The sequence below is a fragment of the Prevotella nigrescens genome, assembly GCF_031191185.1.
Lineage (GTDB): Bacteria > Bacteroidota > Bacteroidia > Bacteroidales > Bacteroidaceae > Prevotella > Prevotella nigrescens.
Map to the genome: position 1 here is coordinate 2,501 of NZ_CP133465.1, position 115,343 is coordinate 117,843.

Genomic DNA, 115,343 nt, shown 5'->3' on the forward strand with positions numbered 1-115,343 from the left:
GGCTGAGCCCCTTAACCTCGCTGGGCATGGTAACTCGTAGGTTCATTATGCAAAAGGCACGCCGTCACATACAACAATATGCTCCGACCGCTTGTAGGCGCATGGTTTCAGGAACTGTTTCACTCTCCTAATCGGAGTGCTTTTCACCTTTCCCTCACGGTACTGGTACACTATCGGTCTCACGGGAGTATTTAGCCTTGCCGGATGGGCCCGGCAGCTTCACGCAGAATTACTCGTGCTCCGCGCTACTCAGGATACCACTACGCCCCATCATGCTTCGGATACGGGACTGTCACCCGCTACGGTTGAACTTTCCAGAACATTCTCCTCACACCCGGGGTACGACGGCGTGGTCCTACAACCCCCACGGCGCATTGCCACGTCGTGGGTTTGGGCTGTTCCCCGTTCGCTCGCCACTACTGGGGGAATCATTAACTTATTTTCTTTTCCTGCAGGTACTAAGATGTTTCAGTTCCCTGCGTTAGCCTCCTGAACAAAAATCAGGATAGCACTCCTTCAGAGTGCTGGGTTGTCCCATTCGGAAATCCCCGGATCAGAGATTGCTTGCATCTACCCGGGGCTTATCGCAGCTTGACACGTCCTTCATCGCCTCCGTGAGCCAAGGCATCCGCCATGCGCCCTTCATTACTTTCCATTCATGCGGCATGCAAAAGAACACATGGCCATACGGCCATGCGGCATGCCCATGCTCATACTTTCAGCTGTATCTTGAAATCTATGCGCTTGCTTCCCAAAAAAGAGGGAAGAAGCTAATTTATCTACAGTCTTGCCTGTGTCAACATGTCAAAGAACGATACCATAAATGCAACGTCGTGGACGGTGCAACATGATGAGTGAAGACAATGGACTTGAACCATAGCCGCAGGCCTCCAACCTTGTCTTCCTTGTTTATCTTTATATTGCAGAACAAAGACGATAGCACAAGAAGAGAAACTTCCTGACGGTCCATGCTGCAGGCGCAACGCGCCATGCAGAAAATGCCAGCCTATAAAGGTCCCATCCAGAAAGGAGGTGTTCCAGCCGCACCTTCCGGTACGGCTACCTTGTTACGACTTAGCCCCAATCACCGGTCTTGCCCTAGGTCGCTCCTCGCGGTCACGAACTTCAGGCACCCCCGGCTTTCATGGCTTGACGGGCGGTGTGTACAAGGCCCGGGAACGTATTCACCGCGCCATGGCTGATGCGCGATTACTAGCGAATCCAGCTTCGTGGGGTCGGGTTGCAGACCCCAGTCCGAACTGGGACCGGATTTCAAGATTGGATGCAACTTGCATTGCACCGTCCCTCTGTACCGGCCATTGTAACACGTGTGTAGCCCCGGACGTAAGGGCCGTGCTGATTTGACGTCATCCCCACCTTCCTCGCACCTTGCGGTGGCAGTGTCCCCAGAGTGCCCGGCATAACCCGATGGCAACTGGGAAAGGGGGTTGCGCTCGTTATGGCACTTAAGCCGACACCTCACGGCACGAGCTGACGACAACCATGCAGCACCTTCACAGACGCCCCGAAGGGAAGCCCACGTCTCTGTGGGCTGCGACTGCAATTCAAGCCCGGGTAAGGTTCCTCGCGTATCATCGAATTAAACCACATGTTCCTCCGCTTGTGCGGGCCCCCGTCAATTCCTTTGAGTTTCACCGTTGCCGGCGTACTCCCCAGGTGGGATGCTTAATGCTTTCGCTTGGCCGCAGGCGCAGGGCGCCAACGGCGGGCATCCATCGTTTACAGTGCGGACTACCAGGGTATCTAATCCTGTTCGATACCCGCACCTTCGAGCTTAAGCGTCAGTAACACTCCCGCAGGCTGCCTTCGCGATCGGAGTTCCTCATGATATCTAAGCATTTCACCGCTACACCATGAATTCCGCCTGCGCTGCGTGTACTCAAGTCTGACAGTTCGCGCTGCAAGTTAAATGTTGAGCACCTAAATTTCACAACACGCTTAACAGACCGCCTACACTCCCTTTAAACCCAATAAATCCGGATAACGCCCGGACCTTCCGTATTACCGCGGCTGCTGGCACGGAATTAGCCGGTCCTTATTCATGAGGTACATGCAATGGCGCACACGTGCGCCAATTTATTCCCACATAAAAGCAGTTTACAACCCATAGGGCCGTCATCCTGCACGCTACTTGGCTGGTTCAGACTTGCGTCCATTGACCAATATTCCTCACTGCTGCCTCCCGTAGGAGTTTGGACCGTGTCTCAGTTCCAATGTGGGGGACCTTCCTCTCAGAACCCCTACTGATCGTCGCCTTGGTGGGCCGTTGCCCCGCCAACTAGCTAATCAGACGCATCCCCATCCCTTACCGGAAAAACCTTTGTTTCATATCGGATGCCGTCAATGAAACACATCGGGTATTAGGCCGTCTTTCAACGGGGTATCCCCAAGTAAGGGGCAGGTTGGATACGCGATACTCACCCGTGCGCCGGTCGACGTCCAGAATGTGCAAGCACATAATGCCGTTTCCCCACGACTTGCATGTGTTAAGCCTGTAGCCAGCGTTCATCCTGAGCCAGGATCAAACTCTCCATTGTAAAATATCTCTCATGGAACGGGAACACGAATGGCACGAAGGCCATCGGAATGCCCGTCCCGTAATCTGCCCGGGACCAATTATCAATTGGCATCAAGTTCATGCACCTAAAAAAATGACAAGGTCGTTTCTTTTACCCATCTGCCGTCCCGAAAGGAGCGGCAGACGCTTCTCGTACTACTTCTCTGTCCATGTAAATCCTATCAAAGAACGATGCCCAACGGCAGCACGACAAACGCGCCGGCCGTAAAAGCGAGTGCAAAGGTAGGACAAAAAAACATTACCACCAAATATTTGGGAAAGAAAAAATGAAAATTTCTGAGCCCATAGATTATATTTGATATAAATCAATCAAAATAACGAGTAATACCTCATTATAAATAGGAGCATCATAAATAAAAAAAACTGCCCACATTAACTGTGGACAGCTCTACACTTATGATGGTTTACTTGATTTAATTATTTTGACCTCCACAAACCATGAAGGTTGCAATATTCTCGAGCGTAAACTTCTTTTGCATCTGTTTTAAATTCAGCAACAGGCTTTTCTGTTGGTTCGAGATACTTACGAAGAACCTCATTATTCTCTGTAATGAGTTCAATCCACTGGATAGAGTGTGCTTCGGTCATAGGGTGTTCAACTTCGCCCACCGTTACACGATACCCGCCTTCGATTTTCTCAACAACAGGAACGTGCTTTTCTATTGCTGCATCGGTAGTATTCTCTACCAACTTCTCTAAACCGCAAAGGTCTTTATCTGATGGAATGATAACTTCTACGATATTGTTACTCTCTGAACACTTATAAATTTCGTTTCTTTTTGCCATAATATATTCTTGTTAATGTTTTTGTACTGCAAAGATAATAAAATCTTTTTTAATACACAAATTTATTTTGTAATAAATACAAGAAACCTCGTTCTGGCAGCTATTTTAGGTTATTGAAGGCTTTTAAAAGCATCTCTTTTAAGAAATTATCTTTTACTTTGGCACGCATACTTTCGATTTCTGATTTCACTATCTTCTTCATTTCGGTATCTAATTGCTCAGAATACTTACACAAATCATATATTACTGAGACATAAAAAGAAGTTTGTATGCCATTGGGAATTTGCATTACAAGTTTTTTCATTGCATTAAACTCTGAAAGCCATTCTGTATTGCTTAATTCTGATGCCAATTTATGCACTCCATTTATTTCGTAATAAGTGTTATTTTTACCCTGCTTTGAGAAAAAGTTGCCAACTTTGTCGGCATCGTACTTCTTTCTTATATCTTTATTAATGCCTTTTAAAACAAAACCTTTCCCGGCAAAATCGTTAAACACATTGTAGGTTTGTTCGCTCTTGCGATACTTCGGCTGAACAGACAAGCAGCTGATGATTCTTCCAACAGTTGTGCCGTCTTCCTTGTCCGTCCATTCCAATGCATAACCATAACGACGTAACGAGTCAGCAGGGTCGCTGAACAGCAACTGTATCATATTATCATACTTTTCTCCAACAAATACTTCTGTCTTATCAGGACCCATCAACCTATACGATGCCAGCTTATTTCCCTTATTCGCAGATACCAACTGATAGGCAGCCTTCGAATCGCTGTCGAATGCCTTTCGCAGGATTTCTATCTGCTGTTTCTGCTTTCCCATAAGCGTGAAAGAATAAATGTTCAGAAAGTCTTGCTTGGTTTTATCTTCTCGCTGCTCTTTCCTAAACTCATACTTCGCTACTTCGTTTTCTTTCAAAAACTTTTTATAAGCACTCTCTATATGTGCTTGTGCCTGTGCAATCGTTGGCATTACAGCCAATGCGATGCCTGTAAATATTGTTTTTAACTGTTTCATAACTCAATAATATTTTTCGATTTCAAACTGCAGTTCCTATAATAAATTGTTCCGTTTTCATTGTAAACCACCTTAATGCCCTGCGCTTGCTGACTGGCAACATACACGTTGGTCTGTGCATCGGAAATTTCCTTGTTCACCATTGCAATATCTTCTTCAGCTTGTTGGCGGGCTATTTCGATTGCCTGTTCTGCCTTTGCACGATATTGTTCCCTTGCATTGCCATTCGATGCTTGAACCTTTCGTACCTTTGCAGTTCTCTTATTTACAATCGGTTTTGTCGCTGCTACTTGCTGAACGCTAAGAGTTGAAGACTGCTGCATTTTGCTTTCATTCTTCGCCAACTGCTTGTCTTCGACCTCCAATTGCCGTTTTGCCATTGGTGCAGTTTCCGTTCTCTCAACCACCTTATCAGGTATAGACAACTTATTGCTTATCCACACGCCCGCAAATCCTATCAAAATCAGTAGAGTAGCTGCAACTGCTATCCGCTTCCACAATACTATTGTCGCAGGGCATACTTTCCCTATATCTTCTTTTTGCTCACTTACTTCTGCCATTCCATTGTCAAAGTAAGCAAACATATCTTTATAGTCTTCCCATTCTGCAGGCACACGCTGCTCCGAACGAAAATAGTCGGCAAGTATTTGCTCTTCTTCTATCGTCGTTGTGCCCGCCATAAACTTGTCGAGCAACGTTGCTATATCTTTCTTATTATATAATGTCATCTTCCTTTCCTCCTTTTTATATCTTCCAACAGCCTTCGCCTCGCCCGAGCCAACAACGTGCTGACCGATGTTGATGCGATGCCCAACAAATGCGAAATCTCCTCATTGGGACGCTGTTCCACCTGCCGCATATATAATATGGTGTACTCGGTTGTTGGCAAATCCTTTATTTTTCTCTCCAACCATTCCAAGTTTTCCTTTGCTTCCAAAACGTCTGAAGGCGATAGTTGTGCATCAGCAAGCGCATCAGTTTCGCTGTTCCCTATCGTTTCAGCATTACCAGCCCTGCGCAAATTCAGTGTTAAGTTGTGCGCCATTCGCGCCACCAAGCCTTCCAACGATACAAATCTGCCAAAATCATTGCGCATCTGCCAAAGACGGAGCATAACGTCTTGCGCTATGTCTTCCGCCTCTGTTTCCGTAGCTCCCACTCTTCTTCCTGCCCTGATAGCACAACGCCGAAGTCGAGGAACAATCTGTGCAAATGCTTCTTCGTTCATTTATGTTTTATCAACTCACACCTATATAACACATTACCGTGCTCCTTTCAAACCAAGATTAATTTCCTTTAACAAAAAAATACGAAAATGTCTCTCCTAACTGCATTTTTTATACCTTTGCCATGCAATATAAAACGAACTATTGCATTTTATTATTATCAGAAAAATATTATTATTACAATTTAAATTTACAAGAATGAAACGATTAAGTTACTTCATCACAGCACTGTTTATCAGCATCTTCACTATTTCATGTACCTCTGATGAACCTATTGGACGATGGGAATCTATGAAATGGAAATACGAAGGAGTATCATTACGAACAAAGACAAAGAAAGTTTTTACTGTTACGAAAAAAGGTGGTACCTACCATTTTAAATGCAAAAACTACGGCGGTTTTTGGCTTTGCGCAGTTGAAGAGAAGGTGAATAACACTGTAAATACTTACGATGGGCAAAACTTCGACAAGACTTTCCCAAAGAGTGACCAACACAATATATATGGAGGTTGGACAACAGCAAACATCAAGGAAAACGTTTTAACCGTAACCATTGCTCCAAACAAGACCAATACAAAACGTTATGTAACTGTTGAAGTTTCGGCAGGCGACATCTTCGACCAATTCTACTTCGAACAAGAGTAACCATCGTTCATACTTTTTAACGCAAAAGCACTATTGGCTTGTAAAATAACATGAGTGGGATTGTCTGTTTTAACAGACAATCCCACTCATGTTATTCTATCATATAGCAACTAAAACCGCCTCATACTCCATCATTGTTCTATACCCATAAAAGACTCAATAAACGAGTGGACGGTTGTTATAGTATGCAGATTGTAGGCTGTACGATAAGGTTCTGCCAACAAACCACTGACAGCCTTGCGTGCTTCAAGCCATTTCTTCATCATTTTCTTAACCGCAGATACAGAATAGGAATAACTAAGTCGCTGTGCTTCTTTTCTTGCTTCAGCCATTGTCAAGTTCCACTTCTTCTTCAATAGCTGAGCTTTTACAACCGGACGAAGCGACTGCATCTGTGCGTAAAGTGTGCCCAGCGACAACCCTTTACCTTGTTTCGCTGGTTTTACCGACACACCACTTAAGGTATTCAAGTCTTCTTGCAGACAAGCAAAACGAATATAGCTCAAATTGCTATGCATGCCAGCACCGACAACTAACAAAATCGTACCGCCATTCAACACATATTGGACTTCAATGGCAATATTACCGAAATCGCGCATCAATGCTTCCAACTTCTTCCAAGTTCTTGCCTCATAGTTCATCGCCTTGCGAAATGGCACTGCATTCTTGGCAGAAACGACACTTGTCTGGGGGTTCAATGCCCGAAGGCACTTCTTTATCACATCTGCATTCTTGTCATACAATTGCTTTCTCTCGCCAGCCCAGTCCACCATTCCAGCTGTAGAGCTTTCATTGCAAGACGTTGTATCTGCATAGTAACGACCATATCTACCTTCTTGTATCATCACTGGCAGATTTGGATTGGCAACGTTTGCATCATTTTTCACTCTATCCTTCACGTTCACCAATACCGTCTTCTTCCTTTGCACCTTCTTCTTAGGCACTTTTGGCGTTGCATACGTACAACCCAAAGACACTGCCAATGTAAGCAGAAGCATTAAAAACTTTCTCATAGTTTGTCTTTTAAAATTCTTGTTTTCTACTACAAAAATAGACAATAATTGCTATAACCACAATTATTTGCCAAGGTTTTTAAAATTCAAACATTACGATCACACTTCAGCATTAGAACTGCTAAATCATACTTTCACAAAATATGACATACTATTTTAGACCATTTGCAATAACATACAACCAACAATATAAAAATATATTCTATCACACTCCTTCCCTTCATCTGTAATTCTGTTTCCATTATCTAAAACTTGTGATTGCACTCTTGTTCTTATTTTGCTCTGTATTCCTTTCATACATCCTTATTTTTTTATACCTTTGCCGTATATAAAATTTCTGTCCAAAGCAACAAATTAGGAAAAATGGAAACGAACAACGTTCAGACGACACCACCCATAATAGGGGGGGGGGGACGCGTAAAAGACTCAGGAACAGCAACTTAGAGCTACTTAGGATATTTTCAATGATGGCTATTATTGCGCATCACTTTGTTGTCAACTCAACTGTTGTTAAGCAATACAATTACTTAGACCCTAACTTAAATCAATACTTCCTTGAAGTTTGGGGAATGTGGGGCAAGACTGCCATCAATAGCTTTATACTTATTTCAGGATATTTCCTTTGCAAACAGACACTCACTTGGCAGCGCTATACCAAGTTGGTAGCACAAATTGTTTTCTATAATGTAGTCATCTATCTTATTTTTTTAGTTACCGGGTACGAATCTTTCACATTAAAAGGGTTCTATATGAGTATTTTCCGAGAGCTTTCACACATAAACTATGGATTTACAGCCAGTTTCTTGGCATTCTACGCTTTTGTACCAATCTATAATATCGTAATAAGAAATATCAGTCAAAAGCAATTCAAATTATTCATCATAGGGTTAATATTCATTATGACTATCGCTCAAACATTCTTTTTTTCGCCTACAATGAATGAACCCGTTTGGTATATGACGCTTTATTTTATTGCAGCTTACATTAGAATCTACCCAAACCGTTACACAGAAAGCTTGAATTTTTCAACCATTTTATTTATAGGTAGTGTCCTCTTAGCTATTGCAAGCGTCGTCTTTCTTGTATTCTTAGCACATTATCGCCAATCTACATTCATTGGAGAACACCACTATTTCTTAGTAAGCGATTCAAATAAACTATTAGCATTAGTGGTAGGGCTTTCCGCATTCTTAGTAGCAAAGAACACACGCCCATTCACAAGTAAATTTATAAACACTGCGGCTGCTGGTACATTCGGTGTTCTGCTTATCCATGATGCAAGCGGCACTATGCGTAAATGGCTTTGGCAGGACATTTGCCAAATTCCCAAACTACTACACAGCAATTTCGGATACTTGGTTATTGAAGCCTTACTCGTCCCTATCATTGTATTTGCAGTGTGCAGTTTCATAGATTATTGGAGACGTAAATATTTAGAACGCCCTTTTATGCAATGGATTAATCACTTTTAAGCATTAAACCTTATACTTGTTCTTCAGTGTTAGGAATGCGACAAATCACACCCTTATATGTACAATCCACATTTTTGCATTATGTGCAACAGCGTACAACCAAAAATATAAGGGTGTAATTCATCACATTCTCAACGCCTATCTGCAAATTATCCCTCACCGTCTACAATCTTGAAAAGCCACCCGAGAATATTAAAATTCTTTAAAAACCATCGCTGAATTTAACGCAAGGGAGAACGATGAAATAGAATCGTGAAACAATGGAAATAGCTTTTAAAAACCGAAAAGATAAGAGCGGTTTTGCAAAAGCATGGGTTTTGCATCGCAAAAGAGCCGCTTTTACCATACAAAAGTGGCTCTTGTGAAAGCTCAAAATGCCGTTTTGAGTTCAGGTTTCTGTTCGTTTTACTACATTTTATACCTTATACTCCACAACAAAAAGGTTTATTCGATTCACACTTATACCCATAACAGCATCTTAACCATTGATTAACAGAAAAATAAATATTGCACTCAAAAAGTGCCTTTATTTGCAACAACTTGCTTGCTGCGCAGAAAAATGCGAGTATTAGCGTATTTCATGGTTGAAGAATTAACAATTTAAAGCGGACATTTCAGACATATTAACAAAGCAAGCGGTTACTCTTTGCGATGCTTCCAAGAGCAACCAAGACGCCAAACATTGCCATACCGTACACCATTTTAATTTCTGCACACACATTGTTTACCAAACATTGCGCCGTAAAAGCCTTAATGTTTTTTGTTGGGCGTGCGGCCAAAGAACTCTCGATAGCACTTTGTGAAGTACGACGGTGAGGAGAAACCCACCTCGTAAGCTATTTCTGAAACTGATTTGTCGGTAGTCTCCAGCAAGCGGTCGGCACGTCTCATACGTGCTTCGCGTACTATGTCGTTGGGCGAAATGCCTGTTATCGACTTTATTTTCCTATACAGCTGCGCCCTGCTGATACCCATCTCGTGGCTGATAGTCTCTACATTCAATTCAGAGTTACCGAGATTGGCTTGTATTATGGTGCGGAACTTCTCTACAAACTGGCTTTCTGCACTCTGTGCAACTGGCACTGTCGGCACTTGCTGCGCATCGTTTCCAAACACAATCTTCAGAAGTTTCCGATTGGCAATCAGGTTTTTTATGCGTGCTTTCAGTACATTTCCGTTGAAAGGTTTGGTCAGATAGGCGTCGGCACCATACGCATAGCCTTCTGCACGATACTCGTCTAATGTCTTGGCAGTAAGCAAAATCACAGGAATATGGCACGTCAAACTGTCGGCTTTCAAGCGTTTGCAACATTCCAAGCCGTCCATTCCCGACATCATGACATCGCAAACAACGACATCGGGCACTTCCCTGACTGCCTTTCTAAGCCCTTCCGCTCCGTCAGACGCTTCCATCACATCGTATTCGTCGCTTAACAGCGTCGTTGCGTACGCGCGAATGTCTGCATTATCGTCGATAACAAGCACACGAGGCTTGTCTTCCTGACGGTCGGAAGTTATTTTCGACACTTTGTTTTCGGTTGAAATATCGGTTACGGCTGAACTTTCGTCCAAGAAATCGTTCATTGTGTACGACTCGTCGGCAGGTTGGAAATTGTCGCCTGCCACACGTTTGGGCAATGTTATCGTAAATTCACTACCCTCTCCCACTTCGCTTTCCACCTTTGCGGTGCCTCCTTGCAGTTCGGTAAAGGCCTTTACAATTGCCAAACCTATGCCCGTACCATCTTTGTTGCTGTTTCTTACTTGGTAAAACCTGTCGAATATGTGTCTTATATCTTCCTTTGCAATCCCCCTGCCTGTATCTTTGACGCAAATTTCTACGGTTTCATCGGTACTTTTAGCCTTTATTGTGATGTTTCCTCCCTCGTCAGTATACTTTAAGGCATTGCTCAACAAGTTATAGAAAATGCGTTCCACCTTATATATATCGGCACATAGACGAATGGGTGCAGGGATTATCAAGTCTACTTTTATCTTCCGTTTCGTTGCAATAGACTCGAACGTGCTCACCCACTCTTTTAGATAGCCCGTCAGTTCAAACTCGCTCAGCGTCAGTTTCATCTTCTTGTTCTGTATCTTTCTGAAGTCAAGGATTTCGTTTACAAGGCGCATCAGAATGGAAACATTCTTTTCTACAATCTGCAACATATTACGCTGCCGTTTCGTTAAGTTCTCGTCGTTTACGATATGCTCTATTGGGTCGGCAATTAGTGTCAATGGCGTGCGCAGTTCGTGGCTGACATTGGTAAAGAATTGCAACTTTGCGTTGGTTGCTTCCTCTTCTAACTGGCGACGAAGAATAATGGTACGATAAATGTAAACGATAAGTCCGATGAGCAACGCAATGATAACACCACCCAAAAGCATATATATTTTCTGGTGATTGTATTGTGCAAGGTAGGTGTCTACCTTATTATTCAGGTCAGAAAGTCTGCTTCGCTGCTTCATCATCTCCTCGTTTTGCAGTAGCAACACCTTGGCATTGTCTTTCGTTACCAATGCTCCTTTGAGGTAATTATCCCGATGAAATGGTTGTTTTTTCAGAATTTTCATTGCCAATTGCATCACCATATCGCCACGAGTGGGATAGATATACGATGCAAGCAATTTGCCAGCGTCCACAGCTTCTATTCCACCACCTTTGCTTGGCAGCGCATCGGTTCCTACATACTGTACGTTATATATGCCCGCTTCCGCCATAGCACGCTGTGCACCCTCTGCCATACGGTCGTTTTGTCCCCATACAATATTGCAGTCCTTGGCATCTGCAATTGCATTTTTCATGCTTCTATAGCCCGATTCCGTTGTCCATTCACCGGAAAGGGTACGTTTCAACTGAATGTTGGGGTATTTGCTTAATGCCTGAACAAAACCTTTGTGGCGGTCTATGGCAGGCGAAGACTTGTCTAATCCTTTAATTTCTATCACCTTTCCTTTGCCACGCAGCGTCTTTGCAATAAATTCGCCAATTGCTTTTCCCACCTTTACATTGTCTGCACCTATAAAGGCAGTGTACTTCTGCGAGTCGGTTTTTCGGTCAAACAGTATTATAGGTATTCCCTTATCGTAGGCCTTGTCTATCACAGGGGTTATAGAGTGCACCTGATTGGGCGATATAATGAGCAGATCTACGCCTCGTTGTATAAACTTTTCTATTTGTTCGGTTTGCAGTTTGTCGTTGTCTTTTGCCGAAGCAAACAGCAATTCGACGTCTTTATGGTCGTAAGTTCCCATCAATAGCTCATCGTTCAGCTTGCTGCGCCATATATCTTCAGAGCATTGCGACACACCAACAACATACTTTTTTGTGGTTTTATTACACCCCACAAGCAGTAGTAATCCCACAAAACACACAACTATGTAAACCTTTCTATACATCTTTACCTTGTCGTTTTTAGTAGTTCCTTTTTTCTACAGTATTCTTTCTTAAGATGATATATCTGCAAAGATACAAGATTTTGTGTATTAAGAAGAACTATAAGCAAAGAAAATACAACAGAATTTTATTGTCGGCTGCTTTTATTTTCAAACTGCCAAGACCGCAACCTCGCACTTTTTACAGTACAACACGAGCAATAATCTTTCAATTTTACATATATTTGTTGCATTAAGACAATTTTACTACTTTGTGCAACAAATTTGATATTGCCTTTTAAAAAGATATATTTACTTTGCAACAAGTTCAACACTAATAGACAACATTAAAATCTATATTGAATATGATTACCTATTTCACAACTAAACTAAGAACTGCGACTACAGTTATTGCATTAGCATGTTTCTGCACCGGAGCCATTGCTCAGGTGAAAAACGAAAAACAAAGTGAAGACAAATCGAAGGAAGAAAGCAATAGAAACGTAATGCTCAACGCCGCAAGTGCAAATGGACCACGCGAAATACAGATTGGACTCCCGATGTCTGATGTAAATGTTCTTGAGAACGGACTGCCCGTTACCTATGCAACCAATCCGCATAGCGTAAACTCTAACTGGCGTTCTGATGCGAGTCTGGGACACGTCGGACTCTTAAAAATATCGGAAACAGCCCTTACGACAGGTAATATCGGCTATGCGGTCAGTTCATTTACCAAACTTGGAGAGGAGGGATTTCATGGCACGTTCAACTACAAGACCAACCATTTTGGTTTGCAAGAGTTTTCGCTGAATGCTAATGGCGGTTTCGGAAACAATTGGTTCTATAGCACAAGTATTTATCAAGATTTCGATCCAGGTACATTTAAAATTAAATCGAGCCAACTACAAGATCGCACACAAATTTATAAAGCTTCTATAACTAAACGTTATAACCACAACCGAGGCGAATTTACGGCAATGTACCATTATTCTAATTCGCACCCAGTATATAATTATGCAACACAATCGGCTCCTTTTATATACGTTGGCGATGGCAGTGTAAAAGAATATGGAAAATTTAAACTTGGCACAACTTCGTATTTACCAACCGACGGTAATATTGTTTATCGCGATATGAATACGGGAGAACTGAAACAAACTACTATGTATGACGCCGCAGTAAACCGTTCGAGCGAATTTTCTTTAATAAATAAATACAATTGGGATAATGGATATAGCTGGAAAATAGCAGCACGATACGACCACGCACGTGGAGCTTTAGTTTATCAAAGCCCTATGTCGCTTATAAATATAAAAGACAATCCAACAGCATACAATTATGTAATGCCAACTATAACTGGAGGAACAACACCTTATACAGGCGATTACGTCCAATCGCGAATGTCAAGTTTAAATTCAGGAATCATTAACGAATTTCTTTTAACATCAGAATTACAGAAAAAGTTTACTACTTCAACCTTGCGTTTAGGTATAAACGAGTGGTATTACCACATCGATTACCGTTCAAACACATCTATGTACGACCAAAGTGTGCCGTCAGATGGGAGCTTTCCAGTCAGACTTTACGACACAAATAAGCACTCAACCTACTTCTACGATTTTAATAAGAATGCTTCAGAATTCTATCGTGGACACGAAAACAAATTAGCTTTATACATGATTCACGATTGGGACGTAACGCCTAAACTTAATCTTTACTATGGTTTCAGATTAGAAAGTCAGAAACTTAAAGGTGTTAATGCAGCTGTTAAAAATGCTACTGGTGGCTATGTTGGCAGATTTGCAGATTACTATATTGGTGCAATTGCTCCCGATGGAACAAAAATTACACCAAATCCAATAGATTACAATTGGTTTAATTATGATGTTTCGGCTGCTGCAACCTATAAAATTAATAATAACTTTGGACTTACTGGCGACTTTACTTATATTGTTCAGCATCTTCGTTTTGAATCGTTCGCTCCAGCAACATTACCAAATACAGGAAAAGTAGCGGTGCCTTTAGGAAGAGCAGGTGTATATTACAACAATTCATGGCTAACATTAACTTCGCTGTTCTCTTATATTTCAAAGACAAACAACAATTCTACACTAAATTTGCAACATGGTGGCGAAATTATGGCAACACCATTAACATACGATATAAAAACTTGGGGTTGGACAACCGACCTTATTGCACACCCATTGAAAGGATTGGACATACATTTCCTTTTCACCTATCAGGAACCGACTTACAAGAAGTATGAAACTTCCATTACGTTCTCTGATGGATACGTTGGCAAGATTAATGCAACAGGAAACATTGTTGCCGAGATACCAAAAGTACTTATCGAGTTCGACCCAAGCTATATGCTTACAAAGGATTTGAAGCTCTGGGCAAGCTTCCGATACTTCAGCAAGACTTACGCAAACATCAACGACGCCTACTATTTCAACGGTCATTGGGAAACCTTCGGCGGTGTAAACTGGCGCGTAAACGACAAGTTGGACTTAGGCTGCACTGTCGTAAACTTCCTCAACCAGACTGGTGCAAAGGGTAGTATAGCCGGTGCTGAGCTGATAACGAAGGAAGATGCAAAGAACATTTCCAACGTATTGATGACAGGCAGCTACCTCCGCCCATTCACAGTAGAGTTCTCTGCATCGCTCAAATTCTAAACTTCCAACGACTTAAACTTTAAATTATGAAACGTACCAACATGTATATAATGTGTGCTGCTATGACTTTGGCAGCCACATCAACCCAAGCCCAGACGATACAAATGTCGCAAAAGGGCGACACAACCATACTGAACATCGCCAATCCAACAAGGTATCTGCTGCTTCCGATAGAGGAAGATAAGGACGAAGCAAAAGTTCTGCTCGACACATCGAACCCTGCCGACACGTGGATGGACATACGTTTAGCACAAGACAAGGTGGACTATTACGTCCCATTCGAGTTGGGCAATGGCGCAAGAGCGACGGTTAAGATTCTTAATCTCAAGCACGATGCTCTCTGTTACAAGCCCGGAATGCTGAAACTATCGAACGAATGGAACACGGCAAACACCGACTTCTATCGTCCGTCTTACCACCACACACCTTCATACGGGTGGATGAACGACCCCAATGGCATGTTCTACATGGACGGTGTCTATCATCTTTGCTACCAATACAATCCCTACGGCTCGAAATGGGGCAACATGCACTGGGGGCATGCTACCAGTACAGACCTCATTCATTGGAAAGAAGAGAAGCCTTCAATTGCCCGAGACACCCTCGGACACATCTTCTCTGGAAGTGCCGTAATAGATAAAGACAACACGGCGGGCTACGGCAAGAATGCCATCATTGCGCTCTACACTTCCGCAAGCGACAAGAACGGGCAGATAGAGTGTATGGCTTACAGCACCGACAAGGGCTATACGTACACCAAATACGAGCATAACCCAGTCTTGACGCCGTTCGATGGGCTGAAAGACTTCCGCGACCCGAAGGTCTTCTGGTACGAGCCGGCAAGGCAATGGTACATGATTATATCAGCCGACAAGGAGATGCGCTTCTACAAATCAAGCAATCTGAAGAAGTGGGACTACGTCAGTGCATTCGGAAAAGGTTACGGAATGCAGCCCAATCAGTTCGAATGTCCCGACTTTGTACAGCTTCCTGTCGATGGCGACAAGAACAAAATGAAGTACGTCATGCTGGTAAACATCAACCCCGGTTGCTTGTTCGGCGGTTCAGCCACAGAGTATTTCGTGGGCGATTTCGACGGAAAGAACTTCAAGTGCGACACGCCTCCGAACGAATACAACTTCTTGGATTACGGCAAAGACAACTATGCCACCGTTTGTTTCTCCGGTGTTCCGGACCGCGTTCTCTCCATTGCGTGGATGAGCAACTGGCAGTATGCCAACATTACACCCATCAAGCAGTATCGCGGCGCAAACACTTTGCCGCGCGAACTGAAGCTCTACACAGGCACAGACGGCAAGCTGTATGTTTCCAACAACGTTGCTCCTGAAGTGAAGGCATTGCGCAAAAACACCCTTACACTGCCTGCCATGAACGTTAAAGCCGTTGCCGACAAGAAGAACATCATCAAGAGCAAGGAGAGCGCTTTCGAGCTTCAGATGGATGTTACACCGGGCAGACTGGCTACAACAGGCGTGGAACTCTACAACGCAAAGGGCGAGAAAGTGAAGATTTACTTCGACACAAAGGAAAGGAAACTTGTTATGGACCGCACAGAAAGCGGACTCGTCGAGTTCGGCAAGCGGTCTGTTCCCCACGACATAGAGAAGAATTATTCCGACGTACACCAAGGCGTGGGCAACACACCGTTCCGTGTTCTCAATTCCATCAACTATAAGAACGACTTCGCTCTCGGCACTTGGGCACCACTAAGCCTCTGCAAGGGCACGACCTACCACGTTGATATATTCGTGGACAAATGCTCTGTAGAAATCTTTGTCGATGGCGGACGCATTGCCATGACCAACCTTGTGTTCCCAACAGCACCTTACACATCGGTGAAGTTCTACAACAACGGAGCATCGACGAGCTTCCGCAACATAACGCTCAGTGAGCTTTCACTCTAATAAACCCAAGAAGAACGTGATTTCGATGAATACATCAGCACATGGGCATCGTGCTTCAGGCATCAGAAAACAGGCATGCACAGCATCAGCAAACAGCCGTGTTTACCGATGTTCCGAAGCGACGTTTGTCGTAACCCCGAAGCGACGTTTGTCGTAACCCCGAAGCGGCAACTGCCGTAACCCCGAAGCGACAATCGTCGTAACCCCGAAGCGACAATTGGAGCAACTCCGTTGCTATTCTGACAGCTGTTCGGAAGGGGTCTACCGCCGCACTCACGTTAACAAAAACAGACAACTAAACAATGAACAATTCAAAGACTTTAAAGCTCATTCCCATCATGTTCTGCTTCTTTGCGATGGGTTTCGTAGACCTGGTAGGCACCGCCTCCAACTACGTTAAGGCAGACTTGCATCTCTCCGACACAACGGCAAACGTGTTTCCTTCACTCGTTTTCTTCTGGTTCTTAATCTTTTCCGTACCCACAGGAATGCTGATGAACAAGATTGGACGCAAGAAAACAGTGCTGCTGAGCCTCGTCATAACCGTCTTCTCGCTGCTCTTGCCTATCTTCGGGCAATCTTACGGACTTATGCTGGTGTCGTTCTCGTTGCTCGGAATCGGCAATGCGCTGATGCAGACATCTATCAATCCGCTGGTAATGACAGTGATGCAAGGTGGCAACATGGCGGCTACCTTTACTTTCGGACAGTTCATCAAGGCGATTGCCTCGTTCCTTGCACCTTACATAGCCATGTGGGGAGCAATGGCAGACATACCTTCTTTCGGGCTCGGGTGGCGTGTTCTCTTCCCCATCTATATGGTTATAGGTGTGACGGCATCGCTCCTCCTTGCATCTACACCTATAGAAGAAGAGAAGACAGAAGGCAAGGCAAGTAGCTTTGTAGAGTGCTTCCAGCTGCTGGGCAAGCCTATCGTGCTGTTCAGCTTCTTCGGCATCATGTGCCATGTGGGCATCGACGTAGGCACCAATGCTACCGCACCGAAAATACTGATGGAACGTTTGGGCATACCACTCAACGAAGCCATCTTCTCAACTTCGCTGTATTTCATCTTCCGTACCATCGGTTGCCTTACGGGTTCGTTCTTCCTTCGCACGATGAAGATGAAACATTTCTTCATCATCTCCGTTATTCTTATGGCATTGAGCATGTGCGGACTGTACGTAGGAAGCAGCAAAGCCGTTCTCTACACAGCCATTGCACTTGTCGGCTACGGCAACAGCAACATCTTCTCAATGGTGCTGGCACGTGCCTTGGAGAGTGTGCCCGAGAAGCAGAACGAAGTGAGCGGACTCATGATAATGGGACTCTTCGGTGGTACTATCTTCCCACTGCTCATGGGTCTTGCGAGCGACAGCAAAGGGCAAGCCGGTGCTGTGCTGGTCATGGCAATAGGTGTACTTTACCTTTTCACGTATATTCCTAAAATAAAATAAACATGACAACTATGAAACAATACATCGTTGGTTTGGGCGAGGCACTCTGGGACTGCCTCCCCGAAGGTAAAAAGATTGGCGGAGCACCTGCAAACTTCGCTTTCCACGTGGGGCAATTCGGACATAATTCTCTCGCCATCAGTGCCATTGGAAACGACAAATTAGGCGAAGAGACATTGGCAGAGTTCGACAAGAAACACGTAAACTACCTGATGCCGGTGGTAGATTATCCCACCGGGACAGTACAAGTAACCCTCGACGAGGCGGGTGTTCCTACCTACGAAATAAAGGAAGGTGTGGCTTGGGACAACATTCCGTTCACCCCGGAAATTGAAAAAGTAGCGAAAAACTGCCGTGCCGTCTGCTTCGGTTCGCTTGCACAGCGCAGCAGCGTAAGCCGAAACACCATTCAGCAGTTCCTCGATGCCACGCCAAAAGACTGCTTAAAGATATTTGATATAAACCTTCGGCAGAACTTCTACAACGAAACCATTATCCGAAACTCGCTCAAACAATGCAACATACTGAAGATAAACGACGAAGAACTGGTTTCCATTGGTCGCATCTTCGGCTATCCGGGCTTGGATATGGAGAACAAATGCTGGTTGCTCATTGGCAAGTACAACCTTGACATGCTCGTGCTTACCTGCGGTGTAAACGGCTCTTACGTGTTTGCCCCCAATGTAGAGTCGTATCAAAAGACGCCAATTGTAGAAGTTGCCGACACTGTTGGAGCCGGCGACTCGTTCACAGGCACGTTTACCGCAGCCATTCTCGCAGGCAAATGTATCGCCGAAGCTCACAGCTTAGCTGTCGAAGCAAGTGCATACGTCTGTACGAAAAACGGCGCAATGCCCACTCTGCCAAAAGAACTGATAGAAAAGGTGAAATAGAAATAGCATTTTCTTATATAAGAAGAAGGTACAGTTTGTTGTCCGCATTCTGCAAAACAACAAACTGTACCTTTCTTTTTTCGACTTCGTCATAGCTCCATCGTAAGTTCGTATGTCGTGCTCCGTCCACCCGCACGGCTTTTCTGTAGAATATTTTTCTTGACAAGGTCGTTCAGATCGCGTGTGGCTGTGTCCTGCGAACAATGATTAATCTTATACCATTTAGAAGAATTTAGTTTCCCTTCAAAACCATCAAGGAGCATATTGAGAACCTTTCTCTGACGGGCGTTCAGTTCAAGTTCTTTATGTTCGTCCCAAAAACGCACCTTTCTAATGATACGTTCGGTCTTTTCGAGTGCAGCGCTTAAAGCCTTGATGAGCATTTCAAGAAACCAGACAATCCATTCTGTTATGTCTGATTTGCCACATTGTGCCTTTTCTAACTGGGTGTAGTAATCTTTTCGATGATTGAGAATTTCAGACGAAAGACTGTAATATCTTTGTGGGGTATTGTCGGCTCTTGATAGCAACATCTCTGTCATTGTGCGGCACAGACGTCCGTTTCCATCGTCGAAGGGGTGGATTGTAACAAACCAAAGATGAGCCACAGCTGCCTTTATCAGAGGATCAACCGTGAGCGTGTCGTCAGCTATCCATGCCAACAGCTGCTCCATTCTCTCTGGAACTTCACTACTTGGCGGAGCTTCGTAATGCACTTTCAACCTTCCCATTGCACCTGATACCACCTGCATCGCCTCTTTACCTTTCCTCCAGTCGCCAACGGTTATCTTATACATGCCGCTATGTCCTGCTGGAAACAGGGCAGTGTGCCAACCAAACAGTCGCTCTTTCGTAAGCAGCTCGCGGAAATGCTGAGTTGCATCGAGCATCACCTGCACGACACCTTCTATATAGTGGTCTCCTTTTGGCAGTCCATCGTACTCCAATCCTAACTGTTGTGCAACAGACGAGCGCACGCTGTCTCTATTAAGACGCTCACCTTCTATCTCTGATGAATGGACTATCTCTTCCGTCAGTGCGTCCAACATAGAATCTCCTTGTTCTTTAAAGCCAAACATAGAAAGTCTTCCGAGTAGCTTCCCACGAAGAAGACTCACCTCAGATAGAAGTGTGCTGGCTACACTATCTTGCCATGTCAGCTGGTATAAGTCTGTACTTTGCCAAATATATTGATTATTCATCTCCCACCTTTTTATTACGCAAACTTACTATTTTTTTCTCTTTGATACAAGTGTTTACGGAGAAAATAACACCTATTCTCCGCAAATTATGCGGAGAAAAACATGATTAATCTCCGCAAAAGTACAGAGAGAGCCCTACAAAACTCTCCATTTGGACACAAAAGAAGTCTTGTCGGTGTAATTGTTTTGGCTATTTTCAAGACAAAGTTACAAGTAACGAAATTCGGTGTATCTTTCTTTTTTGTCCTATCTATCGTTTCTCACCCTATCGTTTGTACACTTCGACCATTTATCGTAACTTTGTTGCCACCTTATAAGTATTAGAAACAAGGTGTAGTAATAGTTAAACCTGAAAGGAAATGCAGAACATTGCGATTATAGGAGGAGGCGCAGCAGGCTTTTTTGCTGCCATTTCGGCAAAGACCACACAGCCCGATGCCACTGTTACCGTGTTTGAAAAGGCGGGGCACGTATTGGCAAAAGTCGGGGTATCGGGGGGCGGACGCTGCAACCTTACCAACTCGTTTGCCGACATAACCGACCTGAAGCAGGCGTATCCACGTGGCGACAAACTGCTGAAACGGCTTTTCAAAAGGTTCGATTACAACGATGCCTACCAATGGTTCGAGGCACATGGCGTTCGGTTGGTAACCCAAAGCGACAACTGTGTGTTTCCTTTCTCGCAAAGTTCGCAAACCATTATAGACTGTTTGACACATACCGCACAACGTCTTGGTGTAACAATCTGTCTGAAACACACACTTACAAGTATTGCAAAACAACAGCAAGGGAAAATTGAAATACACTTTAAGGATAAAACATCTCGCACATTCGACAGGGTAATAATTACTACAGGTGGCTCGCCACGCGCTGTAAATTTACAGTATTTAGAGGCTATAGGCAATAAAATAGAAATGCCTGTGCCATCGCTTTTCACTTTTAATATTACCGAAAAAGCCTTTTGTAACCTTATGGGAACCGTGGTAGAACACGTAGTTTTGTCTATTCCATCAACTAAATTCCGCAGCAATGGTGCCTTACTTGTTACCCACTGGGGTATGAGCGGACCTGCCACGCTGAAACTTTCGTCGTATGCAGCACGCCATTTGGCAGAAAACAACTACCAATCGGCAGTGGCTGTAAACTGGGTGTACGAAACAAACACACAGCTTGTAGAGCAGAACCTCGTTGCCATAGCAACCGAAAACCCGAAAAAGCAAATGGCAAGCATTCGTCCATACGACCTCCCTACCCGCCTTTGGGAGTATCTGCTCCATCGTTCCGACATAGACAAGGAGAAGCGTTGGGGCGAATTGGGAAAGAAAGCGTTGCACAAACTCGTGGAAACACTTACTAACGACGTGCACCAAATTTCGGGCAAAGGCAGCTTCCGAGATGAGTTTGTAACGTGTGGGGGCATCAGCTTAAAAAGCATCAACCCCAATACGTTGGAAAGCAAGGTGTGCAAAGGTCTTTTCTTTGCAGGCGAAGTGCTCGACATAGATGGTATTACGGGAGGATTCAACCTGCAAGCTGCATGGACCACTGGGTATGTTGCAGGGCAAGAAGCATGTGTTTAAGAGATTTCAACGAAATGTAAACAAAACCTAAATACAATATTTTTAGCGAGACAAATGTTAATTTCCGAATTACAAGACAGATGTCTCTAAAAAACAAAAAGCTGCCCGTTTCAGACGATCTAATTTGGTTTCACATCGCAAAAGGGTGGGTTTCGGTTAGCAAAACAGGCCTTTTTACACGGTAAAAGAGCCGTTCTCGCATCGCAGAAACAGGTGTTTCTGCACGAAGAAAGTAATCTATATGTACTCTATAATGTTCTAAACACGAAATAATCAGGACTTAATTATTGCACACATCTCCCTTATTCACCTATATAATATTATCATTCAACAACTTAAGAATGCACACAAATGGCTGCATTTTTCCGAAAAAGGAATAATGTTGGCTGCAAAAACGCTCGTCATTTGCTATATCAAGAGAGTAAAAATAAACATTTAGTAAGGTTTATTAATATAATGAGAGTCATGTAAAAACCTGTGTATCGTTATTCTATTCTGTATTATACATTAGGCAAAATACATATTTGCAAACGTTTGCATGATATTAATCAAAAAACGCGCAAAAAGGTTTTGTGAGTTCATTTTATTATTATTACCTTTGAGCCATATAACTAACAACTATATGAACTTACAATTTAGCATAGAATACAAGACATATTACGGACAGGAACTTGTCCTTAATATCGTAAACGGCAAGGAGTCGGGAGCCAATTCGGTGTGCCAGTACAGAATGCACACACACGACGGCTTTCTTTGGACAGTAGAAATCAACAGAGATATAAAGCCCGGCACGGTGATAGACTATTTTTATAGTGTGCACGTTGGCGACCACGAGGAACGTCGTGGCTGGAGCGTTGCGCCCCATAGAGTGATGTTCAACTCGTCGCAGGCACTGAATTACAAGATATTCGACCACTGGCGCGAAATTCCTGACAATGCTTTCCTGTATTCTTCAGCAGTTACCGACTGCATAGTAGGAGCGAAAATAGAGAACTTGAAGTTAGAAAAATTCAGCAAATCTGTATGCTTAAAAGTGCGCGCTCCACAACTTGGTGCAGGCGACAGGCTCTGTCTGATTGGTGCCGACCCACTAATGGGCTCGTGGAAAGAGAAGAAAGCGGTGAAGATGACGCAGGTTTCTACCAACGAGTGGGCTGTCTGTTTCGATGTAAGCCGATTGGCAAGCAACAGGTTAGAGTTCAAGTTCATCATCGTAAATCCCGACAAAGAATACTCTCCAATGTGGGAGAATTGCTACAATCGTACCATAGATTTGCCCGCAATGGAAGAGGGCGACGCTATAATTTACGAGCTAAGCGAAGCCTATTTCACCTTGCCTGCAATGCGTGTAGCTGGTACGCTCGTGCCATTATTTTCTCTACGGTCTGACGATAGCTTCGGTGTGGGCGACTTTGGCGACCTGAAGAAGATGATTGATTGGGTAAGTTCAACTCAACAAAAGGTACTTCAAATCCTGCCAATCAACGATACTACCATCACACACACGTGGACAGACTCTTACCCTTACAGCTGTATCTCTATCTTTGCGCTGCACCCACAGTATGTAAACCTTAACGGTCTGCCTGCATTGAAGGACAAAACGCAACGCGAACGCTTCGAAAAGGAACGTAAAAAGCTGAATGCGCTGCCGCAAATAGACTACGAACGTGTAAACGAACTTAAAGAAGAGTATCTGAAACTTATATACAAACAGGAAGGAAAAGCCACTATCAACAGCAAAGAGTTTAAGAAATTCTTTGCTGAAAACGAGAGTTGGCTGGTTCCTTACGCACAATATAGTATGTTGCGCGATAAGTATGGTACTGCTGAATTTGCCAAATGGCCCGACCATAACCAATGGGACGAAACGGAAAGGAAGTTGCTTTCAACCAGCAGTAACAAGGCTTACAAGGACGTGGAGTTCTATTATTATGTGCAATTCATATTGAGCAGTCAGCTCAAAGCTGTACACGAATATGCCGTTGCAAAGCACGTTATCCTGAAAGGCGACATTCCTATCGGCGTAAACCGTAACGGTTGCGACGTATGGACAGAGCCACGCTACTTCAATCTGAACGGTCAGGCAGGCGCACCGCCCGATGGGTTCTCGGCAAACGGACAGAACTGGGGCTTTCCAACCTACAATTGGGACGCCATGATAGCCGATGGCTGCCAGTGGTGGATACGTCGTTTCCAGAACATGGCGAACTATTTCGATGCTTATCGCATAGACCACGTGTTGGGTTTCTTCCGCATTTGGGAAATCCCGGCAAATGCAGTGCACGGTCTTTTGGGACAGTTTGCACCTGCATTGGGCATGAGCCGCGAAGAAGTAGAGGGCTACGGACTGCACTGGCAAGAGGAATTGTTCACCGAACCGTTCATTACCGACTGGGTATTAGACCGAATTTTCCGCGAGCATGCCAACGAAGTGCGAGAGAAATACATAGAAAAGACGTGGGGCAACCGATACAAGATGCGCCCCGAATATGATACACAGCGCAAGGTGGAAGCCGCTTTTGAAGGCAAAGAGACCGACAAAGACATCTGGATTCGCGATGGTTTGTATGCTTTAATCAGCGATGTGCTCTTTGTACGCGACCACAAAGACCCGAACAAATTCCACCCACGCATCAGCGTACAGATGGATTTCATCTATGAAAGTCTGTACGATTGCGACAAGAATGCCTTCAATACGCTTTACAACGACTACTTCTATCGCCGCAACAACCAGTACTGGTATCAGGAGGCAATGAAGAAATTGCCGAAGTTAGTGAACGCTACACGCATGCTCGTGTGTGCCGAAGACTTGGGAATGGTACCCGACTGTGTGGCTTGGGTGATGGACGAGCTACGCATTTTAAGCCTCGAAATACAGTCAATGCCGAAAGATCCGAAGGTGCGATTCGGACATTTGGGTTCTAATCCCTATCGTAGCGTATGCACAATATCTACTCACGACATGCCAACACTACGCCAATGGTGGGACGAAGACTGGAACAGGGCGCAGGAATACTACAATACGATGTTGCATCAAGGCGGTCCTGCACCGCATCCGATGCCGGGCTGGTTGGCAAAAGATATTGTAGAACGACACTTAACATCGCCAAGTATGCTTTGTATCCTAAGTTTTCAGGACTGGACAAGCATTGATGAACACCTCCGACTGACTGATGCCAACGCCGAACGCATCAACATTCCTGCCAATCCGAAGCACTATTGGCGATACCGAATGCACGTCAGCATAGAACAATTAATGAAGAACGAAGACTTCAACAAGACGATAACAGAACTGATTGTCAGGTCAGGAAGATAAAAAGAACTAAGGCAATGGGACGTATTTTTACTGCGTCCCACTGCTCGTATTTATAAGGATAATAAAAAAGCAGGTATGAATAGATTCAAGGTATTGATTGTATTGCTGTTTTGTTCCGTTATGGCAATGGCACAAGGAAGCCCGAAAGACAACAGCGACAAATGGGAAACGGCAGCTTCACCCAATGGTAAAGTGGTGGTAAGGTTCGGTATTGACAACGGCAGACCTTACTACACGGTGCAGTATGGCACGAAAGATGTTATTAAAAAGTCGTTCCTTGGCTTAGAGTTGGCAAAGAGCAAACACGCCAGCAAGGGTATGGAAGAAACTAATTTGATGGACGGTTTCGAGCTAACGCAGACCATAAAGACATCGCACGACGACACTTGGAAGCCCGTTTGGGGCGAAACCGATGAGATACGCAACCACTATAACGAGATGGCAGTATCGCTATGGCAAGCGAAAAGCAACCGCAATATAAAGATTCGCTTCCGTATTTACGACGACGGGGTGGGCTTTCGCTACGAGTTTCCGCAGCAAAAGGATCTTAATTACTTTGTTATAAAAGAAGAACACACGCAGTTTGCCATGGCAGGCGACCACAAAGCGTGGTGGATTCCGGGCGATTACGACACGCAAGAGCAGGAAACACAGGAGAGCAGGCTGTCGGAAATACGCAGTCGCTTCCACGATGCCGTGAACTGGGGCAACTCTTCTGTGGCTGTTTTCTCGGAAACTGGCGTCCAGACAGCCTTGCAGATGAAGTCAAACGATGGTCTTTACATCAACATACACGAAGCAGCGTGCATCAATTATCCTACAATGCACTTGAATTTGGACGATAAAAACATGGTCTTTGAGAGCTGGCTGACACCCGATGCCACTGGTTTGAAAGGATATATGCAGACTCCTTGCAACACGCCTTGGCGCACAATACTCGTCAGCGACGATGCCCGCGACATGCTTTCGAGCCATTTAATCCTGAATTTGAACGAGCCTTGCAAGATAAAGGACACCAGCTGGATTCACCCAACCAAGTATGTTGGCGTGTGGTGGGAGATGATTGTGGGCAAGAGCAGCTGGAATTACACAGACGAATTCCCCTCTGTCCAGCTTGGAATAACCGACTACAACAAGGCTAAACCAAACGGAAAGCACGGCGCAACAACTGCAAACGTGAAGAAATACATCGACTTTGCAGCCGAAAATGGCATCGACCAAGTGCTCGTTGAAGGTTGGAACATAGGTTGGGAAGACTGGTTCGGACATTCAAAGGACTACGTTTTCGACTTCGTAACGCCTTACCCAGACTTCGATATAGACTATCTGAACAAGTATGCGCACGAAAAAGGGGTTAAGTTAATGATGCATCACGAGACTTCTTCCAGCACTCAGAACTACGAAAGGCACCTAGAAGCTGCCTTTAACCTCATGAACAAGTATGGCTACGATGCTGTAAAGACTGGTTACGTGGGCGATATTATTCCGCGAGGCGACCATCATTTCTCGCAATCAACGAACAATCACTACATGCATGTGGTGGAAGAAGCTGCCAAACACCACATTATGGTGAATGCACACGAGGCAGTTCGTCCGACAGGACTGTGCCGTACATATCCTAACATGGTAGGTAACGAAAGTGCACGCGGCACAGAATACGAGGCATTTGGCGGCAGTCGCCCCGACCACACGGTTATTTTGCCCTTCACACGCCTGCAAGGAGGACCGATGGACTATACTCCCGGCATTCTTGAAACGCAGCTAAAGACATGGAGCAACAACCAAAACTACGTGCATACTACACTCGTTGGACAGCTCGCACTGTACTTAACGATGTACAGCCCGCTACAAATGGTAGCCGACTTGCCCGAAAACTACAAGAAATACAACGATGCTTTCCAATTCATAAAAGACGTTCCGTGCGACTGGAGCAGGAGCATTTACTTGGAAGCAGAGCCTGCTGACTACATCACCGTTGCCCGTCAGGACAAGAATTCAAACGATTGGTACATCGGAGGAAAGTGCGACGAGAACGGACACAAGAGTGTTTTGAAACTCGATTTCCTCGATAAGGATTACATATATGACTGTACTATCTATGCAGATGCAAAGAATGCGGACTACAAGAACAATCCGAAAGCATACAAAATCACCCATAAGAAGGTGAAGAAAGGCGATGTATTGAAGCTGACAATGGCACCCGGCGGTGGCTTTGCCATCTCTTTGAAGGCACGTTGGAATGGCGAAGAGCATGCCGAACAATTAACAAAGGTGAGCCAGACTGATTTTTAGAAGGAACGATATTGGGAACTTAACAAAGCAAAAGTATAACTAACATGAAACTAAAATACGGCATTATCACGCTAATGGCAACTTTTCTGTTCACGCTGACAGCACAAGCGCAAAACGTTTTCAACGAAGTTAGCTACTCACTGAGGCAGACTACGTTCAAACTGAATGCTCCAAAGAAGCCCACACTGCGCATATACGAAGCCGGAAGGGGCGGCAATGCAATAAAAAAGATAAAGATGAAGCAAACAGCAGAGAATGTTTGGGAAGCTACTGTCAGCGGTGATTTGAAGGGAAAGTTCTACACTTTCGACATCGGACGAGGCGAAACGCCGGGCGTTTTTGCCAAGGCTGTTGGCATAAACGGGCATCGTGGTGCAATCATTGATATGCAAACGACCAATCCAAGTGGCTGGAACAGCGACCATCGCTTGGCTTTGAAGAGCCCAGCCGACCTGATTATCTACGAAATGCACCACCGAGACTTCTCAATAGACCCTTCTTCAGGACTCGTAAACAAGGGTAAATTCTTGGCATTGACCGAGCAAAAGGCGATTAGACATCTGGAAGAATTAGGTATAAACGCCGTTCACATTCTGCCATCGTTCGACTTTGCTTCAATAGACGAAGCCAACACGACTACCCCACAGTACAATTGGGGCTACGATCCACAAAACTATAACGTGCCGGAAGGCAGTTATTCGTTCGATGCAGAGCAGCCTACCCGCCGCATTCTTGAGTTCAAACAAATGGTACAAGCCTTGCACAAAGCAGGCATTCGCGTTATTCTCGATGTGGTTTACAACCATACTTTCGACATCAAAGGAGGCAATTTCGACCGCACTTTCCCTATGGCTTACTACCGTTACACTGCCGACGGAAAGCCAAGCAACGGCTCCGGCTGTGGCAACGAGACCGCTTCTGAAAAGCCTCTGATGCGCCAGTTCATGCTCGAAAGTATGAAATACTGGGCTGACGAATACCATATCGACGGTTTCCGGGTAGACCTTATGGGCATACACGATATAGAAACGATGAATCTTATCCGCAAGGAACTATCGTCAATCGACCCCAATATCTTCATCTACGGCGAGGGTTGGACTGCCGGAACCTGCGCCTACCCCACCGAAAAACTTGCCCTCAAAGCCCACATAAAGCAGATGCCGGGCATCGCAGCGTTCTCTGACGAGATACGCGATGCCCTCCGCGGTCCGTTCTCCGACGACAAGCAAGCGTCTTTTCTCGGCGGTATTGCAGGATTCGAGGAAAGCATTAAAGCCGGCATTGCAGGTATGATAGCCCACCCACAGGTAGATTATACAAAGGTGAACTATACCAAAGAGCCGTGGGCGAACGAGCCAACGCAGATGATTGCGTATGTCAGCTGCCACGACGATATGTGTCTGGTTGACCGATTGAAGGCTTCTATCCCTGAAGCTGCTTACGATATGGAAGAGGTCATACGCTTAGATCAACTCGCACAGACAGTTGTCTTCACCTCGCAAGGTATTCCTTTCATGCTCTCCGGCGAAGAAATGCTGCGCGATAAGAAAGGTGTGCACAACTCATTCAACTCGCCTGACGAGATAAACCACCTTGACTGGAACAACCTGAAGAAGTATCCGCAAGTCTTTGCTTACTACAAAGGGCTCATTCAGATGCGCAAATCACACCCGGCATTCCGTCTTGGCAGTGCCGAGTTAGTGCGCAAACATCTCGAATTCCTGCCAACACAGCAAGATTGCCTCGTAGCTTTCCGACTGAAAAACCATGCGGGTGGCGACAAATGGAACAACATTTACGTGGTACTGAACGGCAATGCAGACCTTCAAAGCGTCAATATTCCGAAAGGGAAATATACCATCGTAGCCAATAATGGTGTCATCAACGAAGCAGGAATTGGCGAAATGGAAGGCGGAGAGGTTATGATTGATGCACAGACCGCACTTATCTTACACGATTAAACAATAGATATGAAACGATTAACTCTGTTGCTCTCGCTCTGTCTTCTGACGGTCAGTGTCAGTGCAAAGATAGAAATAAAGAAGCTCGAACCCACAAATTGGTTTGTAGGAATGAAAGATGCGTCGTTGCAATTAATGGCTTATGGCGACAATATACGCAATGCCGAAGTAACGGTAGACTATCCCAATGCACGCATCGACTCGCTCGTCCAACTCGATTCGCCCAACTATCTGCTCATCTATCTTAACCTGAAAGATGCGCAAGCAGGCACAATGAATATAAACTTCAGGCTCGGAAAGCAAAAGACAACGGTGAAATATGCCTTGCTCGAACGCACTATGAGCGGCGAAGAACGCAAGGGTTTCGACAATTCAGACGTGCTTTATATGCTTATGCCCGACCGCTTTGCCAACGGCAATCCCAAGAACGACATTGTAAAAGGTATGCAAGACCAGCTCTGCAACCGCAACGAACCAAGCCTGAGACACGGCGGCGACATTGCCGGCATTATGCAACACCTCGACTATTTCACTGATTTGGGCGTTACTGCCCTTTGGTTCACGCCCGTCTTAGAGAACGACCGCCCTGCCGACGGTGGCAAATTCAGCACCTACCACGGCTATGCTACAACCGATTACTACCGCGTAGACCCGCGTTTTGGTACAAATGGCGACTACAAAGCACTGACAGATGCATGCCACAAACGCGGTTTGAAAGTGGTAATGGATATGATTTTCAACCATTGTGGCGACTATCACCTGTGGAACAGGGACGTTCCGGCAAAGGATTGGTTCAACAATCCTAACTATGGGCTGCAGACTTCGTACAAGCTGACACCCGTACTCGACCCCTATGCCAGTAAGGTAGATATGGCAGAAACGGTAGACGGCTGGTTCGTAAGTTCGATGCCCGACCTCAATCATCGCAATCCGCACGTGATGCAGTACCTCGTTCAAAACTCAATATGGTGGATAGAAACAGTCGGAATAGACGGCATTCGAATGGACACCTACCCCTATGCCGACCGAAAAGCAATGGCAACGTGGATGAAACGCATTGATATGGAATATCCAAACTTCAATACTGTGGGCGAAACGTGGGTAACAGAGCCTGCCTATACGGCAGCATGGCAGAAGGACAGTAAACTCTCGGAAGAGAACAGCTACCTGAAGACCGTTATGGACTTTGCTTTCTTCGACCGACTTTCTATGGCGAAGAACGAGGAAACCGACGATTGGTGGAAGGGATTTAACCGCATCTACAATTCGCTGTGCTACGATTACCTCTATGAAAACCCCTCAAGCGTAATGGCTTTCATAGAAAACCACGACACCGACCGCTTTCTTGGCAATGGCAAAGACACCTTGGCACTGAAGCAAGCCTATGCCCTATTGCTCACATTGAACCGCATTCCACAACTTTATTATGGTACTGAAATCCTGATGAACGGCACGAAAGAAGTTGCCGACGGCAATGTCCGCAAAGACTTCCCAGGTGGTTTCGCAGGCGATACAGCCAATAAATTCACACGAGAGGGGCGTACTGCAGCAGAAAATGCCATGTTCGACTGGACAGCTCGCCTGCTTCACTGGCGCAAAGGTAACGATGTTATTGCCCACGGCAAACAAACCCAGTTCATTCCGTGGCACGGAGTCTATGTCGTAGCACGCCAATACAACGGCAAAAACGTAATGACCGTTATCAATGGTCGCAACGCAGCAGGCAAGTTAGAAGTAAAACGCTACGCAGAAATCATTGGCAACCATGCTACTGCGCGCGACATTACTACTGGCAGAACCATTCCGCTCACAGCCGATGTGCCACTAAGTGCACGCCAAGCAATGGTATTGGAATTTTAAGAAACAACTTTTCGCTCGATTGTTGCTGTTTGGTCAGAACTCGATATAACAAAAACATCTGCGGGATTGCCTGTTTAAGGACAATCCCGCAGATGCTTTTTTAAGGCAAGTTCGCCTGATGAAACAGCAGCAAATCTGCACGCGACACAGAGGTTAATCCCACGAATGCAGCTACCGCATGCAAATAGTGCGATGGCAGGATTTCGTTTTGGTATTGTAAAAATAATTCTGTTAAAAAGCGATAACTGCGTTTTGGTATTGCAATAACAGCTGTTTTGCGATGCAAAAGAGCCTGTCTTGCCGTGTAAAACCCATGCTTTTGGAACGCAAAACAATAGGTATTATAAAGTACTGACAGTAAAAGAGTTATACAATATCTGCGTTTATGAAAACTTTTTACCCTTTTCCCAATTACACGAAAGATACATTGTCGTAGTTTCAGCCTCGGCAAACAGAAGGGAATTGTACACAAAAAGCAGGGGCAGCCCCACATAAAGGAGCTGCCCCTAATTGTATTTTTCAATTTGCTGTATATGCTATCGCTAATTACTTACCGATGTACTTTACAGACTTTGTTGTGCCGTCAGCAAACTTAATGTTCTTGATAGCTACGCCCTTGCCAGCCTTAGAAAGTTTGCGACCAGAGAGGTCGAAGTATGTTTCGCCTACAATCTGCTTGTTTGCATCTGTTGCAACAGTCTCGATACCATTAGGTTCGGTAGAGAATACTGTTTCAACATCGCCACAGAAGAATTCATTGTTATCACTCCAATAGCCGCCTAATATTCGCAATTGGAAATCGTCTTGAGACTCTCCTTTCATAATTGTGCCGTTAAGTACAGCTGTATTGCCGTCAATGGTGAACGTAATATCATCTTTTGATACTTCAAACTTACCGTCTTTATAGTCCATGTAACCTACTTGAATGCCATATTCACCATCCTCGAACTTGCCATACAGAAGGTATTGCCCTGCTGGAACAGTGATTACATTTCCTACTTTAGTACCTTTCACCCAGCCACCAGCTTGGTCGTCCTTTATAAATGATGCATAAGAAAGCACATATTTCAGATAAACAGTCTTGCCATCAGCATCAGCAACAACTGTCAAATCGCCAGCACCCTGACCATTTTCCGCTAACTTTGCAAGGTCAGCAATGGATATCTTCTGGTCTCTAATAAAAAACATTTTGCCACTGACACGCTTGTAAACAGTTTCAGTACCAGCTGGCTTTTCGGTAATAACGGTAGGCTTATTTTGTGCTTGTGCACTGACACCAAAGAATGCTACGAGAGCAAAGAGTAATAATTTTTTCATAATCTAAAATGTTTAAGTAATACAATATTCTTATGGGATTGTCCCACTTGATAATCTGTTGCTCGCTGTCAGAAAAGAATAGGCTTACACGAAGTCTGCATATTTACTTTTTTCTACATCTTCAAATTTAAATAATATTTTCCATAAAAGCAAACTTCCATACTATTATTTGTATTATTTAACACATAGATTCTATTTCGTTCAAACAGCACAGAATAAAAAAGAGGGTAACTTCGTATGAGAAGTTACCCTCTTATCTTGTTTATTTAAACTTTATTTCAGCTTGATAAAAATTACTTGTTATCAACAACTTTTACTGATTTTGTTGTGCCGTCAGCGAACTTAACGTTCTTGATAGCTACGCCCTTGCCAGCCTTAGAAAGCTTGCGACCAGAGAGGTCGAAGTATGTTTCGCCTACAATCTGCTTGTTTGCACCTGTTGCAACGGTCTCGATACCATTAGGATCAGTAGTAAATACTGTCTCAACGTCGCCACAGAAGAGAGCCTTGTCGTCGCTCCAATAGCCAGCCAACATCTTTATTTTCATATCGTCTGCCGTCTGACCTTCCAGAACAGTCTCACCAAGCTTAAGTGAAACACCATCGATATAGAACTTAATAGGGTCGTCTATAGGTACTAACTTCTGGTCTTTAAGCTCCATATAACCTACTTGGACACCTGCTGAAGATCCATCATCGAAAGTGTTATAGAAAACGAACTGACCTGCAGGAATAGTAATAACGTTGCCTTCCTTTGTACCTTTTATCCAAGCGAATGGATCACCATCAAGATAAGTACCGAAAGAAAGTGCGTTCTTCAGATAAACAGTCTTGCCATCAGCAGCTGTAACCATAGTCAAATCGCCTGCTGGCTGACCGTTTTCAGCCAATTTTTCAAGTGAAAAGAGAGATAACTTCTGCTTACCGTCCTCACCTTTTTGGTAAGCAAACATCTTACCGCTAACACGTTTGTAGGTTGTTACAGTACCAGCCGGCTGATCTTTAATCATGTCAGGAGTGTCTTGTGCTTGTGCACTAACGCCAAAAATTGCTACGAGAGCAAGAAGTAATAGTTTCTTCATAATTTAAATGTTTAAGTAATACAATATTTTTATATGGATTTTTTCATCATTAATAAACTTGCAAAAGCCATTTGGCTTACACAAAGCATTATATTTGCGTTTCTTCCTCTGCAAAAATAGGAAATGTTTTATAGGGTAACAAATTTTCATACCTATATTTTAAATTATTTAACACATTATCTTTACTATCTACTGAAATCTCTCTTTATAAGCCAATGATACATTATGTAATAGTATAACCTTAGTGCATTGAAGATGAATTAAAACTGTTGCGATTGCATTCTTTACACAAAGGCAAATTACTTGCACCGTAGAAGATGACTATTTTACACGCAGATTATTGGTAAAACTATGTGCCTCGCTTCATCAAAGTTTTGTTCTGCCTTGATGGCTTTAATGTATTTTCAATACGATAAAGGAGGAATTATTCAAAATTTAATAGTATCTTTGCAAGTTGTATAGACAGAAAGCAAAAGTAAAATAAAAGATGTCGTGTATATTAAACATAGAAACCAGCACCAACGTGTGCTCCGTGGCATTGAGCGAAGACGGTGCTTGCATCTTCACACAGGAAGACCATGGCGGTCCTAACCACGGTGAGCAGTTGGGAAAGTTTGTCGATGAAGCCCTGTCGTTTGCCGACAGCCACGCCATTCCCGTTGATGCTGTTGCGGTCAGCAGTGGTCCAGGCTCTTACACGGGGCTTCGCATAGGCACATCGATGGCAAAGGGCATCTGCTACGGTGCCGACATCAAGCTGATTGCAGTGCCTACGCTCGAACTGCTTTGCGTGCCTGTGCTGCTGCACCACGACGAGATTGAGGACAACGCATTGCTTGTTCCGATGATTGATGCACGCCGTATGGAGGTGTATGCGCAGGTGTTCGACCGTGCCTTGCACGAAATTCGCCCTATCCAAGCCGATGTTGTGGACGAGAACACCTACAAGGAATATCTCGACAAAGGTTCTGTCTACTTCTTTGGCAACGGTGCTGAAAAGTGTATGGAAACTATCAATCACCCCAATGCACACCTGATAAAAGGCATCGAACCGTTGGCAAAGAACATGCTGCCGCTGGCTGAAAAGCGCATTGCATTGGAACAATACGAAGATGTGGCGTACTTTGTGCCGATGTATCTAAAGGACTTCGTGGCAAAGCAGGCCAAGCCCCTGCTGTAAGACAAGGCAGAACACAAACAAAAGAAACGAAACAGAATAAAAAGAATAGTTGAATGAAGATAGACGGATTGGACTACAACACTCAGCGCGAAAAGCTATTGTTGCCTGAATACGGGCGTGAAATACAGAACATGGTGAGCTATTGCGTGGAACTGCCAACAAAGGAAGAACGACAGCAATGTGCCGAAACCATTGTTTCGATTATGGACAGAATGAACCCACAAGGCAGGGAAAGTGCCGACCACGAACAGAAACTGTGGGACCATTTAGCCATTATGGCAGACTTCAAGTTGGATATTGACTATCCGTACGATGTTTCGCAGGCATTGAAAATAGCAACGAAGCCAGAGCCTATGGGCTATCCGATGTCGAAAATACCTGTACGCCACTATGGAAAAATGATGTTCGAACTGTTCGAACAGCTAAAGACAATGGAGGAAGGCAACGAGAAGGAAGAGCTTGTTAGATTGGTTGCCAACCAGATGAAACGCTGTCTGATACAATGGGGGCACGGTTCTTCCGACGACGAGAAAGTGGCTTCCGACCTCGCACGCTTCACCGACGGAGCGGTGCAGTTGGACTTGGACGTCTTCAAATTCGACAAGATAAATCTAAAAGAGTTGCAACCTGTACGCAACAATAAAAAGAGAAGATAAGCCTATGGAGTGTTTTCTCATTGAAGGCGGACACCGTCTGTCGGGTACCATCGTGCCTCAAGGAGCTAAGAACGAGGCTTTACAAGTGATTAGCGCAACATTGCTGACCACCGAAGAAGTTGTTATCGACAACATTCCAAATATCTTGGACGTAAACAACCTTATAAAACTGCTCACAGACATTGGCGTAAAGGTTACGAAACTGGGCGAAAACAAGTATTCTTTTTGCGCCGATGAGGTGAATTTAGACTATTTGGAGAGTGTAGAATTTGTTGAGAAATGCTCGTCTTTGCGCGGTAGCGTGCTGCTTTACGGACCTTTATTAGGCAGATTTGGCAAGGCAACGATAGCCAAACCGGGGGGCGATAAGATTGGGCGTCGCCGTTTGGACACCCACTTCCTTGGTTTTAAAAACCTTGGAGCACACTTTGAACACAGAGAAGAACGCAACGTGTACGAACTGAAAGCCGAAAAGCTTGTCGGAACCTATATGCTTTTAGACGAAGCATCGGTTACGGGCACAGCCAATATCGTTATGGCAGCTGTCTTGGCAGAGGGTATTACCACGATATACAATGCTGCTTGCGAGCCTTACTTGCAACAACTGTGCAGCATGCTCAACGCCATGGGCGCGAAAATCAGCGGCATTGGCAGCAATCTGCTTACCATTGAGGGTGTGAAAACGCTGGAAGGAACACAACACCGCATACTTCCCGACATGATAGAAGTAGGTTCGTTTATCGGTATGGCAGCCATGATAGGCGACGGTATCAGAATAAAAGATGTGTCGATAAAGAATCTTGGCATCATTCCCGACACGTTCCGGCGACTTGGCGTGCAGATTGAAGAGGAGGGCGACGACCTTTTTATTCCACGACAAGAACACTATGAGATTGATTCATTTATTGATGGAACCATTATGACCATTGCCGATGCACCGTGGCCGGGCGTAACACCCGACCTTATTTCGGTGTTGCTCGTAGTCGCAACACAAGCACAGGGCAGCGTGCTCTTCCATCAGAAGATGTTCGAAAGCCGCTTGTTCTTTGTCGATAAGCTCATCGACATGGGCGCACAAATCATTCTTTGCGACCCACATCGTGCAGTAGTGGTAGGAAACAACAACTGTCATGCGTTGAGAGGAGGCAGAATGTCGAGCCCCGATATTCGTGCGGGTATCGCCCTGCTCATCGCTGCCATGTCGGCACAAGGCATCAGTCGCATCGACAATATATCACAAATAGACCGTGGCTACGAAAATATTGAGGAACGGCTCAATGCACTCGGTGCGAAGATACAGCGTGTAGACATTTGCTAAAGAAGCCTGCAGATGATAAAACGAGAGGAAGTATATAAGATAGGTGTGCTTGGAAAGCCACACGGAGTAAAGGGAGAGATACTGTTTCGCTTCACTGATGACGTGTTCGACCAATGCGATGCCGACTATTTAGTGCTCAATATGGAGGGCATTTTAGTGCCTTTCTTTATGGAAGAGTACAGATTTCGCTCTGACGAAGTGGCACTGATGAAGTTTTGCGACATTGATACCGAAGAGCGTGCACGCGAACTTACAGGTACGGAAGTGTACTTCCCACGTGCCATTGCCGAAGAAGGCAAAGACGAATTGTCGTGGGCACAAATCATTGGATTTAAGTTATTAAACAGCAAAACAGGCAAGATGGTGGGCGAAATCGTGTCAGTAGATGATTCAACCATCAACCTGCTGTTTGAAATAAAGACCGAAACAGGTGGCGAACGCCTTATACCTGCCAACGAAAACCTTATAAAAGGAATAGACAAGGCACAGCGAACGATAGAAGTAGAAATACCTGACGGACTTTTAGAGCTTTAGTTTAGAAAAATGAAACAACAAATATGTATTCTTGGTTCAACGGGAAGCATCGGCACACAAGCCCTTGATGTGATAGAGCAACACGCCGATTTATACGAGGTTTATGCCTTGACAGCCAACAATCAATGGCAGAAACTGGCTGCACAGGCACGTAAATTCCAGCCTGCAGCAGTGGTAATCGCAAACGAAAGCCACTATGAGGCATTGCAAAAGGAGCTTTCCGACCAACCCGACATAAAGGTTTATGCTGGCAAAGAGGCGTTAAAGCAGATTGTTGAGGCCGAACCTATCAATATGGTGCTTACTGCTATGGTGGGATTTTCAGGTCTTGAGCCTACCATACACGCCATTAAGGCACGCAAAAGAATTTGTTTGGCAAACAAAGAAACGCTTGTCGTGGCAGGAGAATTGATTTGCAAGTTGGCAACCGAATACCATATGCCAATCCTTCCCGTAGATAGTGAACACAGCGCAATATTCCAAAGCTTGGTGGGAGAGGACAACAATGAGATAGAAAAGATATTGCTGACCTGCTCGGGAGGCCCTTTCCGCCTTCTCAATGCCGACAAACTGAAGACCGTTACGGCTGCCGATGCACTGAAACACCCTACTTGGGACATGGGCGCAAAGATTACAATAGACTCCGCTTCACTGATGAACAAAGGCTTTGAGGTAATAGAAGCCAAGTGGTTGTTTGGTGTTCCTGCCGACAAAATACAGGTTTTGGTGCACCCACAGTCCATCATTCACAGTGCAGTACAGTTTGTCGATGGCAGCGTAAAGGCTCAATTGGGAGTTCCCGATATGCGTTTGCCTATACAATATGCCTTCTCTTTCCCCGACAGACTTACGTTGAAAGGCGACCGTTTGGACTTGTTCAGCCAGCCGTTGGAGTTCTTTGAGCCTGATATGGAGAAGTTCCGCTGTCTCGCCATGGCGTATGAAGCCATCGAAAAAGGCGGTAACATGCCTTGTATCCTTAATGCAGCCAACGAAATAGTGAACGAGGGGTTCCGCAAAGGGCAATGCTCGTTCCTTAAAATGGGCGAAATCATCGACGAAACGATGCAGAAAGTGGCATTCGATGTGACGCCTTCGCTCGACGTTTATTTGCAAACCGATGCCGAAGCACGCAGAATAGCAAGTGAACTAATGGGCTATTAAGAGAATAAAAAGAAAGAAAATAGAAATAAAAAAACAGATTATAAAGTAACGAATGGAATCATTTCTTATCCGATTGCTTCAATTTATAATGGCAATCTCGCTGCTTGTTCTTCTCCACGAAGGCGGGCACATGTTCTTCGCAAAGCTATTTGGCGTTCGCGTAGAGAAGTTTTTTGTATTCTTCGATATGGCTATCGGCAAATGGAACGGTATGCTGTTCAAGTGGAAACCCAAGAATGACGATACGACATACGGCATGGGGTGGCTCCCACTCGGCGGTTACTGCAAGATTTCAGGTATGATTGACGAGAGTTTCGATACGAAACAAATGGAGAAAGCGCCACAACCGTGGGAGTTTAGAGTGAAACCGGCATGGCAACGCTTGCTCATCATGATTGGCGGTGTACTTGTAAACTTCCTCTTGGCATTGTTTATCTACTCCATGATAATGTTTACATGGGGCGAAACCTACTTCAAGGTGTCGGACATGAGTATGGGTATGCAGTTCAATGAGCAGGCAAAAGCACTCGGTTTCAAGGATAAGGACGTTATGTTGGGCACCGACAAGGGGGCTTTCCGCGAATTTGCCAACGTAAATGGCGACTTCTTCCGCCAGATTGCACAATCCAAATACGTGGAAGTGCTGCGCAATGGCAAGAAAACACGTATCGAAATGCCAGGCGATTTGGACATGCTTTCCATGTTTAAAGAGCGTCCTCTCTTTGCCGAACCTTACATTCCAGCGCGCATTGACAGCGTTGCAGCCAACACCCCTGCAATGAAAGCAGGCATAAAGGCAGGCGATTTGCTGAAGTCCATCAATGGAAAAGCCGTTAATACCTGGTCTGATTTCCATTACCAAATAGGAGTCTTGCACGATGTTGCAGCTGTTAAGAACACTCACAAAGACTCTTTGGCGCTTCGAAACGTAGTGCTTACCGTGCAACGGAGTGGTTCCAACAAGCTCGACACTATAAAAATACAACTCAATCCAGAGTTTAAAATGGGCGCAATAGAAAGTTCCGTGCTCTCATACTACAAGCCCACGCAAGAGAAATATTCGTTCTTCGCAAGTTTCCCAGCAGGTGTGAAGTATGGTGTGAACATTCTTCGCGGCTACGTAGGCAACTTCAAGTACCTTGCTTCTGCCGATGGAGCAAAGAGTTTGGGAGGCTTTGGCGCAATCGGAAAGATGTTCCCACCTTATTGGGACTGGTATATGTTTTGGAATATGACTGCTTTCCTGAGCATCATTCTTGCCTTTATGAACATTCTGCCTATCCCCGCACTCGATGGCGGACACGTTATGTTCCTGCTATACGAAATGATTACACGTCGCAAACCATCTGAAAAGTTTATGATTCGTGCCGAATATGTGGGCATCACCATACTTATTCTGCTGATGGTTGTAGCCAACCTGAACGACGTTTTACGGTGGTTGGGCGTAATGTAGCATTGGAATGACAAAGCAATTCAACACCGGCGAAACCCAAGAAACCCTCCGTCAGGACTACAACCCTGACGGTTCGGTACTGCGACGGGCACAGATGCGTATGCTCGATATGGCTATCTACTTGCAGGAAACAGCCAAGAAGATAGGCATTCCGCTGAGGTTAGACGGTGGAAATGTACTCGGAGCGTTGCGCCACGGAGGTTTTATTCCGTGGGACGACGATATAGATATGGTGGTAAGCCAGAAGGATTTCAAACGCCTATGCGACTATCTCAAGGTGCACCCCCACCCCCATTACGTGTTGCAAGACAACTCTACCGACCGTGGATTCTATAAAGAGTGGGCTTGTCTGCGCGATTTAAGAACCGAAAACCGCAGCCACGAAACCTCCGAAAGCGAGAACCGACGTATCCACGAAGCACAGAAATATCGAGGATTGCATGTCGATATATTCCCCTACGAGGGCAATATGATACCTTGGCTGCAACGTTTTGCAGCGAAACTATCGGTGAATGTGAATCTTAAAATGGCAGGGCGATACCCCCGAATGGCGCAAACGTGCTACAATGTGTTGCACTATGGCGTCTTCCCCGTGTTCCGTTTCATTGGTAAAATCTTCGGCAATCCAGACTTGTATATGCACTCTTACGGTGCGTGGTTCTACGAACAAAACCCCAAGCGCATTATGGTGCCCCACAAAGACATCGTTTTCGAGGGCTACACGTTTGAAGGACCAGCCGACGCGGAGGAACTTTGCCGTATCGCTTACGGCGAGTTTATGAATCTTCCGCCACGCGACAAGCGCGACAGACACAAGGTTGATGTAGTGTTTTTCGACGAGTAGAAAGCACGATAAAGACAGAAACAAAACTAAAAACAGCATAAAAATGAACATAGCCGTTATCTTTGCAGGTGGTTCGGGACTACGTATGCACACCAAGTCGCGCCCCAAACAGTTTCTCGACCTAAACGGAAAGCCCATTATCATCTACACGCTCGAACTCTTCGACAATCACCCACAGATTGACGCCATTGTCGTTTCGTGCATCAAAGAGTGGATTCCGTTCCTTGAAAAGATGCTCCGCAAGTTTGAAATAAACAAGGTTGTGAAGATTGTTTCGGGTGGAGCAACAGGGCAAGACTCCATTTACAACGGTCTGTGTGCAGCCAAAACGTATGCAAAAGACGAGGCTGCGACGGTGCTTATTCACGACGGCGTGCGCCCATTGATAACCGAAGAAACCATAACGGACAATATAAATAAGGTGGCGGAATGCGGTTCTTGCATTACCTGTGCGCCTGCTACCGAAACGTTTATCGTAAAACAAGAAGACGGAAGCTTGGAAATTCCGACACGTGCCAACTCTCTGATAGCACGCGCACCGCAAAGTTTTCACCTCTTCGACATTCTTTCAGCCCACCGCCGTGCGATAAGCGAAGACCGACACAACTTCATCGACTCGTGTACGATGATGAGCCACTACGGCTACAAGTTAGGAACGATTATCGGTCCAATGGAAAACATAAAGATAACCACCCCCACCGACTTCTTCGTATTCCGTGCAATGGTAAAGGTTCACGAAGACCAACAAATCTTTGGCTTATAGAAATGAATGCTATTCTCGAACAAGACGTAGAGCAATTCGCCCTTCGCTTCGCCTTAAAAGACGAACTGCGCGGAAAGACGGTTGCCGTAACAGGGGCGACAGGACTGCTCGGAGCGTGTATGGTGCGCTGTCTGTTGGCATTAAATCGCCAGCAGGGTCTTGGTCTGCGTGTATTGGCGGTAGTCAGAAACACTGCAAAAGCCGAAGCAATGTTTGGCAAACAAGATGTAGCATTAGGGTTTTATGCTTACGACTTTTCGGCAAACGAGGTCTTCAATCCTACCGAAAAGATAGATTTCATCGTACATTTTGCCAGTCCTACGGCTTCAAAATACTTTGTGGAAAATCCTGTTGAAACGATGGTTACGGTGTTTAACGGCACGAAAAACCTACTCGACTACGCACGCACGAACCACACCCAATCGGTATTGTTGGCATCGTCGTTGGAAGTTTACGGCACCATTACCGACGACAGCACGCCGCTTACCGAAGAAGCACAGGGCTATCTCGACCCAATGGCGGTGCGCAGCAGCTACCCAATGGCAAAGCGGGCTGCCGAAACGCTCTGCCACGACTACGCAAAGGAATACGGAACGCACGCTAAAGTGGCACGCTTGGCACAGACTTTCGGTGCAGGAGTGGCACAAGACGACACCCGTGTGTTTGCGCAATTTGCCCGCAGCGTCATCAAGGGCGAGGATATTGTGATGCACACAAAGGGCGAACTCTGCCGAAGCTATTGCTACACGACTGACGCCATCGCCGCTATGCTCTACATACTTCTGCGTGGCAAAGACGGCGAAGCCTACAACGTGGCAAACGAAACCACTTATATCTCCATAAAGGATATGGCAACCTTCCTTGCCGAAACGTTCAATCCACGTGTGAAGGTTGTAGTAGAACTAAAAGATAATATGGGCTATTCGCCTACAACAAAGCTGCGTTTGTCTACCGATAAGGTGCGACAGTTGGGCTGGACGCCCCAATACGGCTTACAGGAAATGTTCCACCGCCTTATTGAATCTTTGAAGCAATAGTTTATGGCAGCCAATATTCTCCACCGAATCAGCCAGTCGCTCTTTCACGTCTACGAACGGAAAGACCTTCGCCAATGGGACGTTGCACCGCAAAAGCACCTCCCCATTTATGGCATTTACCACATTATGTTGGACACTGGGTGGGAGAAACTGGCACAAAAGCAAATAGAGAACCTGAAAAACAGCGGACTGCTGGCAGCTACCAAAAAGCTTTTTATCAGCTGTATTGCAGCCGACGAAGCTAAAGTTGATGCGCTAAAACAACTGATTGACAGCGAGAAGGTAGAACTCATAGCCTTCTCTACCAACCCTCAAAAATACGAATACCCTGCCCTACAGTTCATCAAGGAACTCAGCCAGCGCGAAGATTGCCTTGTATATTACTTCCATTCAAAAGGCATTTCCTATCAGTCGTTGGTGTCTGACGACCGCCTTTTCCGTGCCTTCCAACAGAAAATAGAGGCGTGGCGCGAGATGTTGGAATACTTTGTGTTCGACAAATGGCGCGTGGCTGTAAACGCTTTGTCGAACGGTTTCGACACTTACAGCTGCTATCGCTGGCCTCCTCGTAACTACACTATGTATTCGGGCAGTTTCTGGTGGGCAACATCGGCACACATTCGACAGTTGCCCGACTTCCAACCCGACGTTATTTCGGCTAATCGCTTCTACTCCGAAGTGTGGCTGTTCGAGCGCAAACACCGTCAGTTTTCGGCTTTCGATACCATTGCCGACCTTTATTTCGTGCGCATTCCACGCTCCATTTACGCTGACGGAAAGCCGTCGTTCATCGACAAACTGCGTTTCTCGTTTATGTATAACTTCCGAAAAATAGAAAAACACATTTTCCATTACAACTATAAGAAACGCTGCCAGCAACGTTTCCAACAACTTAAAAAGAAGATATAAAGGGCAGTAGAAACCTCGTTTAGTGAAGCATAGACCATTTTTTCTGATGAAAGAAGAAAACTACAGCAATGTATTCATAATGTGAGAATATTTCTTCAAAAAAGTAACAGCTATACCTTGATGTTGCAAAAGTATAGTTCTTACAATCCAAAAGAGCCTGTTTTGCCGTGCAAAACAGGCTCTTTTGGATTGTAAGACAATGGGTTTCATAATTCACTTATAAGACCCTCTTTTTCTAAAAGAAGAATTAAAAGAGTTCTAACTGTGCCCCAGGAGCATTCGGGCGTTGCGGTTTCTGTCCATAGAAGAGTTTTATTTCTTCGAATTGCTTGTCAGTAATACCCATAACTCCGACCTTTCCGTATGTTGGAATGAAGGAGGAAACACGTTTGATGTGTACTCCCATGTTCTCTTTGCTGCCACAATGACGTATGTAAATGGAGAATTGGAACATTGTGAAACCATCTTTTATTAGGTTCTGACGAAAGACAGTGGCAGCTTTTCTCTCTTTTTTTGTGTCTGTGGGTAAATCAAAAAATACCATTAACCACATGCTTCTGTATTGACTAAATCTATAAGTTTCCACTAATAGCCTTTATAATTCGGGATAAACCATTCTTCTTTGCTCTCCGCTAAAGCACTTGTAAAGTGAGGAAGTTGTCTGTTGTGTGGCTATCATCAATGGACTTTTTTTGTTTCCAATTGTTGTATCGAGTACAGGAATAGCAAGGAGTTTCATCTTGATATCTTTTGTAAGCTCACTGTAATCGGTAGTTGACGCCATTACATCTAACACCAAGCCATCGACGTAAGGGCGGTAAGGTTCCATAATATCGTCGGCAAGGCAATAGGCATTGTATCTGTTGTGGTGGTGAATACCCAATGTTGGGAGCAATCCGCTGGCTACTAAAGAGCGTGCTACCACGGCACGTAATATGGCGTATCCATAGTTCAACAGGTTGTTAGGTGGTTCGCCTTCGCGTCCTCTTACGAAATCAGGAATATCAGAAAAGAGATTTTTCCAATAATAAGCAGCTGCACGAGCTTCAAGATTGTCGGGGTCGCCACTCCTAACCTTGTCTGCCCAAGCATACATACAGCCTACATCGGTGTTGGTGTATATGCTTAGAAGTTTTGCCTGATTGCTTATTTTCTGCTTAATGGTTTGCTGCCACAATTGTTTTTTTAACGGTAACGATGCTTCTATTTGGGTGCGGAAGCGTTCGCTTTGCGTTGTGTTACCACATAAAGGCAGCAAAAGTCCGATGGGCATATTCTTGCTGTCGCAGGTAATCACTGCGCAGTTGTTTTCTATCAGAGCTTCTAATGCAGACGATGTAATGGTTATCCGCTTATTATCGAGTAGTACAACTCCAATGTCTTCTATTGGAATTGTACGCTCGCTTTGCTTTTTAAAACCGTCAGGCAGGTCATCGCATGTTTCTACTTCGGGCAAACGAATTGCTAATTGTGCATTCTGTAAACTTAAATAGGCAGGATTGCTAAAACATAATGTCTTCTTTATCATAAGCTATCTATATTAACGTGAGTTCGACGAATTGTAAGTGCCTATAAATTTGGTGATTAGCGAAATTTGTTGTAACTTTAAGGTGCTAACATACAAACAATTACAAACAAAAATCGCTATGATCACCGAAGACAAAGTTACTGAAATCTTTTGTATGGCAGATGACTTCTGCAAGTTTTTTGATGCAATGACAGCAAAATATACGTTAAAAGCTACTGAAAAAAGAAAATATCATCGAAATTCTACAATGTCAAAGGCTGAAGTCATGCTGATAATGATTCTTTTCCACGGCTCCGGTTATCGCTGCTTTAAACATTTCTATCTTGAAAAAGTCAAGAAATATTTCTTTGGCAAAATTCTTGTGTTATCGCTGCTTTAAACATTTCTATCTTGAAAAAGTATGCAAGCATCTTCACCATCTGTTTTCCAATGTTGTTTCTTATAACCGTTTAGTAGAATTGGAAAGGGAGGTAGCCGTACCCTTAACCTTGTTTATCAAGAAGGTCCTGTTGGGCAAATGTACGGGCATAAGCTTCGTTGACAGCACACCACTGCGTGTCTGCAAAAACCAAAGAATACATATTCACAAGGTTTTCAAAGGCATAGCTCAAAGAGGAAAATGCTCCATGGGTTGGTTCTTCGGTTTCAAGTTGCATTTGATTTGCAATGAGAAAGGAGAGCTTCTCAACTTTATGATAACGCCGGGAGATGTTGATGACCGTAAACCTTTGGAGTACAAGGCATTCATAGATTTCATCTATGGTAAGCTGGTCGGTGATAAAGGGTACATCGGCAAGAACCTCTTTCAAAGGCTTTTTGTTGACGGAATACAACTTATTACCAAATTGAAAAGTAACATGAAAGGAGCTTTAATGAGTGTTTCAGACAGACTTTTACTCAGAAAAAGAGCCATTATAGAAACGGTGAATGATGAACTTAAGAACATTGCACAAGTGGAACACTCCAGACATAGATGCTTTGACAATTTCATCGTCAACTTATTAGGGGCTATTGCTGCCTATTGTCTGTTTCCAAAGGAGCCGTGCATAAATCTGCAAAGGACTATTGATACACAGCTTGCATTGTTCTGAATTCATCGAACTCACGTTATATTAATCGTATTCACCTACTGCAACTATCTTACCAATAGAGTTAATACGCACTTTAATGATACCTTCTAAAGGCTTTAATGAATCAAAACAAGTCAAACATAAATTCAGATAGAATAATGGAAAAGAAAACTGTCAGTAACGAGGGGATGGGGAATACAATCCATTACACCAACTACGCAAGGTTATGACTATGCCGAGACAGCGTGGCAGCGCAAACTCAGAAACCAAGCAAACAGAAAGAAGAAGCGAGGACGAGGATTATAACCCTATCAAAAATCGTATTAGAAAAGTGCAGAAAGAAGAATATCTCATTAAAAACGCTTGTTATTCGCCAGCAAAGTATTATCTTTGCAAACAGAATAACAAGCGTTCTTTGTTAGGCAGAAAACAGCGGAGCCAAGTAGTTTGCTCGTTTCTAAATCGTTACCAGTTTAGTTGTATCAATAAGATAACTTCTTTATTTTCAATTAGATACACTTTAATAAATATCTTAGCGTGTAAAACCTATTGTTTTGCATTGCAAAAGCGGCACTTTCACTTTTCAATCCCTATTTTCCAGCTCTCTTTTTCTCTATTTTCCCCTTTCCGTTAGTGTTAAATTTATTGCCCCATTTACTTGATTTTAGAACAATAAATCGGAAGTGTCGTTAGTTGGGATTGCTTTAAAATCATTATCTTTACATAGGTGGGGCAAGATAGATACTGTCATAGTAACGTTTAGCAATTGGCATTTACGGCAAAAGACAGCGCAATTTAACTACCAATTGAGGTTATTCGTTTTTGAAACACATTATATAATAGATGGGCATATAGGTGATGCCATCGGCAACGCTCACTTCTTGTTCGTTTGAAAGGACGTATGCACGGTGGATATTGTAATGCTTGTTGGAAACAAATTTATTCAAGGCACTATGTATTTTGTAATCCTTTCCCGATTTAACTTCTATCGGTGTAATGCTCAAATGCTCGACATCATCTATAAGGAAGTCTACTTCTCCGTTCTGCTTGTTGTCGTAGTAATAAAGCGAGAAGCCGTGTGCCTTTAGCTCTTGTGCAACAACTGTTTCGTAAACAGAGCCGAGATTGATACTTGGGACATCATCGAGCACTGCTTTTGGATTGTTGCGATAATAGATGGAAGTTAGCAGACCAACATCGTTCATATACAGTTTCAGAAGATTCTTACCGCTGTTTTGTATCAGAGGGAATGTAGGTGTGCTAATCGCTTTAACCTCTAAAGCAATGCCAGATGCAATCAGATATTCGAACTCTTCTGCGTAATTGGACATTCGCTTACCTGTTTTTCCCTCAATATCTTTAGCAATGATACGCTTCTTGGTTTTCTCTAAATTAGAAGGAATCATTTCGTAGATACGTTGAATGCTTAATCGGCGGTTTGTCATCTGCTCGTATTTTGCAGCATCAATACCATAATTTTGATAAACGGCATCTTGCGAAGCTCGGGTTGTCTGTATGTTATCTTCTTCAATGAATTTATTTACAGCGTCGGGAAGACCACCTGAGAGAAGATAATGTCTGAACAAACTCATTAGTTTATTGTGGATAGCGGTGGGCATAGGTTTCCTTTTTGCAAAATTGTCGTATAGTGTATCAAGTATTATCTGCCCGACACCATTTGCAATGAGAAACTCTTCAAAATCCAGTGGGTACATGTGCTTGATGAGTATGCTGCCCAATGGCAGTGAACTTGTTTGTTTTAAGGCAATTCCTAAGCGCGAACCACTGGCAATATAGGTGAATCTGCCATCTTCACGGAGGAACTTCAAGAGTGTGAACAAGTGGTCGTATGCTTGTATTTCGTCAATAAACACCAGCGTGTTGTGTTTGTCTCCCATCTTATTGCCAAAGTTAATACTTAGTGTAAGATAGAAATCGCGCACGGTACGAACGTCGGCAAACAAACGGTCGCCGAGTTTATCTTCCTCCATATTGATTTCAATATAATTGCTGAACTCCTTTTGTCCAACATAGCGAATGATATACGATTTACCTATCTGTCGTGCTCCATCTATCAGGAGTATCTTGTCATCAGACGATTGTAGATGGCTTTTTATAAACTTTTCTATCTTTCTATACAGCATAAATACACTTTTTCAATGTTTCTGTTGTGGCAAAAATACACTTTTCTTTTGAAATAAGCAAGCATAAATACACTTTTCCTGTAAAATTAGAGCTTTGAAAATACACTTTTCTGTTGATGCTTTTGTTTCGATACTTTAAGATTAATCATTATTTCCAATAAATTTCAGTCGTGTTCACTATGGTATACTGTCAAAGAAAGATAGGGTATTATGTTGTATAAGCGCATAAAAAAACTCTGTGCAAAGCCGCACAGAGTTTTTAAAGCTTTATGTATGATAAGAGTTTAACCTTATTTTACTTTCTTTTCTGAATCGAGCATGTGCTCTGGAGAAAGTATCTTGTCGAGTTGTTCCTTTGTGAGGACACCCTCTTCAAGTACAATGTTGTAAACAGAACCGCCTGTTTCGAGTGCTTTCTTGGCAATCTTCGTGCTGTTCTTGTAGCCAATATATGGGTTAAGTGCAGTTACAATACCGATAGAGTGTTTTACCATCTCTGCGTTGTGCTCGCGGTTTACAGTGATGCCGTCGATGCACTTCTCGCGGAGAGTGTCGAAAGCCTCGCCCAACCACGTAATGTCTTCTACCAAGCACTGCATGATGATAGGCTCCATAACGTTCAACTGCAACTGTCCAGCTTCTGCTGCGAGTGTTACGGTTGTATCGTTGCCAATCACCTTGAAACAGGTTTGATTGGTAACTTCAGGGATAACAGGGTTCACTTTACCTGGCATGATGCTTGAACCCGGTGCCATTGGAGGAAGATTAATCTCGTGGAGACCGCAACGTGGACCAGAAGCCATGAGACGAAGGTCGTTGCAAATCTTAGAGAGCTTGATAGCCAAACGCTTCATTGCGCCGCTATAATTCACGAGGTCGGTTGTATCAGGAGTTGCTGCAACGAGGTCTTCGCTTGCTCTGAACTTCAAACCAGTAAGCTCACTTAGTTTCTTTGCACATACTTCAGGGAAGCCTGGTGCTGCGTTCAAGCCAGTACCGATTGCAGTACCGCCCATATTGATTTCGAGGAACATTTCTGCACTCTTGTTCAAGTTGGCGATTTCAGCTTCGAGCAGGTTGGCGAATGCGTTGAACTCCTGACCGCTTGTCATAGGAACAGCGTCTTGGAGCTGTGTACGACCCATCTTGATGTCCTTCTTGAACTCTTCTGCCTTCTTGCGGAAAGAAGCAACAAGGTTTGCCAATTTCTCCACCAATGTCTTGTTCATACGGATTAGAGCCAAGTGGATAGCCGATGGATATGCATCGTTTGTAGACTGACCGCAGTTGGCGTGGTCGTTAGGAGCGCAGTATTTGTGCTCGCCTTTCTGATGACCGAGTATTTCGCAAGCACGGTTAGCAATAACTTCATTGGCGTTCATATTCACCGATGTACCTGCACCGCCCTGTACCATATCGGTAACAAAGTCTTCGTGGAACTTACCGTCGATGATTTCGCGGCAAGCCTGTGCCATAGCATCGCAGATTTCGTCGTTGATTTCGCCCAACTCGCGGTTTGTTTCAACAGCAGCCAACTTAACGTAAGCCATTGCGATAACGTAGTCTGGGTAGTCGCACATTCTCTTTCCAGAGATATGGTAGTTGTTCACTGCACGCTGTGTCTGCACACCGTAGTATGCGTTAGCTGGTACTTGAAGCTCGCCCAAGAGGTCGCTTTCAATACGGAATTCTTTGTTGTTTGTCTCGTTTGCCATATTGTATGCAAATTTTATTAATTAGATATTGTGTTTAAGTTCGTTTTTATTGAATGTCTTTAATTGTTTTGCGAGTATCTCAGGCAGGATTTATAGCCGATAAGATGTTGTTTACAGTCTATCCAACCTATCTCCGCTTAGCAATGCAAATATAGCAAATTATTAGTTGGTTGGGGAAAGTTTATAATGAAACATTTTAAAGTTAGCAATATTTAACGAATGTTTCCAACAACCGATAAACGACAGAATGCGTATTTTTTGAAAGTCCTCTGCGATTATCTGCTCTGTTTTATATGCAAAGTATAACTTAAGTGATATGTGAATGTATTTTTATATTAACTTAATGTCATTACTTTTTATTGTCAAAAAGCAAACTGCCCCTATGAGTAGTCTTTCTAAAAGATGTTTTTCGAGTTCGTATAAGTGGGTCATTTTATATTAAGCACTTTGTATGTTTATACCCCACTCGTAGGGTATAAGTGCATACCACTCCACTCGTGGGGTGTAAATGGTCTGTAATTTTCATCAATAATATTTTAATTCCTTAGTTCGTTTCATCTTTTATTACTAACTTTGCATTGCAATTAGGTTCGTATTAGCGATTAATAGGGAATCAGGTGAAAGACCTGAACAGTCCAGCTGCTGTAAGTCGTCATTGTAGACACAAACAGATACCACTGAGTAAATAAAAGCTTGGGAAGGTGTTTGTGATCAGACGATAAGTCAGAAGACCTGCCATTGCAATGCTTCCATGAGCCCTCTGTGGGTTGGGGCGAGAAGTAGAAAGTAAGAACATTGTTATAACACACTATGGGTTTAGGCTCAATGTACACGCTATGGCGTTTACAGAGAGGTTGAAGTGTGTGTCCGTGTACAATGACATGATGTACTGAACAAGAGTAACTATAAACAGGAGAGAAAATCTTTTTTTTATTTAATATATAGTATTTATGAACACAAAACTACTATTGGTGTCGTTAGCTATGGCACTGTCGGCAGTATCTATGCCTGTAATGGCACAAAGTACGCCTACAGAAGTCAGGATTTCAAATACCAAACAAACGATTACTGTTGGCGACAATAGTATTAATTTCTATGACGAAGGTGGACCCACTGGGCAAACTACTCCTCGGTCAGGCGAAGTAAAACGCGTCAGCGAAATTACTTTTGTACCAGCGAACCCAGCAAAGAAGGTGATGGTGAACTTCACCAAGATGGACATCTTCAAGTCTACTTTAGGCGAAACAAACAGCCAGTTCGTAAAGGTTTACAGCGGAAAAGAAGCAAAGCCTGCAAACTTGCTGAAGACTTTCACGCAGAAGGAGACCGGTATCGTAAGATCTACGGCTGACGATGGTGCACTTACAATCGTCTTTGAGAACGATTATGCGATGAAAAAAGACGGTTGGGAAGCTACCGTGTCTCAGTTTACACCGCAGCAAATGAAAGTAAACAGCTTCGATGTGAAGCAGCTTACTGACGGAACGGTATGTGCAGGCGATAAGGGACAGCAAATTCTTTGTTTCAACATCAAAGCAACCGAGACACTGAATCCACTTACAACCACAAGTTTCAAGTTTAAAACAAATGGTACGCAGACACAGATAGCCCATGCTACACTTTATGCAACAAAGGCATCTGATGCGTTCTCGTCTGCCAAGAAGATAGGCGAAGCAGATGTAAACGGCGATGAATTTGAGATAACCACACAAGCCTTTACGCTCTTTGAGGGTGATAACTGGTTCTGGCTGACTTACGACATCAACGAGATGGCGGAAGAAGGACAAAAGGTTGATGCCGCACTTGTAAGTGCAACCCTTAGCGATGGCATACATACAGTTGCAAACGGTAACCCTGCTGGCGACAGAACTGTTAAGAACATTGTAGAGTTTGTAAAAGGCAACAATACGAGGAAAGTAAACAACAAACTTACTTTCAAGACAAAAAATGCAAACTCTGATACCACTCGATACGAAACTTCTACAGAAGAACGTACCATGACTTTCTTGCCTGTCCATACTGGAAAGAAGATTCAGATAGACTTCTCACGTTTCGACATTATGTATTCAAGCAGCAAATACTACGGTGTTCGGGCTGAATTTGCTGTTTATAGTGGCACCGACAAGCATGGTAAATTGCTTTGGAAACTTGACAGCCACGATGCAGCATCGGTCGGTCCTAAGAAGATTTTGCGCTCAACGGCTGCCGATGGTGCACTGACTGTAGTCTTTAATCCTAAGACTGATGCTTCTTCATACACTGGCGATGGCTTCGAGGCAGAAGTTGCAGAATACGAAAGCAAACCGCTTGCTTTCAAGGAGGCTGTTGTAAACCAACTCTCTACCGATGTTGCTGCGGCTGGTGCTAAGGGCTTAGACATCATCAGCTTTAATGTTAAGGCAGAAGGCGACCAAGGCGAACTTAAGCTCCATGGTATAACACTCGACCTTAAAGGTGCAAAGAAAGCTGTAAACAAGGTTACAGTGTTGAGCACAGGCGATAAAGAAGAGGCAACGAGTACTGCCAAGACAGTTGCAGCTGTAACCGATTTAGGAGCAAACAATTCACTCGACATTCTGTTTACCGAACCGCTCGCACTCGTAGAAGGCAACAACTGGCTATGCGTTCGATACGATGTAAAGGACGATGCCGAGGCAGATACCAAACTCGATGCAGCACTCACTGCACTTAATTTCGGCGCAACGACACAGAACATTACAAATGGAGACCCCGATGGCGAGCGTGTGGTAAAGAACATCGTAGTATTCCAGAAAGGTCAGAACCCGACAAAGGTGATTGCTGATGGCAAGTCAGTAATGTTCTACGACGATGGTGGGGCGAACGGAAAGGAAACTAAGAACTTCGACGGAACAATTACCTTTGCTCCAGCAAGTCCTGGTTATGGAATCAAGCTCGTGGCAAAGCAATGGGACGTAGCTGGCAGAAACAAGATGTATATATATTATGGTGGTGAAACAAAGGAGAAAGAAGACTTGGTATTTGGCAGAAATCCGAAACTTGAAGAGGTTATTACCAAATCTCCGGACGGTAAGCTCACTATTCGCTACACAACCAACTACTCAAGCGATGGCTTTGCTATAGAAGTAAGCAGTGTTAAGTTGTCAAAGCTCGCAGTGGCATCTGTGAAGAGCGAAAGCGTTGTTGCTGAAAAGAGTCTGAAAGGTTCTACCGACATCGCAATGATGCGTGTAGACGTAGAAACTACTGGCGACTATGGAACAGTAGATATCAAGAAATTCGCTATAACGGCAACCGATGGCTCTATTGTTAAGAACGTAAAGGTGTATGCAACAGGTTTGGAGAAGGATTTCGCTCCCATCAATCTCTTCGGACAAACAACAACAAGTCCATACGAGGTAAAGGGTACATATATAATGAACGACCGTGGCATTTATCATTTCTGGATTGCTTACGACCTTGCGATGACTGCCAGCGCTGGCGACAAGGCTTCTGCTGCTCTCGCTTCAATCACAACTAATGTCAAAACCGAAACTCCTGCAACCGCAGTTACAGCTACTACAACCATTCAGAAGGGTATAAGCGGAACGCTCGAAGTAGGTTTAGATAAGGAATACAAGACTATTCAGAAGGCTATCGATGCTTTGAAAGATGGCATCGATGGTCCTGTAACCATCAGCATTCAGCCAGGCGACTACAAGGAGAATGTGTTTGTCCCTGCAATAGCTGGTATGTCGGCAAACAACACATTGCTCATCACCTCGTCTACAGGCAAGTCTTCTGATGTTAAGATACACAACAATCAGTTTGATGCAGGTGGCTATTCTGAAGATAAGATGGCAAAAGAACATGGCGTGTTTACTTTCGATGGTGCAACCTACACCACACTTCGTGGCGTTGAAGTTACCATAGATGAAAGCGTGAAATATCCTTCGGTTGTTCACGTTCGTAACCAAAGCCGCCACGTAACTGTTGAAGATTGCTACATTCACGCCAAAATGACCACCGACTATCAAAGCAAGATTACTCTTGTTAATATGTATGCACGTAGCGAAGCCAACAAGAACAACGACTACTTTACGTTGAAAGGTTCTATACTTGAAGGCGGACAGCAAGGCATCAGATTAGGTGGTACCGGCACTGTGGTATTGCCAAAAGAAGTTGGAGGTAAGGTGCTGAACAACACCTTCAAGAACAATGGCAACTTCGCTATTTATGTCAGCAACGAAGACGATGCCGAAATCATTGGCAACACCATAATCAATACAGAAAGCGACAAGAAAGAATTTAAAGCCATTGATATAACTTCGAAAGGAGAGGTTAAGATAGAGCAGAACAAGATAAACTTGAAGACGAAGAGCTATTCGGGTGCTATCTATATCCGTTCCATCATTGCCGACGCTGCTGCGCCTGCAACTGTTGTAAACAACTCTATTATAAACGAGACGAACGACAACTACTCTTATGGTATTGTGTTCGATAAGAGAGATGAGTCTGCAAACATTAACTTTGCACACAACACAGTTGTGCTCCGCGGTACGGCCGCAGAGGCTGATCTGCTGAAACTACCATCTGATGCAAACAACATTGTGGTTACTCAGAACATTCTTCAGAACGAAGCTGGCGGTTACGTCTATTCTATTGTAGGCAATAAAACGCCCGATGCTATTAAGTTCTTAAGGAACAACCTCTATACAACAGGCGAGACATTTGCTACATGCGGTAAAAGCAAATATGCCAGCTTCAACGATTGGAAGGCTGCTTCCAAAGAGACAGACAGCTACAACGAGAAGGTAGAGTTCTTAGACACTGAAGTGTTGGAGCCAAAAGAAGTTGGACATTTGGTAAACACTGTATTGCTCGACTATGCCAAAACAGACATCAACAACAAGCAACGCAACGCCAACCACCCAACAATGGGTGCTTACGAGTTCTCTGAAGAAGTTGTAATTCCTAAGTCAGTAGATGGTTATCCTGCAGTTGTGAACATTACCGACAACTCTGCTGACGTGAAGATTAAGACAGACGGAAATGGCAAGGCTTACATTCTTGTAAAGAAACAGACCGAGGCTGCTCCTACTGTAGACGATGTCAAGAGCAATGGCACGGCAATCTCTGTCAGCAAGGATACCGAGGTTGTGCATACGCTCAGCAACTTAACGAAGGACGAAACCTACGTGGTATACATTGTTTACGAAGGTACACGTGGTGGCGACAGCAAGGTTGAGACTACTAAACCATTCAAGGTTACAAAGCCTGCACCTATCCCCGAACCAGTAGTTACTGCCGAAAACATAACGGTAAAAGCAGGACAGCCAGCCAACCTCAAGGCTACTGTAACCAATGGAACAGAGCCTTACACCATAACATGGTACAACGGCAAGCACCAGAAGGTTGAAACCAACGTTGTTCCCACCGAGTGCGACCAATACACCGTAGAGGTTGTAGACAAGAATGGCAAGACCGCTAAGGCTGTCTGCGATGTTATTGTAAAGGGCAATGCTGTTACTGCCACGCTCGAAAACCTTTACTTGGACAGCGAAAGCTATTGGAACGGCAGCAAAGGTAATGGCTACTTCCTCAGTGGTTCGTATAAATTCCATAACACGGCATATCCAGACTACAATACCTACATGGATTGTACGTATTCTAACCAGACAGCCACAACTTACAGCGGACTACAAGACCAATGGCGCAACATTGTTGGCAAGGGCTACGACAACTCTGAAAACTATGGCATTGACTTTCCGCAACAAGGTACAATCGATGTGCTGAACAAGGATAATGGCGACATCATTCGTGGCTTCTACGTTACGAACACCGCATGGGCATACGATGCCATTAAGAACGGCGACGGCATGTCTACAGTTGCTGGCGGTTTCCAAAAGGGCGATTACTTCAGACTTATCGTGAAAGGCAAGAAAGCCGATGGTACCGAAAGTCAGGTAACATACTACTTAGCCGACTATCGTGCAGAGAAAGAAGCCGACCGCTACATTGTGAATACGTGGCAATGGGTAGACCTTAGCTCGCTGGGCGAAGTGAAATCGGTATCGTTCAAGATGGAAGGAACAAAGAAGAATAAGTATGGGCTTACCACACCTGCTTACTTCGCTTTCGACAACTTCAATGGTACACGCAACGAAAAGGCTGGTGCAGCCATTACGGCACAAAGCCAACCTGTAGACATTTCGGCTAACTTTACACCCGATGGCAGTAATGCTACCATTAAGTATGCTGTTGTAGAGCTTGTGCCAAGCAGCACAAAAGCCCAAGTTACAGTAGACGAAGCAACGGGCAAGCTCACCATTAAGGGCGATACCAACGAAGAATTTACAATCATTGTAAGCATGACACAGGCTGGTAAGACACAGTACGTGCGCATTCCTGTAACCTACGTTACTGGTATCAGCACACTTGCCGAAGGCGATAATAATGCAACCGTTAGTGTTCAGAATGGCGAAATAGTTGTGAACAGTGCAGCCGACAACTACAGTGTAGAGGTTTACTCTACTTCCGGTATGTTGATAAGCAAGGCAGAAGGCATAGCAGGCAACGCCGTTCGTATGCCAAATACCAGCAAGGGCTTATATGTAGTTAAGGTTGTTATGGGCAATCAGAAGATTACAAAGAGTGTTCTTGTGAAGTAAAGCACGACACTGTTATACAAATATCTATTTGGGCTGGATTCCATACCAAGGGAGTCCAGCCCATTTTGTTGTATATACTCTCTTCTAAAGGTGTTGGGTTGTCTTCGGCAAATAGGCGAGGGCTGTACCCAACCAATAGGTGTGAAAATAATCTAATCGGTGAGTGAATATCAATAGCCCACGGGTGTCGAACCTGTAGGGCACGGGTGTCGGACTCGTGGGGCACGAGTGTCGGACCCGTGGGGCACGGAAGTACATTTCGTTGATTTTGACAGTTAAGGCTCTAATTTAACAGTTGTTCAGTAATAGTGCTTTAAATGGTAATTAGAGGCAGGAACAACAGACAAGGGAACGTATAAGTTTAGGCTTTCTCAATCAGGCAAACGGCATAGACTGCCATACCTTCTTCTCTGCCAACGAAGCCCATTCGCTCTGAAGTGGTGGCTTTGATGGATATTGCATCTTCGTCGCAACCAATAATCTCTGCCATACAAGCTTTCATGGCAGGTATGTGTGGATTAATCTTCGGACGTTCGGCACACACCGTAGCATCTATGTTTCCTACACGATAGCCCTTTGTTGCTATCAGCTCTATGGTCTTGTGCAGTATCACCTTCGAGTCCATATCCAAGGTCTCGTCAGCCGTATCGGGAAAGTGGTAGCCAATGTCGCGCATGTTTGCTGCTCCCAACAGGGCGTCGCAAACAGCATGCAGCAACACATCGGCATCGCTATGACCCAGCAAACCAAGCGCGTGGTCTATCTTTATACCACCCAAATAGAGTGGACGACCTTCTACAAGTTTATGGACATCGTAGCCCATTCCTACTCTTATCATATTCAGAAACGTTTGCGAGGAAGTTTCCTTCCTCGCAGCATTAAGTGTTACTTTCTATTAAACAAGTCTTTTATTCCGTCCATGTCGAACGTTAAAGTGAAACGCAAGGTCTGGTCGAGCGGATTGCTCTTTGCCGTCGCAATCACGTAGCCGGCATCGAGAGAGAAGACGCTCATCTTGAAACCTGCACCCACTGTGAAGTACTTTCGGTTACCTTTATTCTCACTTTCGTTGTGGTAACCGGCACGCAACGAGAACTTGTCGTTATACACATATTCTGCTCCAACGCTCCAGTTTACCTCCTGAAGTTCTTCTTTTGCACCACCCGGAGCATCGCTAAAGCTCTTGAAGATACCCGAAATAGACGACACATCGTAGTATTCCTTCTGCAAACGGTCCTGATAATCTACTTCCGACTCATCTGAACGACGTTGTGGATAGGTAGGAACAAGCAGCTTGTTGGCATCGGCTGCAATGGTGAAGCGGTTGAATTCGTCGACAGGAATCATCAGCGATGCACCCAGACGCAAGTTGGTAGGAATAAACTCGGAACGATTATCTCCACCAAACGTAATCTTGGAACCAATGTTTGAGATGTTCAGACCCAAGCCCAACTGGCATTCGCGACTGCCTATATTAATATAGTTCTGATAGTAAGCCGAGATATCGGCAGCAAAAGCAGACCCCGGTGAAGTCTCTTCGTTAAAGTCGTAAGTAAGGTCAGAGTATATCCAACGCACAGCAGCACCCAACGAGAACTTCTCGCTCAGCATTAGCGAGTACGCTACATCGGCTGAAAGTTCGTAAGGTTTGATGGTCATGGCAGCTGAACCGTTAGCTGTTACTTCACCCAAAGAGAAGTAACGCAAGGACCCTGATACGGCGCTGTAGTCGCCAATACGGTAATAGCCCGAAAGATAAGCCAAGTCCATATCGTTCACCAACTGTCGCAGCCAAGGCGTATAGTTCAGAGAAATACCTGCACGCGATATTGTAAACGGATATTTAGCTGGGTTCCAATACTGCGAATTTACGTCAGGGTCGGTAGCTGCCCCCACGTCTCCCATACCAGCGGCACGGGCATCTGGTGCAATCATCTGCGAAGTAACGGCATGGTTTACTGGGTTGAAGATGTCTTTCTTGTCCTGCGCCATCGCTGCAGAAGCAATCCATGCAAGCAAGAACAGACTCAATATTCTATACGACTTGTTCATTCTTTCTGTATTCTTATCTGTTTGTTTGTACAATAATCTCAGGTTCATTCCGAACATTTAATCTATCACACAAACGTACATAAAGTCTTATTTATTGTTTATTACGATTAGTTTCTTTGCTTTCGACTCTTTCACGGCACCACCGCAACCTATCCGAACACGATAGAGATAAACTCCCGTCTGCAGACGTGCTCCAGAATTTATGGTTAGGTCCCAGTTCTTGGTGTAAGCGTTGCCCGATGAGATTCCACTTTCTTTGTGTCGCCACAACAAACGCCCCGACATATCAAGCACTTCCAACTCTACGTCTACATTGGAACCAACATAATTGTGGGTTACAATGAACGTTGTTTCTGTCTTGGCAGGGTTGTTCGTGCAGCTCACATCTTCTATGTCAGGAGCCATTCTTTTGTCTACCGTGAAGTCGAGTGTGGCAGTAGAAGGATTGTTGAGAATGTCCCAGGCACGGAACTTCAGCTGATGTCGCCCTTCAGACAGTTCAGGAATACTGAAGAAAGTTGTACCCTTCGTGTAGCTGCCAAAGTCGAAACGGAAGTTATCGTTAAGGTTGTAGGTGCGCATCATGTCGCCATCTATAATCAATTGCATATCGTGCCCAACTCCGTTGCCTGCTGCATTGATGCCATTGGCGTCGGTTACCTGAGCCACAAAATAAGGTGTGCTGCTCACCTTGCCACCATTTACAAACGATGGCGTGTTGAGATAACAATAGATGGAAGGACCTATGGAGTCGTTGCTCACCTGCTCTGAGCCGTTAATACTGAACCTGTCTTCTGCACCATTCGCCAGTAAAGTATGGTCGTTGCTTACTGCATAGACATTTATAAGACCAGTGCCATTGGTATAATTAAGGTCGCGGGGAACGGCAAAAGTGAACCTAAATTCACCATTGCGAACACTGTCGGAACCATTATAGAGTACTTTCTGGCGGTCGTAGTAGCGGAATGGAATGTCCGTAGTCTCTTCCTGTCCTTTGCAAGTTATCAGTTCTCGGGTGTCGCGCACGGTAGCAGACATCAGCCCATTGAAGTTTTCCACCTTCGTTGCATTCCTTTCGATGTGTCCTTTCACCGTGGCAATGGCACCGCCTTTCAGTTCAATCTGACCTGAATTGCTGATTGCGATACCATCAATTGAGTCGATTACAACGTCCAAAGTGGGCAAATTAAGCGACAAGGCTGGGTCGCCCAACAACGAGTATTGCAGCTTGTTGAGTGTCTGGTCCTGCCCAGTGCTTATCATATCTATTTTTGCCAGGCGTTGCGCTTCGCCCAGTGTGGTTGGCTTACCTTCCTTAAAGCTCAGCACATGTTTCAAGAAAGCCGTGTTAATATGTTTGTTGTAACTCGCATATACGGTTCGGGTAGTTCCCCAGAAAGCCACCGATCCACCCTTCTTGTTCAACATTGCCTCTTCTCCGATGGTTGCAATCGTTCCATCGAAAGGCATAATGTCGCAGCTTGCCGTAATCCAAAGCGGCAGATGGGCATTGGTAAAGTTTTGGAAATCGGTAATGCGCAGCACGGCTTCGTGCGATATCTGTATTTCAGAACCGTGCCCGGCATAGTCCATTATGAGCGCACCTTGTGCCTGTTGCTGCTTTATGACAGAGCTTACTTCGGGATATGTAAAGCCCGTAGAGGTACCAATGCGGGTATAAGCGTCCCACATAACTTTCTTTACCAAATAGTTTGGATAGGCCGTCATGATGGTTTCAGCTGTTTCATTGACGTCTTTCATGTGGAGATTGTTGTTCCCATCGTCGCCCATAAACATAATAACGTTCTGCCAATCACCTGCATTCTTATCGGTTGCATAGTTGATGGTTTTGTCTACCACAGTCTGTGCATCGGTAACTGTAGTTACTGGAAAACGTCCAACACCTATATCTTCCTTGTCAATATTGGACTGATTAACGCCCTCTCCCTCGTCCATAAGCGTGTACCACCCATCGTTTATATAGCAATCGGTCAAGCTGAAAGAGTTGTTGCTTTCGTAAGCGAGCAGGTAATCGTCAGCATTTAGATGCCTGCATTCGGGTGTTACCATTCGGTTATCCCATACACAATCGCCAAAAAGCAGGAGCGACTTCGGTATTTCGGCTTCGGTCTTAGCACGGTCGTATAGCATTTTCATGTAACGGCGATACGCCATGGCGTCGGGAGTACCACTCGAGAACTCGTTGAATATTTCGTCGGCAGGCACAATGCGTACCTTCATTCCGTCGTGCTGTTCGTGGAAACTTGCCAAACGTTGTGCTTGCTTCAGCAGCTTCTGACTGGTTGGAATGATAATAACAAGGTCTACGGGGATGTGGCTGTGTAAGTCTTGATTGGTAATGTTGTGCACATATTCAGGAACAGGGAAAGTTCCTTCTGCCAAGTTCGGGGCAGAACGAGGCTTATCGTAGGTCATTGATACATAATCCAAGCGTGCAGGCCCTCCTGACAGCGTGGTTATCTTTATAGAATCGACATCGTTCTGTCCAGCCAAAGTGTATATTCGTTCAACCTCTGCACCAAAGTCGAACTCGCCAGTGTACAGCTTTAGTTCGTCTTTCTTTGCGCCATTCACCTCTACTTGCACTGTTGTCCGTCCCTTTCCTGCCGAAACACCGATGGCAAAAGTACGGTTGGTTGCTTTCGTTTCGTTTTTGAATGTGTAGGTTTGCGACTTTCCAAGGGGAATAGGAGTATTCTCAAAAAAGCGTCGTCCACCCGGAAACCAACTGTAATTCTCCACTTCGTGCAGGCTATGATAGTCGTCAGCGGTTGGATATACCGATGCGAGAAAAGCGTCGGCATCTATCGTCAAGGGGGCTTCCGTGCTTTCGGTAATGAAGTAATACCCATAGTTGGAATAATGGTTGCGTGTGCGAACCACTGCCGTATTGCTGTCCCAACTTACCGGTCCACGACCATAAAAGAGGCGTTTACCACCAATAAGGCAGCTTGGAACTTCCTTTAAATCGTCAAACTCCTTCAAATAAGCCGACGATATTTTTTCGTTTTGCAGATTACCACCATATCCATAGATGCGCACTTTGCTTAAATCGGAGAAGCCTGCACGGCGCACGACATCGGCAGTAAGATTGTAAATACCATTGGCAGGTACACGAATTTTAGCCCATTTGCCTGATGACAGCACAGAATGAGCAGCATAAAGTTGCGTGCTGCCTGTTGATGCAGCACGATTGGCACGGACTTGGCGAGCATTGCGAGGCTTTGAAGTAAGCGCAATCATAAAGCTAACCAAGAACTGCTTCTTGCCATTGCGCTCCACAATGGGAACGAGCGAAAACTCAAGAATGCCTTTTTTGCGTTCCACTACCATTTGCTGTTGTATCTCGGGCAAAGTCGGAAGCGGTGCACCCGACAACGCATTGTAATGCGCAATGTCCGCAGAACTCATATCAAGAAACTCAGGATAGCGTATTTCTAATTGGTAAACGGAGTCCGCATAGTTTTCGCCGATAGGAATGGCATAGGTGAAATGCGGAAGCAAAGAGTCTATCGTAACATCTTCAACCGTAAGATTGAAGAAACGTTGTTTTTGTGCGTGCGCCGAAACAGCAAGCAACAAAAGCAAAAAACCTAATATTTTACGTTTCATTCGTGTCGTTGTTTGAGGTTGAAGATGGGTTCTCCAACGTCGTTATTTACAATTAAAGTCGAGGACTTTCCTATCCTCAACATAACCTTCCAAGTGGTCGTTTATAGCCACAGATGCACAACCAGCAGGGCAACCTGTGTAGATTATGTCGCCCGTCTTCAGCGTGAAGTACCTGCTGATGTAGCTGACAATCTCGTCTACCTTATAAAGCATATCGCTCGTGCAGCCTTCCTGCACGGTCTTACCGTTGATGTCGAGGTGGAAATGAATACGCTGAATGTCCAAAAACTTATCTTTATCCACCCAACTGCCCAATGCTGCAGCACCATCGAAACTCTTTGAAAGCTCCCAAGGCAGTCCCTGTTCCTTCAGTTTCTTCTGCAAATCGCGCGCTGTAAAGTCTATTCCAACCGTTACGGCATCGTAGTAACGGTGGGCAAATCGCTCGGGAATGGTTTTCCCTAACCGACAGATACGCACCACCAATTCGGTTTCGTACTCTATTCGTCCTAAGTCATCGGGAATAAAGAAAGGTTTGCTGTCCTTCAATAACGACGAGTCAGCCTTCAAGAATACTACAGGTTGTTCTGTCTTATTCAACGTTCCGTGTAGCGATTTATTGTGCTCGGAATAGTTCATTCCTATTGCAAATATCTTCATTTCTAATTCGTTTGCGATTTTTTAACTTATATATAATAAACAAAGTGTAAAGCATTGGCACACCGATAGGCACCTCTTTATTTTGCAAACTTACATAAAATTTTCGTAACCGAACCGTGATAAGATAAAAAATACATACTCCCCTACTTCCTCTACCCCATATTTTTCTCTCACAAGTTTTCCTTTGGAAAGTTGCCAAGAAACTGTTCAGCAGAACTCTTGACAGTGGTATTTTACTCCCATTCGCTCAAGGCTGATTTCTCCAAAAACTCCCTTCAATTTGTAAAGATAATTTTATTGAAAAGCTATGATTTCAATTTGGCATTGCGAAAGCGGCTGTTTTTTATAGCAAAACCTACGCTTTTACTGTGCAAAACAGCCGCTTTTGGAACGCAAAACAATAGGTTTTGCAACGCATTGATAATAAAGGGATTATGTGATAGTTATGCTTGTGAAAAATATTTACAGCTTTTCTTATCCCTTTCCGACTATAAAACAAGGAATAAAAGAGAAAAGAAAATAGCAGGTAAAGCATTCTTATGCTTAAAAAGATTTCAATATACAATGTGCTTTATTATATTTCTACCACTCCGAAGAAGCATCTTCAATAGAAATAAAGAACAGGCGCATAGATACGAAAAAAGGAATCGCAAGAGTAAAAACTTCTTGGATTCCTTTTCTATATGTTTATAGAGGTATTACTTCTACATACTGTGCTTATTCGGCAGAGAGTGTGAAACGCTTGTAAGCAACCACTGCAAGATCTTTGTCTTGGCTCTTCAGCCAGTCAGCAACATTCATCTTGTCGCCATCTGAGAACTGGAATTCTTGATCTACAAGGCAGTTATCCTTGAAGAACTTGTTGAGACGACCCTTAGCAATGTTCTGAATCATATTCTCGTTCAGGTTTGCTGCTTTCTCTGCACCAACTGTCTTCTTAATCTCTATAGCCTTGTCTGCATCTTCGCGCGTAAGCCAACCCTTGTTAATATTAGACTCAATGTGTTCTTCGCTATCAACTAAGTTAGCGTTGATGCCTGCCTTCTTAATGGCAGCAACAACAGCTTTCTCAACCTGTTCCTCTTTTGTTTTCTGAATAGCGACCTTGTATTCTTCGTCCTTAACCTCTTGTGGAACAGATGCTTCGTCCAAAGCTACCGGCTTCATGGCAGCAACTTGCATTGCAACTTTGTGTCCGGCTTCTTCGTTTTTCTTATTAAGCTGAACGATAGTAGCAAGAGTATGTTTGCCCATATGGTCGTAAACAGAGAGGTTTTCGCCTTCTATAAAGTTGTAACCATCAAGTTCCATCTTCTCACCCGTGATGCCGGAACGTTGCTGAACAGTAGCAGCAGCATCTTCGCCGTTAGCCAACTTCAAGCCCTTAACTTCGTCAAGAGACTTAGCCTTTGCAGCGACTGCAGCATCAAGAATCTCTTGTACCATAGCGATGAAGTCCTTACCGTTTGCAACAAAGTCGGTTTCACACTTCACAGCAATCATCGCAGCAAAGCCATCAACAGCCTTTACAAGCACGCAACCATTTGAAGTTTCACGGTCTGAACGCTTTGCAGCAATAGCCAATCCACGTTCGCGAAGTATTTCTTTTGCTTTATCGAAATTGCCTTCAGCCTCGTTGAGTGCATTCTTCACGTCAGCAAGACCTGCGCCAGTCATGGCACGCAGCTTCTTTATATCTTCAATTGATACAGCCATTTTTTCTTTTTCCTTTCAATTTATGGTTAAAAATATAGGCGTTGAGGAGCGTTAATGGACTAATATCAAGTCCACAAGCGTTCACCAACGCCCATCTTATATAATCTAATAATTATTCTGCAGCAGGAGCTTCTTCCTCTTTAGCTGGTGCTTGTTCGGTAGTAGCCTTGCGTGCAGCACGCTTTGGTTTTGCTTCGGCTGCCTCTTCAGCTTGTTCAGCAGCAGCCTTTTCATCGGCTTTCTCTATCTTGCGCTCTTCAAGACCTTCTGCAATAGCAGCACAGCAAGCACCAAGAATAACCTCTACAGAGTCCTTTGCATCGTCGTTAGCAGGAATAACATAATCAATATTCTTCGGATCAGAGTTTGTATCAACGATACCAAACACTGGGATACCCAGACGATTAGCTTCCTTAACGGCGATGTGCTCTTTCATAACATCTACTACAAAGAGCGCTGAAGGCAGACGAGTAAGGTCTGAGATAGAGCCCAAGTTCTTCTCTAACTTTGCGCGTTGGCGTGAAATCTGGAGAATTTCGCGCTTAGAAAGGTTAGAGAATGTACCATCATTCATCAATCTATCGATGTTCGCCATTTTCTTAATTGCCTTACGAATGGTAGGGAAGTTGGTAAGCATACCACCTGCCCAACGCTCGTTTACGTATGGCATATTAACCGATGCTGCTTTTTCTGCAACAACGTCCTTAGACTGTTTTTTAGTAGCAACGAACAAAATCTTCTTTCCGCTCTTGGCGATGCCTTTGAGAACCTCGGCAGCTTCGTCAATTTTAGCTACGGTTTTGTGAAGGTCGATGATGTGGATACCATTGCGTTCCATATAGATATATGGCTTCATAGCTGGGTTCCACTTACGATGGAGGTGTCCGAAGTGACAACCTGCCTGCAATAATTGGTCAAAATTTGTTCTTGACATGTCTCTTTTCTTTTTGTTTTTGTTTACTTTCCTTTTAATTCTTTCTTAACGAATGAGCTTCGTCCGGCTCGTTAGAATCAACCAATGAGTAGTTCCCGATTTTGAAATCTCACTGATTTAGATACTAAACTCAAGCGCATTCCCATACTGCTGAAAACGCAGAACAAACCTTTTGCCCACGTTCCACAATATGTATGGCAGTGTGATTAACGCTTGCTGAACTGGAAGTGAGCACGTGCCTTTGGCTGTCCTGGCTTCTTACGCTCAACCGCACGGCTATCGCGTGTCAGGAATCCGTGGTCCTTCAAATTCTTCTTATCTTCAGGATTAATCTCAACAAGTGCGCGTGCAATAGCAAGGCGGAGTGCCTGACTCTGACCTGTGAAGCCACCACCGTAGAGATTTACCTTTATGTCGTACTGACCTTCTACACCGAGCAACTGCAATGGTTGTTTGACAACGTACTGCAAAATAGCTGATGGGAAATATTCAGTAATATCTTTCTTGTTGATTGTAATCTTGCCTGTACCTTCTGAAAGGTATATACGAGCAACAGCGCTCTTGCGGCGTCCAATTGTATTTATTACTTCCATCTTTTTCGCCTATTCTATTTATACTGGTTAATGTCTATTGACTTTGGCTTCTGTGCCTCGAGTCCGTTCAGCTCTGAACCCTCAAATACATAAAGGTTGTTAAGTAAATGACGACCGAGAATACCTTTTGGCAACATGCCTTTAACAGCATGGCGCACTATTTTCTCTACACCATTCTTCTTTGTACGAAGTTGCGCAGGTGTGTTGAAGCGTTGTCCACCTGGGTAACCAGTATAGTGCGTGTAAACCTTGTCAGTTTCTTTCTTGCCCGTAAATCTTACTTTATCGGCATTGATAATGATTACATTGTCTCCGCAATCAACGTGTGGAGTAAAAGTTGGCTTATACTTTCCGCGAAGCAATTTAGCGACTTTAGAGCAGAAACGACCAACAACCTGGTCGGTAGCGTCTACTACTACCCACTCTTTCTTAGCTGTTTCCTTGTTTACGGAAATAGTCTTATAACTTAAAGTATCCATTTTTAATTTTAAAATTTTACTACTAAAAAACGTTTTTAATGCTTGCCCGTCGGATTCACTAACCACGCAGCCTGGCCAAAAGCAGCGCTATTAACACACAACGTGCTGAGGGCTCTAAGTTCACCCTCGGAATAATCGGTCTGCAAAATTACTCATTTTTTATTGGTTACAAAGTGTATAACTCTGCGAAAGTCTGCTTATTAATTATTATTAACATAATAAACAATATATAACATAGTGTATGTTGCAATTATATTGGCAGCTTTACGCTTCTAAAGAGGAGAGTTCTCAGAAGTGATAGGTCAGGCCAAAATTCACTTCGAATGTCTCTGCGTGTACCTTTTTATATGCATAGTATCTTGTATTTCTTATATAATAAGACCCAGAAAGCATTACGCTCATACGCTTATTGAAGTCGAATTCCCATATCGGATTTATCACGAGCAGGTCTGCATTTCCTTTATCTCCTTGTGCATTCAGGTATAGCGGGTCTACAGCCTCGAGCTTTTCTTTATTGTATCCCTTCCATGTATAGAGGTGATAGAAGTCTGAATGTACGATGAAACGTCCGAATTTATGAAATTCCATAAGGGTTTTTGTTTTCACCGAAAACCCTGAACCCATACTATAATCACGGTCTATTACATTGTAATAATCGCTTTTGGTACCACCCAACAATATTCCTGAAAGGAAAACACGTTGTTCCAATCGTGTTAAACCTCCCATGTTCTGAAACGAAATGAGCACACCAGGTCCAACACTGGCAGCTTCAGAAATTCTATAAGGTATTTGTTTGCTCCCTCGTTTCACCGGATCGGAATCGTAATAATTAAAGAACTGGAACAAGCCAAGTTGTGCCTTGAAGTTTTTCCCACTGAAAACAGGTGCTCCCCACAGGCGTCCCAATATGTGAATGGCGTTTATCAATGGTTGCTCGCCCACCAATCCGAACATTGCTTCCAACGAAAAGAAATCGTAAGGCTTGGTAGTCAATTCGTTCAAAGGGTCGCCATATTCCAGGAAGATGTTAAGAAATGCGTTGTAATCTCCCCTGAACATTGCTCCGTTATCGGCTAAATAGCGTATTCCTGACGATATAGACAGGTCTATGGGCAGTTTTTCATAATCATGATATTTATGATATTCGTTCCTCACGCGCCATGCCTTGCCGGTTATCAGCCTGTTGAAGCCGCCCATCGGGTTGATGAGTGTGGCACCAAATTCTCTAAGAAATCTGCGAAAACCCCTGCTACTGTCGTTCAATAACAGGCTCGAGATGCGGTGCGTTAGCTCTCCGAAGCAGATACCGCCCATGGTTGTTGCCATGACATCGTTTATTGCGGGTGGCTCAACCTCGCCCATGAATTCCCACATTAGCGAGCCTCCTAAGGCGTAGGGAGCCGATTGCCAGAACGAAAGATTATTTGAGCGTGCTGCATTATAGTACAAGCTGCCATGATAAGGGTGAGCAAACAAATTGGTAGAAAACTTATCGTTGTCCCAAACAAAGCCATTCTTAAAATTGTTTATTATGCTCTTGAAGTTTACTTTTGCAAATTCATAGTGTAGGGCAAACCTGTCTATGCCATGTACAAAGGCATTTATCCCCGTTACTTCGGCTGCTGCAGTCCATGGTCTGCGCCGTTTTGTCGGGTCATTGCAGGCAAATTGAATGTTGTAGCGATACAATGCAGAATCGTTTGCAAGCAATGTCTTGTAGCGTTCTGCCATTGTCTGTTCGGTTTTTCCTATTGTTCCTCCATATGACTGTGTTCTTTCTGGCTTAAAGCGCATCACCAATCCCGCTTCCAAAAGTACCTTGTTCCTGTAGAGTCTATTGTGTCCGTAATAGCGAGTTGTACCCCAGCCGGTTGAAACAAAGGCTCCCAACTTCTTATGGATACGGAAATCTAAGTTTACACGTCCCTGTAACGAGTATAACCTGCTTGGCTTATTGGAGGTCTCTTTCTCGAATGATTCTATGTGCGAAAAGCCAACGTCGCTACTCAGCATCCATTTACGCGTTCGCTTTATATAGCGTCCTAACCTATAGGACAGCACTCCGGAAAAGTCGTTATCGAGCCCATGGTAGTGCGTGCCTACCGAAAACAACGAGTAGGTGTTCTTGTTTCTAAAGCGTAAAGCTGCGTTTAGCAGTGCAACATCGCTCCAATAAGCCAATATGTCAATCTTCGTTTCCGGACCGATGTTCACTAAACCAATCTTGTGCGCCACCGTGTCACGACTGTAATTAACTATGCCAAACTGCAAGCCCTTTGGTTGTTGTAATGCAATATTCACCAAACCAATCTGTAATCCTCGTAGCGTGTCAGCATAATTGTAGCTTCCCAACTGCATGCCTCGCATGGTCCGCGATGCTATATTAGCCAGTCCGCCTATCTGGACTCCCCCTTTCACTCCCATGGAAATGTTTGTAAAAGCACTTAATTGCAGCCCTCTAAATTTCGATTCAGCTATATTGACAAATCCCGAAAGCTGTACTCCGTGTATGTTTCGTGCAACATTAGAGATTCCAGCCAGCTGCAAACCACGCATCTTGCCGCCTATAATGTTCATTCCGAACGCTGCCTGCACGCCATCAACACGCCCGCTGCCTGCCGTTAATAGTCCTGCAATGCTCACACCTTTCAGTTTTCTCTCCGTAATACTGCTGATTCCACCAATCTGTAGTCCGTGTAGTGTGTCTGTCGCGGCAAATATTCCAAGGTTAAAGCTTCGCCATCTCAGCGAATCCGGTGTACTATGCCCTATGCCTAAGCCCCAATTCTTAAAATGGCGTTGGTATGTTTGCCCGTTTGTCTGTGCGTACGTAGAGAGTGTCGTTACCAAGAACAGAAGTGCAATTACCCATATTCTTTCACCCATTCTAATGCAACGAGATTGTATATTTTGCCTCATACATTAATAAACAATTTATAATGAGCTTACGATAGCAATACTTTTAGTTATAAACTTTTGTGCAAAGATAATGAAAGAAATGTAAAAAAACAAAGTATGAATAGAACTTTGATGGAATAATATGAACTCTGACGAAATCAGGATTAGAGCAATTTTGTCAGCCCATAGTCTGCGAAGAGTAGGCTTGCAGCATGCAAATTGTGTAAGAAAATATCATGCTGATGTAACATCTTAGCTCTTAGCAATTTACAAAAGGTATGTTTTTACACGACAGAACAGGCTCTTCTGCAGCTCCAAACCCACCCTTTTACAATCCAAAACAGTGGTTCTTGCAATCCAAAACAGTTTTTACCGTTTTGTTCTTGAAGTATTTTTACAAAACAAGAGCTATACTGCGTTTTAGAAACCATGGGGGAATAGAAAGTCTATGGAGCATGGGAATTTTAGGAAACATGGAAGCAACAGAACTTCCCATGTACTACAGGGTTTCCATAGTACACAGGAATTCTATGGCTTCCATGCGTTCTATAGGTTCTATAAAACCTCGTTCAAGTAGGCTAAGCCTTTTGTTTGTCTTTAATAATAGTAACCGATAGTGCACCAGCAGCAAGGGCAACACCAGCCACAATCATCATGTTGCTCTGCACAGAACCTACAAGGTGCAAGATAGTCCCGCCAAGAGCAGCTGCAATAATCTGTGGAATACAGATGGTTCCGTTGAACAAACCAAGGTAGGCTCCCATGTGTCCGTAGCCTTCCAGCGCATTCGTTACGAAGGTAAAAGGCATAGCCAGAATGGCAGCCCAGGCGCAACCAATAAGCAAGAACGGGAAGAACATAATGTGTTGGTCGTAAACAAACGAAGTCATAACAAATCCAACGCCACCCAACAGGAGCGAGAAGCCATACGCAAACTTACGGTTCTTGAACATAGGCAGCACCACAGCCCAGAGCACCGAGCCTATTGCCTGCACAGCAAACAATATTCCTACCCAGTCGCCGGCTTTCTGATAGTTTAGTGTTGCCGTGGCATTGGCTGCGTCCATGTCCACACCAAAGCAGTTGGCTGCTACTGTTCCAGGAGTGTAGGTCCACATAAACAAGAAAGCAAACCAGGAAAAGAACTGTGCCAGACCAACTTTCCAGAAAGTGGCAGGAGCATTTTTCAACAAATGTATCCAGTTGCTTTTCGATTCTTTTTCGTTTGTATTCAGGTTGTGATACTCTGCATATTCCTTCGGAGGCATCTCTTTCACCTTTAGCGTAGTGTAGAGAACGCAAAGAATAAGGATTGCAGCTCCGGCGTAGAAAGAGTAAATCACCGAGTCGGGAATAACTCCCTTAGGTGCTTCGATAGATATTCCGATGGCAGTAAGCAAGTACGGAAACACATAGCCAACCAGCGAACCTGCATTGCAAAGAAAACTTTGAATAGAGTAAGCCAGGCCTTTTTGCTTTTCGTTTACCTCGTCGCCCACAAGCATTTTAAAGGGTTGCATCGCCATGTTGATGCTCGTATCGAGGAACATAAGCGAGATTAAGCCGAACGTCATGGCTGTAGACACAGCCATACCGAACGAACCTGCATTGGGTAAAAGGCACATAACGATGACCGCAACAAGAGCACCTATAAATAAATAAGGTATACGGCGACCAAAGCGAGTCCATGTTCTGTCAGACAAAGTTCCTACAACCGGTTGCACGATAATACCCATCAGCGGTGGTAAAATCCAGAAATAGCTCAGGCTGTGTGGGTCTGCGCCTAATGTAGCGAATATGCGTGAGATGTTGGCACTCTGCAAAGAGTAGGCTATTTGCACGCCAAAAAAACCGAAACTGAGGTTCCATAGTTGCCAGAAGCTCTTGTCTGGGCGAGTCTTTAATTCATTATTCATAGTTTAAAAAGTGTTAGTTGCAGTTTGTTTATAGTTGATCTGTATATTTAACTTATCGTGTTGTTCCTCTAATAATAAGTCTTGTACGCACAATGCGCTTCTCTACCGAATTGAAAGGCAATGCTCCTTCCACCTTATCAATCAATATACTCGCAGCCTCTTCCCCCACGCGCAAGCCGCGCTGTTCTACGGTTGTCAGCATCGGATCGCACGATACGGCACGTATACCATTGGTGAAGCCACAGATAGATATGTCTTCAGGAATGCGATAGCCCAATCGTTTGCACGAATAAAGCACGCCAAGGGCAGTCTCATCGTTCACTGCAAAAAAAGCATCGGGTGGATTTTGAAGAATCAGGAGGTCGGGAGTAATCGATTCAGCATCGCTACGGTTATCGCACATCCGTATTAATTGCTCGTCGGGCTGTATGCCGTGCTTCAGCAAAGCATCGCGATAACCGTTGTAACGGTTCTTTCCTATTTCCAAGTTCATCGACAATCCGTAATACGCAATGCGTTTACAGCCCGTATTAATAAGGTAGTTGACGGCAGAGAATGCTCCCATGTAATCGTCGATGACCACACGGCTGGCATTCACGCCAATACTTACACGGTCGTAGAAAACAAGTGGAACATGCTGGTCTACAAGGAATTGGAAATGGTCGAACTTGGTTGTGCTCTTGGCTTGCGACACAATCACACCGCAAACCTTATTTTCGTAAAACGATTTACATATCTTTACTTCGCGCTCGTAGTTCTCGTTGCTTTGTGCAACCATTAGCTGATAACCACGCGCAGAAGCCTCTTCTTCAATCCCTGCTAATATAGACGAAAAATAGAAGTGCGTAAATTGTGGTACTATGACACCGATAACCTTCAACGGTTGCACTTTACTTTTGCGCAAAGCCTCGGCTATAAGGTTCGGAGTAAAGTTCTGTTCACGTGCATAACGCTTTATTTCTTCCCGTTTCTCTGCCGAAATACGAGGGCTATCCTTTAGTGCACGCGATACAGTAGCAACAGAAACACCCAATTCCCGTGCTATATCTTTCATCGTTACATTAGCCCTTTTCATTATCATTTTGTGGGACTTGTTTTCTTCTTTTATTATTTCTATGGCAAAAATACATATTTTTACATTGTTGCTTGATACAAGTCAAGAAATTATTTCCATATTAACAATGCAAACGTTTGCACATTTTAATTTATGTTTTTAACGACCAAAAAGTGCTAATACGAAATTAACAGATTATCTTTGCAGTACTAATTTCTATATAAAAGGTAGAAAAGATGCCGTATTGGGGTATTACAAAGATAATTATTCAAGTTACATCAAGGATAAAATTTACTCAATATTAATACTTTAACAACAAAATGATGAAGCAGGTAAAATGCAAAATCTCTGTCAGGATACTGACGCTTATCGTCGGTCTATTCCTGTCTGTCAGTGCCTTTGCACAATCAACAATCAAAGGTATTGTGAAAGATTCTTCCGGCGAACCAATCATTAGCGCATCGGTTCTTATCACAGGAACCCACGACGGTGTGCAGACTGACCTCGACGGAAACTTTGAATTGAATGTAGCACCAGGCACTCAATTAACCATTTCCTACATCGGTTACATTAAGCAACAAGTAGCTGCAAAGAACGGTATGGTAGTTGTTCTGCAGCCAGAAGATGCACAACAGATGCAAGAAGTAGTTGTCATCGGTTACGGTTCGGTGAAGAAGAGCGACCTTACAGGCTCGGTTCTCGCAATGAAACCAGACTCAAAGAACAAAGGTCTCGTTGTAAACGCACAGGACATGATGCAAGGCAAGATGGCTGGTGTGAATGTAACGGGCGAGGGCGGTATCCCTGGCGGCGGTGCAAAAATTCGTATTCGTGGTGGTTCTTCGCTGAACGCATCTAACGATCCGCTTATCGTTATTGATGGTGTGGCATTGGATAACACGGGTATAAAAGGTATGTCGAACCCACTCTCTATGGTAAACCCACAAGACATTGAAAGCTTCAACGTCTTGAAAGATGCTTCTGCAACAGCTATTTACGGCTCTCGTGGTTCTAACGGTGTTATCATCATCACCACAAAGAAAGGACATGTCAATCAACCGCTCGCAGTTTCATACGCCGGTAGCGTAACTGCAAGCGTCAAGAGAAAGACCATTGACGTGATGAATGGCGACGAGTATAGAAAGTTTATTACTGATATGTTTGGTGCAGGAAGCAAGCAAGTGGCTGCACTTGGCAAGGCTAACACCAATTGGCAGAATGAAATTTATCGCACGGCATGGGCACAAGACCACAACATAACCATTACCGGTTCTGTTGGCGACAAGGCTAATTCTATGCCTTTCCGTGTTTCTGCAGGTTACACAAACAATCAAGGTATTGTGAAAACCTCAAGCTTTGAACGTTACACAGCAGCCGTAAACCTAAGCCCATCACTCTTGAACAATCACCTGAACATGAATTTGAATGTGAAAGGAATGTTTGCAAAGAACCGTTTTGCTGATGGTGCTGCAATCGGTGCTGCCGTATCTTTCGACCCAACTCAAAGTGTTTACGACTATACATCGGCTGATGCCGCTAACTTTGGCAACTACTTTGAATGGCGTGGCATAGGTCTCGCCCCGAGCGAAGACCCAACATGGCCAACTACTTTGAATACTTTGGCAACAAAGAACCCTGTAGCTATATTGAATTTGAAGAACGACCGCTCTCGCAGCCGCGACGTAATTGCAAATGCAGAATTTGACTATAAAGTCCACGGATTTGAAGATTTGCGCCTGCATGTTACTGCCGGTGCCGACATTGCACAAGGACAGCAGGACACAGACATTGCACCTACTTCTCCATTAGCATCTTATTATGGGTACAATGGCTGGAGCAGACAGTTGAAGCGCAATCTCACTTTCAACACTTACGCACAGTATTATCACGACTTTAAGGACGCTGCAAAGAACCACTTCGATATTATGGCAGGTTACGAGTGGCAACACTTCTGGAAAAAAGACAAGAGCCGCGCTATACAATACTATCCTTCTACCAACTCAAAGGCAGGACAGGTTTATAAAGACAGTGGTAAAGACTACAACGGCGATGGCATTTTGGAAGATTTTGTATATCCTACAGAAAACTATCTTGTATCATTCTTCGGTCGTTCAAACTGGAGTTTGATGGACCGTTACTATGTTACTGCAACCTTCCGTGCAGATGGTGCATCACGTTTCAAAAAGCATTGGGCTTACTTCCCTTCATTCGCCTTTGCTTGGAAAGTAAAGGACGAAAACAAATTCCGCGACATTAAATGGTTGAGCGACTTGAAACTCCGCTTAGGTTGGGGTATGACAGGTCAGCAGGAAGGTATCGGCGACTACAACTACTTCGACATTTATCAGACAGGTAGTGGTTCAAACAACTTTTATCCAATAACAGACGACGGGACTGTAGTTCGTCCACAAGCTGTAAATAAAGATTTAACTTGGGAAACAACTACAACTTACAACGTTGGTCTCGACTGGGGTATCCTCAACCAACGCCTCACCGGTAGCGTTGACTGGTACTACCGTAAGACCACAGACCTCTTGAATAACAGTGTAACTGTTTCTGCCGGTTCCAACTTCCGCAACCAAGTTCCTTCTAATATCGGTTCGTTAAAGAATACCGGTGTTGAAGTTGCCTTGCGCTGGAGAGCTATTGAGACCAAGGACTGGTATTGGACTATTGACTATAACTTCACATATAACAAGAACGAAATTACCGACCTTACAGGTGGTAAGGATCCTAACTTTGTTGTTGCAACAGGAGGAATATCAGCAGGTACTGGCGGCAATGCACAGGCACACGCTGTAGGGCACCCAGCTTCTTCTTTCTACGTTTATCAGCAAATTTATGATAAGAATGGCAAACCAATCGAAGGAGCAGTTGTAGACAGAAACGGTGATGGACAAATTACCCCTGCCGACAAGTACTTCTACAAGAGTCCGATGGCTCCTGTTACAATGGGACTTGCTTCTCGTTTAGAGTATAAGAACTGGGACTTCGGTTTCTCTCTCCGTGCAAATATCGGCAACTACGTGTTCAACGATTTGATGGCTGGACAAGCTAATGTTTCTCCTGCTGCTGTATGGGCATCATCTGAATTCTTGTCAAACCGTCCAATAGAATCAATTAAAGACAATTGGCAAACAGGTAATGATAAAACTGTTCTTTCAGACCGTTGGGTACAGAATGCCTCATTCTTGAAACTCGATAACATTACATTGGGTTATAGCTTTGCCGACCTCTTCAAGACTGGTGGCTGGCATGGTTTGAGCGGACGCGTGTATGGTACTGCTTCTAACATTCTCACCCTTACTAAATATAAAGGTATAGACCCTGAAGTATTCAGCGGTATCGACAAAAACCCCTACCCTCGCCCAATGTCATTCATTGTAGGTCTTAATCTAAACTTCTAATTTATCACAAAAAGTCAATAACAATGAAACGATATATTAAGAAATTAGCTCCTGTAGCAGCATTGCTGCTTACACTGAGCATCACTTCTTGTGTAAAGGACTTGGACGTTACGCCAATCGATCCAAACCTTCAAACAAAGATTAATCCAAACCATTTGTTCAACAAATGCTATGCAAACTTCGCATTGGCAGGGAACAAAGGTCCTGATGACCCTAACGGGGATTGTGATATTGATGGTCTTGACGGAGGTACAACAGGTTTCATCAGACAGTTATTCAATTCTAACGAACTCACAACTGACGAAGCCATCTGCAACTGGACACAAGACGAAGGTGTCACGGATTTCAACTCTAATAGCTATGGTAGCTCTAACCCTATGCTTAAAGGTTTTTACTATCGCCTCTACTTCGGTGTAACCATCTGCAACCAATACATCAACAACTTTGGCGATGTGGACAAGCAGAAGACGGCAGAGGTGCGCTTTATCCGTGCACTCGACTACTACTTCTTAATGGACGCATTCGGCAATGTTCCTTTCACAGAAGTAATATCAGCCAAATCAGCTCCACAATATTCACGCAAGCAAGTATACGACTATATTGAAAAGGAACTCTTGGCTATAGAACCAGACTTAATGGAACCAAAGGCTAAAACATCTTCCGACCCAAATTATGGTCGTGTAGACAAGGCTGCAGTATGGATGTTGCTCTCTCGCCTCTACTTGAATGCAGAGGTTTATACTGGTACGGCACAATGGCAGAAGGCTGCCGACTATGCCAAGCGAGTAATCAATTCACCTTATCACCTCTACACTGGGGCTACAGTAAATGGCTGGACTGCTTACCAGCAGCTCTTCATGGGTGATAATGGCGAAAACGGTGCATCTGTTGAAGCTGTCTTCCCTGTTCTCCAAGATGGCAAGCGCACTGCAGCTTACGGTGGTACAGTATTCTTGATTAATGCTTGCTACGACAAGACCGCGACTGTAAATAGCAATGGTACTGCTGGCTGCAACCTCTACGAGAATGCAAACTGGGCAGGTGTTCGTGCCCGCAAGGATCTTATCGACAAATTCTTCCCCAACAACAATGCACCTTCGGTTACCGGAGCTGTCATGCCGCATGAAGCGGGCGACGACCGCGCATTGTTCGACGGTGTAGGCAGAACGATTACACAGAACACTTCGGCAGACCTTTCTGTATTTACAAAGGGCTTCGCAGTAGTTAAGTACAACAACTTCTACTCAACCGGGGCAAGCGCAAAAGACCTCCGTTACGCCGACACTGACTTCTTCATGTTCCGTGTTGCAGAGGCTTATCTTACCTATGCAGAAGCTACTGCTCGCTTGAATGGTGGTCAGACTACCACGGAAGGTACAGACCTTATCAACAAACTCCACATTCGTGCTCATGCGGCACCAAGAACAACGGGTGCTTATACGCTCAACGACATTCTCAACGAGTGGTGCAAAGAGTTCTACTTTGAAGGTCGCCGCCGTGTAGACTTGATTCGTTTCAACAAGTTTGGCGGTAACGTAAACTACAACTGGGCTTGGAAAGGTGGTGAACGCAACGGACGCAACTTTGCTGCAATACGCAACGTCTTCGCTATTCCAAACAGCGATATGATTGTAAACCATAACTTGAAACAGAACCCAGGCTATTAAGATTATACAAGTTGAGGGGGCGACTCCTCAACTTTCACAACTCAAAAGATAAGAATTATGACAAAGATATTAAAGTCAGCATTGCTGCTTCTCTGCGCTGTTTGTTTCCTTACAGCGTGCAGCGATGACAACGACGAGAACCCAGTGGTAAAGACGCCAACCACTTTCCACCTGAATACGCCTGCACTTGCGGCTAATGGTATTTACGACTTGGCAAATTCTAAAACCATAGAGCTTACTTGCTCGCAACCAGACTATGGCTATCCTGCCGTAACAAAATATACGGTAGAGGTTGCAACCAGCGCAGACATGTCTGACGCAAGGACTATGGCAACAACCTTTACAACAGCCAAGATGGAAGTAGACGCTGCCGAACTGGCAAGCTTGCTTACCGAAATGTATGTTGCAAAAGGCATGAGCGAACATCAGTTCCCTCTCACAGCTCCTGTCTATATTCGTGCAAAGGCTGTCCAGACTACTGCCTACGGACAGGAAATCGAAGGTACGTCAATTGCATCTAACGTTATTACTTTAAACAAGGTGTACTTGCTCTTCTCGCTTCCTCCTGTGAAGACACCGGAGAAGCTATATCTTGTCGGCAACTTCAACAAGTGGTCGTGGGACAATGCGCTGGAGATGACACCTGTCAACGGCTCACCTAACATCTTCTGGCATCTTGTTTACATTGATGGACAGGGCAACAGTGCAGGTGTGAAGTTCAACAGCGACAAGGCATGGAACGGCAAAGAGGCTGGTTTCGAAAAGATTACGATTAACCCTGCAAGCGATAATGCTGCCGATATTACCAATGCCAATGGCAACATTGGCTCTTCCAAGGCAGGCTGGTACCTGATGATTGTAGAGTGCACCGTAGTGGGTCGCGACATCAAGTACAACGTAACCTTCAACAAGCCTAACGTTTACTTGCAAGGTGCATGTACCGCATCAGGTGGCTGGGACCTTATCCCGGACAACCTGTTCTCTGTTCCTGCAACAGCCGACGGCGAGTTTGTTTCTCCAGCCATAGGCAATGCCGTGTCTGGTGGTCCTTCAGACGGCGACCCGGGTGTACGTATCTGCGTGAAGATACCTGGCATGGACTGGTGGAGGTCCGAGTTCATCGTCTACGACAAGAAGATTGCTTACCGCGGAACAGGTGGCGACCAGACACCACGTGTTGCAGGTGCAGTAGGTCAGAAGGTTTACTTGAACTTCACAAAGGAAACCGGCGAAATAAAATAACAACTTATTATCACAGAAAACAGTCATGAAGAAATTATCATTATATATCACACTCGCACTCGTAAGCCTCGTTTTCGGGGCTTGCAGCGACGAGTACGAACCTTGGGGCAATCCTCAGGCATACCCCGAGGAAGGTGCTGTTACTATTCCCGGCATGAAAGCAAATGCCGTAGCAACGCAAGACCTGGGCACTGCAGGCGAACAGGTTTCGCTGTTCACCCTCACTGCGGCTACTCTTCCTGAAGGCTACACCTTGCGGAACGCCCGCATGGAACTCCGCCCGGTGATGCTCGACGGTGCAACGCCTACCACCATCAGCACCACGATTGACGGCAAGGCAAGCACGGCAGAAGTACAGGCAATGATTGAGAAGTACTATGGCAAGCGCGTGGAAGCACGCAATTTCTCGGCGCACGTATATGTCAATGCCGTAAAGGGCAGCCAGGCTGCGCTCATCGATGCCGGCACCATCGCTGTTACGGTGATACCAAAGGCCCCGGCCCTCACCGAATACCTCTACATGGCGGGCGACGCAAACTCGTGGAACCACTCGGACATTCTCCACAGCCCGGCATTCGACGGCAAGTATCTTGGCTACATGTACCTCACGCAGAACGGATTCAAGTTCTGCACGCAGCCAAACTGGAACGGCACGAACTACGGCAAGGACTTCAGCACGGCAAGCGATGCCGCCAACATCACAATGACCGAACCTGATGGCTTCTACAAGGTTGAAGTAAACTTGCTGACACTTTCCTACACCCTCACGCCGATTACAAGAATAGGCATCATCGGCGACGCCACGGGCAGCTGGGACAACGACATTGCCATGACCTACGACCCGACGGCTCACGGCTGGAGCGTGCAACACGTAACGCTTGTGAACGGCGAAATGAAGTTCCGTGCCAACAGCGAATGGAAGATTAGCTGGGGCGGCACAGACCTTGACCACCTCACATCGAACAACGGTGCCAACATCAAGGTTACGGCAGGCAAGTACACCATCAAGCTGAAACCATCGTACGACGGCAACACAAAGGCTGAACTCATAAAAGAGTAAAGCCCACTTAAATAAACACTCTCAAGTTTATATCTCCAAAGAGGGGGCGTCAGAACACACAGTTCTGGCTGCCCCCTTTTCCTTTTGCAGCATTTTCTCTTGTATCCTCACGCCTGCCGTCCATGGTATATAACACCTGCAGTTGTAGATACACAACACCTGCAATCGCAGCTACACAGTACCTGCAATCAACGGTATTACGTACCTATTGCCAATACCCTTGTTAGGGTATCAGTCAATACCCTTGTTAGGGTGTTCGTCAATACCCTTGTTAGGGTATCAATCACTCTCCCGTAAGACCAATCATAAGCGATACTATATACCTGCAAGCAATGGTATGTCGTACCTCGGGTGCCCCCTCTCTGTCTGCTCAAAAGCAAGGCTGCAAACGTTTGCGCCCGCATTAACACTTATTCTATATCAAGCTGGCACGGGAAAAGGAAATAAGTTGTACATTTGCGAACATAAACAATTAGGATAAGAACAAATCAAATCATCATTATGAAACGAACCTCAACTCTGCTTGCAGTCTTGTGCCTCGCTGCAACAATGCTCGCACAAGGCTGGAAAGCCAACTATGGCGGCGTAATGCTGCAAGGCTTCTACTGGGACTCTTACCAGGATACGAAGTGGACAAACCTCGAGGCGCAGGCAAAAGAACTCGCCGAATACTTCGACCTTGTATGGCTGCCGCAAAGCGCACAGGCACGCAATACGCCATCGATGGGCTACGACGACTACTATTGGTTCAGCAACTACAACAGCGCGTTCGGCACAGAGGCAGAACTCCTGAGCCTCATCGGCACATTCAGAGCCAGCGGCATCAAGACCATAGCCGACGTTGTCATCAACCACCGTGCAACCACCGCAGGCTGGTTCGACTTCCCAACCGAAACCTACAACGGAGTAACGTACACCATGACATCGAAAGACGTTGCCAAGAACGACGACGGCGGCAAGGCATTGACCGAAGCACAGAAAGAGGGCGTGCAGCTCAGCGACTTCATCGACTCGGGCGAAGACTGGGACGGCATGCGCGACCTCGACCACAACAGTGCGAACGTACAGACCACGGTGAAGGCATACCTGCAGATGCTGAAAGACAAATTCGGCTATGCAGGCTTCCGTTACGACATGGTAAAGGGCTACGGAGGCAAGTTCACCGCACTCTACAACAATGCCTCACAACCAGAGTTCTCTGTCGGCGAATATTGGGACGGCAACATAGACAAAGTGAAGGCGTGGATTGAAAGCACCAAGTCGGACAATGTTCCTACAAGTGCAGCTTTCGACTTCCCTGTCCGTTACACCGTCCGCGATGCCGTGAACAACGGCAACTGGGCTGCACTCGACGGTGTCGGCTTGGCAAAAGACCCCAACTATGCACGCTATGCCGTTACCTTCGTGGAGAACCACGACACCGAAGACCGCGGCGGCAACAGCCACCAAGACCCCATAAAGAAAGACACACTGGCAGCAAACGCCTACATTCTCGCCATGCCGGGAACGCCATGCATCTTCCTGAAGCACTATCAGGCATACAAAAGCGACATCAAGAACATGATTAGCGTACGCAAGCTGATGGGCATCAACAACGAAAGCAAAGCCGTAAAATACAGCAACGGAACCGATTACTACGCATTTACCACCACCGGAACGAACGGCGAAATGCTTACCGTGCTCGGTCCTGCAAAGAGTTTCTCCAGCACAAACCGTTGGATAAAGCTCACCGGCGGCTACCACTGGGCCTACTACGTGGAGAAGAGCAAAGCCAACTTCGTATGGGCAAGCCTTGCAAGCGGCACCTATGATGGCGAGCAACACGCAACACTTACAGCCATCAGCAACGACGCGAATGCGCAAATCGTGTACACCACCGACGGAAGCGAACCGACAGCAGGCAGTGCAAAGGCAGCCAACGGACAGCAGATAACCATTCCAGTGGGCACAACCGTACTGAAAGCAGGATTGCTCGTAGGCGGCGTTGTCAAGAACGTCATCGTCCGCAACTACAACATCATCGACTTCAAGCCTTACAACATCAAGGTGTATGTAAATGCCGACGAGGCTGATGCAGCCTGGGCAAGTGCGAAGATGGCAAGCACCCACCCTTCCATCAACTTCTGGATATGGGGCGGAACACACAAGACCGTGAAGGGTTCGTGGCCAGGCGACGCCGTAACAACAACCGAAACGGCAAACGGCAAGAAATGGCTTGTGAAGGAATTTACCATTACAAACTCTAACGACATCGTGAACTTTGTATTCAGCGTAGGCACAGGTTCGCCACAGACGGTCGATATTCAGAACATAAAGGCAACCACCTTTATCAACATATCAAGCGAGAAAGAAGGTGGAAAGAACAAAGTAAACGTTGTTTCTACGGGCATCGACAACGTCGTTGCAGAACACAAGGGCAACAACGCCCCTTGCTACTACACACTTTCAGGACAGCGCATAGCCAAACCAACCCAGCGTGGCATATATATCCACAACGGAAAGAAAGTACTGGTGAAGTAGTCCTTTTCCATAATAACAACGCGGCAGCTCTGTAATATATAATTTATATATAGCAAGGTTGCCGCTTTATTTTTATCAAACGCTGTTGCAATGATTTTATCGCAGATTAAATCGGAGTCCAGCTTTTAGTTGGAAAGATACAGGGCGGTCGCTATAAATGGTTTGCAAGTCTGATTTGTTGTTGAAGTGGTAGCTTACTCCCGGTTCTAAATAGAAGCTGACACCCTTTGTAAGTTTATAGGCAGCACCGAAGCGGGCTGACAATGCCCATTGCAACTCTTTCATTCCTACTTTGTTCGTAACAGTGGCTTCGGTACCATCGTATCGCTCTTTCTGCTTTCCATAGACCATTTTCTCGACACTTCCGCCACCAGATACATATACAGAAGTGTTGTGTCGTTGCCACAACTGATAGTTCAGGTTGAGCGGAATACCAACGAAATTCAGATGTTGTTTGATGTCGTGGTCTATGTTGCCCACTTCGTAAGTGAGCTCCGAGTAGTGGTGGCTGTACATCAAGCCTGTTTCCACACTCATCTTGCTGCTCAATGGCAAGGCTACGGAAACGCCCAAGGTGATAGGTTGGCGGTGATTGGCTTTTTTAACCATCTTGTTTTGCCCTGTTACTATCATTCCGTTGTTTTCTTTCATTGCTGTCGATGCGATGGAGTAAAGGTCGTCTGACGAGTTTACCGTAGGCATGCCTGCAAGCAACACACCCAATTGGACGGAGTTTTTATTGCGCCGAGGGCGGTTGTTGGTGGTAGGAGTGGTGGGGCGTTGATGCTTTATTGGCTCTGAGCATTCCACTTTTTCGTTCGGTTTGAGTGCTTCGTTTACAGTTGTTTCTTGTATGTTGTCCGTCTTGTCCGTCGGCTCTGTGGTGGTAGTGGGTTGTTCTACCATTGCCAAAGTGGTCTTGTCGGTGGTATTTTGAGGTAAAAACGTTGATGCAACAGCTTTGAAGGCAGTCTTTATAGAGGCAAATATTCTGCTCTTTGGATTTATTGTAGGAGTACTTTCGTTGCCGTTACTGCTTGTGTATGCGTTGTCGGAAGATGGCGTTTCTGTCTTTCCACCTTTGTTTTCTATTACATTTTTGTTGCTTTCTGCTAAGTTGCCAATTACGTTCGTGTTGTTCGCAACATCTACAACAGAATTGTTTACCAACAAAATCGTAACTATTGCAGCGGCAGAGAGAATGGCAGTGAGCCAAACAGCAGCCTTGACCTGCTTCTTTTTATTGGTGTTGGCAGTTGTAATCGGCGCTTCAATGGGTTTGTTCGGTGCCTTTTCGCCTTCCTCGAAAGATGGAATATGCTTTAAAATCTCGTCAAACAGTCCTTGAGGAGGAGTTGTTTCATAATCGTTTAGCTTATTATGAAATCCTTTTTTCCATTCTTCGTTCATAGTTTCACTCCTTTCCTATATGAGACAATTTGTTGTTTAAGTATGCTTTTTGCACGGGATAGCTGCGAGGCAGAGGACTTTGCCCTAATCCCAAGTATTTCTCCAATTTCTTTGTGCGACTTGTTTTCCAACACGTATAAGTTGAATACGGTTCTGTAACCATCGGGCAGCGACTGTACCATCTGCAGCAACGCCTCTTCAGGTATGTCGTCTACTGTTATGTCTGCTTTGTCGTCTTGTTCCGGAAGTTGCTCTTCATGTACCAGTGGAAGAGTTCTTTTGTTGCGCAGGAAACCCAATGCCTCCATTACGACAACTTGTTTGCTCCATGCCAACAGCGATCCTCTGCCCCTATATTCAAAACTTTCAATCTTTGTAAATATCTTTATGAATGCATCTTGCAGCACATCTTTCGCATCGTCGCTATCTGCAATGTAGCGCAAACACACCGTCATGAATATTCCAGCATACAGATTGTAGAAAGTCCGCATCGCTGAAGTATCTCGTTTGTGGAGACCTTCAGCGATTCTTGTTTCTTCTTTCTCGTCCAACTTTATCATTCAGTGCGTATTGTCTCTTTACCTTTATTTACTATCATTTCTTACATGATACTTGAAAAAGGTATGCTTGTCACCTTGGTAAGATTTCCAATGGAGGTGTAAAGTTACATCTTTTTTCCCATTCTTTTGTGCTATCTTGTCAATTTCGGATAATCTGAATGCAATAAAGCCCGATGCAAAACGCCCTTTGTTATCGCCGTGGGCGTTGTAGGCAAGCACTAATTTGTAAGGTTCTTTTTCCGAGTGCTGGACAATTAAGTTTATGTCACGTTTGGCTTTGAGGTCGCGCATGGCAGTGCTGTATCGTAGAGTAAGGTAGCCATCTTCTACAACTGTGCCAAATCCATTCACGATTTCCAATCTGTCTTCGCCATACTTTTTCAAGTCCATTTCGGTGTTCTTGAGTGCGATAGCCTGCTTTGTGCGTATGCTGTCCATCCAGTTGATGTATATTTTGGTCTTACCTTTGGCGTCTTTCTCTTCTTTTATGTTGGCAATAGCCCTTACTTCCTTATTTCCGTATGGCGATTTGGTAAGATTACTGGGTGGTCCTTGCACCTTTTCGCTTACCCAAACATTGAAACTCGCGCCACCGTTAATGGGTTTTATTGTAACAATAGCATTGGGATACCTTTTGACATTGTCGTTAGTGTCATTATCACACGAGGTGAAAAGGCTGCACACGGTGAATATAGAAATAAGTCCTAAGAATATTTTACTTGTTTTCATTGTTCTTGTTATTGTATTAAACTTACATTTTATTTCTCTCTGAGTACTCGTCAAATAAATGAGAAGATACGTAAAAGGTTGCATCTTGTATCGTTAAAATATGTTTTGAGAAATAAAATCAAGATATATACCTTTTAGGAAAATACCTCGCGCAAGATATCGAAACTTTGAAGGTCGGGCATATTGGGTATGTGGAGACGATAGTAGTGCAACACAAGCTCGGTAATTCGGTTGCGTTCGTCGTGTGAGAGTTTGAAAAGTTTCATCGTTTCAAAGTTCATTCGCATCAACGTGTGCATGTGTCCGGCGTCTGTTGCATTTAGAAAATCGGAATGTAAAGGTGCCGACAGCGTGAAGCAACCATTGCGAAGGTCGAAGAAACAGCCCTGAGTGAAATTGTCAAGAAAAGGGTGAAAGCCAAGAAACTTGCCCAGACGCATCATGAAAACAAGGTGGAAGTTGGCAAAACCATCGCAGGTGCTGTCGAACCATTCCAAACTTGTACTTATATAATTAAATAATGTGGAGTTCTCTTGCTCGTCGCGAGTAGTATAATATAGGAATTCCGCAAGGAAAAGCAAAATGCTCGATTTCAAAGGATTGTACGGAACAGACGAATAAGGTTGAGCTATTCTTACATCTTTAATATGTTGCAAGCTGATTCGCTGCCTGAAATCGTATTCAAAGTCGAGCAAGGTCATGGGTTGGAAATATTGCTTCTTCACTCTTCCTTTTGATGTTTTGGGAATGTGCACAACAAAAGAAACACGCCCCGACAACTCCGTCAGTACGTCAATAATTAGCGATGATTCACCAAAACGAACACTTCGCAGTACTATTCCTCTTGTCTTTGTTATCATAAAACTTTTCCCAAGCACAAAGATACAAAAAATGTAATGGGGCAAAAAATATATTCGATAAAATTTGGACAATTGAAATAAAACTAATACCTTTGCACCCGCAAAACAACAGATGGTCTCTTCGTCTATCGGCTAGGACACAAGATTTTCATTCTTGTAAGAGGGGTTCGATTCCCCTAGAGACTACAAACAAAAATTAAAAGTAAAGATGGCAAATCATAAATCATCACTTAAAAGAATTCGCCAAGACAAGGTGAAGACTTTGCACAATAGATATTACGCAAAGACAATGCGTAACGCTGTTCGCAAGTTCCGTAACATCTCTGATAAGGAAGAGGCTGTTAAGTTGTATCCAACCCTGCAAAAGATGCTTGATAAACTTGCGAAAGTAAACATTATTCATAAGAATAAAGCGGCAAATTTAAAGTCTGGTCTTTGTCATCATATTGCTACGCTTGGGTAGAATGTAAGTAAGGTCATAGAGATAAAGAATAAGAGAAGGTTATAGTCTAATGATAGGCTGTAACCTTTTTCGATTTATACGTCTATAACCCAAATGTTCTTTTATTTATTATTCCTCTTAATGTTTTCTTCATGTCATAGTTGTAGAAATATCACGGAACAATAAGATTTGAATAAGCATTATATTCTTTTTAAGTATCAACCAAATGAGAATTACTCTTTGCAAAGGGTGTGATGTATTATGAATCGCCTTTATTAAACTTTTTTTTGTATTAGATGTTACTTTTAATAAGGTATTTTTCGTATCTTTGCAATGAGATATCCTTAGGGTTAATGAAACACCGAGAGCGCATAAACAGCTTGGTAAGGCTATCGAGAAAGAACAAGCAGATTCAGAAAATAAAATGGTAGATAACTTAGAAAACGAGAACAACTACTCGGCCAGTAATATTCAGGTCCTTGAAGGGCTTGAGGCAGTGCGTAAGCGTCCTGCAATGTATATTGGCGATATAAGCGAAAAAGGACTTCATCACCTCATAAACGAGACAGTAGATAACTCTATTGATGAAGCAATGGCTGGCTATTGTAGCCATATCGAAGTAACCATCAACGAGGATAATTCTGTAACAGTAGAAGATGATGGACGTGGAATTCCTGTGGACGAACACGAGAAATTGCATAAAAGTGCGCTCGAAGTCGTTATGACAGTGCTGCACGCTGGTGGAAAGTTCGATAAGGGTTCCTATAAAGTTAGTGGTGGTCTACATGGTGTAGGTGTTAGTTGTGTAAATGCGCTATCTTCTCACATGAAGTCGCAGGTATTCCGGAATGGAAAGATTTACCAGCAAGAATACGAACAGGGAAAGCCTCTCTATCCAGTAAAAGTGGTTGGTGAAACCGATAAGACTGGTACGCGTCAGCAGTTCTGGCCCGATGGCAGTATTTTTACTACAACCATATTTCAGTGGGATATAGTTGCACGTCGTATGCGTGAACTTGCTTTCTTAAATGCAGGTATAAAGATTACACTAACCGATTTGCGTCCCAATACCGAAGGCAAAACACGCCAGGAAGTTTTCCATGCCAAAGATGGGTTAAAAGAATTTGTAAGATACGTAGACCGACATCGTACTCATCTTTTCGATGATGTGATATACTTGAAGACTGAAAAGCAAGGCATTCCAATAGAGGTTGCCATAATGTATAACACCGATTATAACGAAAACATACACTCGTATGTCAACAACATTAATACCATAGAAGGAGGAACGCATCTCACAGGATTCCGTACGGCATTGACACGCACATTGAAGGCATATGCCGATAATGATCCACAAATAGCAAAACAAATAGAAAAGGCTAAAATAGAAATAACGGGAGAGGACTTCCGCGAAGGACTGACAGCAGTTATTTCTATTAAGGTAGCCGAACCACAATTCGAAGGACAAACCAAGACAAAGCTGGGAAATAGCGAAGTTTCTGGTGCTGTTCAGCAAGCTGTAGGCGAGGCTCTCTCTTACTATTTAGAGGAAAATCCTGCTGAAGCTAAACTTATTTGCGATAAGGTTATTTTGGCGGCAACAGCTCGTATTGCAGCCCGCAAAGCACGCGAAAGTGTTCAGCGCAAGAACGTGATGACGGGAGGCGGATTGCCAGGAAAACTTGCCGATTGCTCTAATAAAGATCCCAAAGACTGCGAAATATTCCTTGTGGAGGGCGATTCTGCTGGTGGTTCTGCCAAACAAGGTCGCGACCGATATACACAAGCCATTCTGCCTTTGCGAGGAAAAATACTTAATGTAGAGAAAGTTCAACGTCATAGAGTGTTCGAAGCTGAATCGGTTATGAATATCATTCAGTCAATAGGCGTTCGTTTCGGAGTGGAAGGAGAGTCTGACTTTGAAGCTAATACCGAGAAGCTGCGTTACGATAAGATTATTATAATGACCGATGCCGATGTCGATGGCTCTCACATCGATACCCTCATTATGACACTCTTCTATCGTTATATGCCCCGTGTAATCGAAGAAGGACATCTATATATTGCCACTCCTCCGCTTTACAAGTGTACTTATAAAAAGGTGAGCGAGTATTGCTACACAGAGCAACAACGATTGCAATTCCTTGACAAGTATGCCGGGGGGGACGAAGAGAACAAGGCTGTCCACACACAACGATACAAAGGTTTGGGAGAAATGAACCCGGAACAGCTTTGGGAAACAACAATGGATCCTAAGACACGCTTACTGAAGCAAGTAACAATTGAGAATGCATCAACTGCCGATGAAATGTTCTCAATGTTGATGGGAGACGATGTTGAACCGCGTCGTGAATTCATAGAACAGAATGCAACCTATGCAAACATCGATGCATAGCTGTAGACATTTGCCAGATTTAATTACTTAATCTACGAACTCTCGCAATCTTTTGCGCTTGCAGAACAAGTGACGGTTCGGACAAAATAATGCTATATGAGAGAAATTAATAATGATTTCATTAAAGCTAAAAACCCCTATGGTTTCAGTATAGATAGTGACTTGTTATTATACGACCAGACAACAGGATTACCCTCGCTTACCGAAACTTCTAAAATGAGGTGTCTCTTGTTGGCTATCTGTACAGAAGGTGAAGTAGAATATACAGTAGACACTGTGGTACATAAGGTTTCTACGAACGATATTCTAATCGTTAGCGAAGGGCAGGTTATGGGCGACTATAAGATGACGCCTGACACAAAAGGAGTTTGTTTGTTTCTGTCGTATGATTTTTTTCAAGAAGTGGTAAGTAACATCAGAGAATTTACAACGCTCTTTCTTTTTGCACGGCGTCACCCTGTTTTCCACACCGAGTCCCACATGGCGAAAGAATTACTTAACTACATTCAAGCTGTTAAGTTGAAAATACTCGATCTCGATCACGAATTCCGTCGCGAATTGGTAGCTACAATGCTGAAAGTACTTATATACGATATGTGCAATGTTATTTATCGTATACAACAAGTAGAGAAAACTGGAAAGTCGAGAGGAGAAACCATATTTGCCGATTTTATACGATTGGTGGAAAAGGAATATCGTTCCGAACGTCGTGTAAGTTGGTATGCCGAGCAACTTTACATTTCTCCCAAGTATCTGTCGGAAACAATCAAGCATGTCAGTAAGCGCACACCAAGCGAATGGATAGATTATTATGTGATGATGGAGATACGGGTATTATTGAAGAATAGTAAGATGAGCATTAAACAAATAGCTGAAGAGCTGCACTTCCCTAACCAAAGTTTCTTGGGAAAGTACTTCAAGGATCGTTATGGCAAGAGTCCATCACAGTTTAGAAAAAGTTAAAATGCAGACAAGTTATGGGAAATATAAAAGGAGTTGAGTTCGTCGCAGTCTCAACTCCTTTTTGTATCTTCATAAATGTGCTTTATTGCCATTGTGGGAGAACATTGGCACATTCCAAAGCGGACATTCCCCAAATGGTAAATTTTGGTTTAATCTGCATTGATTATAATATTGGGGAAGTTTTTTGCTAATCCTCTTACATACGCTTCCTCTTCGCCAGTATCCACATGTATTCTATTTAGTTTTGGGTTATTGTATAGAATATCGTATTCGTGGTTGTCCATAAAACTGTCATTTTTTAGGTCGATGACTTCCAAGTTAGGCATTTGAAGTATTTCTATTTGCCCGATAAACTTATTTTTGCTGAAGTCAATCTTTTTGAGAAGATTATTGCTGATATAGCAACGGAAGAGCATAGGCATCTTACTGAAGTCGGCTTGGCTGATTTCATTATCGTAAGCGGTAAGGAACATCAGTTTAGGCAAATTGAAATCAATTTTGCTTATTTTATTTTCGTATGCAACAAGATGCTGCAATTTTGGCAAGTTATTGAGTTCAAGCCTGCTGATTTTATTTTGCTCTATATATAATTTCTCAATTTGTGGCAGGTTGTTGGCAATGAATTCCTGTAGAATACCTTGACGGAGGTCAATGCCTGTAAGCTTTGGCATATCTGTTAAGCGTATACTGGTGAGTTTTGTAGAACGCGCAACAATTGTTACAAGCTCTTTTAAAGGAGTAAAATCCAACTGCTTTATGTTTGTATTGTGAATGTCTAATATCTGCAACTTGGAATTGTTGGCGAGGTTCAGTTTTTCTATTTCACATTTGAAAATGCGTAAATCTTTCAATTCTTTGAGGTGTGAAACATCAATCGACTTGATGGGGTTGCAGCCTATATGCAGTTGTGAAAGCTTATTTAAGTTGCTGATGGGAGTAGCATCGGTAACTCTATTGTAGTTTAAGGTAAGTGTGTCGAGGTTTTCAAAGTATTGTAAACCCTCCAAGCTCTTGATGGTATTCTCATCAGTGGTGGTCTCTCCTGCTGCATAACTGAAGTTCAGCTTGTGTATAGTCTTTGCTTCTTTGATTGAGATGTTGCCATCCTTGTCAGCATCTAAGTCTGGAATATCTAACAACCGTTTCTTTAAATAAGCATCAGCAAACTTGATAGTTTGGTTTTGAGGGTCTTCTTTAATTATTACTTCGCATTGTGCTTTAGAAGAAATATCGCCTTTCTTGGCAATAATCGTAATTTTGGCAGTTCCTTTTTCTAAAGCTTCTACCTTGCCATTATCAACTTTGGCAACTTTTTCGTCTGAGGATTTCCATATTACGTCTGCACCTTCAGGGACATCATTGACTGTTATAAATGCTGTTTCTCCTACTTTAAGCATTAAAGTAGGAGGAGTAACAGTAATCTTAAATGAATTATCTATTTCTTCCTTGTCCGAACAAGCCGAGAAGAAGAAAATGCTGAAGAGCATTAAGATGAATGAAATTCTTTCTTTTTTCATAATCTTTCGTAGTTGGTTTATTGTTGAAAAGATTGAACTTGTTTTTATACAAAGCTGATGACACCCTGGACTTCTTCTTCCTGGACATCGTCTTTCTTCTCTGGCGTAGCCTTCAAATCCTTTATCATTTGCTTTGTGCGCTTGTATGTTGGTGTGTTTTCGATGGCGAGAATTATGTCCTCATTGTCCAAGTCTTCTTGCGAGAAGATGTAGATGTGTGGGCGACGTTTCGACTTTGTAGACTTGCTTCCACCATAGAAGCGTCCTCTGCGGTCGTCTAATGTCATTTGGTGTTCTTCTTGTTCGGCAATGCGTGCTGCCTCTTCCAGCGAATGTTTTTTGATAAGACTATCCATTCCCTCTACATCTTTGATGCCGAAACCTGTTGCAAGGATAGTTACTTTCACTTTCTTGTCAAGGTCTGGGTCAAGTGCCAATCCCCATTTCAGTTCGAATCCGTTGCCAAAGTGACTCATAAATTCGTTAACATCGCTCATCTCTTCCATCGTCAAGCCAGGATTGTCATTGTTGTCGCTACTGAAATTGATAGAAAGAAGTATCTTCTTGGAGTTGTAGATGTCATTGTCGTTGAGCAACGGAGAGTTCAAAGCATCTTCGATAGCTTGCTTTACACGGCCTTCGCCTTCACCATAACCAGTACTCATGATGGCAACGCCACCATCTTTCAGCACTGTTTTTACATCGTTGAAGTCGAGATTGATGAGTCCGTGCACGGTGATAATTTCTGCAATACTCTTGGCAGCAACACTTAGTGTATCGTCCGCCTTTCCGAAAGCATTGAGCACGCTCATCTCGGGATATATTTCGCGCAGACGCTCGTTGTTTATCACCAGCAGGGCGTCTACGTGCTTCGACATTTCTTCTACGCCATCGAGTGCCTGGTCTATCTTTTTGTTTCCTTCAAAACGGAATGGAATTGTTACGATGCCAACGGTAAGAATGCCCATGTCTTTGCTTACTTTCGCAATAACCGGAGCTGCACCGGTGCCAGTGCCGCCACCCATTCCAGCGGTTATAAATGCCATTCTGGTACCATCGTTTAGCATATCTTTTATATCGTCGATAGTTTCTTCAGCTGCCTCTCTTGCCTTTTCGGGTTTGTTGCCGGCTCCTAATCCTTCTTTGCCAAGTTGTAGATGTATGGGGACAGGAGAGTCGTTGAGTGCTTGTGCGTCAGTATTGCACAAAACGAATGTTACGTCGTGTATGCCTTCACGATACATGTGGTTCACGGCATTGCCACCACCACCACCAACACCGATAACCTTGATGATGCTGTTTTGTTCAGCTTCACCAAAGTCGAGTATTTCTTTCTTCATATTGTTATCTGCCATAACCTATTTCTTTGTCTTATTCTAAATTTCTATTCCTTAGAACACTTTCTTTTACTATTCTTCTGGTTCTAAGATTGTACCACCAAATTCTTTAACTTTACGAGTAAGTTTACCCCAAAAGCTATTCTTACGCTTCTCTTCTTCTTCACGTTTACGCTTTTCTTCTTCCTCTTCTCTGCGTTTGTGCTCCTCTTCCTCTATGCGCCGACGTTCTGCTTCAGCCTTTTCCTTTTCTGCAGCAGTTAAAACAACCCCTTGTCCAATCTCGGGTGCCTTTCTTGGTTCTCTATGTAGGTCGCTTGTAGTTGAAGTCGTAGGCTTAGCAGCATCTTCAAAAAGCTTTTGATCAGGATTGATTGGAATACCTGCACAATTAATGTCCCCCTTTGCCAGCAAGCCGAGAATGGTGTTCATTGTACCATTCTTGGCATTGATGTCAGCATTGTTGGCGTTAATAGTCTGAGTAACAAATTTTGCTGTCCTGATTTTGTCTACGTGTGAATGGTTGCGGAAGGCACGTTCGATGTTCTTCATATTAGAACCGCCACCTGTAAGAATAAAGCCACCTAACAATTTGTCTGCATATTCAGCTGGAATTTGGTAAATGACATTCTCAATAATTTCTTCGATACGAGCCTCGATGATGTCAACAAGGGTTCTGCTTTCTACAGAGAAATCATCGGAAACGGTATACGATTGTTTGTTATCTATATCATTATCGTCGGTGTATGCACTGCCGTGTGTAAGCTTTAACTTCTCAGCATCTTTCTCTTCTATTTGTAAACTTGCAATATCTTTCGTGATATTTGCCCCACCAAGTGGTAACACGGCAAGGTGTCTCAGTATGCTTTTATAATAGACAGAGACGGTAGTCGTGCCAGCCCCAAGGTCGACAAGCACACACCCCCCGCGTTTTTCGTTATCGGTGAGAATACTATCAGCTAAAGCTAAAGGTGCCAAATACATTTCTGCAATAGCAATACCAGCCTTTTCAAAACAACTATTGAGATTGTCGTAGAAAGATTTACGCCATAAAATATTTAGGAAGTTTCCTTCTAAATGACTTGCCTTAATTCCTACAGGATCAATAGATTCCTGGTTATCTACTTTATATTCTTGAGTGGCTGCATCGAGAATTTCTTGGTCCGGATAACTCATATCACGGTTTGCATCCATCAATTCGTTAATCATGTTGCTCGAAATGATAGTTCCTGCAGGCAAGTCTTTTACAATTACATTCTTTACACTGCGAATAGACTGACCTCCCACGCCCACATAAACATGTGTTATCTCGTATTTAAGTTGTTTCTTTAATTTATTTATGATATTGGTCAAGCATTGTCCTGTTTTGTCGATATTGTAGACTACACCCTTTCGGATACATTGCGATGCGTCTTCTTTAACGACAGCATTCACAGAAATGCTGCCATCAAGATTTTTCTTTCCAGCTATACCTATGATTTTCGATGAGCCCAGTTCAATGGCTACAATAAATTCTGCCATACACTAATTTCTTTATGATTTGTTTTTATTCTGTTACTTCCGTTTGTATTTTTTCCTCTTGCTTGGATTGTTGCTGTCCGCCATTCTGTTGTTGTACAGCTTTTCTTTTGCAGATAATCTGGTTGTCGAACTCCACATTGATATAAGAGTATTTATTCCAGCCCGCTTGCGAAAGTCCGTAGCGATAGAACTTTTCGGTTCGTTCGAGTTTCTTCGTAACAAACTCGTCGATACCTTTATCATTTGCGGCTTTATTCCTTCTTATTGGCAGATATCCAATAAATATAATATGGTCGCCTATGCGCGGTACAAATTCTATGCCTTTATCTGGACGAACATTTATCTGTTCGATTTGGTTGAGCCAAAACTCAGATTTGTTTATAGCCTTTGCCATAGGAGTAATGGCGAAATGTGCAAACGGTCTGCTAATGTTCCCCGTAGCCACGATTAAATCGCTTGTGTATTTAGAGTTAGGAAGAATACCTCCATTATCGTCCAAATAGTAGTCTTCGCCTTTGTTGTTTTTGATACGAATGATAGGCATACGTTGCGAAATTCTAATGTTCACATGTCCATTCTCTGTTATGTAGCACTGTGCCGTATCTACAAATGGCCCCACTTTTAATGCCTCTTCTATCTTTCGAGGTACTATAGCATTAAGTTGTTTGTTAAGCGGATACAACCTATCTTTCTCAAGAATGGATTTGATTTCTTTAGCACTAAGAAAACCAGAGTTATTGGAGTCAGAGATATTTATATTTACTTTAGTACATACACGACGACTCTTGTCCGGTGTGTTCCACGAAGTTACAGCCATAACAAGGTAGAATGCCAAGACGACATCTAATACATAGAAAATAATCTTCTTCCAACTTGTATCCATTCTCCAAACCTATTCTTTTTCTTTTATTATCTCTGCAAGTTGTTCTGTATAATTGTCGAGATTTCCAGCTCCGAGTATAACAAGGACATCGAAGTCTCTGCCTTTTGCAAATTTTAGTACGTCGTCTTTTTTAATCATTTGTTTCTCTACATTACTTTTCAGATTATCGTAGATAAGTGCTGATGTAACGCCCGATATAGTTTTTTCTCTGGCAGGATAGATTTCTGTGAGAATAACCTCGTCGAAATGACTGAGTGCTTCGGCAAAGTCCATGTAAAAGTCCTCCGTACGTGAGTAGAGATGCGGTTGAAAGATTACTGTAATCTTTCTATTTGGATAAATCTCCTTCAGACTCTTGGCACTTTGTATAATCTCTTTTGGGTGATGTGCGTAGTCGGAAAGCAATACATGGCGATTGCTCTTTATTTTGAAATCGAAACGACGGTCTACTCCGGCATAAGTTCTCATGCCATATCGAAGTTCATCGGCTGTACAACCGCAAAGTTGTGCCAATGCCATAGCCGCTATTCCGTTTTCAATATTGATAGGAACAGGCTGACCTAACTCTATGTTTGTTACGTTTTCGATGGGCGAAACCATATCGAACACAATGGTACCATTTTGTATACGAACATTTTCGGCATGAAAGTCGCCAGCATCTCTACTATATTCGTACACTTTTACACCAGTCTGTACGTTTTGTTTCATCTCCAAATCTTTATGAATAACAAGTGTCCCACCTGGCTGTATTAGTTCGGTGTAATGGCGGAAACTTTCTAAGTAGGCATCTTTTGTTCCGTAAATATCTAAATGGTCGGGGTCTGTAGATGTAATAACACTCATATAGGGGCGTAACCAATGGAAAGAACGATCGAACTCGTCGGCTTCAATAACTACATAATCGCTCTTTTGGGAGAAAATGTAGTTCGTGCCATAGTTCTTTGATATGCCACCAAGGAAAGCATTGCAATCCAAATGACTCTCGTGCATGATATGAGCACACATTGTAGATGTCGTAGTTTTTCCGTGCGTACCAGCAAAGCAAAGTCCTTTATGAGTTTGTGTAAGTCTGCCCAAAACTTGTGAACGTTTTTCTATTTCAAAGCCATTTTCACGGAAATATGTTAGTTCTGTGTGCGTATTTGGTACGGCAGGTGTGTAGACTACCAATGTAGTAGATGGATCTTTACACGTTTCTGGAATCAAGTTTATGTTATCTTCGTAGTGCAATTGTATTCCTTCTTGCTCTAAGTGGTGAGTTAAGTCAGATGGTGTTTTATCGTAACCAGCAACCACAAGACCTTTATGATGGAAATATCGTGCTAAGGCACTCATGCCAATGCCTCCGGCGCCTACGAAATAAACTGCTTGAATATCCCTTAATTTCATTTCTTTATATGATGTTAGAATGTCAGCCATTCCAAGTTGGCACTCTTTTATTGTTTTATTAGTTTTATCACCTCGTCAGCTATAACATCAGCCGAATTGTGTAGTCCCATTTTCTTTACATTTTGGCTTAAACTTTCAAGTTTCTGCTCATCGTTTACTGTTTTTATAGCCAATTGTAAAAGAGTGTTAGGTGCTTCAATATCTTTTACGAATAAAGCTGCACCTTTGTTTACCAACGCCATTGCATTTTTGGTTTGATGGTCTTCTGCTACATTTGGACTTGGGACAAGTATAACAGGTTTACCTATGAGCTGGAATTCACTAATAGAGCTTGCGCCCGCACGACTAATAACTAAGTCGGCTGCTTTGTAGGCTGCACCCATATCGCCGATGAAGTCCATTATTTTCAAGTTAGGAAGTTCTTTTCCTTTTATCTGGTCGAGGATAGTCTGATGATAATACTTACCCGTCTGCCAAATAAACTGTGCATCAGAAACATCGATAAGGTCTAAATGTTCTAATACTGCACGATTGATGGTGCGTGCACCGAGACTGCCACCTACCAGTAGAATAGTTTTCTTTGTAGGGTTAAGTCCGAATTGTTTCCTGGCCTCTTCTTGTGAGAGCGGTGTTTCGAGAACATTTTGACGTACGGGGTTTCCTGTCATAATAATCTTGTCAGCAGGAAAGAAGCGTTCCATACCTTCGTAAGCTACACAAATTTTCTTAGCTCTTTTGGCAAGTATCTTGTTGGTTACACCAGCGTAAGAGTTTTGTTCTTGAATTAGACAAGGAATGCCCATCTTCGAACATTCATACAATGTTGCACCGCTGGCATAACCACCTACACCTACGGCTACTTGTGGGTTAAAGTCTTTTATAATCTTACGTGCCAAGCGCAGACTCTTCCAAAGCTTGCAGAGCACGCTGATATTTTTCAGCTTGTTTGCACGGTTGAAACCTTTAATGGGCAAGCCTTTTATTTTGTAGCCTGCAGCAGGAACACGTTGCATTTCCATTCGCCCTTCTGCTCCAACAAATAATATTTTTGTCTTAGGATATTTAGTGCTGATGGCATTGGCAATAGACACAGCTGGAAAGATGTGTCCACCTGTTCCTCCACCACTAATAATGACTCTAAACTCTTCGTTCATAACAGCTCTATTTATTAGCTTACAAAGTTAATCATTTTTTCTATTTTGTCGTAATATAAACCACTTAAAAATGTGAAATATGATAAATGTAGGCGTAATGGACATTTGGTAGGCTGAAACCTCTCAAATGTCCTTTATTTATTACCTTTGCAGCATTTGAAAGCTTATGAATAAAAAAACTGTATATTCTGTAACAGTTCAAATGTTAAAAAGAATGGTCATCGGCGTAATGTCCAGATGTACTTTTGCAGGGATTGTGGCAGGCAATTTCAAAGTGGTCATCGTATAGACAATGTGTGTTTATGGAATGACTATCTGACCGAGAAACGAACTATTTCTGAGCTTTCCACTCTTCACAAATGTTCAGAAAGAACCATACGCCGTAGGCTAAGTTCAGTGGCAGACAGCTTCACTCCCATCTATCCTGAATCTGCAACAATAATACTGGACACGACCTACTTCTCCAAGACCTTTGGTGTGATGCTCTTTCAAGATGCCGCATCAGGCAGGATACTTCATCGCAGGTTTGTCAGGAACGAGACCAACCAGGAATACCTTGAGGGACTCAGATGCATTGAGGAGGGTGGAACTCGGATAAAGGCAGTGGTGTGTGATGGACATATCGGGCTTTTACAAGCTGTAACATCCTGCCCTGTACAGATGTGTCAATTCCACCAGTTGCAGATAGTCAGAAGGCTTCTTACCAACAATCCGCATTTGCCCGCAGGCATCGAGCTGCTGGCATTAATGAGAGGCATGTTCTCTATCGGGAAAGAAGAATTCACATCAGGCTTTGATAAATGGTGTGATGAATGGAAAGAGTTCCTCGATGAACGAACTCTACTAATCTCAGGCAAGACAACCTATACACATAGAAGACTGAGAAGTGCAAGGCGTTCGGTGAAGACACACCTTAAATGGCTATATACCTATGAAGAATATCCTGAATTAGAGATACCCAATACAACAAATCTATTGGAAGGATTCAACTCACAACTTAAAAGGGCATTGCGTAATCATAATGGAATGAAGGAGGTTAATAAAAAGAAGTTCATAGATGGGTTCCTGAATATAAAAAAGTAGGCTGGAATTACCAGCCTACCAAATGTCCATTACTAAAACACGAGAGGTTTTCAGCCTACCAAATGTCCATTACGCCTAAATGTAGTATCGTATTATGAGAAGTGTTATTTTCCAGCTTGTTATAATTGTTGTATTGGGAGTTGTTTCTGTCAAATTTTGCATTAGACTACTATTCTGTTGTCTGCCTGAAAACAATTTTTACTTTACTCATTGGGTAACGAAAACGTTCTTTTGAAGTTGTATAATTCACAATACAACTTCAAAAGAGAATAAAAATCTACTTATTCAAAGATAAGAAGCTTACAATAGTAAATTCTTATATTTGTATAGAATAACTTTTTCCTGTAGATTGTCTTTGAACTAATTAAGTCTTTAATGAAGACTTACAAGAATATTTTATGTGTAGCATTTCCAACACGCACAATATAGACACCCTTTGAAGGCATTTTTATTATATAAGATTTTGTGAGACAACCTTGTTCTATCATTGTTCCCTCTATACTGTAAATGGAATAATGAATAGGCGATGAGAGCAAATTAGGAATTTCTATTATTAGTTCGCTGTCTTTCCCATATACCTTACATAGTTCGTTATTGCCCATCTTAGGCGACATTATTCCGGTTGGGAACTTGTCCGTTTCAATGATGTTCGTGAAGTAGTTCCAGCCGAAAGCCTGACGATATTTTTCTCCTGAGCCGATGGGAACGTAGACGGGAATGTCATTGGGAGTGATACCATGAAATGTTTTATGCTTTCCTTCCTTATCAGCTGCACAACAAGGAGGGTTAGGAGAGAGGGAATATATCTTTTTGACATTTTCCCAATTTGCACAACTCCCTGCGCCTAAATATTCTAGTGAAGCTGGAAATATAATGGAATCAACTGCACATTCCCAAAAAGCATCTTTCCCAATATGTCTTAATCCCTCGGGCAAGTCTATCGATTTGAGTTTTACATCGCTTCCGAAAGCATCATCCTCTATTACTGTAACACTCTTGGGGATATTCACTTTTTCCAATGATCGACACCAAGAAGCAAAGGCAAAGGGGATCTTGGTAATCCCTTCAGGAATTTTGATTTCTTGTAATTTAGGGCACATGGAAAAGGTAAAATCAGACAGTTCTTTAAGAGTACTTGGCAATATTGCTTCCATCAAGTCGCACCCATCAAAAGCTGCAATTTTAATAAGCTCTAATCCCTCTGGAAAGTTTACTTCTTCCACTCTTGTGTTGTAGAAAGCAAATCCTTCAATTATCTTAATAGTAGAGGGTAGCATCAATTTCTTGAAGCATTGGCAATTTACAAAACATTGTGATGGAATAGACGTTACACCTTCCGGGATAATCAACGGGTCGGTACTTAACCAATGGCAGCTTGAAAAACTGAAACGACCAAGCTTTCTCAAACTTTTGGGGAGGTTTATTTGTTCTAATTTCATCCTTGAGAAAGCAAAGTCTCCAATTTCCTGAATTCCCTCAGGAAGGATGATGCGGCGGAGTGGGAGGTAAACCACGCCCTGATACGCTCTCGGGTCATCAACGGCTTGCTTTTCAACTTTATAAAGTGCACGCGTAGGTATCTTATTATTTTCTATTTGCGCATGTTCCAAATTTAATACAGTTAGCTTCCCCTCAAAGCTGCATTCCCACATGGTTGTAAAGTCTGCTCCATTTATTGGACCGTGCACAACTAAAGAATCTATTTTGTCCCATTTATCACCCAAAACTTGCTTCAACTCTCCGCACTTGCTCACATTAGCATCAAAAAAATGGACTTGTCCATACATCTTTTGTGAACAGGCAAATACAAGAGGTAGCAACAAAAGTATTATTTTTTTCTGCATAATTAAATTATTTGTGTTACTATTAATGATTCTTTTATACTTGCAGGTACAATATCCTTTGGAGACAAGGTATCTAAATGCAAGTTGTATATTGTTCTCTCTTCTTCAAATTACCTAATAGTAATAGCCCACTCACTTCTACTTGCAAATATATATAAAAAACAACAACATTCAAAATTTTTAGTTATTTTCTTTAATTTTATCATTTCTTTTTTGCGATTTTCTTAATTGAATTTATCCAAATAGATTATTAAGCGTAAGAGAGTATCATAGTAGTCAGAACAGAAAAATAATCAAATTGCATGTGGGAAAAATTTATAATAAGAAATTATTTTTTTGTAATAACAAAATAAAAATCTATAATAAAAAGAATGGGAAACTATAATAACAATATTTTAGGACATAACAATACAGAAGAACTACCTTTATTTTGAAAGGACTTGGGATAAAAACTTTATTCAGTTTTGGATACACCAAGAAAAATAACCTTTTCCAATAAACAATAACATCTAATCTACAAAATTCCAATCCGCGACACCTCGATTTAATTTTCCAATAAGTATCTGGAATAATATATTGGTAATTAATGATGAGATGCCTATTTAGTCTTTAAATTGTTTATTGCTTATAGTGTTTATTCGTCAGTGGAAACCGTTTGAACGGTTATGTCGTTATTACGTTTCTTTGCAAACCGACTGATGCTTAGCAACATGCCAATGTAGACGCAATTAATGATGGTTGAAGTTCCACCTTTACTAATAAGTGGTAGTGGCTGCCCGGTAACAGGAGCTAAGCCTACTGCTACTGCCATATTAAAGAGTGCCTGTGTAACCAACAGGAATGCTATGCCCATTGCAAGAAATGCAGGGAACGAATTTTCGCATCGGCTTGCAATCTTCCCAGCCCGCATTAGAATAACAATGTACAAGAAAGCAACGAAGACGGCACCTATGATGCCCATTTCCTCAATGATAATAGCATAAATAAAATCGGAGAAAGCCTGCGAAAGGAAATCGCGTTCGTTAGAATTGCCAGGACCTTTGCCCACTATGTTCGATGAAGCTATAGCAATGTTGGCGTGTCCAACTTGTCCATCTTTGTCGAGGTCGTAGTCTTTTGGTGCTACATATTTATTGTCTAAGAACTTATTGATACGTGCCTTCCATGTATCGGCACGGTGGAACAGTTTAGCAAAGAAGCCTGTATCGGTATTCTCTTCCGTATCTATGGTTTGTTCGGTAAGATTTTGTTTTGGTGGATTGTCTTCTTTGTCGGTACCTACAGCCATAACCAACACAAGTGCGAAGACCAATAACAGCGCACCAACTCCCAATAGTTTTCCAATCTGCTTTAGCGGTACACGCCCCACAAACATCATTAAAAGAACGGTTAAAGCAGCCAGCATAGCCGTGGAGAGATTTTCGAAACTGATTGGAATGATGATGATGGCAGATAAAATTAATATGTATTTGAAAGCCTTTCTGGCTGCTCCATTTTCTGTTTGCATTGCACTTAGAATCTGTGCGACGGCTAAGACCAAGGCGCCTTTACCCAGTTCGGACGGTTGAAACTGTATGCCCATAATCTCTATCCAGCGACTTGCACCATTAGTAACGCCACCAGTAAGCCACACCACTATTAAAAGAAAGAACGAAAAGCCTAACGCAGGTAATGTGGCTATCTTGAAATAGCGACACTTTGTGTTCATCACAAGAATCATTGTGAAGAACCCTAAAACAAGCATTCCAACATGCTTTAATAGTGGTGCCCAATAGTTTCCACCTTTATATGAGAGTGTACTTGAGGCAGAATATACCTCAACAATGCTAACCATACAAAGGATAAAGAAAACCATCCAAATAACTTTGTCTCCTTTGAAGATATTGTTAAGGGACTTTAGGTTCATTTCTAACGTTTTTGAAGTTGTAAAATATAAAGATTAATGTGTAATGTTGTTGTGCACTTATAAAGCATGGACGAGAGATTTGAATTGTTCGCCGCGGTCTTCCATGTTCTTAAACAAGTCGAAACTTGCGCAACATGGACTTAACAGTACTGTGTCGCCAGGTTTTGCCATAGCGTAACAGGCCTTGACACAATCTTTCATTGAGTGAGTATCGTGTACAGGAATGCCCAATTCATCGAAATTATCGTGCAATTTCTTGTTGTCTGCGCCGAGATATACCAAACCTACGCATTTCTCTTTTATCAGGTCTTTTATTGGGTTATAATCGTTGCCCTTGTCTTTTCCACCGATAATAAGAATTGTTGGTGTCTTCATACTTTCTAACGCATACCAACAAGCATCTACATTAGTAGCCTTTGAATCGTTGATATATTGTACACCGGCAACCTTACATACTTTTTCTAAGCGATGTTCTACGCCGGGAAAATCGCTTAAACTTTTGCGAATATTCTCTTTTTTTATACCACTGATATTCGATGCAATGCCGGCAGCCAAAGAGTTGTATATGTTGTGTTTACCCGTAAGCGACAATTCTTCTTGCTCCATATTGAACGGGGTAGGCTGTTCGAGTGTGTATTGTCCTTCTTCAATATATCCGATACTTCCTTTTTCTTTGAGTTCAGAGAAAGGATATTGTACTGCTTTTACATCAAACTTCTCCAGTTCTTTCTTGATTACTGGGTCATCGTTCCAATAAATAAAGCTGTCTTCGTGCGTTTGATTTTGAATGATACGCATTTTTGCATCGGCATATTTCTCAAACTTATTGTCGTAACGGTCTAAATGGTCGGGGGTGATGTTCAGTAAAATAGCGATATTTGCGCGGAAATCATACATGTTGTCGAGCTGGAAACTACTGAGTTCTATTACATAATACTCATGTGGTTCTTCTGCAATTTGCAATGCCAAACTTCTACCTATATTTCCTGCTAAGCCGACATCGTATCCTGCATCTTTAAAAATGTGGTAAATAAGGCTTGTAGTGGTTGTCTTGCCATTACTCCCTGTTATACAAATCATTTTGGAATGGGTGTATCTGCCTGCAAATTCAATTTCACTTATAATGTGCGTACCCTGCTCGATTAGTTTTTTCACCATGGGAGCTTCTTTCGGAATGCCGGGACTTTTTACAACCTCGTCGGCATTCAGAATTTTGCTTTCCGTGTGTTGTCCCTCTTCCCATTCTATATTGTGGGCGTTGAGCAGTGTCTTGTATTTATTTTTGATGGCAGACATATCTGAAACAAAAACCTCGAAGCCTTTTGCTTTTGCCAATACGGCTGCACCTGCGCCGCTTTCACCTGCTCCTAATACAACAATTCTTTTCATATTATTCTTCTTTTATTGTCATTTGCAAGGATGTTGCCCTTGCGATTGTATTGTTTTGGTTGTACTTTCTCGCCGTTATCTTATCTTCAGGGTAATGATGGTCAGTGCTGCTAAGATAATGGTTACTATCCAGAAACGAATAGTAATCTTGCTTTCGTGCACTGGCGTATGAGGAGTCTTGATGAGATATTTACATTCAGGATCTAATTGATTATCTTGTGTTCTAAAGCTGTCGTGAATGGGCGTACGTTTAAAGATGCGTTGTTTTACACCCTTGTGTTTGCCTAATTTGAAGTAATAGACCTGCATTATCACACTTAAACTCTCCATAAAGAAGATGCCACATAAGATTGGTAACAGTAATTCTTTGTGAATGATAATGGCACCCACAGCAATGATACCACCGATGGTAAGACTCCCTGTATCGCCCATGAACACTTGTGCCGGATAAGCATTGTACCAAAGAAAACCAATTAGAGCACCAATGAAAGCCATAAAGAAAACAACTAACTCCTCGGAGCCTGGAATATACATTATGTTTAAATAGGCTGCATATTCTATATGGCTGCTGACGTAAGCTAAAATTCCTAATGCCACACCTATAATGGCAGAGTTCCCGGCACACATTCCGTCCATTCCATCGTTCAAATTGGCTCCGTTTGAAACGGCAGTTACTACGAAGATAGTCATAAAAACAAACAAAATCCAGCCTGCTGCCGTTTTGTATTTGTCGCAAAACGACATAATTTCGGAATAGTCAAGGTTATGGTTTTTAATGAATGGAATGGTAGTCTTAAGCGTCTTTTCTGCCTCTTTCCCATGTTTCACTACGATTTCCTTCCCATTATTGTTGTGCATTTCCAAGTTGATATTCGACTTAACATCTGGCGATGCCCATAGAACTAAGCCCACAATCAGGCCGATGGTAAATTGTCCAACAATCTTGTATTTACCTTTCAGTCCATCTTTATTATGTCTGAAAATTTTAATGAAATCGTCCATTCCACCGAGAAATCCAAGCCAAATCGTAGTAATCACCATTAAGATGAGATAAATGTTACGTAAACGACCTAAAAGCAATACAGGAATAAGCAATGCGACAATAATAATTATACCGCCCATCGATGGAACACCTATCTTCTTTACACCGAATGGGTCGATACTTGCATCACGCTGCACCTCTGTAATCTGCTTTCTTTTCAGATACTTTATAAATCTCTCGCCAAACCATGCAGAGATTACCAAGGCAAAAATCATTGCCATTATTGCCCGAAAGCTAATATACCCCCAAAGATGGGAACCACTGATGCCGAACTGGTCGAGCCAACGAAAGATGTAGTATAACATAATGTATTTATTTTAAGATAGGCTTTTGTTCGCCCAATTAACCATGTGTTTGTAATCCGAAAATCTCACGCACCACTTCGTGATCATCAAAATGATGTTTTACACCGTTTATTTCTTGGTAAGTCTCATGTCCCTTGCCAGCAATAAGAATAACATCGCCTTTTTGTGCCATCATGCAAGCCGTGCGGATAGCTTCTTTTCTATCTACAATAGAAATAACTTTCTTCTTTTGCGCACTATCGAGTCCTGCCAACATATCATCAATGATAGACTGAGGGTCTTCATTGCGTGGATTATCGCTTGTAAGAATAACTTTATCGCTATGTTTTACAGCTTCAAGTGCCATAAGTGGTCGTTTTCCCTTATCACGATTACCACCCGCACCACAAACTGTAATAACATGTCCTCCTTTTCCTTCAAGAACTTCATGTATAGCCAGTAAAGTATTTTCTAAGGCATCGGGTGTATGCGCATAATCTACAATTGCTGTATAACCATCGGGCGAAGAAATAGGTTCTAATCGTCCGTTTACACTTTTCAATGTACTAAGTGCAACTAAAATATCCTCAGCTTTCTTTCCTAACATTATTGCGGTTCCGTAAACTGCCAATAAATTGCTTACATTAAACTTGCCAATGAACTGTACGCCTACTTCTTTTCCGTCTATTTCAAGGTACATTCCTTCGAAATGGCATTCTAAAATGTGAGCACGGAAGTCCGCCATACGCTTAATAGAATAAGTTTTTATTTGCGCCTTACAGTTCTGTACCATTATCATGCCGTTTTTATCATCGGCATTGGTAATGGCAAATGCGTCTTTATCCAAGTCGTCGAAGAACATCTTCTTTGCATTGCGATAATTCTCAAACGTTTTGTGATAATCTAAATGGTCGCGTGTTAGGTTTGTGAATATTCCGCCTGCAAATTTCAATCCTCCAATACGACGCTGATGAATAGCATGGCTCGAACATTCCATAAAAGCATATTCGCAACCTTCTGCAACCATTCTTGCAAGTAATTCGTTTAATTCTATTGGATCTGGAGTTGTATGATCTGCCGGTATAGCTTTATCGTCAATGTAATTGCATACGGTAGAAAGCAGCCCGACTTTATATCCAAATTTGCGAAACATATTATATAATAAGGTGGCAACGGTTGTTTTTCCGTTTGTACCAGTTACTCCAACAAGTTTTAGATGACGAGATGGGTCTCCATAAAACATAGTTGCAACCTTACCAACCGAATCTTCTGTCGATTTAACTTTTATATAGGTAACATTGTCTCCAATAGGTTCTTCTGGCATATCTTCCAATAAGATAGCAGTAGCACCTAACTCTATTGCTTTCTTTATGAATTTATGCCCGTCAGTTTGAGTACCTTTTATGGCAACAAACATTTGTCCTTGTTCTATTTTGCGACTATCGATATTGATACCTTTAATATCTATGTCTGTATTACCAGTTATGCTTAATGGCTTTACATATTTAAGCAAATCGTTTAACCTCATATATCTTGTTTCTTTTTTATTTATTTTTACTTATTGGCATATTCGTTAAGGGTTTATGCAAAACGAAGTTTACAAACCATACCTTGTTTTATTTTCTCACCTGGTACAAGCGATTGTTCTATCACTCTGCCACGTCCAGACATTATAACTTTTATACCACAGTTTTCTAACAAGTATATCGCATCGCGTGCTCCCATATTGTGTACGTCAGGCACATGTCGTTTATTAATATTCTTTTCTTCCGAGAGTGTTATTCCGTTCTTACCTGTTTTTGCAAATCCCCAAATGTTATTGCCGAATGGATAGGCACCATTCCATCCGTTTTTAACATTAAAACCGAGAGAAGAAAGCACATAATCGGTTGCTAAAAGATTGCCACTCTTTACCAATGGAATAAGCGATGCTGAAGAGTCTCTTGCATCAGACACATTCAGCTTTAAGTTCTGTGCCATTATACCTTCTGCGATATTATGAAAAACAACACCGCTCATTCCACCTCCCGATGCAGGTAAGCCTGACTTTTGTATACATACAATGCAACTATATCGTGGTGCGTCGGCAGGAAAAAAACCTGCAAAACTCAATAAATAGTCAGTTACTCCAGTCTTGTATCCTGCTACACCTTTCGACATCTGTGCTGTACCAGTCTTACCTGCTACGGAAAATTTATCGGAACCAGCCTTTTTTCCTAACCCTTCTGATACTACTTCTGTCAGTATCCTACGTATCTGTGTAATGGTTGATCCCTTTGCAATTCGTTCGCGTTGTATTATCGGAGGATATTCAACTAATGCAGTTCCATCTTTCACAACTTTCTTAACAAAGCGCGGGCGCATCATTTTTCCACCATTTGCGATTGCATTGTAGAAAGTTAATGTAGAAATCGGAGGAACTTGCGTCTCATATCCAATACTCATCCACGGTAAAGCTGTATTGCTCCAGTTGATATATTGACCGTGTTTATTTTTCTTCGGCATACGAATCTTAGCAGGAGAATAGCCCGTGATAGGAATTTGCAAGTCATCGGCTAAACCTAAATTGTAGATTCCTTGTACGAACTTCTCTGGATTTTTATGGTAGAAAGTGTCTATAATTCGGCTTACACCAATATTGGAACTATACTTCAGGCACCATGGTAATGTTAATGTTCCGTAGCCTCCACGTCTCCAGTTGTGGTCTTTCATATCTCGCCCGTACATAGTCCATACACCACCACCAGTTTCTACAGTGTACATTGTGTCTACCACATTATCGTCGAGCGCAACCATCATAGATGCAGTTTTGAAAACAGACCCTGGTTCGAGCAAATCGCTTACGGCATGGTTCTTGATTTCTCGGTATTGCCCATCTTCGCATTTATCAAGATTTACGATAGCTTTGACGTCTCCTGTCGCAACTTCCATAACAATGGCTACGCCTACGTTACCATTTATCTCTTGTAATTCGTTGAGCAACGCCCTTTCGGCTAAGTCTTGAATGCCAACATCTATGGTTGTAACAATATCAGAACCATCAACTGGTGGAATTTCTGTAATGCTAAGATATTTATTACGGATTTTCCGACGATTTTCTATACCATTTGTTCCTCGCAGAATACTGTCAAACGAAAGTTCCAATCCACATCGGGCTACATCTTTTGAACCATAAAGATCGCCAACAGTACGTTGCGCAAGAGAACCAAATGGACGTCTGCGTGCATTAAATTCTTCTTCGTGGAATCCACTTTTAAATTTATTGTACTTAAAGACAGGAAGTTTCTTAACCTCCTTATATGTGTTATAATCGATACGATTTTTCCAAATAGGGAAATGTCGTCTTTCTTCTTTTAATCCATTTAGCAGGTCTTGTTTAAACTTTCCTGCGGTCTTCTCTGGGAAAAGTTCATTTAAGCCTTTACAAATGTAATTTATACTGTCAACAAAAGCAGTATCTTTCCCTGACTCTTTAAGTGTTTTAAAATCGATGTATATTTTAAATTCCGGCAACGAACTAGCCATAAGTTCTCCATCAGAACTTAGTATGTTGCCACGTGTAGGCAAAATAGGTACATTATCTTTCTTCTGTTTTGCTGCGACTTCTAACCAGTAATTCTTTTGAACAATCATAATGTATACAGACTTCGCAACAACAGCTATGGCAATAAGGCTCATAACAAGTGCTATGAGCGAATATCGTGGCATAATATTTTTACTGTTAAACTTGCTCATTATCTTTTATTTTGCTGGTACGTTAATGATAAATGGAGGACGTGATGGAATTTTTAAAATGCTGTCTTTGTTTGTTTTCAGAATTTCTAATACATGACTTTCCCGCGAACGTTCTGTTAGTTGACTGCTGCTCGATAAAGCTCTATATTTTGCATCTGACAGTTCTGTTTGAAGTCTATCTATCTCTATTAAATCTTTCTGAACACTATAGCGATTTGATATATAGATAATAATGAAAAATACAATAAGCACAATGAGACCAATATTGTTTCTTAAGAAATGGGCAGAAAAAATATCTCCACCAAGTATTTTCTTTAAGGTGAAGTTGCTTGCAAGTGGTCGTTCGTCTTCTCGTGCTTGGTCTTCAATTGCATTTTTCAATATCTGCTCTTCCTCTTCTATTTTAGAATTTACAGCCTTTTCTTTTTTCTCAAAATTCTTTTTCCTTTTTGAGTCTTTATCATCTTTAATGTTCCTGTCGTATGAGTCTTTTGTAATTTCTAATTCTATCTCAGAGCCATTCATTGCTACAGAATCAGCAGTCTGATCAGATAATATCTTTATCTCATCAGTCTCGTCTTTCTGACGTTCTCTTATTGTGAAGATGGGTTTTGCCCCAACTTCTGGCGTCTCGTTATTTTCTGTAAGTTTGTCGTTCATTTATCTTTTTTCTGCTATTCTTAGTTTTGCGCTGCGACTTCGTGAATTTCTCTCTTGCTCTTCGTTGCTTGGTACTATCACCTTATTATTTATTAATTTAAATGGTGCATTGATATGTCCAAAAAAGTCTTGTTCTATCTTACCTTCAATATTTCCCGATTTCATCACATTCTTCACGAGCCGATCTTCTAATGAATGGTAAGTAATAATGGCAATTCTACCACCAGGCTTCAATACTTCTGACGCACTGTTTAGCATTTCTTTCAAGGCAATCATTTCTTGATTAACCTCTATGCGTAAAGCCTGAAATAGTTTAGCCATCTCTTTTTTCTCTCGCTCTCGCTTAAAAAGAGGTTCAACAACGGATTGAAGATCCCTTGTTGTAAGTATAGGTGCTTTCTCCCTGCTGTTTACAATCGCTGCAGCAACCTTATACGAATTTTTAATTTCTCCATAAAGATAAAACATATCAGCAAGTTGCTGCTCGTCGTATTCTTGTAAAATGTCTGCCGCAGTCTTTTGTGCCCGTATGTTCATACGCATATCAAGTGGAGCATTAAAGCGGAAAGAAAATCCTCTGAATTCATCGTCGAGATGATGACTGCTAACTCCCAGGTCTCCTAATAACCCATCTATTTGTTTTACGCCATAATAGCGTAGCCAATTAGCAAGATACCTGAAGTTAGAACGTACGAATGTAAAGTTTTCTGGTTTCTTGCCATCACTGTTCAGTTCGTAAATATTCCGTTCAGCATCGGCATCTTGGTCGAAGCTATATAAGTGTCCGTTCTTGCTTAGACGCGAAAGAATTTCTTTGCTATGTCCACCACCACCAAAAGTAATGTCTACATAGATGCCATTTGGATTGATGTTCAAACCATTAACACTCTCGTAAAGCAAAACTGGAACATGATATGTCTCAGCGGTTTTAACCATCTCTTTCTAGATTATTTTTCTGTGATGAGTGCCTTTGTTCTTCCCGAATCTCCCATAATAGTTTCTAATGCTTCGCTAAAATCGTCTGGGGCAAGGAACGCCCCTTCGTCTTCGTTGTTCCAAATCTCAATGCAGTCGTCCATGCCAATGAATTTGATTTGTTGGTTGATGTTAGCCATTTTTAAATATCGTTTTGGTATCAGGAAACGACCATTTCCATCAAGCACGATAGTTTCAACATCCGATACAAATTGACGATATACCATCTGGTCGCGTTTGTTCCAACGATTTAGATGATTACGGAGATTATCGAGCATTTTATTCCACACAGACTGAGGGTAGATAACCAGGCAAGGTTGGAAAACATCTTTCTTCATAATCAACGATTCTTCGCCAGATGTATTCAAAATCTTGCGGAAAGTGGCTGGTAAAAAGGCTCTCCCCTTAGTATCAGTCTTGGCTTCTATACTCCCTAAAAATCGCATGCGTACTTTTTATATCTAAAATCCGCTCCAAAGTTAAGCAAAATTCCCCACATTCCACCCCTTTGCTCCACAAACTTTGTTTCATTCTCTTATTTTTAATATATTTAACGTAAGTGTATTGTATCTGGAAAGCTGAGACGCAACCTGTTTGTCTGTATTTTAATACAGAAATTAATACTATAAGATATTTTTTTTATAAAAAAGTGGGCTATGTCAAAAGGTTTAATTACATTTGCATTCGATTTGAGAACTCGAAGAACTTAGGAAGCACATAGAGACACAGTATGGAAAAGACCATTGATATCCAAAAGATATTGTACGGGAAGATGGGTTCAAAGGCAAAGTTTGTTCCTCGTTTTCTGATTAATTGGATTAGAAATCTTATCCACGAAGACGAGGTTAATCAATTTCTATGGGAGAATAGAGATAAAACTGGTACAGAATGGCTTACCGAATGTGTACACTATCTGCAAATGACACTCGAAATAGAAGGCTTAGAGAATTTACCCGATAAAGGCGATGGTAAACTTTATACTTTTGTCTCTAATCATCCTCTTGGCGGACAAGATGGGGTTGCATTAGGTTCTATCATTGGTAAGCATTACGATGGAAAATTTCGTTATCTTGTTAACGACCTTCTGTTGAATTTACCAGGTCTTCAACCTGTTAGCATTGGAATAAACAAGACGGGCAAACAAAGTAGAGACTTTCCGCGCATGGTAGAAGCGGGATTTAGTAGCAACAACCACATGTTAATGTTCCCTGCGGGATTGAATAGTAGAAAGCAAAATGGTGTGATTTCTGATTTGCCTTGGAAAAAAACATTTATAACGAAGAGTGTAGAGTACCACAGAGATGTAGTGCCTATCCATTTTAGTGGGCAGAACTCTGAACGATTTTATAGAATAGCCCATTTCAGCGATAAATACATAAAGAAAGTAAATCTTGCAATGTTCTTTTTAGTCGATGAAATGTATAAGAATGTTGGTAAAACCTTTCGAGTTAGTTTTGGAAAACCTATTCCATGGCAAACTTTCGATGATAGGAAAACACCAATAGAATGGGCACAATTCGTAAGAAACAAAGTATATGAACTTTAAAAGTCCATTTGTTCTAAAATAGTGCGAAATGAGCGATGCTACAAAAGCAATGATATGAAGGAAGAAGAAATTATCCAGCCAGTCAGTAAAGAACTTTTAAAAAGCGAACTTACTCCCGACAGATTACTGAGAGTTACAAATAAAAGTCATAATGACATATATGTGTTCTCGGCAATCGATGCGCCAAATTTAATGGACGAAGTAGGAAGGTTGCGCGAAGAAGCTTTTCGGAATGCCGGTGGAGGTACAGGAAAAGCTAAGGATATCGATGAATTTGATTTAATGCCAGATTGTTGCAAACAACTTATAGTCTGGAATCCTGATAATGAAGAGATTATTGGTGGTTATCGATATGTATTTGGTGCTGATTGGAAACTTGGAAAAGACGGGCAGCCTATTCTTGCTACCAGCCACATGTTTCATTTTTCTGATAAGTTCCTGAAAGAATATGCTCCTTATACCGTTGAACTGGGGCGTTCTTTTGTATCTTTGGGTTACCAGAATGTTCGTGAAAACTCTAAAAGTATTTTCGCTCTCGATAATCTTTGGGACGGATTAGGTGCACTTACCGTCTTAAATCCAAATTGTAAATACTTCTTTGGAAAAGTAACTATGTATCCATCGTATATTCGTAGAGGACGTGATATGATACTTTACTTTCTAAAAAAGTTTTTCGATGATAAGGAAAATCTTATTATTCCGATAAAACCGCTTAAAATAGAAACTCCATCTTCCGAATTCGAGTCATTGTTTAATGCTTCCTCTTTCAAAGAAAACTATCGCATATTAAACAGAGAAATTCGTAAGTTAGGTTTCAATATTCCTCCTTTGGTAAATGCCTATATGAATCTTTCTCCTACAATGAAACTTTTTGGAACAGGCATAAATAATGGGTTTGGAGATGTAGAAGAGACAGGTATTCTTATTGCCGTTGACGAAATATTCGAGGAAAAACGTGTACGGCATATTGAAAGTTTTGTAAACGCTCACCCCGAAGCTCTCAATATAACCAGTGGAGCAAATAATCTAATCTATAAAGAAAAGGATAGTAACTCTGATTTCGATAAATAAAAATTAGGAATTTATCGTTTCGCTCATTTATATTTTATTCAGCGAGAAAATAGAATTGCGTTTTTATTCGGCTGACGGTGATTAATAAGTACAGGAAACCATGTCTTTTTTCCTCATCTTGTTATATACATTTTTTCTTGCGGAAGAATGTTTTATTATCTTTATGACAAGAGCATTCAGTGCGAATTATATAGTCCTAAAAACTTTAATTACAAATCCCCGAAATTCTAATTATAATTTTTGATTTTATAATTAAAATTTCGGGGATTTGTAATAAGAACTTTTCTTCCACTTCCTCGATGATGTTTTCCTTTGTTGTTTGTTTTGTTTTTCGTGAATATTTTGTTCCGAAAACTTCAAGGGAAAACTCCTTTCAGTTTATCTTCTTTGGGGAAGGATTATTTAGTGCGGTTTTATCGAATAAATAAGAGCTCTCTATATTTGGGCAACGTCCACATTTCGTCGCTTACAATCAGCTCGAGTTTATCTATCTGATAACGTATTTCCTCCATCTGTGGAACAATGTCATCGTGATAAGCAATGGCTTTCTCTCGCTGACTATCTATCTTGTTTGCAACTTTTCTTGCCTCGATAAGTTCATCAACTCCTGTCTCTATGGTCTGAATGCGTTCTGCTATTTCTTTTAAAATCTTAATATTACGTTTGGTTATGCGTTCGCCTTCCTCTTTTCCAAAGATGTTTATCATGGAGCTTACGTTCTTTGCCAATCTGCTTTGGTAGTGAGTAACAACAGGAATGATGTGGTTCATTGCCAAATCGCCCATGACGCGTGCTTCTATCTGTATTTTCTTTGTATAGGTTTCCCATTTTACTTCGTTGCGCGCCTCTAATTCGCTACGAGTCATTACGTTCATTTGCTCGAACATTCGTACGGAATCATCGTGTAAATAGGCATCGAAACATACAGGGCAACTTGCTTCACAATCCAAACCTCTTTTTGCTGCTTCTTCTTTCCATTCTTCACTATAACCATTTCCATCGAAATGTATAGGTTTGCAAATCTTAATATCTTCGCGAACAACTTCTATAATAGCACTTGTCTGGTCTTCTCCCCGACTGATTAGTGCATCTACACGTTGTTTAAAGTTTGTCAGAGCTTCTGCAACAGCAGTATTCAAGACAATAAGTGCCGACGCACAATTGGCTTCTGAACCTACAGCACGCAGCTCGAACCTATTTCCGGTGAAAGCAAATGGCGAAGTACGGTTGCGGTCGGTATTATCTATCAACAATTCTGGAATTTCAGGAATGTCGAGTTGCATTCCTTGTTTTCCTTTCATGCTGAACAAATTCTTTTTATCGGCTTTTTCTATATGTTCCAACAAATCGGAAATTTGCTTACCAAGGAATGATGATATAATGGCTGGTGGTGCTTCATTCGCTCCCAAACGATGGTCGTTTGTAGCACTCATGACCGATGCCTTTAATACACCATTATGTTTATAAACTCCCATTAAAGTCTCTACAACGAATACGACGAAGCGTAGATTATCGTTTGCATTTTTGCCATTTTTGTGTAATAAAATTCCTGTATCGGTAGATAAGCTCCAGTTATTATGTTTTCCTGAGCCATTAATACCGGCAAAAGGTTTCTCGTGCAGTAGCACGCGGAAACCATGGCGATGTGCAACTTTCTTCATGACTGCCATTAATAGCATGTTATGGTCTACGGCCAAGTTGCACTCTTCAAAGATAGGTGCAAGCTCAAATTGTCCCGGTGCAACCTCGTTATGGCGAGTTTTAACAGGAATTCCGAGTTCCAATGCACGTATTTCGAGTTCTTTCATGAATGCTTGCACACGTTCAGGGATAGTCCCGAAGTAATGGTCTTCCATTTGCTGGTTTTTAGCAGAATCGTGTCCCATTAATGTCCTGCCAGTCAGCATAAGATCAGGACGGGCAAAATAAAGATCCTCATCGACCAAGAAGTATTCTTGTTCCCAACCTAAATTTGTATGGACCTTTTTTACATCGGAATAGAAATACTGGCAGACTTCTTTGGCTGCATTATCTACCGCACGTAAAGAACGTAGCAATGGTGCTTTATAGTCGAGCGATTCTCCTGTGTATGAAATAAAAATTGTAGGGATACAAAGGGTGTCGTCTATGATGAAAACCGGACTTGTTGGATCCCAAGCCGAATAACCTCGTGCTTCAA

General features: G+C 43.1%; 79 protein-coding genes, 1 tRNA gene, 2 rRNA genes, 3 pseudogenes and 1 riboswitch (2 of these 86 running past the window's edge). Of the genes and pseudogenes, 38 read left to right on the forward strand and 47 right to left on the reverse strand.

All coding sequences use genetic code 11. The features are described from left to right. Window positions 1-656, reverse strand: a 23S ribosomal RNA gene (locus RDV52_RS02190); it reaches 2,252 nt to the left of the window's first position. A gap of 369 nt (window positions 657-1,025) precedes the next feature. After that, a 16S ribosomal RNA gene (locus RDV52_RS02195) occupies window positions 1,026-2,558 on the reverse strand. The 16S and 23S rRNA genes sit together here, the layout of an rRNA operon. A gap of 114 nt (window positions 2,559-2,672) precedes the next feature. Between RDV52_RS02195 and RDV52_RS02200 the strand changes: the two genes are divergently transcribed. Beyond that, window positions 2,673-2,807, forward strand: a complete 135-nt coding sequence (locus RDV52_RS02200; protein ID WP_256593312.1) for a hypothetical protein — start codon at window positions 2,673-2,675, stop codon at window positions 2,805-2,807. 209 nt (window positions 2,808-3,016) lie between these two features. Here the strand turns inward: RDV52_RS02200 and RDV52_RS02205 are convergent, their stop codons facing one another. The 4 genes from RDV52_RS02205 to RDV52_RS02220 all read right to left on the reverse strand — a co-directional run bounded on the left by RDV52_RS02205 (window position 3,017) and on the right by RDV52_RS02220 (window position 5,628). Next, a complete protein-coding gene (locus RDV52_RS02205) occupies window positions 3,017-3,385 on the reverse strand; it encodes a desulfoferrodoxin family protein (RefSeq protein ID WP_004367364.1) in 369 nt (122 codons plus the stop codon). Between the two features lie 100 nt (window positions 3,386-3,485). Further along, window positions 3,486-4,400 (reverse strand): hypothetical protein, encoded by a 915-nt coding sequence (locus RDV52_RS02210; protein WP_004364943.1) that lies wholly within the window; start codon window positions 4,398-4,400, stop codon window positions 3,486-3,488. Next, complete coding sequence (locus RDV52_RS02215) at window positions 4,397-5,128, reverse strand: hypothetical protein (RefSeq protein ID WP_004367363.1); 732 nt, start codon at window positions 5,126-5,128, stop codon at window positions 4,397-4,399. The genes RDV52_RS02210 and RDV52_RS02215 overlap by 4 nt, the downstream gene beginning before the upstream one ends. After that, on the reverse strand, window positions 5,125-5,628 hold the full coding sequence (locus RDV52_RS02220; protein ID WP_004367362.1) for an RNA polymerase sigma factor: 504 nt from the start codon (window positions 5,626-5,628) through the stop codon (window positions 5,125-5,127). The genes RDV52_RS02215 and RDV52_RS02220 overlap by 4 nt, the downstream gene beginning before the upstream one ends. Before the next feature lie 196 nt (window positions 5,629-5,824). Here RDV52_RS02220 and RDV52_RS02225 point away from each other — a divergent pair, with 196 nt between their 5' ends. Then, complete coding sequence (locus tag RDV52_RS02225) at window positions 5,825-6,271, forward strand: hypothetical protein (RefSeq protein WP_023925809.1); 447 nt, start codon at window positions 5,825-5,827, stop codon at window positions 6,269-6,271. A 131-nt stretch (window positions 6,272-6,402) separates the two neighbouring features. Here RDV52_RS02225 and RDV52_RS02230 read toward each other — a convergent pair whose 3' ends face one another. Then, window positions 6,403-7,284, reverse strand: a complete 882-nt coding sequence (locus RDV52_RS02230) for a hypothetical protein (RefSeq protein WP_004367360.1) — start codon at window positions 7,282-7,284, stop codon at window positions 6,403-6,405. A 353-nt stretch (window positions 7,285-7,637) separates the two neighbouring features. Between RDV52_RS02230 and RDV52_RS02235 the strand changes: the two genes are divergently transcribed. Beyond that, window positions 7,638-8,756, forward strand: coding sequence for an acyltransferase family protein (locus RDV52_RS02235; protein ID WP_223381201.1), 1,119 nt, complete (start codon window positions 7,638-7,640; stop codon window positions 8,754-8,756). A gap of 750 nt (window positions 8,757-9,506) precedes the next feature. Here the strand turns inward: RDV52_RS02235 and RDV52_RS02240 are convergent. Then, entirely contained in the window at window positions 9,507-12,155 is a 2,649-nt protein-coding gene (locus RDV52_RS02240) for a hybrid sensor histidine kinase/response regulator transcription factor (protein ID WP_004367356.1), read from the reverse strand. A gap of 341 nt (window positions 12,156-12,496) precedes the next feature. Here RDV52_RS02240 and RDV52_RS02245 point away from each other — a divergent pair, with 341 nt between their 5' ends. Then, window positions 12,497-14,809, forward strand: a complete 2,313-nt coding sequence (locus RDV52_RS02245; protein WP_172606456.1) for a TonB-dependent receptor — start codon at window positions 12,497-12,499, stop codon at window positions 14,807-14,809. Window positions 14,810-14,835: 26 nt separating this feature from the next. Next, on the forward strand, window positions 14,836-16,734 hold the full coding sequence (locus RDV52_RS02250) for a GH32 C-terminal domain-containing protein (protein WP_004367353.1): 1,899 nt from the start codon (window positions 14,836-14,838) through the stop codon (window positions 16,732-16,734). Window positions 16,735-16,819: 85 nt separating this feature from the next. Here RDV52_RS02250 and RDV52_RS02255 read toward each other — a convergent pair whose 3' ends face one another. Further along, on the reverse strand, window positions 16,820-17,029 hold the full coding sequence (locus RDV52_RS02255) for a hypothetical protein (protein ID WP_172606455.1): 210 nt from the start codon (window positions 17,027-17,029) through the stop codon (window positions 16,820-16,822). Between the two features lie 7 nt (window positions 17,030-17,036). Between RDV52_RS02255 and RDV52_RS02260 the strand changes: the two genes are divergently transcribed. Beyond that, complete coding sequence (locus RDV52_RS02260) at window positions 17,037-18,191, forward strand: MFS transporter (protein WP_004367352.1); 1,155 nt, start codon at window positions 17,037-17,039, stop codon at window positions 18,189-18,191. Window positions 18,192-18,202: 11 nt separating this feature from the next. Next, the gene (locus RDV52_RS02265) at window positions 18,203-19,084 is read left to right on the forward strand and encodes a carbohydrate kinase family protein (RefSeq protein WP_036875395.1); all 882 of its coding nucleotides are present in this window, start codon (window positions 18,203-18,205) and stop codon (window positions 19,082-19,084) included. A gap of 89 nt (window positions 19,085-19,173) precedes the next feature. Here the strand turns inward: RDV52_RS02265 and RDV52_RS02270 are convergent, their stop codons facing one another. Continuing rightward, the gene (locus tag RDV52_RS02270) at window positions 19,174-20,286 is read right to left on the reverse strand and encodes a Fic family protein (protein WP_004367350.1); all 1,113 of its coding nucleotides are present in this window, start codon (window positions 20,284-20,286) and stop codon (window positions 19,174-19,176) included. A gap of 359 nt (window positions 20,287-20,645) precedes the next feature. Between RDV52_RS02270 and RDV52_RS02275 the strand changes: the two genes are divergently transcribed. The 5 genes from RDV52_RS02275 to RDV52_RS02295 all read left to right on the forward strand — a co-directional run bounded on the left by RDV52_RS02275 (window position 20,646) and on the right by RDV52_RS02295 (window position 31,295). Beyond that, window positions 20,646-21,866 carry a BaiN/RdsA family NAD(P)/FAD-dependent oxidoreductase gene (locus RDV52_RS02275; protein WP_004367349.1) on the forward strand — a complete coding sequence of 407 codons (1,221 nt, stop codon included), beginning with the start codon at window positions 20,646-20,648 and terminating at the stop codon, window positions 21,864-21,866. 622 nt (window positions 21,867-22,488) lie between these two features. Next, window positions 22,489-25,182 carry a 4-alpha-glucanotransferase gene (locus RDV52_RS02280; RefSeq protein WP_040556950.1) on the forward strand — a complete coding sequence of 898 codons (2,694 nt, stop codon included), beginning with the start codon at window positions 22,489-22,491 and terminating at the stop codon, window positions 25,180-25,182. A 120-nt stretch (window positions 25,183-25,302) separates the two neighbouring features. Further along, entirely contained in the window at window positions 25,303-27,474 is a 2,172-nt protein-coding gene (locus RDV52_RS02285; protein ID WP_223381200.1) for a glycoside hydrolase family 97 protein, read from the forward strand. 44 nt (window positions 27,475-27,518) lie between these two features. Then, window positions 27,519-29,435, forward strand: a complete 1,917-nt coding sequence (pulA, locus tag RDV52_RS02290; protein ID WP_004367346.1) for a type I pullulanase — start codon at window positions 27,519-27,521, stop codon at window positions 29,433-29,435. A gap of 9 nt (window positions 29,436-29,444) precedes the next feature. Further along, the gene (locus RDV52_RS02295; RefSeq protein ID WP_004367345.1) at window positions 29,445-31,295 is read left to right on the forward strand and encodes a glycoside hydrolase family 13 protein; all 1,851 of its coding nucleotides are present in this window, start codon (window positions 29,445-29,447) and stop codon (window positions 31,293-31,295) included. 546 nt (window positions 31,296-31,841) lie between these two features. Here the strand turns inward: RDV52_RS02295 and RDV52_RS02300 are convergent. Together RDV52_RS02300 and RDV52_RS02305 are read right to left on the reverse strand one after the other, a co-directional pair. After that, entirely contained in the window at window positions 31,842-32,612 is a 771-nt protein-coding gene (locus RDV52_RS02300) for a hypothetical protein (RefSeq protein WP_004367343.1), read from the reverse strand. Between the two features lie 293 nt (window positions 32,613-32,905). After that, the gene (locus RDV52_RS02305; protein WP_004367342.1) at window positions 32,906-33,694 is read right to left on the reverse strand and encodes a hypothetical protein; all 789 of its coding nucleotides are present in this window, start codon (window positions 33,692-33,694) and stop codon (window positions 32,906-32,908) included. A gap of 487 nt (window positions 33,695-34,181) precedes the next feature. On the opposite strand from RDV52_RS02305, the gene tsaB reads away from it, so the two are divergent. Genes tsaB through RDV52_RS02355 form a run of 10 tightly spaced genes read left to right on the forward strand, consistent with a single transcriptional unit; the run spans window position 34,182 to window position 43,552 of the window. Continuing rightward, window positions 34,182-34,874 (forward strand): tRNA (adenosine(37)-N6)-threonylcarbamoyltransferase complex dimerization subunit type 1 TsaB, encoded by a 693-nt coding sequence (tsaB, locus tag RDV52_RS02310; RefSeq protein ID WP_004367341.1) that lies wholly within the window; start codon window positions 34,182-34,184, stop codon window positions 34,872-34,874. A 53-nt stretch (window positions 34,875-34,927) separates the two neighbouring features. Then, a complete protein-coding gene (locus tag RDV52_RS02315; RefSeq protein ID WP_004367340.1) occupies window positions 34,928-35,530 on the forward strand; it encodes a DUF4290 domain-containing protein in 603 nt (200 codons plus the stop codon). A 4-nt stretch (window positions 35,531-35,534) separates the two neighbouring features. Next, window positions 35,535-36,848: a UDP-N-acetylglucosamine 1-carboxyvinyltransferase gene (gene murA, locus RDV52_RS02320; protein WP_004367339.1), complete on the forward strand. Its 1,314-nt coding sequence runs from the start codon at window positions 35,535-35,537 to the stop codon at window positions 36,846-36,848. Window positions 36,849-36,860: 12 nt separating this feature from the next. After that, window positions 36,861-37,382 (forward strand): ribosome maturation factor RimM, encoded by a 522-nt coding sequence (rimM, locus tag RDV52_RS02325; protein ID WP_004367338.1) that lies wholly within the window; start codon window positions 36,861-36,863, stop codon window positions 37,380-37,382. 9 nt (window positions 37,383-37,391) lie between these two features. After that, entirely contained in the window at window positions 37,392-38,546 is a 1,155-nt protein-coding gene (locus RDV52_RS02330; protein WP_004367337.1) for a 1-deoxy-D-xylulose-5-phosphate reductoisomerase, read from the forward strand. A gap of 52 nt (window positions 38,547-38,598) precedes the next feature. Further along, window positions 38,599-39,999, forward strand: a complete 1,401-nt coding sequence (gene rseP, locus RDV52_RS02335) for an RIP metalloprotease RseP (protein WP_004367336.1) — start codon at window positions 38,599-38,601, stop codon at window positions 39,997-39,999. 7 nt (window positions 40,000-40,006) lie between these two features. Next, window positions 40,007-40,843, forward strand: coding sequence for a LicD family protein (locus RDV52_RS02340; protein WP_004367335.1), 837 nt, complete (start codon window positions 40,007-40,009; stop codon window positions 40,841-40,843). 43 nt (window positions 40,844-40,886) lie between these two features. Further along, the gene (locus RDV52_RS02345) at window positions 40,887-41,606 is read left to right on the forward strand and encodes an IspD/TarI family cytidylyltransferase (RefSeq protein ID WP_004367334.1); all 720 of its coding nucleotides are present in this window, start codon (window positions 40,887-40,889) and stop codon (window positions 41,604-41,606) included. A gap of 2 nt (window positions 41,607-41,608) precedes the next feature. Continuing rightward, entirely contained in the window at window positions 41,609-42,643 is a 1,035-nt protein-coding gene (locus RDV52_RS02350; RefSeq protein ID WP_004367333.1) for an NAD-dependent epimerase/dehydratase family protein, read from the forward strand. A 3-nt stretch (window positions 42,644-42,646) separates the two neighbouring features. Continuing rightward, a complete protein-coding gene (locus tag RDV52_RS02355) occupies window positions 42,647-43,552 on the forward strand; it encodes a hypothetical protein (protein ID WP_004367332.1) in 906 nt (301 codons plus the stop codon). Between the two features lie 247 nt (window positions 43,553-43,799). Here RDV52_RS02355 and cas2 read toward each other — a convergent pair whose 3' ends face one another. Both cas2 and cas1 read right to left on the reverse strand, forming a co-directional pair. Continuing rightward, complete coding sequence (gene cas2, locus RDV52_RS02360) at window positions 43,800-44,096, reverse strand: CRISPR-associated endonuclease Cas2 (protein ID WP_050793646.1); 297 nt, start codon at window positions 44,094-44,096, stop codon at window positions 43,800-43,802. A gap of 51 nt (window positions 44,097-44,147) precedes the next feature. Continuing rightward, window positions 44,148-45,080, reverse strand: coding sequence for a type II CRISPR-associated endonuclease Cas1 (gene cas1 / locus RDV52_RS02365; protein ID WP_004367329.1), 933 nt, complete (start codon window positions 45,078-45,080; stop codon window positions 44,148-44,150). 118 nt (window positions 45,081-45,198) lie between these two features. Here cas1 and RDV52_RS02370 point away from each other — a divergent pair. Both RDV52_RS02370 and RDV52_RS02375 read left to right on the forward strand, forming a co-directional pair. Next, window positions 45,199-46,171 (forward strand): annotated as a pseudogene (locus RDV52_RS02370) (IS982 family transposase). A gap of 183 nt (window positions 46,172-46,354) precedes the next feature. Beyond that, window positions 46,355-46,456, forward strand: a pseudogene (locus RDV52_RS02375) (relaxase/mobilization nuclease domain-containing protein); the annotation flags it as partial. Window positions 46,457-46,962: 506 nt separating this feature from the next. On the opposite strand, the gene RDV52_RS02380 reads toward RDV52_RS02375, so the two are convergent. After that, on the reverse strand, window positions 46,963-48,294 hold the full coding sequence (locus RDV52_RS02380) for an ATP-binding protein (RefSeq protein ID WP_004367327.1): 1,332 nt from the start codon (window positions 48,292-48,294) through the stop codon (window positions 46,963-46,965). Window positions 48,295-48,584: 290 nt separating this feature from the next. Beyond that, complete coding sequence (locus RDV52_RS02385; protein WP_004363978.1) at window positions 48,585-50,009, reverse strand: aspartate ammonia-lyase; 1,425 nt, start codon at window positions 50,007-50,009, stop codon at window positions 48,585-48,587. A gap of 567 nt (window positions 50,010-50,576) precedes the next feature. Beyond that, a riboswitch (cobalamin riboswitch) is annotated at window positions 50,577-50,763 on the forward strand. A 196-nt stretch (window positions 50,764-50,959) separates the two neighbouring features. Between RDV52_RS02385 and RDV52_RS02390 the strand changes: the two genes are divergently transcribed. Beyond that, a complete protein-coding gene (locus tag RDV52_RS02390) occupies window positions 50,960-56,638 on the forward strand; it encodes a DUF4465 domain-containing protein (protein WP_004367326.1) in 5,679 nt (1,892 codons plus the stop codon). Window positions 56,639-56,999: 361 nt separating this feature from the next. Here the strand turns inward: RDV52_RS02390 and ispF are convergent, their stop codons facing one another. From ispF to RDV52_RS02445, 11 genes are all read right to left on the reverse strand, one after another. Next, entirely contained in the window at window positions 57,000-57,476 is a 477-nt protein-coding gene (ispF, locus tag RDV52_RS02395) for a 2-C-methyl-D-erythritol 2,4-cyclodiphosphate synthase (protein ID WP_004363976.1), read from the reverse strand. Between the two features lie 47 nt (window positions 57,477-57,523). Continuing rightward, window positions 57,524-58,690, reverse strand: a complete 1,167-nt coding sequence (gene porV / locus RDV52_RS02400; RefSeq protein WP_036881912.1) for a type IX secretion system outer membrane channel protein PorV — start codon at window positions 58,688-58,690, stop codon at window positions 57,524-57,526. An 87-nt stretch (window positions 58,691-58,777) separates the two neighbouring features. Beyond that, window positions 58,778-62,323 (reverse strand): type IX secretion system sortase PorU, encoded by a 3,546-nt coding sequence (gene porU / locus RDV52_RS02405; protein WP_004367324.1) that lies wholly within the window; start codon window positions 62,321-62,323, stop codon window positions 58,778-58,780. A gap of 42 nt (window positions 62,324-62,365) precedes the next feature. Continuing rightward, window positions 62,366-62,983: a fumarylacetoacetate hydrolase family protein gene (locus RDV52_RS02410; RefSeq protein ID WP_004367323.1), complete on the reverse strand. Its 618-nt coding sequence runs from the start codon at window positions 62,981-62,983 to the stop codon at window positions 62,366-62,368. Between the two features lie 717 nt (window positions 62,984-63,700). Beyond that, the gene (gene tsf / locus RDV52_RS02415; RefSeq protein ID WP_004367321.1) at window positions 63,701-64,699 is read right to left on the reverse strand and encodes a translation elongation factor Ts; all 999 of its coding nucleotides are present in this window, start codon (window positions 64,697-64,699) and stop codon (window positions 63,701-63,703) included. A gap of 112 nt (window positions 64,700-64,811) precedes the next feature. Continuing rightward, entirely contained in the window at window positions 64,812-65,633 is an 822-nt protein-coding gene (rpsB, locus tag RDV52_RS02420) for a 30S ribosomal protein S2 (protein WP_004363966.1), read from the reverse strand. A 206-nt stretch (window positions 65,634-65,839) separates the two neighbouring features. Beyond that, window positions 65,840-66,226: a 30S ribosomal protein S9 gene (rpsI, locus tag RDV52_RS02425; RefSeq protein WP_004367320.1), complete on the reverse strand. Its 387-nt coding sequence runs from the start codon at window positions 66,224-66,226 to the stop codon at window positions 65,840-65,842. A 14-nt stretch (window positions 66,227-66,240) separates the two neighbouring features. Then, window positions 66,241-66,705, reverse strand: coding sequence for a 50S ribosomal protein L13 (gene rplM / locus RDV52_RS02430; protein ID WP_004363964.1), 465 nt, complete (start codon window positions 66,703-66,705; stop codon window positions 66,241-66,243). A 288-nt stretch (window positions 66,706-66,993) separates the two neighbouring features. After that, window positions 66,994-69,591: a DUF3943 domain-containing protein gene (locus RDV52_RS02435; RefSeq protein ID WP_004367318.1), complete on the reverse strand. Its 2,598-nt coding sequence runs from the start codon at window positions 69,589-69,591 to the stop codon at window positions 66,994-66,996. A gap of 590 nt (window positions 69,592-70,181) precedes the next feature. Then, window positions 70,182-71,519: an MFS transporter gene (locus RDV52_RS02440; RefSeq protein ID WP_004367317.1), complete on the reverse strand. Its 1,338-nt coding sequence runs from the start codon at window positions 71,517-71,519 to the stop codon at window positions 70,182-70,184. Window positions 71,520-71,571: 52 nt separating this feature from the next. Beyond that, window positions 71,572-72,600 (reverse strand): LacI family DNA-binding transcriptional regulator, encoded by a 1,029-nt coding sequence (locus tag RDV52_RS02445; protein WP_004362981.1) that lies wholly within the window; start codon window positions 72,598-72,600, stop codon window positions 71,572-71,574. Between the two features lie 293 nt (window positions 72,601-72,893). Between RDV52_RS02445 and RDV52_RS02450 the strand changes: the two genes are divergently transcribed. The 5 genes from RDV52_RS02450 (at window position 72,894) to RDV52_RS02470 (ending at window position 82,469) form a co-directional block, all read left to right on the forward strand. Further along, window positions 72,894-75,980: a SusC/RagA family TonB-linked outer membrane protein gene (locus tag RDV52_RS02450; RefSeq protein WP_004367315.1), complete on the forward strand. Its 3,087-nt coding sequence runs from the start codon at window positions 72,894-72,896 to the stop codon at window positions 75,978-75,980. A 23-nt stretch (window positions 75,981-76,003) separates the two neighbouring features. After that, window positions 76,004-77,647, forward strand: a complete 1,644-nt coding sequence (locus RDV52_RS02455) for a RagB/SusD family nutrient uptake outer membrane protein (RefSeq protein WP_004362983.1) — start codon at window positions 76,004-76,006, stop codon at window positions 77,645-77,647. A 57-nt stretch (window positions 77,648-77,704) separates the two neighbouring features. Further along, complete coding sequence (locus RDV52_RS02460) at window positions 77,705-78,889, forward strand: SusF/SusE family outer membrane protein (RefSeq protein WP_004367314.1); 1,185 nt, start codon at window positions 77,705-77,707, stop codon at window positions 78,887-78,889. A 25-nt stretch (window positions 78,890-78,914) separates the two neighbouring features. Continuing rightward, a complete protein-coding gene (locus tag RDV52_RS02465; RefSeq protein WP_004362985.1) occupies window positions 78,915-79,949 on the forward strand; it encodes a SusF/SusE family outer membrane protein in 1,035 nt (344 codons plus the stop codon). Window positions 79,950-80,450: 501 nt separating this feature from the next. Continuing rightward, a complete protein-coding gene (locus RDV52_RS02470) occupies window positions 80,451-82,469 on the forward strand; it encodes an alpha-amylase family glycosyl hydrolase (protein WP_004367313.1) in 2,019 nt (672 codons plus the stop codon). Between the two features lie 96 nt (window positions 82,470-82,565). Here the strand turns inward: RDV52_RS02470 and RDV52_RS02475 are convergent, their stop codons facing one another. The 4 genes from RDV52_RS02475 to recO form a co-directional block, all read right to left on the reverse strand. Next, window positions 82,566-83,879 carry an outer membrane beta-barrel protein gene (locus tag RDV52_RS02475; RefSeq protein ID WP_004367312.1) on the reverse strand — a complete coding sequence of 438 codons (1,314 nt, stop codon included), beginning with the start codon at window positions 83,877-83,879 and terminating at the stop codon, window positions 82,566-82,568. Then, the gene (locus tag RDV52_RS02480) at window positions 83,876-84,439 is read right to left on the reverse strand and encodes an RNA polymerase sigma factor (protein WP_004367311.1); all 564 of its coding nucleotides are present in this window, start codon (window positions 84,437-84,439) and stop codon (window positions 83,876-83,878) included. Before RDV52_RS02480 ends, RDV52_RS02475 begins: the two co-directional genes overlap by 4 nt. Before the next feature lie 24 nt (window positions 84,440-84,463). Further along, the gene (locus RDV52_RS02485; RefSeq protein WP_023925867.1) at window positions 84,464-85,168 is read right to left on the reverse strand and encodes a NigD1/NigD2 family lipoprotein; all 705 of its coding nucleotides are present in this window, start codon (window positions 85,166-85,168) and stop codon (window positions 84,464-84,466) included. Between the two features lie 134 nt (window positions 85,169-85,302). Further along, window positions 85,303-86,028 carry a DNA repair protein RecO gene (recO, locus tag RDV52_RS02490; RefSeq protein WP_004362992.1) on the reverse strand — a complete coding sequence of 242 codons (726 nt, stop codon included), beginning with the start codon at window positions 86,026-86,028 and terminating at the stop codon, window positions 85,303-85,305. A gap of 114 nt (window positions 86,029-86,142) precedes the next feature. Here recO and RDV52_RS02495 point away from each other — a divergent pair. The 4 genes from RDV52_RS02495 (at window position 86,143) to RDV52_RS02510 (ending at window position 89,828) form a co-directional block, all read left to right on the forward strand. After that, window positions 86,143-86,214, forward strand: a tRNA-Glu gene (locus RDV52_RS02495). 22 nt (window positions 86,215-86,236) lie between these two features. Continuing rightward, the gene (gene rpsT, locus RDV52_RS02500; RefSeq protein WP_004362993.1) at window positions 86,237-86,491 is read left to right on the forward strand and encodes a 30S ribosomal protein S20; all 255 of its coding nucleotides are present in this window, start codon (window positions 86,237-86,239) and stop codon (window positions 86,489-86,491) included. Window positions 86,492-86,894: 403 nt separating this feature from the next. Continuing rightward, window positions 86,895-88,865: a DNA topoisomerase (ATP-hydrolyzing) subunit B gene (gyrB, locus tag RDV52_RS02505; RefSeq protein WP_004362994.1), complete on the forward strand. Its 1,971-nt coding sequence runs from the start codon at window positions 86,895-86,897 to the stop codon at window positions 88,863-88,865. Between the two features lie 96 nt (window positions 88,866-88,961). Next, complete coding sequence (locus RDV52_RS02510) at window positions 88,962-89,828, forward strand: helix-turn-helix domain-containing protein (protein ID WP_004362995.1); 867 nt, start codon at window positions 88,962-88,964, stop codon at window positions 89,826-89,828. Window positions 89,829-89,977: 149 nt separating this feature from the next. Here RDV52_RS02510 and RDV52_RS02515 read toward each other — a convergent pair whose 3' ends face one another. Genes RDV52_RS02515 through murG form a run of 6 tightly spaced genes read right to left on the reverse strand, consistent with a single transcriptional unit; the run spans window position 89,978 to window position 97,629 of the window. After that, a complete protein-coding gene (locus tag RDV52_RS02515) occupies window positions 89,978-91,345 on the reverse strand; it encodes a leucine-rich repeat domain-containing protein (RefSeq protein ID WP_004367308.1) in 1,368 nt (455 codons plus the stop codon). Between the two features lie 44 nt (window positions 91,346-91,389). Further along, window positions 91,390-92,700, reverse strand: coding sequence for a cell division protein FtsZ (gene ftsZ, locus RDV52_RS02520; protein WP_004367307.1), 1,311 nt, complete (start codon window positions 92,698-92,700; stop codon window positions 91,390-91,392). Window positions 92,701-92,754: 54 nt separating this feature from the next. Beyond that, the gene (gene ftsA, locus RDV52_RS02525) at window positions 92,755-94,203 is read right to left on the reverse strand and encodes a cell division protein FtsA (protein WP_004362999.1); all 1,449 of its coding nucleotides are present in this window, start codon (window positions 94,201-94,203) and stop codon (window positions 92,755-92,757) included. A 25-nt stretch (window positions 94,204-94,228) separates the two neighbouring features. Then, on the reverse strand, window positions 94,229-95,086 hold the full coding sequence (locus tag RDV52_RS02530) for a cell division protein FtsQ/DivIB (protein WP_004363000.1): 858 nt from the start codon (window positions 95,084-95,086) through the stop codon (window positions 94,229-94,231). A gap of 9 nt (window positions 95,087-95,095) precedes the next feature. Further along, window positions 95,096-96,475, reverse strand: coding sequence for a UDP-N-acetylmuramate--L-alanine ligase (murC, locus tag RDV52_RS02535; protein ID WP_172606454.1), 1,380 nt, complete (start codon window positions 96,473-96,475; stop codon window positions 95,096-95,098). Window positions 96,476-96,522: 47 nt separating this feature from the next. Continuing rightward, the gene (murG, locus tag RDV52_RS02540; RefSeq protein WP_004367305.1) at window positions 96,523-97,629 is read right to left on the reverse strand and encodes an undecaprenyldiphospho-muramoylpentapeptide beta-N-acetylglucosaminyltransferase; all 1,107 of its coding nucleotides are present in this window, start codon (window positions 97,627-97,629) and stop codon (window positions 96,523-96,525) included. 183 nt (window positions 97,630-97,812) lie between these two features. Between murG and RDV52_RS11230 the strand changes: the two are divergent. Beyond that, a pseudogene (locus tag RDV52_RS11230) lies at window positions 97,813-97,860 on the forward strand (hypothetical protein); the annotation flags it as partial. A 6-nt stretch (window positions 97,861-97,866) separates the two neighbouring features. Continuing rightward, window positions 97,867-98,712, forward strand: coding sequence for an IS256 family transposase, variant Zn-binding type (locus RDV52_RS02545; RefSeq protein ID WP_004364288.1), 846 nt, complete (start codon window positions 97,867-97,869; stop codon window positions 98,710-98,712). Window positions 98,713-99,095: 383 nt separating this feature from the next. On the opposite strand, the gene RDV52_RS02550 is transcribed toward RDV52_RS02545, so the two are convergent. The 9 genes from RDV52_RS02550 to mraZ all read right to left on the reverse strand — a co-directional run bounded on the left by RDV52_RS02550 (window position 99,096) and on the right by mraZ (window position 110,993). Continuing rightward, window positions 99,096-100,556: a leucine-rich repeat domain-containing protein gene (locus RDV52_RS02550; protein ID WP_004367302.1), complete on the reverse strand. Its 1,461-nt coding sequence runs from the start codon at window positions 100,554-100,556 to the stop codon at window positions 99,096-99,098. A gap of 634 nt (window positions 100,557-101,190) precedes the next feature. Next, window positions 101,191-102,462, reverse strand: coding sequence for an FtsW/RodA/SpoVE family cell cycle protein (locus tag RDV52_RS02555; protein ID WP_004367301.1), 1,272 nt, complete (start codon window positions 102,460-102,462; stop codon window positions 101,191-101,193). Between the two features lie 57 nt (window positions 102,463-102,519). Further along, a complete protein-coding gene (gene murD / locus RDV52_RS02560) occupies window positions 102,520-103,851 on the reverse strand; it encodes a UDP-N-acetylmuramoyl-L-alanine--D-glutamate ligase (protein WP_004367299.1) in 1,332 nt (443 codons plus the stop codon). A gap of 75 nt (window positions 103,852-103,926) precedes the next feature. Continuing rightward, on the reverse strand, window positions 103,927-105,198 hold the full coding sequence (locus RDV52_RS02565) for a phospho-N-acetylmuramoyl-pentapeptide-transferase (protein ID WP_004367297.1): 1,272 nt from the start codon (window positions 105,196-105,198) through the stop codon (window positions 103,927-103,929). A 37-nt stretch (window positions 105,199-105,235) separates the two neighbouring features. Continuing rightward, window positions 105,236-106,705 (reverse strand): UDP-N-acetylmuramoyl-L-alanyl-D-glutamate--2,6-diaminopimelate ligase, encoded by a 1,470-nt coding sequence (locus RDV52_RS02570; RefSeq protein ID WP_004367296.1) that lies wholly within the window; start codon window positions 106,703-106,705, stop codon window positions 105,236-105,238. A gap of 53 nt (window positions 106,706-106,758) precedes the next feature. Next, window positions 106,759-108,912 carry a penicillin-binding protein gene (locus RDV52_RS02575; protein ID WP_004367294.1) on the reverse strand — a complete coding sequence of 718 codons (2,154 nt, stop codon included), beginning with the start codon at window positions 108,910-108,912 and terminating at the stop codon, window positions 106,759-106,761. 6 nt (window positions 108,913-108,918) lie between these two features. After that, complete coding sequence (locus tag RDV52_RS02580; RefSeq protein ID WP_004363011.1) at window positions 108,919-109,572, reverse strand: FtsL-like putative cell division protein; 654 nt, start codon at window positions 109,570-109,572, stop codon at window positions 108,919-108,921. Next, window positions 109,573-110,508: a 16S rRNA (cytosine(1402)-N(4))-methyltransferase RsmH gene (gene rsmH, locus RDV52_RS02585; protein WP_004363012.1), complete on the reverse strand. Its 936-nt coding sequence runs from the start codon at window positions 110,506-110,508 to the stop codon at window positions 109,573-109,575. It abuts the gene before it with no gap. 11 nt (window positions 110,509-110,519) lie between these two features. Beyond that, window positions 110,520-110,993 carry a division/cell wall cluster transcriptional repressor MraZ gene (gene mraZ / locus RDV52_RS02590; protein WP_004363013.1) on the reverse strand — a complete coding sequence of 158 codons (474 nt, stop codon included), beginning with the start codon at window positions 110,991-110,993 and terminating at the stop codon, window positions 110,520-110,522. Between the two features lie 284 nt (window positions 110,994-111,277). Here mraZ and RDV52_RS02595 point away from each other — a divergent pair, with 284 nt between their 5' ends. Beyond that, complete coding sequence (locus tag RDV52_RS02595) at window positions 111,278-112,093, forward strand: hypothetical protein (protein WP_004367292.1); 816 nt, start codon at window positions 111,278-111,280, stop codon at window positions 112,091-112,093. Between the two features lie 54 nt (window positions 112,094-112,147). Beyond that, the gene (locus RDV52_RS02600) at window positions 112,148-113,164 is read left to right on the forward strand and encodes a GNAT family N-acetyltransferase (protein ID WP_004367290.1); all 1,017 of its coding nucleotides are present in this window, start codon (window positions 112,148-112,150) and stop codon (window positions 113,162-113,164) included. Window positions 113,165-113,577: 413 nt separating this feature from the next. Here RDV52_RS02600 and RDV52_RS02605 read toward each other — a convergent pair whose 3' ends face one another. Continuing rightward, a protein-coding gene (locus tag RDV52_RS02605; RefSeq protein WP_004367289.1) for a glutamine synthetase III family protein crosses the window boundary here: on the reverse strand, window positions 113,578-115,343 show its 3' portion. The gene runs 427 nt beyond the window's last position; 1,766 of the gene's 2,193 nt are visible here — the last part of the coding sequence; the start codon falls outside the window, past its right edge — the gene reads right to left on this strand; the stop codon is at window positions 113,578-113,580.

Coding starts and splice junctions, on each gene's coding strand:
- RDV52_RS02200 (WP_256593312.1), top strand. CDS start 2,673: ATGACAAGGTCGTTTCTTTTACCCATCTGCCGTCCCGAAAGGAGCGGC.
- RDV52_RS02205 (WP_004367364.1), bottom strand. CDS start 3,385: ATGGCAAAAAGAAACGAAATTTATAAGTGTTCAGAGAGTAACAATATC.
- RDV52_RS02210 (WP_004364943.1), bottom strand. CDS start 4,400: ATGAAACAGTTAAAAACAATATTTACAGGCATCGCATTGGCTGTAATG.
- RDV52_RS02215 (WP_004367363.1), bottom strand. CDS start 5,128: ATGACATTATATAATAAGAAAGATATAGCAACGTTGCTCGACAAGTTT.
- RDV52_RS02220 (WP_004367362.1), bottom strand. CDS start 5,628: ATGAACGAAGAAGCATTTGCACAGATTGTTCCTCGACTTCGGCGTTGT.
- RDV52_RS02225 (WP_023925809.1), top strand. CDS start 5,825: ATGAAACGATTAAGTTACTTCATCACAGCACTGTTTATCAGCATCTTC.
- RDV52_RS02230 (WP_004367360.1), bottom strand. CDS start 7,284: ATGAGAAAGTTTTTAATGCTTCTGCTTACATTGGCAGTGTCTTTGGGT.
- RDV52_RS02240 (WP_004367356.1), bottom strand. CDS start 12,155: ATGTATAGAAAGGTTTACATAGTTGTGTGTTTTGTGGGATTACTACTG.
- RDV52_RS02245 (WP_172606456.1), top strand. CDS start 12,497: ATGATTACCTATTTCACAACTAAACTAAGAACTGCGACTACAGTTATT.
- RDV52_RS02250 (WP_004367353.1), top strand. CDS start 14,836: ATGAAACGTACCAACATGTATATAATGTGTGCTGCTATGACTTTGGCA.
- RDV52_RS02260 (WP_004367352.1), top strand. CDS start 17,037: ATGAACAATTCAAAGACTTTAAAGCTCATTCCCATCATGTTCTGCTTC.
- RDV52_RS02265 (WP_036875395.1), top strand. CDS start 18,203: ATGAAACAATACATCGTTGGTTTGGGCGAGGCACTCTGGGACTGCCTC.
- RDV52_RS02270 (WP_004367350.1), bottom strand. CDS start 20,286: ATGAATAATCAATATATTTGGCAAAGTACAGACTTATACCAGCTGACA.
- RDV52_RS02275 (WP_004367349.1), top strand. CDS start 20,646: ATGCAGAACATTGCGATTATAGGAGGAGGCGCAGCAGGCTTTTTTGCT.
- RDV52_RS02280 (WP_040556950.1), top strand. CDS start 22,489: ATGAACTTACAATTTAGCATAGAATACAAGACATATTACGGACAGGAA.
- RDV52_RS02285 (WP_223381200.1), top strand. CDS start 25,303: ATGGCAATGGCACAAGGAAGCCCGAAAGACAACAGCGACAAATGGGAA.
- pulA (WP_004367346.1), top strand. CDS start 27,519: ATGAAACTAAAATACGGCATTATCACGCTAATGGCAACTTTTCTGTTC.
- RDV52_RS02295 (WP_004367345.1), top strand. CDS start 29,445: ATGAAACGATTAACTCTGTTGCTCTCGCTCTGTCTTCTGACGGTCAGT.
- RDV52_RS02300 (WP_004367343.1), bottom strand. CDS start 32,612: ATGAAAAAATTATTACTCTTTGCTCTCGTAGCATTCTTTGGTGTCAGT.
- RDV52_RS02305 (WP_004367342.1), bottom strand. CDS start 33,694: ATGAAGAAACTATTACTTCTTGCTCTCGTAGCAATTTTTGGCGTTAGT.
- tsaB (WP_004367341.1), top strand. CDS start 34,182: ATGTCGTGTATATTAAACATAGAAACCAGCACCAACGTGTGCTCCGTG.
- RDV52_RS02315 (WP_004367340.1), top strand. CDS start 34,928: ATGAAGATAGACGGATTGGACTACAACACTCAGCGCGAAAAGCTATTG.
- murA (WP_004367339.1), top strand. CDS start 35,535: ATGGAGTGTTTTCTCATTGAAGGCGGACACCGTCTGTCGGGTACCATC.
- rimM (WP_004367338.1), top strand. CDS start 36,861: ATGATAAAACGAGAGGAAGTATATAAGATAGGTGTGCTTGGAAAGCCA.
- RDV52_RS02330 (WP_004367337.1), top strand. CDS start 37,392: ATGAAACAACAAATATGTATTCTTGGTTCAACGGGAAGCATCGGCACA.
- rseP (WP_004367336.1), top strand. CDS start 38,599: ATGGAATCATTTCTTATCCGATTGCTTCAATTTATAATGGCAATCTCG.
- RDV52_RS02340 (WP_004367335.1), top strand. CDS start 40,007: ATGACAAAGCAATTCAACACCGGCGAAACCCAAGAAACCCTCCGTCAG.
- RDV52_RS02345 (WP_004367334.1), top strand. CDS start 40,887: ATGAACATAGCCGTTATCTTTGCAGGTGGTTCGGGACTACGTATGCAC.
- RDV52_RS02350 (WP_004367333.1), top strand. CDS start 41,609: ATGAATGCTATTCTCGAACAAGACGTAGAGCAATTCGCCCTTCGCTTC.
- RDV52_RS02355 (WP_004367332.1), top strand. CDS start 42,647: ATGGCAGCCAATATTCTCCACCGAATCAGCCAGTCGCTCTTTCACGTC.
- cas2 (WP_050793646.1), bottom strand. CDS start 44,096: ATGGTATTTTTTGATTTACCCACAGACACAAAAAAAGAGAGAAAAGCT.
- cas1 (WP_004367329.1), bottom strand. CDS start 45,080: ATGATAAAGAAGACATTATGTTTTAGCAATCCTGCCTATTTAAGTTTA.
- RDV52_RS02380 (WP_004367327.1), bottom strand. CDS start 48,294: ATGCTGTATAGAAAGATAGAAAAGTTTATAAAAAGCCATCTACAATCG.
- RDV52_RS02385 (WP_004363978.1), bottom strand. CDS start 50,009: ATGGCAAACGAGACAAACAACAAAGAATTCCGTATTGAAAGCGACCTC.
- RDV52_RS02390 (WP_004367326.1), top strand. CDS start 50,960: ATGAACACAAAACTACTATTGGTGTCGTTAGCTATGGCACTGTCGGCA.
- ispF (WP_004363976.1), bottom strand. CDS start 57,476: ATGATAAGAGTAGGAATGGGCTACGATGTCCATAAACTTGTAGAAGGT.
- porV (WP_036881912.1), bottom strand. CDS start 58,690: ATGAACAAGTCGTATAGAATATTGAGTCTGTTCTTGCTTGCATGGATT.
- porU (WP_004367324.1), bottom strand. CDS start 62,323: ATGAAACGTAAAATATTAGGTTTTTTGCTTTTGTTGCTTGCTGTTTCG.
- RDV52_RS02410 (WP_004367323.1), bottom strand. CDS start 62,983: ATGAAGATATTTGCAATAGGAATGAACTATTCCGAGCACAATAAATCG.
- tsf (WP_004367321.1), bottom strand. CDS start 64,699: ATGGCTGTATCAATTGAAGATATAAAGAAGCTGCGTGCCATGACTGGC.
- rpsB (WP_004363966.1), bottom strand. CDS start 65,633: ATGTCAAGAACAAATTTTGACCAATTATTGCAGGCAGGTTGTCACTTC.
- rpsI (WP_004367320.1), bottom strand. CDS start 66,226: ATGGAAGTAATAAATACAATTGGACGCCGCAAGAGCGCTGTTGCTCGT.
- rplM (WP_004363964.1), bottom strand. CDS start 66,705: ATGGATACTTTAAGTTATAAGACTATTTCCGTAAACAAGGAAACAGCT.
- RDV52_RS02435 (WP_004367318.1), bottom strand. CDS start 69,591: ATGGGTGAAAGAATATGGGTAATTGCACTTCTGTTCTTGGTAACGACA.
- RDV52_RS02440 (WP_004367317.1), bottom strand. CDS start 71,519: ATGAATAATGAATTAAAGACTCGCCCAGACAAGAGCTTCTGGCAACTA.
- RDV52_RS02445 (WP_004362981.1), bottom strand. CDS start 72,600: ATGATAATGAAAAGGGCTAATGTAACGATGAAAGATATAGCACGGGAA.
- RDV52_RS02450 (WP_004367315.1), top strand. CDS start 72,894: ATGATGAAGCAGGTAAAATGCAAAATCTCTGTCAGGATACTGACGCTT.
- RDV52_RS02455 (WP_004362983.1), top strand. CDS start 76,004: ATGAAACGATATATTAAGAAATTAGCTCCTGTAGCAGCATTGCTGCTT.
- RDV52_RS02460 (WP_004367314.1), top strand. CDS start 77,705: ATGACAAAGATATTAAAGTCAGCATTGCTGCTTCTCTGCGCTGTTTGT.
- RDV52_RS02465 (WP_004362985.1), top strand. CDS start 78,915: ATGAAGAAATTATCATTATATATCACACTCGCACTCGTAAGCCTCGTT.
- RDV52_RS02470 (WP_004367313.1), top strand. CDS start 80,451: ATGAAACGAACCTCAACTCTGCTTGCAGTCTTGTGCCTCGCTGCAACA.
- RDV52_RS02475 (WP_004367312.1), bottom strand. CDS start 83,879: ATGAACGAAGAATGGAAAAAAGGATTTCATAATAAGCTAAACGATTAT.
- RDV52_RS02480 (WP_004367311.1), bottom strand. CDS start 84,439: ATGATAAAGTTGGACGAGAAAGAAGAAACAAGAATCGCTGAAGGTCTC.
- RDV52_RS02485 (WP_023925867.1), bottom strand. CDS start 85,168: ATGAAAACAAGTAAAATATTCTTAGGACTTATTTCTATATTCACCGTG.
- recO (WP_004362992.1), bottom strand. CDS start 86,028: ATGATAACAAAGACAAGAGGAATAGTACTGCGAAGTGTTCGTTTTGGT.
- rpsT (WP_004362993.1), top strand. CDS start 86,237: ATGGCAAATCATAAATCATCACTTAAAAGAATTCGCCAAGACAAGGTG.
- gyrB (WP_004362994.1), top strand. CDS start 86,895: ATGGTAGATAACTTAGAAAACGAGAACAACTACTCGGCCAGTAATATT.
- RDV52_RS02510 (WP_004362995.1), top strand. CDS start 88,962: ATGAGAGAAATTAATAATGATTTCATTAAAGCTAAAAACCCCTATGGT.
- RDV52_RS02515 (WP_004367308.1), bottom strand. CDS start 91,345: ATGAAAAAAGAAAGAATTTCATTCATCTTAATGCTCTTCAGCATTTTC.
- ftsZ (WP_004367307.1), bottom strand. CDS start 92,700: ATGGCAGATAACAATATGAAGAAAGAAATACTCGACTTTGGTGAAGCT.
- ftsA (WP_004362999.1), bottom strand. CDS start 94,203: ATGGCAGAATTTATTGTAGCCATTGAACTGGGCTCATCGAAAATCATA.
- RDV52_RS02530 (WP_004363000.1), bottom strand. CDS start 95,086: ATGGATACAAGTTGGAAGAAGATTATTTTCTATGTATTAGATGTCGTC.
- murC (WP_172606454.1), bottom strand. CDS start 96,475: ATGAAATTAAGGGATATTCAAGCAGTTTATTTCGTAGGCGCCGGAGGC.
- murG (WP_004367305.1), bottom strand. CDS start 97,629: ATGAACGAAGAGTTTAGAGTCATTATTAGTGGTGGAGGAACAGGTGGA.
- RDV52_RS02545 (WP_004364288.1), top strand. CDS start 97,867: ATGTACTTTTGCAGGGATTGTGGCAGGCAATTTCAAAGTGGTCATCGT.
- RDV52_RS02550 (WP_004367302.1), bottom strand. CDS start 100,556: ATGCAGAAAAAAATAATACTTTTGTTGCTACCTCTTGTATTTGCCTGT.
- RDV52_RS02555 (WP_004367301.1), bottom strand. CDS start 102,462: ATGAACCTAAAGTCCCTTAACAATATCTTCAAAGGAGACAAAGTTATT.
- murD (WP_004367299.1), bottom strand. CDS start 103,851: ATGAAAAGAATTGTTGTATTAGGAGCAGGTGAAAGCGGCGCAGGTGCA.
- RDV52_RS02565 (WP_004367297.1), bottom strand. CDS start 105,198: ATGTTATACTACATCTTTCGTTGGCTCGACCAGTTCGGCATCAGTGGT.
- RDV52_RS02570 (WP_004367296.1), bottom strand. CDS start 106,705: ATGAGGTTAAACGATTTGCTTAAATATGTAAAGCCATTAAGCATAACT.
- RDV52_RS02575 (WP_004367294.1), bottom strand. CDS start 108,912: ATGAGCAAGTTTAACAGTAAAAATATTATGCCACGATATTCGCTCATA.
- RDV52_RS02580 (WP_004363011.1), bottom strand. CDS start 109,572: ATGAACGACAAACTTACAGAAAATAACGAGACGCCAGAAGTTGGGGCA.
- rsmH (WP_004363012.1), bottom strand. CDS start 110,508: ATGGTTAAAACCGCTGAGACATATCATGTTCCAGTTTTGCTTTACGAG.
- mraZ (WP_004363013.1), bottom strand. CDS start 110,993: ATGCGATTTTTAGGGAGTATAGAAGCCAAGACTGATACTAAGGGGAGA.
- RDV52_RS02595 (WP_004367292.1), top strand. CDS start 111,278: ATGGAAAAGACCATTGATATCCAAAAGATATTGTACGGGAAGATGGGT.
- RDV52_RS02600 (WP_004367290.1), top strand. CDS start 112,148: ATGAAGGAAGAAGAAATTATCCAGCCAGTCAGTAAAGAACTTTTAAAA.